Source organism: Allobosea sp. 47.2.35, assembly GCF_024655635.1.
Taxonomy (GTDB): Bacteria; Pseudomonadota; Alphaproteobacteria; order Rhizobiales; family Beijerinckiaceae; genus Allobosea.
Window position 1 is genome coordinate 1 of record NZ_JANLGI010000011.1, and the last position, 109,882, is coordinate 109,882.

Consider the following 109,882-nt stretch of genomic DNA (forward strand, 5'->3'; position numbering starts at 1 on the left):
GCGGTGGTGGTCGCATACGTAATTATCCTCCCCCAGGGTATCCTCGACGTGCCCGAGCTCGGATGCCTCAACCTCCAGGCCTCGGTGGTCCCGCGGTGGCGCGCCGCCGCGCCGATCCAGCGCGCGATCATGGCAGGTGATGGCGAGAGCGGCGTCTGCGTGATGAAGATGGAAGCCGGCCTCGATACCGGCCCCGTCGCCATGGTCGAGAAGCTGGCGATCGGCCCGGATATGACGGCGGGCGAGCTGCATGATCAGTTGAGCCCGCTCGGCGCCGACCTGATGGTACGCGCGCTCGCGGCACTCGGGCGCGGTGGCCTGCAGTTCACGCCGCAGCCGGAGGAGGGCGTGACCTATGCCAGCAAGATCGCCAATGCCGAGGCGAAGCTGAACTGGGCGCTGCCGGCGCAGCAGGTCCATGACCTCGTGCGCGGCCTCTCACCCTTCCCGGGCGCCTTTGCCGAGATCGATCTCGGCAAGGGGCCGGAGCGGCTCAAGATCCTGCGCACGGCCCGTGCCGGTGGCGCAGCCGAGCCCGGCACGCTGCTCGACGATGAGGGCACCGTCGCCTGCGCCGTCGGGGCGGTGAAGCTGCTGCAGGTCCAGCGCGCCGGCAAGGCACCGATGAGCGGGGCCGAGTTCCTGCGCGGCGCCCGGCTCGGAGCCGGCGGCAAGCTCTGATGCGGCGCTACAAGCTCGTCATCGAATATGACGGCACGCCGTTCTCGGGCTGGCAGCGCCAGCTCAATGGCCCGTCCGTGCAGCAGAGCGTCGAGGAGGCGGTCGAGGCCTTCTGCGGCCATCCCGTCCGCCTGCATTGTGCCGGGCGGACCGATGCCGGCGTTCATGCCACCCATCAGGTCGCCCATGTCGATATCGACAAGGAATGGCGCACCGATGTCGTGCGCGATGCAACCAATGCGCGGCTGAAGCGGATTCCGGTCGCCGTGCTCAGCGCCGAATTGGTTCCTGATGATTTCGACGCCCGCATCTCGGCGCGGCGCCGCTATTACGTCTACCGCATCCTCGACCGCCGGGCGCAGCCCGCGCTGGATCGCGACCGGGTCTGGCATGTGCCGGTCAAGCTCGATCACGAGGCGATGGACCGCGCGGCCAAGGCGCTGCTCGGCCAGCACGACTTCACCACCTTCCGCGCCGCCGAATGCCAGGCCAACAGCCCGATCCGCACGCTCGACCGCTGCGACGTTCGCCGCGAGGGCTCCGAGATCGTGGTCTATGTCCACGCCCGCTCCTTCCTGCATCATCAGGTCCGCTCGATCGTCGGCTGCCTGAAGATGGTCGGGATGGGGCGCTGGCCGGAGAACAAGGTCGGCAAGGTGCTGGCCGCGCGCGACCGATCGCAATGTGCGGCGCTTGCGCCGTCCTGCGGACTTTATCTCGCGGGCGTCGACTACGTCGAGCCGTCCGGCTGACGCTCCGGCCTCTCAGAACAGCCCGAACAGGCGCGTAACGCCGTAGTCGAGCATGACGCTGGCGACGACCAGCATCATGGCGAGGCCGCGACTCTCTGGTCCGAACACGGCCCGTGCCACGCAATAGCGCAGCCGCAGCACGATCATGGCGAAGAACAGCGACTGCACGATCGCCAGCGCCGGCGGCGCCCAGCCGATCGCGAAGATCGTCGCGGGAATGGCCATCAGGCTGACCGAGACGATGCCGGCCCAGTTCCAGGCGATGACGAAGCTGGTGAAGCGCGGGCTATGGGCGAACTCCGGGCGCAACGCGATGAGCAGGGCCGGTACCGCCAGGATGGCCAGCGCGAGCGCGGCGATGACCGACAACACCAGCGCAGGCGCGGTGAAGAGGCCGGCGCTGTTCGGCAGCCCGGCGGTCAGCCGCACGGCGGCGAGAATGGCGATCGTCGCGGGCAGCATCAGCGCGAAGCCGAGGAAGGAGCGCCAGAACCCGTCCCGCGTCAGGTCGAGTTCCGGCAGGGCTTCGGCCCCGCGGGTCATCAGGTGCCAGGAGCCGCGCAGCGAACGCGCGACGTCATCGGCTGCCAGCCTCATCACGGTCTCCATCATCTGCGGTGTTAGACTTTCGTCTAACAGAGATAATGGGCCCTGTTTCCGGCGCGTCAAGCCCGGTGTTGCGCTGCAAAATAGCTGGCGAGTAAACGCTGCGTGATCCGCTGGAGCGACACGAGGTCGGCGACGGCGACGCATTCGTCGATCTGGTGCATCGTCTTGCCGACGACGCCGTATTCGACGACGGGGCAATAGTTCTTGATGAAACGCGCGTCGGAGGTGCCGCCGGTGGTCGACAGTGCCGGGCGCTTGCCGGTCTCGGCCTCGACGGCATCCGCGACGAGCGCCACGAAGGGGCCGGGCTCGGTCAGGAAGGCGACGGCATTGGTCGGCTGGACCTCGAGCGTGTAGCGCACCTTGTTCCCGGCTGCCTCGCGCAGGCGCCGTTCCAGCTCGGCGGCGAGCGTCTCCGGCGTCCAGGTGTCGTTGAAGCGGATGTTGAAGGCCGCCTTCGCCTGCGCCGGAATGACGTTGGTCGCGGGATTGCCGACATCGAGCGTCGTTACTTCGAGATTGCTCGGGTCGAAATGCTGCGTGCCGCCATCGAGCGGCGTGGCGTCGAGGGCGGCGAGCAGGCGCACCATGCCGCGGATCGGATTGTCGGCCAGGTGCGGATAGCCGACATGGCCTTGCGTACCCTGCACGGTCAGCTTGCCGGTCAGCGACCCCCGCCGGCCGATCTTGATCATGTCGCTCATCGCAGCCGGGTTGGTCGGCTCGCCGAGGATGCAATGGTCGAAGCGCTCGCCGCGCTCATGGGCCCAGGCGAGAAGTTTGACCGTGCCGTTGACCGAGGGGCCTTCCTCGTCGCCGGTGACCAGGAAGGCGATCGAGCCGGGTGCATCCGGGTTGTCGCGCCGGTAGCGGATCGCTGCGGCGACCATGGCGGCGAGCCCGCCCTTCATGTCGCAGGCGCCACGCCCGTAGAGCGTGCCGTTCTCGATCGCCCCGCCGAAGGGCTCGCGCGTCCAGGCGGCAGCATCGCCGACGGGCACGACATCGGTATGGCCGGCGATCACGAAGACGGGAGCCGTGCTGCCGATACGGGCATAGAGATTTTCGACATCGGGCGTGCCCGGCTCGCTGAAGACCGGGCGATGCACGTCATAGCCTTCCGCTGACAACACGGCGGCAAGCAGCGCGAGAGCCCCACCTTCCTCGGGCGTGACCGAGGGACAGCGGACGAGAGCCTGCGTCAGGGCGCCCGGGTCCGTCGAGTCGAAAGTCAGGGCAGGGGCGGAGGAGGTCGGTGCGGCGCTCATTCAGCCGCTTTAGCACCAGCCGGCGTTGTCGCAACCCCATCCCGCTCTGCCGCCGAAGGCAGCAGGCCGAGATCGACGAAGGCGACGACCCAGGCCATGGTCGAGATCGCCTCGAGCGATGGGCGCCAGCCGATCGACAGGAACGGTCTGAGTTGCTCGGGCAGCACGATGGCGCAGATCAGCAGGATGCCGAAAAGCGGCGTGCTGCCACGGTCGGTCGCGCGCTTGGCCGCCAGGGCCGCCCAGGGAAACAGGGCGAAGGCATTGGCGAAGGCGACGATCACGCGGGCGTCGTCATGATCGGCGAGCAGCGGTGCGACACGCTGGATCGCAAACAGCGTCAGCGCGACCGTAAGGCTGCCGAGCCAGAAGGCCCGCAACCCGATGCGGCCGTCAAAATCGCTGAAAAGGCGGGTCAGGGGCATCAGGCGAACTCCGATGGACGGTTGTCGCATGGTCAGCTGTCGGGTTGAAGCCTATGGTGAATAAAGGGTTAATGAGGCGCATAAGAGTTTATTCCGGCTCAAAAAGGGCTTGAACGGCACGGGGCTGGCCGTTAGCTGCGAAGCGTGCGTCGCTGTCGGCACGCGGCCTGTCTTTTCCCGTTTCGTGAAGTGCAGTCGAAGGGCGCGTTCGCGCAGCCCCAGTGAGGTTTCGAGCATGACCATCCGCTTTCATCGCGGCGACCTGCCGGACGGCTATGACGCCGGGTCGAGCGTCGCGATCGACACCGAGACTCTCGGCCTCAATCCGCATCGCGACCGGCTCTGCGTCGTCCAGCTGTCGCGCGGCGACGGCACCGCGGATGTCGTGCAGATCCCGAAGGGCGGCGAGCGGCCGAAGAATCTGATCCGCCTGCTCGAGGACCCGGCGGTGCTGAAGCTCTTCCACTTCGCCCGCTTCGATGTCGCCGTGCTCAAGCATGCCTTCGGCGTGGTCACCGCACCGGTCTACTGCACCAAGATCGCCTCGAAGCTGACCCGCACCTATACCGACCGGCACGGACTCAAGGACCTCGTGCGCGAGCTGCTCGGCGTCGAATTGTCGAAGCAGCAGCAATCCTCCGATTGGGGGGCGGACGCGCTGAGCGAGGCGCAGCTCGCCTATGCCGCTTCCGACGTGCTGCATCTCCATGCGCTGCACGAAAAGCTGGAGACGATGCTGGCGCGCGAGGGCCGCCGGCACCTCGCCCGGGCCTGTTTCCAGTTCCTGCCCTACCGGGCCGAGCTCGATCTCGCGGGCTGGGACGAGACCGATATCTTCGCCCACACTTGACAATTTCTAAGGCTTCTTGCGTCAGTCTCCGCGCGGGCAAGGCGCGCTGTGGTGCGCCTGCCCCTCTGGACGAGTCGCGCGAGGGCGCGATGCGGCCCGTCCCGTGACACGAAAATGCCGTGAGCGGCTGCCATTGCGCGGGGCATGACTTTGGCAATGACCTTCAACGACCCGGCGGCGGGGCTGTCCGCGCAGGTGCTGCGCCGGCGCGCGGCTTTTGGCGCGGCGCGTCGCCATACGCGGCTGGTGCATATCCTGCGCCGCCTGATTCCCGTCGCAGCCGTGGTGCTGGTGCTGGGGCTGGTCGTGGTGCCCTTTCTCTCGCCGCTCGGCGGCAAGCTCGCCAACGTCTCGGTCAGCTCCGTCGGCATCACCGGCGGCAAGGTCAAGATGGAGACGCCGAAGCTATCCGGCTATCGCAAGGACAATCGGCCCTATCAGGTCACGGCCGTGAATGCCTTTCAGGAGATCAGGAACCCGACTCAGGTCGAGCTGCAGACCCTCACGGCGCGCATCCAGATGGAGCGCGAAGGCTGGGTGACGGTGCATGCGAAGACGGGCCTCTTCGACACGCAGAAGGAGAAGCTGCGCCTTGTCGACGACGTCAAGATACGCACCGAGAACGGTAACGACATGCAGATGAGAACCGCCGATGTCGACTTCAAATCCGGCACCGTGGTCTCGAAGGAACCCGTCAAGGTCAGCCTCGGCGAAACCACTGTCGACGCCGACACACTTGACGTGAAGAACAATGGCGAGTTGATCGCTTTCGAGGGGCGGGTGCGGGTCTTCATCCGGAACGCGCCAGCAGGTACGCTCGCAGGCCCCGAACGCGAGGGCAGCACGCCGATGCCGGAACTGCTGAACGCAAATCGGGTTCCCCCCGCAGATGCAGCGCCGGCGGGCGAAGCCGGCAACGGGAAGAGACAGTGACATGAGCAAGGTTGGCCAGATGCTCCGTTTCGCGCATGCCCGTGACGCCGCGCTGCTGCTTGCGGCGGGCTTCGCGCTGATCGGTGCGCCGCAGGAGGTCTTTGCGCAGGCGTCCGCGGCCAAGCCGCGCGGCGCCTCGTCGGCGCTGGGTGGGCTCGGCGGCGACAGCAAGGAGCCGATCAAGATCGATGCCGACAAGCTCGACGTGGTCGACAAGGAAAACAAGGCGGTCTTCTCGGGCAATGTCGTGGCCGTACAGGGCGAGACGACGGTGCGCTGCACCGTGATGACCGTACTCTACGAAGGCCGCGGCGGCCCGGGCGGGACTGCTGGTCGCCCGGCGACGCCAGCACCGGCCGCGGCATCCACGACGCCGGCTCCGGCGGCGGGCGCCGGCGGGCAGGGCAATGACAGCTCGATCAAGCGCATCCTGTGCAAGGGGCCGGTGACCGTCGTCTCCAAGACGCAGGCGGCGACCTCGGACAATGCCGAGTTCGACCGGGCCAGGAACCTCGTCATCATGACCGGCAACGTCGCATTGAATGACGGGCCCAACGTCACCCGCGGCCAGAAGCTGACCTATGACACCGTGACCGGCGTCGCCAATGTCGAAGGTGGGCGCGTGCAGGGTCTGTTCGTGCCGAATGCGGCCGACGCCAACAAGACCGACGCAGCCAAGCCCGGCGCCAAGCCGGCCCCGAAGCCCACCAACTGATCGTGCTGCCGTGACCGTTTCCGAAGCGCCTCGTCCCTCGGCCGCGCCGGTGCAGCCGGCTCCGCGCCCGCAGCAGCTGGGCGCATTCGGCCGCCTGCGCGGGCTGTTCGGCCATCGCGATCAGGAGAGAGCCAGGCCGGCGCCTGCCGGCGTTGCCGCGATCGGCGGCGCCGGGGTCCTTGCTGTCGCCGGCCTGCGCAAGAGCTATGGCGGCCGCGCCGTCGTCTCGGATGCCAGCCTTCATCTGCGCCAGGGCGAGGCGGTTGGCCTGCTCGGCCCCAACGGTGCCGGCAAGACCACGATCTTCTACATGATCACGGGCCTCGTCGCGGCCGATGCCGGCGTCATCTCGCTGGAAGGCAACGACATCACCGCCCTGCCGATGTACCAGCGCGCGCGCCTCGGCATCGGTTACCTCCCGCAGGAGGCCTCGATCTTCCGCGGCCTGTCGGTCGAAGACAATATCCGCTCGGTGCTGGAAGTGGTCGAGCCTGACCGCAAGGCCCGCGAGCGCCAGCTCGACCAGTTGCTCGAAGAGTTCACCATTGCCCGCCTGCGCAAGGCGCCTTCGATCGCGCTCTCGGGCGGCGAGCGCCGCCGCTGCGAGATCGCGCGCGCGCTCGCCGGCAAGCCCTCCTTCATCCTGCTCGACGAGCCCTTCGCCGGCATCGACCCCATCGCCGTCGGCGACATCCAGGCGCTGGTGCGGCAACTCACCGACCGCGGCATCGGGGTGCTGATCACCGACCACAATGTCCGTGAGACGCTCGGCCTCGTCGATCGCGCCTATATCATCCATTCCGGGCGGGTGCTGACCGAAGGCTCTCCGGCCGAGATCATCGCCAACCCGGACGTCCGGCGCGTTTATCTTGGCGAGGATTTCCGCCTCTGAGGCGCTGCGGCTGGCTTGCGCAGGCAGTTTTGTTGCGGCGCATCAATTTTCCGGCCGCAGACATGGCTGGGCCTTTGACGCGGCGGTGAGCCGGCGCTAGTGTCCCTTCCGGAAGCAAGAAGCGTGCCGATGGCGCGCGAGCTGGAAGGGCCTTTCGCGTATGGCGATGATGCCGCGCATGGAGCTGCGCCAGGGACAGTCCCTGGTGATGACGCCGCAGCTGCTGCAGGCGATCAAGCTCCTGCAGCTCTCGCATCTTGAGCTTCAGAATTTCGTCGAGGGAGAGCTGGAGCGCAATCCCTTGCTGGAGCGCGACGAGGGGCCGGAGCAGCCGGCGCGCGCCGATGACGCCGACAGCCCTCACGCGGCCGATGCCGAGAGTTTCGCCAGGGCCGAGAGCCTCCATACGCAGGAGGGCATGGAGGGCAGGCTCGGCACCGGCCTCGACAACGTCTTCCAGAACGAGCAGCCGACAGTCGCCCGCAGTGAGGCGAACGGCGCCGACAGCCTGCCGATCGTCGGCGGCGCCTATGGCGCGACGGGCGGCTCCTTCGACGGCGACCCCGAAGGCTTCGAGAGCAGCCTGACGGCGGATGCCTCGCTGCACGATCATCTCGCGGCGCAGCTCGACCTTGCCGTCGTGACGCCGGCCGACCGCATCATCGGTCGCCACATCATCGATGCGGTCGACGACAGCGGCTATCTCGGCGAGCCCCTCGCCGATATTGCCGAGCGCCTCGGCGTGGCCATGGACAGGGTCGAGGCGGTCCTGCGCGTCGTCCAGAGCTTCGATCCTTCCGGCATCGCCGCCCGCGACGTTGCCGAGTGCCTCGCCATCCAGCTGCGCGATCGCAACCGCTTCGACCCGGCCATGCAGGTGCTGGTGGCGAATCTGCACCTCGTCGCCAAGCGCGATTTCGCCGCGCTGAAGCGCCTCTGCGGCGTCGATGACGAGGATATCGCCGACATGGTCGGGGAAATCCGCCGTCTCGATCCCAAGCCCGGCCGCGCCTTCGGCGGCTCGGCCGCCGAGACCGTGGTACCGGATGTCTTCATCCGCGCTGCGCCTGACGGCTCCTGGCTGATCGACCTCAACCCAGACACCCTGCCGCGCCTGCTCGTCAACCAGACCTATCATGCGCGCGTGTCCAGGGCGGCCCGCAACGACGCGGACAAGGCTTTCATTGCCGAATGCCTGCAGACGGCGAACTGGCTGACCCGTTCGCTGGAGCAGCGCGCCCGGACGATCCTGAAGGTCGCCAGCGAGATCGTGCGCCAGCAGGACGGCTTCTTCGCCCATGGCGTCGAGCATCTGCGCCCGCTCAACCTGAAGACCGTGGCCGACGCCATCGGCATGCACGAATCGACCGTCTCGCGCGTCACCTCGAACAAATATCTGACCTGCTCGCGCGGGGTCTTCGAAATGAAATATTTCTTTTCGGCCGCGATCGCCGCGACCGGCTATGGCGAGGCGCATTCGGCGGAGGCTGTGCGCTTCCGGATCAAGCAGATGATCGATGACGAGAGCCCCTCGGCGGTGCTCTCCGACGATGCCATTGTGACCCGGTTGAAGGACGGCGGCATCGATATCGCCCGGCGAACCGTGGCAAAATACCGCGAATCCCTGAGAATCCCGTCCTCGATGGAGCGGCGGCGCGAGAAAGTCGCGATGGCGGCGGCGGAACGTTAAGCGAAATTGTTCCAAAGGTGCCGCGCATGCGCGCCATGACTGCGCCGGCTCATTGACAACCCCGACTCCCGGTTCTTAGCTCCTAGGGATGGCCGAACAGGGCCATGGCTAAACCAAGGGGAAGCACTCCATGAGCTTGCGAATCTCCGGCAAGAATCTCGATGTCGGCGAGGCCCTCCGCGGCCAGGCCGAGGAGCGGGTCGCTGCGGCGGTCAGCAAATATTACGAGGGTGGCTATCAGGGCCATGTCACTGTCGACAAGGACGGCACAGCCTTCCGGACCGACGGCGTCCTGCACCTCTCCTCCGGGATCACGTTGGAAGCCTCCGCCACCGCCCACGATCCCTATGCTAGCCTCGACAAGATGGCTGAACGCATCGAGAAGCGGCTGCGACGCTACAAGCGCCGGCTGAAGGACCGTTCGAGTGCCAATGGCCGCGATGCCGGAATCGAAATCCCCAGCTATGTGATCGCGGCCCCCGATGACGATATCGAGGATTTCGACGGGGCTTCGGCTGGCGATAACCCGGTGATCGTTGCGGAATCGACCAAATCACTGCATGTCAGGACGGTCAGCGACGCCGTTGCGGAACTCGACCTGACCGGCGCGCCGGTCGTCGTCTTCCGGCACGCTGGCAATGGCCGCATGAACATCGTATATCGCCGCGGCGACGGCAATATCGGCTGGATCGACCCGCCGGCATCGCTGTCCTGAAGGCCGGCGGGCGATCCGCTCCGGCCGTCGAACCTGACCTGTGCCGACACATCTCGGCCGGCACGGGACATGCATGGACGGGCGAATGACGCTGACCGATCTTCTGAGCCCCGCCGCGGTGATTTCGCCGTTGCGGGCTAACGGCAAGAAGCAGGCTCTGCAGGAGCTTGCCCAGCATGCCGCCACGCTGACGGGCCTGCCGGACCGGGAGCTGTTCGAGGCCCTGCTCCAGCGTGAGCGCCTCGGCTCGACCGGAATCGGCGAGGGTATCGCGATCCCGCATGGCCGCATGCCGGGAATCGAGCGTCTCGTCGGGCTCTTTGCCCGCACCGAGAAGCCGATCGATTTCGACGCGCTCGACGGCCAGCCGGTCGATATCATCTTCGTCCTGATCGCCCCCGAGGGCGCCGGCGCCGACCACCTCAAGGCCCTGGCCCGCGTCGCGCGCGTGCTGCGCAACCAGTCCGTTCTGGAACAGGTCCGCAAGGTCCGCGATCCCTCGGCGATCTATGCGATCCTCGCCGAATCGGCCGCGCAGGCGGCCTAGACTTAAAAGCACTAAAGACTGCTTGGACGTTTCCGGCCGACGGGCTATGACCCCGGCTGGATCGGCGCCGCGTATTCCATGTCCCGAACGCGGCGCGCCCTGTTTCGGAGCCGCTGGTCATGGCCTATACGCATGTCGATCTCTTCCCGCTCGGCGAGGACACGACGCCCTACCGCAAGCTCGGCAGCGAGGGCGTCAGCGTCGAGAAGATCGGCGATCGCGAGGTCCTGAGCGTATCGCGCGAGGCGATTCGCCTTCTCTCCGAGCAGGCCTTCATCGACATCAACCACCTGCTGCGCCCCGGCCATCTCGCCCAGCTCGGCAAGATACTGGATGATCCCGAGGCGACCTCGAACGACAAGTTTGTCGCCTATGACCTGCTGAAGAACGCCAATATCGCCGCCGGCGGTGTGCTGCCGATGTGCCAGGACACCGGCACCGCGATCGTCATGGGCAAGAAGGGCCGCAAGGTCTGGACCGACGGCGACGACGAGGCCGCGCTCGGCGAAGGCGTGGCGGACGCCTATTTCAAGCGCAACCTGCGCTATTCCCAGCTCGCGCCGCTCTCGATGTTCGACGAGAAGAACACCGCGACCAACCTGCCGGCGCAGATCGACATCTATGCTGAAGGCGAGGACGCCTACAAATTCCTCTTCGTCTGTAAGGGCGGCGGCTCGGCCAACAAGACCTTCCTCTATCAGGCGACGCCCTCGCTCCTGACCAAGGACCGCATGATGGCGTTCCTGAAGGAGAAGATCCTGACGCTCGGCACCGCCGCCTGCCCGCCCTATCACCTCGCCATCGTCATCGGTGGCACCTCGGCCGAGCAGAACCTCAAGACGGTGAAGCTCGCCTCGACCAAATATCTCGACGCCTTGCCGACCAAGGGCTCGCCCTCGGGCCATGCCTTCCGCGATATCGAGATGGAGGAAGAGGTCCACAAGATGACGCAGGCGCTCGGCGTCGGCGCGCAATTCGGCGGCAAGTATTTCTGCCACGATGTTCGCGTCATCCGCCTGCCGCGCCATGGCGCCTCGCTGCCGATCGGCCTCGGCGTCTCCTGCTCGGCCGACCGCCAAGCCAAGGGCAAGATCACCAGGGACGGTATCTTCCTGGAGGCGCTGGAAACCGATCCGTCCAAGTATCTGCCGGATGTCGACGAAGCGGCGCTCGGCGGTTCCGTGGTCAAGATCGACCTCAACCAGCCGATGAGCGAGATTCTCGCCACGCTGTCGAAGCACCCGGTCAAGACGCGCCTGTCGCTGACCGGCACCATCGTCGTCGCCCGCGACCTCGCCCATGCCAAGATCCGCGAGCGACTGGAGCGCGGCGAGGGCATGCCCGACTATTTCAAGAACCATCCTGTCTATTACGCCGGCCCGGCCAAGACGCCGGAGGGCTTCGCCTCCGGCTCCTTCGGCCCGACTACGGCCGGCCGCATGGATTCCTTCGTCGACCAGTTCCAGTCCTTCGGCGGTTCCATGGTGATGCTCGCCAAGGGCAATCGCTCGGCGGCGGTGCGCGAGGCCTGCAAGGCCCATGGCGGCTTCTATCTCGGCTCGATCGGCGGGCCGGCCGCGCGGCTCGCGCAGGATTGCATCCGCAAGGTCGAGGTTCTCGAATATGCCGAGCTCGGCATGGAGGCGGTCTGGCGGATCGAGGTCGAGGACTTCCCGGCCTTCATCGTCATCGACGACAAGGGCAACGACTTCTTCAAGGAGCTGAACCTCGGATGAGGTTCGCTCTGACTGTCGCGGCGCTGCTGTTGGCCGGCCCCGTACTGGCCCAGCAGCCGCGCCCGGCGACCTGCTCGCGGGATCTCTTCCAGAACGAGGCTGGCTTCCGCCAGCAGCAGGCGCGGCTCGCCGGCGTGGCGAGCGCCGACCAGGCGACGCAGTGCCGGACCTTTCGCGAGCATGTCGCTTATCTCCAGAAGGCCCGCTCGGTCTTCGCCACCTGCCAGGATGGGCCGGAGCGGGCGCGCAATGTCGCGGAGATGGATTCCGAGCTGGTGAACTATCGCGCGCTGATCGCCAATCGCTGCGGCGGGCGGTAAGAGCCTTCCCAGACAATCGAAAGGCTTCCCATGACCGACCAGCAGCCGCCGCTTCAGATCGCCGTCGTGCCTGTGACGCCGTTCCAGCAGAATTGCGCCATCGTCTGGGAGCCGAAATCCAACGAGGCCGCGATCGTCGATCCCGGCGGCGACGTCCCGCAGATACTGGGCGCCGTCAAGGAGCTCGGCGTCACGCCGGTTGCGATCTGGCTGACCCATGGTCATCTCGACCATGCCGGCGGCGCGACCGAACTCGCGCAGGCGCTGTCGATCCCGATCATCGGGCCGCATGAGGGCGACAAGCCTTTGCTCGACGCCTTGCCGGAGCAGGGCCTGCGCTTCGACATCCTCGGCATGAAGGCCGTCGTGCCGACGCGCTGGCTGAACGAGGGCGACACGGTCTCGCTCGGGGACCTGAGTTTCGCGGTCGCGCATGTGCCGGGCCATTCGCCGGGCCATGTTACCTTCTTCCAGAAGGACCTGCGTTTCCTGCTCGCGGGAGATACCGTCTTCGCCGGCTCGATCGGCCGTACCGATTTCCCTTATGGCGACCACGAGGCGCTGATTACGGGGATCAAGACCAAGCTCCTGCCGCTCGGCGACGACGTTCAGTTCCTGCCGGGCCACGGCCCGGCGAGCACGCTGGGCGAGGAGCGGCAGAACAACCCGTTCCTGCAGGGCTAGGAAGCCGGGCCGGCTTCAGGCCGCATGCTCCGAAAACTGATCGAAAGCGCGCAGGGCATCTGCGGCGTACATCAGCGCCGGGCCGCCGCCCATATAAACTGACATCGCCGCGACTTCGGCGATCTCCTGCCGCGAGGCGCCCAAACCCGCCAGCGCCTTGGCGTGGAAGCCGATGCAGCCATCGCAGTGCTGCGTGATGCCAATCGCCAGCGCGATAAATTCCTTGCTCTTCTTGTCGAGTGATCCGTCGGCGCCGGCCGCTTGTGCCAGCGCGCTGAAGCCTTTCATCGCCTCCGGCTGCAGGGTGCGCAGCTCACGCATATAGGCCGAGATATCCTGAGTGAGAGCACGGTAGTTCTTGCTCATCGCAATCTCCATGGGTTGACGATTCATATTTTTATAATATCATAAAAACATGAATTATGAAGAAGAGCAACCGCTAGCCGAAGCCATGGCGGAGAAGGCCGAAAGCGTTGCCGAGTTCCTCAAGGGGCTCGCCAACCCGCATCGGCTCCTCGTGCTTTGTGCCCTCTCGAAAGGCGAGCGCAGCGTCGGTGAACTGATCGCCCAGACCGGCATTGCGCCGACTTCGATGTCGCAGCACCTGGCGAAGCTGAAGGCGGAAGGCATCGTCGATTTCCGGCGCGACCACCGGACTCTGCACTATTTCATCGCCCACCCAGCCGTGATGGAGCTTATGGCGGTGCTTTACGTTCATTTTTGTGGAAGGCAGCCATGATGACCCGTTCGATGTCCCCGCAGGAGGCTGCGCGCCGGCTGGCCGTCGGCGAAGCCCTTCTGGTCGATATTCGCGAGCCGGCCGAGTTTGTTGCGAGCCACATCCCGCTGGCTGTCTCCCTGCCGCTGGGCGACTTGCCGGAGATATTGTCGGAGTTGCCGCGCGACCGGACGCTGATCTTCCAGTGTCAGAGCGGGATGCGAAGCGCCCGGGCCTGCGCGCTTGACGCGACGCGGGAAGACAGCGTCAGCCTCGAGGGCGGTATCGCCGCCTGGCAGGCCGCAGGGTTGCCCGTTATCGGCAATGCCGGCCCGCGCTTGTCGATCTTCCGGCAGGTTCAGATGATCGTCGGCGCGATGGTCGCGCTCCTGGTTGCAGCGGGGTTCGCCGGCTTGACGGCGGCCTTTGCCGTTGCCGGTATCATGGGCGCGATGCTGGCCTTCGCCGGCGCGACCGGATGGTGCGGGTTGGCGATGCTTCTTTCGCGCATGCCCTGGAACCGCGCCACATCCGCGTCATAGGGCCTGAAAATGCCAACGGCCATGCAGCGGAACGGTGCGCGTACATCCGGCGTCACACGTTCGGCTCATGGCCGTCTTCAGCGACAACGGAGAGCTGTGGAACGCTCTCGACATCGTCGTGAACCTCAAATGGGGATGGCTCTTCCCGATTACAAGCCCTCTTCCGAAAACGATCGGCGCCACTCGTAGAGCGCGTCCGGCTCGCCCTCCTCGTTGCGGTCGCCGTCGTTGAGATCGACGAGGCGGAAGCCGTGGCGCTCGTAGAACGCGCGAGCGCCGTGGTTCCGCTGGAAGGTGAACAGATGGAGCCGCTCCGGGCTGCGCTCTTTCGCCTTCGCAAGCAGCAATGAGCCGACGCCGCGCCTGAACTGCCCGGGCATCAGATAGAGCTGATCGAGATCCTCGCCGTCGAGGCAGAGGAAGCCGAGGATGCGCCCGGCCTCCCGTGCCACCCAGGTCTCGCCGGTGGCGAGCCTGACATGCGCGATCCAGCCCCGCACCTCGTCGTCGCTATGGACGCGGCGCAGATAGGGCAGTGCCTCCCCGCGCGACGCCAGATAGAGCGCCGCGATCTCCCCGGCATCGCTGGGAGAGGAGCGTTCGATCGTGATGGCAGGCGCCGCGTTCATGCCCTTGGGTCGGCCTCAGGCGTCGAAGACGCCGAGCAGGAAGTCTTGCTTGCCGATCTGGAAGCCGTTCTGACGCAGGATGTCGTAGGCCGTCGTGGCGTGGAAATAGAAGTTCGGGATGGCGAAGCGGGTAAGGTAGGCCTCGCCGGTCATCGTCACGGTCGCCGAGGGGCCGCGCGGGAAAGTGACCTCGCGGCCAAGCCCGGCATCGAGCACGGCGCTATCCGCCGCGGCGATGAAAGCCAGCGTCCTGGCGATGCGCTCCTTCAGCTCCGGGAAGCTCTTCTCCTCGTCGGGGAAGCGCGGGTTCTCGCCGCCGGAGAGGCGCGACACGGCGTTCTTGGCGAAGTCGCAGCAGAGCTGGATCTGGCGGGTGAAGGCGAGCATGTCCGGCGCGAGCCGGGCGGAGAGCAGCACTTCCGGCTGGATCTTGCGGGTCTCGGCCTGGTCCACGGCCTTGTCGAGAATGGCGTCGAGCGCCTTGAGCGTCTGCACGAAGCCGGAAAGGGCGGCTGCCTTGACTGAGAGCGTCATGATGTCCTCGGAAACGACAACGGGCCCGGAAAGGGCCCGCTGCGTAAAGCTATAGAGGAGAATGTTCCGCGGCGCTCTGCGCCAGCAGATTAGTCTTTCGCGCGCTCGACATAAGAGCCGTCGGCGGTCATCACGACGACGCGGGTGCCGACGCCGACATGCGGCGGCACGGCGCTGCGCACGCCGTTCGACAGGATCGCCGGCTTGTAGGAAGAGGAGGCCGTCTGGCCCTTGGTCACTGGCTCGGTCTCGACGACTTCCAGCGTGACGCGCTGCGGCAGTTCGATCGCGACGGCCTTGTCCTCGAACACCGAGAGCGAGACCTTCATGTTCTCCTGGAGATAGGGAGCGGCATCGCCGATCACGTCCTTGTCGACCGGGATCTGGTCGTAGGTCTCAGGGTTCATGAAGACGTACTGCTCGCCGTCCTGGTAGAGATAGGTGAAGTCGCGATCCTCGACATAGGCGCGCTCGACCTGCTCGGTCGTCTTGTAGCGCTGCGTCATCTTCACGCCGTCGGAGATACGGCGCATGTCGATCTGAGTCGTCGGGGTGCCCTTGCCCGGGAAGAAGCTCTCGGCCGAGATGACCGTGCAGAGATGTCCGTCCAGCTCGAGGACGTTGCCCTTGCGGACGGAAGAGGCGATGACCTTGACCACGTGAATGTCCTTGCTGGTGCGCGGCGTTCCCCCGCGCCAAACCTAAAACTCAGAGCATCGCTCTCGCGAAAAACCGGTTCCCACTTTTTCGCGCGATGCTCTATGCGAATTCTGTCGCCGCGCAACTACCGCATTCGCGCGCGAAACGAAAGCTTTCCGACGCATTCGACGCGAGATTCGATGAGTTCGTCCCCGACGCCGTTCTGGCGGCCTGATGTCCATGCCGACCGCCGCCCGGCTCTGCTGGCGCGCGGGCGGATCAAGACGGCGCTGCGCCGCTGGTTCGAGGCCCGCGACTTCACCGAGGTCGAGGCGGCGATCCTGCAGCTCTCGCCCGGCAACGAGACGCATCTGCACGGGTTCGGCACGACGCTGATCGACAACGCGGCCGCGCCGCATCCCTATTACCTGCACACCTCGCCCGAATTCGCGGCCAAGAAGCTGCTGGCGGCCGGCGAGGCCCGCATCTTCGATTTCGCCCGCGTCTTCCGCAATCGCGAGCGCACGGCCCTGCATCACCCTGAGTTCACGATGCTGGAATGGTATCGTGTGGGGGAGAATTACGACGCATTGATGCAAGATTGCGCAGCGCTGATGGCCGAAGCCGCCCGCGCTGCCGGCGCCACCACGCTGCGCTGGCGCGGCGCCGAGGTCGATCCCTTCGCCGAGCCCGAGCACCTGACCCTGCAGGAGGCCTTCAAGCGCCATGCCGGGATCGACCTGCTGCGTACGGTGACAGCCGATCAGGAACTCGATCGCGGTGGGTTGGCCGCCGACGCGATCGAGGCCGGCATCCGGGTTACAGACGATGACAGCTGGTCGGACATCTTCAGCCGCGTCCTCTCCGAGCGCATCGAACCGCATCTCGGCCGAGGCCGCGCCACGATCCTCTGTGAATACCCGATCAGCGAGGCTGCGCTCGCCCGGCCCAAGCCCGGCGATCCGCGTGTGGCCGAGCGTTTCGAGCTCTATGCCTGCGGCGTCGAGCTCGCCAATGCCTTCGGCGAGCTCACCGACCCGGCCGAGCAGCGCCGCCGTTTCGAGGCCGACATGGACGAGAAGGAGCGCATCTATGGCGAGCGCTATCCTGTCGATGAGGATTTCCTGGAGGCGTTGGCGCTGATGCCGGCGGCATCCGGCATCGCGCTCGGCTTCGACCGGCTGGTCATGCTTTGTGTGGGCGCGCGCCGGATCGAGGATGTGCTCTGGACGCCGGTCGCGGAACCGGGCAGGGGAAGGGGATGACCGTTCACCAGCCCCCTGGCGGCCAGCCGCTGCGCAGCATCGACGCGCTTGTCGAGGCCGGCTTGGCCGCGCCCGCGCGCCGCGACGCCTTGCAGAGGGTGGCGGAGCGCTATGCCGTCTCGGTGACGCCGGCTGTCGCCGGACTGATCGATCCGAACGATCCAGCCGATCCGATCGCACGCCAGTTCATTCCCGATGCGGCCGAGCTGACGACGCTGCCGCAGGAGCTGGCCGACCCGATCGGCGACGATGCCCATTCCCCGGTCGAGGGCGTTGTCCATCGCTATCCCGACCGCGCCTTGCTCAAGCTCGTTCATGCCTGCCCGGTCTATTGCCGCTTCTGCTTCCGGCGCGAGATGGTCGGCCCTGGCGGCGATGCACTGACCGGCGCCAGGCTCGACGCCGCGCTCGCCTATCTCGCCTCCCGGCCAGAGATCTGGGAGGTGATCATGACGGGTGGCGATCCCTTCATCCTTTCGACTCGCCGCGTCCGCGAGGTCGCGAAGCGCCTGGCCGGCATCCCGCATATCAAGGTCGCGCGCTGGCATACGCGTGTGCCCGTCGTCGATCCCGGCCGGGTCACGCCGGATTATGCGAAGGCGCTGCGCATTCCCGGCAAGGCGAGCTATATCGCCATCCACGCCAATCATCCGCGCGAGTTCACTGATGACGCCCGCACGGCGATCGCGACGCTGGCCGATGCCGGCCATGTCCTGCTCAGCCAGTCGGTCCTGCTCAAGGGCGTCAACGCCGATGTCGAGACGCTTGGTGCCCTGATGCGCACCTTCGTCGAGAACCGCATCAAGCCCTATTACCTGCACCACCCCGATCTCGCGCCCGGCACCTCGCATTTCCGCCTGACGCTGGAGGAGGGGCAGGCGCTGGTCAAAAGCCTGCGCGGCAACCTTTCCGGCCTGTGCCAGCCGACCTATATCCTCGACATCCCCGGCGGTGCCGGCAAGATTCCGGTCGGCCCCGCCTTCCTCTCCGGCTGCGAGATGCCGGGCGTGGAGGCGGTCGCCGAAGATCGTCACGGCGGGCAGCACGTCTACCCGCCCGCCTGATACCTGAGGATACCGATATGCAGGACAAGCTGCCGCTCGCGATCGTTTCCGACATCGCCTGCCCCTGGTGCTTCATCGGCCGCGCGCGGCTGGAGACGGCGCTGGAGCGCTACGGCCTGACCGAGCGCTTCGCCATCACCTGGCTGCCTTATGAATTGAACCCGGAAATGCCCGCCGAGGGCATGGACCGCAACGAATATCTCGAAAGCAAGTTCGGCCCCGGCAAGCGCAAGGAGATCGAAGTCCGCCTGTCGGAAGCGGCGCTGGAGAGCGGCGTCACCTTCAACTGGACGAAGGTGACGCGCAGCGTCAACACGCGCATGGCTCATATGCTGGTCGCGGCCGCCTCCACCGTGCAGCGCGGCGGCGACATGACGGCCGCCCTGTTCAAGGCCTATTGGCAGGACGGGCGCGACATCGGCGATATCGAGACGCTGATTCAGATCGCGGTCGAGCAGGGTTTCGACGAGCAGGCTGCCCGCGACGAGCTCGCCAATGACGAATTGCGCGAGACCGTTGTCGGGCTGGAGGATCACGCCCGCAAGGTCGGCGTCACCGGCGTGCCCTTCTTCATCATCGACAGCAAGCTCGCGGTGTCCGGTGCGCAGCCGCCGGATGTCTGGGCGCAGGTCTTCCAGCAGGTCTTCGCCGCGCAGGTCCCGCAGGAGCCGGAGTTCTGATGCGTCGGGGCGTCAGAACGCCCCTTTCAGCAGATGCGCGACGGCCGGCGCGCCGAGCGAGACACCCGACAGGAACAGCAGCAGGAACACGATCTGCCGCATGACGGCCTGCGAAAGCGGCGGCGGATAGCGCCGCGCCAGATGCGTGCCCAGCATCACCGCCGGAATGGCGAAGAGCCCCGAGAGTGTCGCGGGTGCGGGGATCTGGTCGGTGGCGATGACCAGCCCCGTGCGGAACAGGGCGTTCAGCGCGAAGACCGTGACCAGCGTTTCCCGGATGACGACGAGCGGCATCGGCTGCCGGTAGAAGTGGTAGACGAGCGGCGGGCCGGCGGTGGAGAACATCCCGCCCATCAGCCCGGCGATGCTGCCGAAGAAGAGGTAGCTCGGCGCTCCCGATGGCTGCTTCAGCGGATCGGGCTTCCGCGCCAGTTGCAGGCTTGAGACGATGATCACGAGGCCGAGCGCCAGCTTGAGCAGGTCGGCACGGCTGGCGGCGAGCCATTCCAGCAGATGGAAGCCGATGAAGAGAAAGGGCCAGCTCGCGATCAGCACCAGCCCGAACTTGCGCCAGTCGACATCGCGCCAGCCCTTGAGCAGCATCTGCGTCGCGTTGACCAGCGTGAGCACGCTGACGAGCATCGCCGCATCCGGCAGCGAGAGCAGTCCGGTCAGGCCGACGCCGCCCATCGTGATCAGCCCGAAGGCGAAGCCGGTCAGGGTCTGGACATAGGCCGCCATGCCGGTCAGCAGCAGAAACCCGATCAGGGCAGCCAGGGACATGCTCGGGGTCTCCGGAACAACGGAGCGTGACGCCTAGAGGATTGGCCTGAAAGCGGGAACAGTTTTGTTGGCAAGGCATCGATGCGCAGAAGGATGTTCTACGCATTCAGGCAGTGGCGCTGGCGCTTGCATCCGCTCTCGAATCGTGCGCCTTCCCTCGAAACTCAGGGAGCCGGTTGATGAACCAGAAGATCAACGACGTCCGCGACCGCCTGATCGTCGCCCTCGATGTGCCGACCGTGTGGGATGCCTATCGCCTCGTCTCGACGCTGGGCGACGGTGTCTCCTTCTACAAGATCGGCTATCGCCTCGCCTTCGCCGGCGGGCTCGACCTCGCCCGCCAGCTGGTCGCCGAAGGCAAGAAAGTCTTCCTCGATCTCAAGCTGCACGACATCGGCAACACCGTGACCGAGGGTGTGGATTCGCTCACCAAGCTGGGCGTCACCTTCCTCACGGTCCATGCCTATCCGCAGACCATGCGCGGCGCGGTCGAAGGGCGCGGTGATGCCGCCCTCAAGCTGCTCGCGGTCACCGCGCTGACCTCCTATGACGACGGCGACCTGCGCGATGCCGGCTATGGGCTCGCCGTGCGCGATCTCGTGCGCCTGCGCGCCGAGCAGGCCCGCACGGCTGGCATCGACGGCATCGTCTGCTCGGCCGCCGAGGCCGAGATCGTGCGCGAGGTCATTGGCAAGGACATGGTCATCGTGACGCCGGGCATCCGTCCCTCCGGCAGCGCGGCGGGGGACCAGAAGCGCACGCTCACTCCGGCCGAGGCGATCCGCATCGGCGCCGACCATCTGGTCGTCGGGCGTCCCATCATCCGCGCGGCAGACCCGCGTGCGGCGGCGGGCGCGGTCATGGACGAGATCGTCGCGGCTTCGTAAGCTCCGGGGGCATCGGACCGAAAAGTGGCGTCCACTTTTCGGATCAATCCGATGACCGAACAAAAGAATAGCCTCAGACCCGATTCAGCGAACGGATTGCACCATGCCCAAGGGATATGTCATCGGCCGCGCCAAGGTCTCCGACGCGACCAAATGGGCGAGCTATGCCGCCAAGGCCTCCGAGGTCATCAAGCAGTATGGCGGCGTGCCGGTCGTGCGCGGTGGCCAGATGACGGTCGGAGAAGGCGAGGGTCGCGCCCGCAACGTCATCCTCGAGTTCAAGGATTTCGAGACGGCCCGCGCCTATCTCTTCTCCCCGGAATATGCGGAGGCGCGCAAGCTGCGCGAAGGCGCCGGCGAGATCGATCTCGTCGCGGTCGAAGGCGTCTGATCGTGGCCAAAGGCTACTGGATCGCGCGCGTCGACGTCGAGAACGCCGAGGCCTACGCCAAGTACCGTTCGCTCAATGCCGTTGCCTTCGCCAAATACGGGGCGAAGTTCCTGGTCCGCGGCGGCGAGTACAAGCTCGCCCGCGGCGAGGGGCGCAAGCACAATGTCGTCATCGAGTTCAAGGACGAGGAGACGGCCCGCGCCTGCTACGCCTCGCCGGAATATCAGGAGGCGGTGAAGCATCTCAGCGCCGCTGGCCAGTCCGATCTGGTCATCATCGGCGGCTATGACGGCCCGCAGCCCGGCGAATAAGCCTGCCAGGGCTAAGGTCTTATCCGTCATTTGGATGACGAAAGGCGTACGCGAGTTCCCTTAACCTCTCCTCCGTGGCCTGACGGAGGGGATACCGGGCAGGCGAGCCGGGCAAGGCTCGCGAATGCGTCCCGATCCAGCCCCGATGTCGATGTCTCAGCGTGGGCGCAGGGGGAGCGCCGCGCTGCGCAGCAGTGAAACGAGCTGACTTTGCTGGCGCGTGTTCGTCTTCTGGAAGATGCGCGCCAGATGCGTGCGTGCGGTCGATATCCGGACGCCCTGGGCTTCGGCCGCTTCCGTCAGGGATGATCCGCTTGCGAGCGCTGAGGCGAACTTCGCTTCCGCGTCTGTGAGATCGAAGAGCTGGCGCGCGCACGCCACGAGATTGGTCGCCGTTTCAAGCCGCCGCAGCGCGATCAGCACCTTGCCGGCCACATGTGCCTGCGGGGAGGGAGGCGCTGGCATGGCGCAGGCTGAAAGCGAATGAGAGCCGTCCTCGCCATGCAGGATCATGCTGGCCTGTGTGGGGGCCAGAGGGTCCTGCGCGCTGCGCAGCGCGCCCTCGACCAGCAATCGGAGCTGGCGCTGGTCGGCCGGCTGGCGCGCGAAGAGCCGCCCCTGCCGCAGCCCGACCACGCTATCCGGATCGGACAGGATCTCGTCGGCGCCCTCATTGGCATAGGCGATCCGCATGTCCTGATCGAGAATGGCGATGCCCATGGCGACGCGGTCGAGCGCGCTGCGCGCCTCGTCGCGCTGGATCGTCACCCGGCCGATATGGCGGCGCAGTTCCACGACACGCCGGAGCACCGGATAGAGCTTTTCGAGCAGGGCAGCCTCTTCGGCGTCGAAGCTCTCCTGCTGCCGGCCGCGCTGGACGTCGAAGAACCAGAAGGCCTCCCCGGTCTTGGCGAGGCGGCAGGCCATGCCGCCATACATGTCCTGCGGGCGCATCCATTCCTGCCAGACGCGGGTGCTGCGCAGGGCTTCCTCGCCGAACACCTCGTTGTCACGGTAGATCACGCCGAGAGGGATGTCGCGCAGCGCGTCGCCCATCTCGATGAAGTCGGAGGCGAGGTCGCCGAAGCAGCGCTCCTGCAACGCGGCATCGGGATTGGTCGCATAGGACGCCCAGTCCTCCGGGCTCGGCCCGAAGCCGGCGAAGCAGGCCTTCGAGCCGTTGAACAACAGCCGCATCGCTTCGGCGGCAGCCTGCATCTGTTCTTCGTCCATCGCACCGGCCAGCAACTGGTCGATCGCGGACATGACGGTATCGACATCGAGGCGCGGCATGAGAAGTCCCGGCTGGCCACGGAAGGCGCACGCGCGGTGCACCTCGCAGAAGCTAGCAGCATGGGTCGCTCGGGAAAAGTCCAAAAACAATCCAAAGTTTTTTATCGATTGAAGACTGCTTTATTCGCCGCTTACGGCTTCGATGGCAGCGAGCGTCGGGAGCGCGTCGAAGACGCCATTTCGGGTGGTGGTCAGCGCCCCGGCGATCGCGGCATCGCGCAGAGCGCCGGGCAGGGAGCGTCCCGTTGCCAGCCGGACGCCGAGCGTTGCGGCGAAGGCATCGCCGGCTCCGAGCGAATCCACGGTCTCGACGGCGAAGCCGTTCTGCTCAATGACCTGACCGTGCGCTGTAACGGCGATCGCTCCGGCTGCGCCCCGCGTCATGACGATGAGCTCCGGCCCCCATGTCATCACCCTCGGCGCCAACTCCGCTGCGAAATGCTGCGGCTCCGTCGCTCCATCTGGCTCCAGACCGAGCGAGAGCGCGAGGTTGCCGGCCTCGGTCTCGTTGACGATCAGGATCGAGGTCAGCGCCAGCATCGCCTCCGGGATGAGCCGGAAGGGCGAGGGGTTGAGCAGGGTCGGGACGCTGGCCTGTCGGGCCAGGGCGAAAGCCGCCTCGATCGGCGCGTCGCCGATCTCGAACTGGGCCGTCACCAGCGCCGCCTCGGTGATGGCCGGCGCCCGCTGCCAGACATGCTCTGCCGAGAGAGCGAGATTGGCGCCGGATGCGATGGCGACGCAGGTTTCTCCGCTCGCATCGGTGAAGCCGATGCCGCTTCCGGTACTGCCCTTGAGCCGGATCAGCATGGATGGCGGCAGGCCGGCCCGTTCGAGCGCCGGCGGGGCGAAGGCGGCTGCGAGGTCGTCACCCACAGCAAGGAGGCCCTCCACGTTGGCGCCGAGACGCCGCGCCATGATCGCCTGGTTCAGCCCCTTGCCGCCGGGTTCGATGGTCACCGTCTCGGCGGCGAGCGCTTCTCCCGGGCGCGGAAAGCGGGCGACCTTCGCCGAACAGGCGACGACGAAGCTTCCGAGCACAAAGACGGGTTTGCCGGTCACGGCAGTCTCCGGGAATTTGATTTTGCCATTCACGAACTGCTACGCGGGTTGTGACACGCACATGCAAACCACGACAGTGCCTAAACCGCTTCTCCCAAAGCCGCCCTTCCAGGACCTGCTGGAGCTGCGCAGCGATACCGCCAAGCCGCTCTATCAGCAGCTCGAAGACCAGCTGTCTCAATTGATCGGCGACGGCACTCTGCCGGCGGGCACGACGCTGCCGGCCGAGCGTCAGCTTGCCGAGCGCCTCAGCATCAGCCGCGCCACCGTTCAGCGGTCCTACAACGCCTTGCGCGAGCGAAAGTTGCTGAGCGCGCAGGGGCGCCTCGGCTCGATCGTCCAGGGTACGGGGCCGCGCCTGCATTCCGGCATGGATCGGCTCAAGGGCTTCACCGAGGAGATGAAGGAGCTCGGCCGGGTGCCTTCGTCACGGATCGTCGAGCGATCCGTGGTGAATGACCGCTCGATCGCCTCGATTTTCGGCCGCTCCTCGCATGCGCGCTTCCTCAAGCTGGTCCGCATCCGTTCGGGTGACGATATCCCGATGTCGCGCGAGGTCGCCTGGTACAATCTGGAGCGCGCCCCCGATCTGGCCGAGAGCGATCTCTCGGGCTCGGTCTATGCCCGTCTCGCGGCGCTCGGCCTGCCGCTGATGCGTTGCGACCAGACCATCGAGGCGGCGGCGCCCACCGTCGATGAATGCGCGATCTTCGGCTTCGCGGTTCCCGTGCCGTGCCTGCTGATCAAGCGACGCAGCTACGGCGCCGACGGCGACATGCTCGAATATGTCGAGGGCCTGTTCCGCGGCGATACCTATACCTACAAGCTGACGCTGACCGCCTGACATCCTGCGGTAGGGGCAGCCGCTTCGGGCTTCCATTTTTAATATCCAATAACAGTCCAAAGCCCGAGGGCCTTGAACCTCGCCGCGATCTGCCGCGACCAAGAGGAACGGAGCCGTATCCGGCAAGTCTCGGGTGACCCGGGCAAGGTGGCGCGGCGGTCCGTGGATTGCAGGATGGATATTGCAATGTCGCTTCATGTCTCGATTGTCGGCAGGACGAGCTACACCCCGTTTCCGCCACGCCATGACATAGCTTCCGATGCCTTCGGGAAGGCTTCCAGGCCGGTTTTCGTCATCGATGCCGAATTGAACCAGCGCTTCGGCAACCGCGGTGCGGAAGCTCTCGCCCGCGACGGGCTCGGCGGCCTCGACCGCTTCACGGCCAGCGACAAGGATTTCATGGCGCGATTGCAGGTCTGGCTGAAGCGTTGCCGCTCCGGCAGTGCCGCCGGCGAGACGCGGCTGCCGCTGGTGCTGCGTAACGGCCGCCAGATCGCCGTCGATGCCGTCCATCTGGCGAGCATCGAACTGTTCGTGCTGACGGTGGACGACCCCGAGAGCGCGATCGACCGCAACATCGCCCGGGTCAGCGAGGCCTGCGGCCTGACCCCGACCGAGGAGCGCATGCTCGCCCTGATGGTCGAGGGGCTCGACACGATCATCGCCGCCAAGCGGCTTGGCATCGCGCCGACCACGGCCCGGACCCATCTCCAGCGCCTCTTCGCCAAGACTGGCACCGCCCGGCAGAGCGAGCTCGTCCGCTTCGTCGCGACCTATGTCGAGGAACTCCGCTGAGGGCGTGGCAGGCGGCGGCTCATCGCCGTCGGAGATGTTGACAGGGCTCGCGATCGCACGCCCATCTGGGTCAGGATGCATAAGAACCGCGTCCGCCCGAAGCGACCGCGACCATGACCGAAACGCTGGCAGCCTTCATCTTCTGCGCATTGCTGAGCGGCAGTGCCATCTTTGGCATCAAGCTGCGCGGCTGGCTGTCCGAGGAGCATCTGTCCGAGCGCACCCTGGAGGCCATCCGGCTGGTGACGAGCCTGCTCGTCACCTTTGCCGCTCTGGTGCTCAGCCTGCAGCTCTCCAACGTCAAGGGCGCGTTCGACCAGGCCTATCGCGACCGCAATGCCGACGCGGCCGGGCTCGCGCAGCTCGACGAATGCCTGCGCGCCTACGGGGCAGGGGCTGAACCGATCCGTCTCGACCTGCGCAGCTACACGGCAGGCGTCATCGCCAGCACCTGGCCGCTGGAGCCGAAGCAAGAAGGCGTCTCCTATCCTGATACGACGGGCATGGCCCGCGAAGGTGCCGATCCCTCGCTCGGCGCCCTGATCGCGCGCATCGGCCGGGCGATTAACGCGCTGGCTCCAGCCGACGCGCTCCATGCCAATGTCGCGGCGGAGTGCCGCGCGACCTATCAGCGGCTGCAGCAGCGGCGCTGGGCCGTGGTCGAGGACGTGCGCGGCCCTGTCTCGCCGCTGTTCACGAGCATTATGACCTTCTGGCTGATGCTGGTCTTCCTGAGCTTCGGCCTGCAGATACCCCGCAAGCGTCTCGCCGCGATCGTGCTCGCGATCGGCATCGTCTCGATCTCGACGGTGATGTTCGTCATCACGGATCTCGAGACGCATTATGGCGGCCTGTTCGGCATTTCCAGCGCCTCGATGCGGGACGTGCTGGCGGGCATGGCTCGCTAGGGCGCGAGATCAGTTGGCGCGGCGCTTGCCAAGAGACACGGGATCGGGTGCGATGGCGCCGGTCCGGTCCTATGAGGCCCGATTCAAACGATACGATCTCGGTACGAGGCAGGGGAACGAGCAGATGGTGCGTGGGATGACGGGGTTGCGGTTGAGTCTGGCGCTGGCTGCGTCGGTTTTCGTTCTGGGCGCCGCGCAGGCACAGGAGCCGAAGAAGGGCGGGACGGTCCATGTCGTCGTCCAGCCCGAGCCGCCGATGCTGATGCAGGGCCTCAACCAGAACGGCCCGACCAACATGGTCGCCGGCAACATCTATGAATCGCTGCTGCGCTACAACGAGAAGCTCGAGCCGCAGCCCTCGCTCGCCAAGAGCTGGGAAATCTCGCCGGACGCCAAGACCTACACCTTCAAGCTCCAGGAAGGCGTGAAATGGCATGACGGCAAGCCGTTCACGGCCGACGACGTCGTCTTCACCCTCGACAAGTTCCTGCGCGACGTCCATCCGCGCTGGCGCCCGATCGTCAATGCGCAGGTCGAGAAGATCGAGAAGGTCGACGATCTCACCGTGAAGATCACGCTGAAGCAGCCCTTCGGCCCGATGATCATGACGCAGGAGGTCGCCTCCGCGCCGATGATCCCGAAGCATATCTATGACGGCACGGATTACCGCGCGAACCCGGCCAACAACACGCCGATCGGCACCGGCCCCTTCAAGCTCAAGGAGTGGAAGAAGGGCTCCTATATCCACCTCGTAAAGAACGAGGACTACTGGCTGAAGGGCAAGCCGAATCTCGACGAGATCTACTGGCAGATCATTCCCGATGCAGCCGCCCGCGCCGTTGCCTATGAGACGGGCAAGGTCGATGTGCTGACCGGTGGCTCGGTCGATGTCTACGACGTCGCGCGCCTCTCCAAGCTGCCCAATACCTGCATGACGACCAAGGGCTGGGAGATGTTCGCCCCCCATGCCTGGCTCACGCCCAACGTGCGCAACGGCATCCTCGGCAACAAGCAGTTCCGCCAGGGCCTGATGTACGCGATCGACCGCGAATTCGGGAAGGACGTGGTCTGGGGCGGCCTCGGCAAGCTGCCGACCGGGCCGATCTCGTCCAAGACCAAGTTCTATTCGGGCGACGTGCCGAAATACACTTACGATCCCGCCAAGGCGAAGGAGCTGATCAAGGCTTCCGGCTACAAGGGCGAGACGATCAAGCTCCTGAACCTGCCCTATGGCGAGACCTGGAGCCGCTGGTCCGAGGCCATCAAGCAGAATTTCGAGGATGTCGGCGTCAAGGTGCAGATCGAGAACACCGACGTGCCCGGCTGGACGCAGAAGGCGTCGAACTGGGATTTCGACCTGAACTTCAACTTCCTCTACCAGCTCGGCGACCCCGCCATGGGCGTGGCCCGCTCCTACATCTCCTCCAACATCGCCAAGGGCAATCCCTTCGCCAATGTCGGGGGCTACTCCAATCCGGAGGTCGACAAGCTCTTCGCCGACGCCGCGATCGCGCCGACCGACAAGGAGCGCCAGGACCTCTACACCAAGGTCCAGAAGCTTTTGGCCGACGAATTGCCGGTACTCTGGCTGCTGGAGATGGATTTCCCGACCATCTACCGCTGCAACGTCAAGAACCTCGTCACCACCGGCGTCGGCGTGAACGACGGCTTCCGCGACGCCTGGAAGGAGTGACCGCGCGTGTCATCCCGGACGCCGCGAAGCGGCGATCCGGGGTCTTATCGGGGTTAGCCTACAAGGCAGCCTCGTCCTGACGACGGTCCCGCGTCTGCGCAGTGGCGCTTCGCGCCGCGGCGCGCGCGGGATGACAGGCTTCACGAAAGTCCTGAATGAACCTCGCGCAATTCCTCGCCGGCCGGCTCGTGAAGGGCGTCATCGTCCTCTTCGCCATCGCCGTGCTGAATTTCCTGCTGATCCGGGCGGCACCGGGTGACCCCGCGCAGGTGCTGGCCGGCGAGGCGGGCGCCGCCGATGCGCAGCTCCTTGAGCAGTTGCGCGCCCGTTTCGGTCTCGATCAGCCCTTCCTGACCCAGCTCTGGATCTATCTGAAGGGTTATCTCACCTTCGATCTCGGCTTCAGCTATCGCCAGCAGCAGCCGGTGCTCAGCCTGATCATGGAGCGCTTGCCGGCGACGCTGCTGCTGACCGGCGCGGCCTTCATCGTCTCGCTCGTCGTCGGCACGGCGATGGGCGCGCTCGCCGCGCGCCGCGCCGGCAAATGGTCGGACAGCCTGATCACCACGCTGGCTCTGGCCTTCTACGCGACGCCGCTGTTCTGGATCGCGCTGATGAGCCAGATCGTCTTCGCGCTCAAGCTCGGGCTCGTCCCCAATGTCGGCTACGAAACCATCGGCGCAAACTATACCGGCCTCGCCCGCGCGCTCGATATCGGCCAGCATCTCATCCTGCCCTCGCTCACGCTCGGCCTGTTCTTCACCGCGCTCTATGCCCGGATGATGCGGGCCTCGATGCTGGAGGTGGCGGGCGCCGATTTCGTCAAGACGGCGCGCGCCAAGGGCGTGTCGCAGCCCCGCGTCTGGCGCCGGCATGTCGCGCGCAACGCCATCCTGCCGGTGGTGACGCTGGCAGGCCTGCAGGCGGGCCAGCTCGTCGGCGGCGCGGTCCTCACCGAGACCGTCTTCGCCTGGCCCGGCATCGGTCGGCTGATGTTCGATGCGCTGGTCCAGCGCGACTATTCCGTCCTGCTCGGCGTCTTCTTCGTCTCCTCGGCGATGGTCGTCTGCTTCAACATCGCGACCGATCTGGTCTACCGGATCGTCGATCCGCGCATCGAGGCGCACGCATGAACTTCCTCAAGCGCTTCGCCCGCAATCGCGGCGCCGTCATCGGCATCGTCATCCTGCTCGCCGTCATCGCCTTCGCGGTCCTGGCGCCGACGCTCTATCCGCAATCGCCCTGGCGCCCGGTGGCGCGGCCTTTCCTCGCGCCCTTCGTCAACGAGCGCTTCCCGCTCGGCACCGACACGCTCGGCCGCAACCTCGCCGCCGGCCTCGTCCATGGCGCGCGCGTCTCGCTGATGATCGGCGTGGTGTCGACCCTGGTCGCGCTGGTCATCGGCGTGCCGCTTGGCGCGGTCGCAGGCTATGCCGGCGGCTTCGTCGACGACGCGCTGATGCGCTTCACCGAGTTTTTCCAGACCATTCCCTCCTTCGCGCTCGCCATCGTGTTGGTCGCGATCCTGCAGCCGCAATTGGGATCGATCGTGCTCGCGATAGGCGTGGTCAGTTGGCCACCCGTGGCGCGATTGGTGCGAGGGGAGGTGCTCTCGCTGCGAAGTCGCGAATATGTCCAGGCGGCCGTCACCATCGGCCAGTCGACGCCGCGGATCATCTTCAGTCAGGTCCTGCCCAACACCATCGCGCCGATCATCGTGATGGGCTCGCTGATGATCGGCTCGGCGATCCTGCTGGAATCCTCGCTCTCCTTCCTCGGCCTTGGCGATCCCAACCTGATGAGCTGGGGCTACATGGTCGGCGCCGGCCGCACGCGCCTGCTCGATGCCTGGTGGATCTCGTTCTTCCCGGGCTTCGCGATCTTCCTGACGGTGCTCGCGCTCAACCTCGCCGGCGAGGGGCTGAACGATGCCCTGAACCCGCGTCTCGCCAGGGGGCGGGAGTGATGGCGCGAATGACCGCTCCCGCGCTCTCCATCGAAGGCCTGACGCTGGCATTGCCCGCGATTGCCGACCGCGCCAACGCGGTCGAAAAGGTCACGCTCGCCATCCAGCCCGGCGAGACGCTCTGCGTCGTCGGCGAATCCGGCTCGGGGAAGTCGATGATCGCCCATGCCGTGATGGGGCTCTTGCCCAAGGCGGTGAAGCCGGTCGCCGGCCAGATCAAACTCGCAGGGCGCGATCTCCTCGCCCTCGACGAGCAGGCGATGCAGGACGTGCGCGGCCGCGAGGTCGGCATGATCTTCCAGGAGCCGATGACCTCGCTGAACCCGGTCATGCGCATCTCCGACCAGATCGTCGAGACCTTCGAGGCGCATGGCCTGCACGACAAGGCGACGCGCCGGGCCCGCGCCATCGATCTCCTGACCGAGGTCGGCCTGCCCGATCCGCCGCGCCTCGCCAAGGCCTATCCGCACGAGCTGTCGGGCGGCCAGCGCCAGCGCGTGATGATCGCGATGGCGCTCGCGCTCGAACCCAAGCTCCTGATTGCCGATGAGCCGACCACCGCGCTCGACGTCACCACGCAGGCGCAGATCCTCAAGCTGATCGACAACCTGCGCCATCGCCACGGCACGGCCGTGCTCTTCATCACCCATGACATGGGCGTGGTCGCCGAGATCGCCGACCGCATCGCCGTGCTGGAGAAGGGCGTTCTGGTCGAGGAGGGCACGGCCGATCAGGTGCTCGGCTCTCCGCAACATCCCTATACGCAGAAGCTGCTCGCTGCCGTGCCCTCGCTGACGCCGGCCGTGTTGCCGCCGCTGCCGGACACTGCGCCGGTGATCAGCGTCGAAGGGCTCGGCAAGACCTATCGCAAGCGCTCGCTCTTCGGCGTCGCGCGCGAGGTCAAGGCGGCCGACGACATCTCCTTCGCGCTCGTCCGTGGCGAGACGCTCGGGCTCGTCGGCGAATCCGGCTCGGGCAAGTCGACGGTCGGCCGCTGCTGCCTGCGCCTGATCGAACCCGACCGCGGCCGCATCGCGCTCGGCGATCTCGTCCTCTCCGAACTGAAGCCCGCCGAACTGCGCCGCCAGCGCAAGCGCATCCAGATGGTCTTCCAGGACCCCTTCGCCTCGCTCAATCCGCGCCAGACGGTCGGCCGCATCATCTCGGACGGCCCCGTCGCTCATGGCACGCCGCGCAGGGAGGCGCTGGCGCGGGCGAAGGAATTGCTGGAACTCGTCGGCCTCTCCGCCAATGCCATCGATCGCTATCCGCATGAATTCTCCGGCGGCCAGCGCCAGCGCGTCGGCATTGCGAGGGCGCTGGCGCTCGAACCGGACGTACTGGTCGCAGACGAAGCGGTCTCGGCGCTCGACGTCTCCGTGCAGGCCCAGATCCTCAAGCTGATCAAGGACATCCAGAGCCGGCTCGGCCTCGCCATCCTCTTCGTGACGCATGATCTGCGCGTCGCTGCGCAGATCTGCGACCGGATCGCGGTGATGCAGCGCGGGCGCATCGTCGAGAGCGGGCCGACCGCCGCGATCTTCGCCGACCCGCAGCACGCGTATACGCGGCAGCTGCTGGCGGCGGTGCCGGGCGGCGGGCGCTTCGGGCACTAATAGACGACACCCAGCCGGAGCCTGCCCATGCCTCTCGATCCCACCTTGCGTGACAAGATCCTCGCCGCCGTCGAGGCGGGCTTCGACGAGCAGGTCGCCTATACGCAGGAGCTGGTCCGCTTCGCCTCGACCCGCGGGCAGGAGCACACGGTCCAGGACTTCATCTTCCGGGCGATGAAGCAGCGCGGCTTCACCATGGACCGCTTCGCCATGGACAAGGAGCTGATCGCGGCTCATCCCGGCGGCGCGCCTTTCTCCGACACGCATTCCGAAGCCCCGATCGTCGTCGGCATCCATCGCCCGCGCGAGGAGAAGGGCCGCTCGCTGATCCTGCAGGCCCATGTCGATGTCGTCCCGGCCGGCCCCGTCGACCAGTGGAAGCATTCGCCCTTCGATCCCGTGATCGAGGGCGACTGGATGTATGGCCGCGGCAGCGCCGACATGAAGGCGGGCTCCGCCGCCAATCTCTTCTGCCTCGATGCGCTCCGCCGCATCGGCATGCAGCCGGCGGCGACGGTCTATGTCGAATCCGTCGTCGAGGAGGAATCGACCGGCAACGGCGCGTTGATGACGCATTTGCGCGGCTATCGCGCCGAGGCTGCGCTGATCCCCGAGCCGGAATACGAGATGCTGGCCCGCGCCAATGCCGGCGTGCTCTGGTTCCAGTTCGAGGTGCGCGGCATTCCCGCCCATGTCCGCGAGATGGGCACCGGCGCCAACGCGATCGACGCCGCCTATCGCGTCGTCGCGGCTTTGCGCAAGCTCGAGGAGCAATTCAACCTCGAGAAAGCAGGCCGCGAGCATTTCGAGGACGATCCGCACCCGATCAACCTGAATATCGGCAAGATCGAGGGCGGCGACTGGGCCTCCTCCGTGCCCTGCTGGTGCCGGGTCGATTGCCGCGTCGGGCTCTATCCCGGCGTCACCGCCAAGGAGACGGCGCAGCGCATCGAAGATTGCATCCGCGAGGCGGCGCGTAGCGATTCCTTCCTGGCGAACAATCCGCCGAAGGTGACCTTCAACGGCTTCTGGGCCGAGGGCTATGTGCTGGAGCCCGGCAGCGAGGCCGAGGCCGTGCTCGCCCGCGCCCATGAGGCGGCGCTCGGCAAGCCGCTCAAGAGCTTCATGACGGCGGCCTATCTCGATACCCGCGTCCATGCGCTCTACGACAAGATCCCGGCGCTCTGCTACGGCCCGATGGGCGAGAACATCCACGCCTTCGACGAGCGCGTCAGCCTCGCCTCGGTGAAGCGGATCACCGGCGCCATGGCGCTCTTCGTCGCCGAATGGTGCGGGCTCGAAAGCATCGAGGGGTGAGCGAGGGCAAGCCGGGTAGGGCGTTGCTGCTCGTCCCCCTGCTCGGGCTGCTCTGGGGCTTCAACTGGCCGGCGGTGCGGATCTCGCTGACCGAGATCGCGCCCTGGGCCCTGCGCACGGCCGGCATGAGCTTCGCCGGGCTGGTGCTCGTCGCCATCGCGCTGGCGCGTGGCGTTCCGCTCGCGGTGCCGCGCGGGCAGTGGCCGCGCCTGGTCGTCGCCGGCTTCCTTTCGATCGCCGCCTTCAACGTGCTGCTCGCCTTCGCACAGCTCGCCGCGCCGACCTCGCGCGCGGCGATCCTGACCTTCACCATGCCGATCTGGGCGACGTTGCTCGCCCGCTTCGTGCTGGGCGAGGCTTTCGACGGCCGGCGCCTCGCGGGGCTTGCGCTCGGCATCTCCGGCCTCGTCTGCCTCGGCCTGCCATTGATCCTGGCCGGGCAGCTCTCCTTCGGCCTGATGCTGGCGCTGCTCGCGGCGGTGAGCTGGGCATTCGGCACGATCGTGACCAAGCGCTGGCCGGTCTCGGCCCCGGCTCTGACCATAGCCGCCTGGCAATTGCTGATCGGCGGCGTCGTCGCAGGCATCGGCATGCTCGTCTTCGAAGGCCTGCCGGTGCCGAAGCTGCTCTCGCCGCGCGTGGCTGTGGCGCTGAGCTTCCACATCATCGGCGCGCAGGCGCTCGCCTATTTCCTCTGGTTCACGGTGGTGGCGCGGCTGCCAGCCGGCATCGCCAGCCTCGGCACGCTGATGGTGCCGGCGGTCGGCGTGCTCGGCTCGGTGCTGTTGCTCGGCGAGCGGCCGACACCGACCGACTGGCTGGGCCTCTGCCTCGTGATCGCCGCTTCCGGAGCGATCATGATCCCCGCCCGCCGCGCCTGACGCCGCTCAGCTCTGGCCGGGGATGGCGTAGCGCTGGGCCAGCACCGCGCTCATCGCCGCGACGAGCTCCGCGATAAGGCCGCCCTTCTCCCAGGAATAGATCGAGACGACCATCGCCGGCTCCGCGCCGAAGGCTGCGTAGGGCCTGACCCGGCGGCCGATCGTGGTGCCGACAGGCAGGAGCGAAAGCCCGAGCCCGGCCTCGACCGCCACGATGACGTTGTAGAGATTGCTGCTCGACAGGGCGATGTACCAGCGATGCCGCTCGCGCTCGATCCGCTCGAACATCGCGTCGCGATAAAGCCCGCCGGGCGGGAAGGTGACCAGCGGCAGCGGCTCCGGCCAGCTCTCCGGCGCCTCGGTGCTCTCGAACCAGCCCATCGCCTCCGGATAGCTGGCGCGGTGGTCGGAACTCGCGGATGGCTCCTTGACGATGACGACGTCGAACTCGCCGGCCCGGTAGCGCCGCGTCAATTCGCGGCTCAGGCCCGCGACCACGTCGAGCCGCACCTCGCGATGCTGCCGGATGAAGCCGGCGAAGACCTGCGCCATGTTGCCGGTGACGATATCGTCGGGCACGCCGATGCGGATCGAGGCGGTGCCGGCGGAATCGCCAAGCATGGTCTCCGCCTCCTGCTGCAGCGTCAGGATGCGCCGGGCATAGCCGAGCAGGCGCTCGCCCGAGGCCGTGGCCTGGACCGGGCGGGCGACACGGTCGATCAATCCGCGCCCGACCGCCTCTTCCAGCCGCGCCAGCTGCTGGCTGATGGTCGATTGCGTCATGTTGAGCCGCTCGGCCGCCTGGGTGAAGCTGCCGGTATCGGCAATGGCGACGAAGGAGCGGAGCAGGCGGGGATCGAGCATCGGGCCGGTACCGCATCTGTGAAGCGGGGATGTCGATCATATTCGCAAAGCCACTGAGCGATATCCAGATATTTAATTTTCAGATGGACGTCGGGGCCGTTATCCAGAGATCAAGGCAAGCTTGCCTGGCCTGATCGACGGGGTGCCGCAGCGCCGGCCGATGCCGCCCGCGCCTCCGAAGGAGACGGAATTGACCCGATTTTCGCCGATCCTTGCCTTCGTTCTTCTCCTGCTGGCCTTCGGCCCGCAGACAGCCTTCGGACAAGCCATGACCGACACCAGATTGCACGCCGCCGCAGCCAAGGACGATGTCGCTGCGATCAAGCGCCTCCTCGCTGAGGGCGCTACGATCGATGCACGCGACGAGCGTGGCCGCACCGCCTTGCTGGCTGCGACCCATGAGAACCGCGTCAACGCCGCCCGCGCCCTGATCGAAGCCGGGGCCGACGTCAACGCCAAGGACGCGATGAACGACAGCCCCTATCTCTATGCCGGCGCGCGCGGCCACCTCGCCATCCTCAAGCTGACGCTCGAACATGGCGCTGATCTGAAGAGCACCAACCGCTATGGCGGCACGGCCCTGATCCCGGCCTGCGAGCGCGGCCATGTCGAGACGGTCCGCACCCTGATCGCGGCCGGCGTCAAGGTCGACCATATCAACAATCTCGGCTGGACCGGCCTGCTGGAGGCGATCATCCTGAGCGATGGCGGCGAGAAGCATCAGCAGATCGTCAAGGATTTGCTTGCAGCCGGCGCCGATGTGAACCTCGCCGATCGCGACGGCGTCACCCCGCTCCAGCACGCCCGCAGCCGCGGTCAGAGCAAGATGCAGCAGATCCTGCTCGCTGCCGGCGGTCGCTGACCGGGAGGCGATCATGAGCCAGGCACAACGCTTCCTTTGCGAGGCCATCGAACTCGCCCAGGCCAATATGGAGCAGGGCGGCCGGCCCTTCGGGGCGGTGATCGTCCGCAATGGCGAGGTCCTTGCGACCGGCGTCAACGAGGCCGTCGCGACCCATGACCCCACCGCCCATGCCGAGATGACGGCTTTGCGCGCGGCGAGCCGCAAGCTCGGCTCGCCGAACCTCGCCGGCTGCGCCGTCTATGCCAGTGGCCATCCCTGCCCGATGTGCATGGCGGCGATGCGGCTTTCCGGCGTCAGCGAGGTCTACTACGCCTATTCCAACGATGACGGCGCGCCCTTTGGCCTCTCGACGGCGGCGATCTACGCCGATCTGGCAAAGCCCTTCGCCGAGCAGTCGATGAAGATCGCCTATCTGCCCGTCCGTCTCGAAACCGGGCCCGATCTCTATACCGAGTGGAAGCGGCGCCAGCCCAATCCGGCCTGAGCCTATGACGCCTACGCCATCCGGCGCGTCGCGCGCGCTCCTGCTCGCGGCCGTGGTGCTGGTCGGCCTGAACCTGCGCCCGTTCCTGACCGGAATCGGCCCGCTCGCGGCGGAGATCCAGGCCGCGACGGGCTTGGGTTTTGGTAGCCTCTCGCTGTTCACGCTGGTGCCGATGCTATTGATGGGCGTCTGTGCCTTCGCCGGCCCGTGGCTCCAGCGCGCGGTGGGCGCACGCATGGCCGTGGTCGGGGCGCTCTGCATCCTCTGCGCGGCGGCTGCGCTGCGTCTGGTCACGACGAGCGGCGAGGCGCTGATCGCGACGGCCGCCTTCTGCGGCCTTGGCGTCGCGGTGGTTCAAGCGGTCTTCCCCGGCATCGTCAAGGCCGAGTTCCCCGGCCGCGTCGCGCTGGTGATGGGGCTCTATTCGGCGATGCTGATGGGCGGCGGCGCGCTCGGCGCCCAACTCTCGCCGATGATCGCTCAACAGACCGGAAGCTGGCATCTCGGTCTCGGCTGGATCGCCATGCCGGCGGCGCTGGCGGCTTTGGTCTCGGCGGTGACGCTGCCATCCGGCCGATCGGGGCAGGGCGGCGGCTTACCGGCGCTCATCTTGCTGCGGCGCCCGCGCACATGGCTCCTGATGATCTGCTTCGGGCTGGTGAATGGGGGCTATGCCTCGGTCGTCGCCTGGCTTGCGCCCGCCTATCAGGCGATGGGCTGGTCAGGTGCGCAGAGCGGCGGCCTGCTGGCGGGGATGGCGGCGAGCCAGGCCGTGGCCGCGCTCGGCATTCCCGCGCTCGCGGCGCGCAATCCCGATCGCCGCTTCTGGATCTGGCTCGCGCTGGCTTGTCAGGTCGTCGGTTTCGCTGGCCTCGCCTGGTGGCCGCTCGCCGCACCGACAGCTTGGGCGGTGGCGATCGGCATCGGGCTCGGCGCCGGCTTCGCGCTCTTCCTGATCGTGGCGCTCGATCATCTCGACAACCCCGCCAATGCCGGGGCGCTCTCGGCTCTGATGCAGGCTGGCGGCTTCCTGATCTCCGCCATCCCGCCCTGGATCGTCGCGCTGTTGCGCGATGCCGGCGGCAGCTTCACCGCCGGCTGGCTGATGCATCTGGCTTGCGCCCTGCTGGCAGGGCTGATGGCGCTGCGCTTCGCGCCGCGCGGCTATGCCCGCGCGATGCGGCTCTCACCGGACGCCGATCAGGCCTTGTCGCCGAGATAGGCGGTCGCGTCGATCTCGACGATGCAGTTCGGCGAGCCCAACCCGTTGACGATACAGGAGACGCGATGCGGCGTCGCCTCGGCGAAATTGGCGAAATAGACCTCGTTCATCGGCTCCCAATAGGCGCGGTCGGTGACGTAGACCGTGCATTTCACGACATCGTCGAGGCTGCCGCCGGCCTCTTCGAGCAGCGCCTTGATATTGTCGATGCATTGCTGGGTCTGCGCCCGGGGATCGCCGATCGCGAGCTTGCCGTCCTTGTCGGTCCCGACGCAGCAAACGAACATGAAGCCGCCAGCGACGGTCGCCTGGGCGAAGGGCAGGCGGCCCTTGTGGATGCGGTCCGAGGTGATGATGCGCTTGGGCATGGCAGGCTCCGTCTAAGAAAGCTCACCCTAGCGGCCGCAAACGCGGGAAGGAATGCGGCCTAGCTCCGCGTCCCCGGCGATGTCTCGCTGGCGATGATGTGGTCCGCGAGGTGGATGGCCTGTTCGGCTCCGGAGGCGAGGCGGCGCATCACGCCGCTCAGCGCCTCGAAGGCCTCGCGGTCGAGCGGCGCGAACAGTGCGTCGTTGACCGGGCGCTGCAGTGAGGCCAGCTGCTCCAGCTTCGCGAAGCCGGCTGCCGTGACGGTGAGCGTGACCCGGCGCCCGTCGCTCGGATGCGGACGCTTCTCGACAAGGTCGCTCTTCACCAGCTTGTTCAGTTCGATGGTCACGAAGGCGCCGCTGAGATGCAGCCGCTCGGCCACCTGCGCGACGCCGAGTTCGTTGTCGGGCGCGCCGCGGCCGACCGCGATCAGGATCAGGTACTGCGGCGGTGTCAGGCCGATATAGCCGGCGAAGCGCGCGCGGGCTTCCTCCAGCCGGCTGCCGAAGGCGAAGAAGTCATAGAGCATGTCGCGGAAGCGCGCGTCGCTCCCGCCCTCCAGCAAATCGGACTTCGCCACGGTCAGGCGCCGGTTCTCGATCGACATGATTCGTCCGTCATTCGGGTTGTTGACTTTGCTAGATAGCTTTATTACAAAGCTATCTAGCAAATGAGTGTTGCGGATGGCAACCGGAGGGAACGATGGACGGCAGGGCCTTCAGACAATCCCTGGGCGAGTTCGCGACCGGGGTGGCGGTCATCACCGCGCAGGGCAGCGGCGAAGATCTCATCGGCATGACCATGAGTTCGTTCAACTCCGTTTCGATCGATCCGCCGCTCGTCCTGTTCAGCGTCGACAGGCGGGCGAACAGCCTGCCGGCCATGCTCGAAGCCAAGGGCTTCGCGGTCAATGTGCTGGCGCGCGAGCAGGAGCAGATTTCCAACCGTTTCGCCCGAGCGCTGAGCGACAAATGGGCCGAGGTCAAGCGCACGGTCGGCCACGCGCAGGCGCCGCTGATCACCGGCGCGCTCGCCCATTTCGAATGCGAGCCCTACGCCCATCATGACGGCGGCGACCATGTCATCTTCCTGGTGCGGGTGCTGCGCCATGCGGTGCGGCCGGGCAATCCGGCGCCGCTGATCTTCTTCCGCGGCCGTTACCGCGACCTCGTCGACGAGACCGAGCGCGAGCCGTCCTGGCCGCTGCCCATCCACTACTGAACCATCACGACAACCGGAGAGGGGATACCCATGACCAAGACGGGACAGGAACATCTCGCCAGCCTGCGCGACGGCCGCTCGATCTTCATCGACGGCGCGCGCGTCGAGGACGTCACCACGCATCGTGCCTTCCGCAATGTGGCGCGCTCGGTCGGCGGCCTGTTCGACTTCGCCAATGATGCCTCGCGCCGCGAGCTGATGACCTTCGAGACCGAGGCCGGCGGCCGGGCCAACCGGATCTGGCAATTGCCGACCTCCTATGCCGATCTCGTCGAGCGCCGTCGCGCGCTCGAGGCCTGGACCGCGATCCATGGCGGCTTCCTCGGCCGCGCGCCTGATCATGTCGCTTCCTGCATCTCCGGCATGCGCATGGGCCTGCCGGTCTTCGAGGGCTACGACCCGGCGCGCGCCGCGGCTCTGGAAAACTACTACCGCTACGCCCGCGACAACGACCTCTACCTGACCTATGTCATCATCAACCCTCAGGCCGACCGCTCCAAGAACGCGGCCGAGCAGGCCGATCCGTTCCTGACGGCCGGCGTGGTCGACCGTGATGCCGAGGGCATCACCATCCGCGGCGCCAAGATGCTGGCGACCGGCGGCGTCGTCGCCAACGAGGTCTTCGTCACCACGATCCAGCCGATGCAGCCCGGCGAGGAGCGCTATGCCGTCTCCTTCGCCATCCCGATGAACAGCAAGGGCCTGAAGATGCTCTCGCGCAAGTCGTACGAGGCGCAGGCCGGCTCGATCTTCGACAACCCGCTGGCCAGCCGCTACGACGAGAACGACGCCGTGCTGTTCTTCGACGACGTGAAGGTGCCGTGGGACCGCGTCTTCATCGATGGCAGCGTCGAGATGTGCCAGAAGCAGTTCCACGCGACCCCGGCGCATGTCTACCAGAACTACCAGGCGATGATCCGCCTCAAGGTGAAGCTGCAGTTCCTGATGGGCATCGCCCATCGCACCACCCAGACCAACGGCATCACCCAGTTCCCGCAGGTCCGCGAAATCCTCGGCCAGCTCGCCGCGGAAGCCGCGATGGTCGATGCCTTCGTCAACGCGATGGAGGCCTAGGGCACGCAGGTCGGTGCCTACTACGTGCCCGACCGGCACATGCTCTATTCGGCGCAGGTGCTGACCCAGCAGATGTATCCGAAGATCCTGAACTCGCTGCGCGAGCTCGCCGGCGGCGGCATGATCATGCTGCCCTCCTCGGTCGCCGATTTCGCCAATCCCGAGATCGCCGCGATGATCGAGAAGACCCAGCAGTCGCCGGCCGCGAATTCGCATGACCGGGTGAAGTTCTACAAGCTTGCCTGGGATGCGGTCGGCTCCGAATTCGGCTCGCGCCATCACCAGTACGAGATGTTCTATGCCGGGGCGACCTTCGTGACGAAGGGCCACTCCTTCCGCACCTATGACTGGGGCAAGGCCGGCGGCATCGTGCAGTCGATGCTGGATTCCTACGATCTCGACAGCAAGCCCGCCGCCTGAGCGCGAAAGGAAAAGCCATGCCCGTCAACAAGCAGCACGACGAGTTCTACACGCTCGACATGACCAGCGGCTGGGAAGTCCCGGCCGGCTATCCCGCCGGCATCCAGCAGAAGATCCTCTCGGGGGCGCTGGACGAGGTCAACAATCGCGGCACGCGCACGCGCCTGCTGCGCTTCCAGCCCGGCGTCTACACCACCGCGCCGTTCTCCCATGACTATTGGGAGGAGGTCTATCTGGTCGAGGGCGACCTGACCGTCGGGAACGATGCCAGCGGCAATGGCGGGACGGCTTTCCCGCCGCACACCTATGCGGTTCGTCCGCCGCATGCCAAACATGGGCCGTTCAAGTCCGAGGGCGGCTGCCTGCTCCTCGAAATCCATTACTTCGACCCGGTCTGATACGCCCATGGCTCGCACCCTTTCCGCCCTTGCCGACGATCTCGCCTCTGGCCGGACGAGCGCGCTTGCCCTCGTGCGCGAGGCTCTCGCCCGGATCGACGCCCCGGACGGAGAGGGGAGACTGGCCTTCATCAAGGTTCATCGCGAGGCCGCGCTCGCCGCCGCCGAGGCGATGGACAAGCTTCGTGCGGCGGGGCTCGCCCCGTCGCGCTTCGCCGGCATCCCGATTTCGGTGAAGGACCTGTTCGACCTTGCTGGCGAGCCGACCACGGCCGGCTCGACGGTGCTGGCGGATGCCGCGCCGGCCGAGCGCGACGCTCCCGCGATCGCCAGGCTGCGCAGCGCCGGCTTCATCGTGATGGGCCGCACCAACATGACCGAGTTCGCCTTTTCCGGCCTCGGCCTCAATCCGCATTACGGCACGCCGGCCTCTCCTTACGAGCGTGCCACCACGCGCCGGATTCCGGGTGGCTCCTCTTCGGGCGCCGCGGTTTCCGTGGCGGACGGCATGGCCTTCGCCGGCATCGGCTCCGATACCGGCGGCTCCTGCCGCATCCCCGCGGCCTTCTGCGGCATCACCGGCTACAAGCCGACAGCGTCGAGCGTGCCGCGCGAGGGCGCCTTCCCGTTGTCGCAGACGCTCGACTCGATCGGGCCGCTCGCCAACAGCGTCGAATGCTGCCGCACTCTGCATGAGATCATGAGCGGCGCGACGCTGGCGCAGGAAGGGCCGTCGAGCCTCAAGGGCCTGCGCATTGCCGTGCCGCAGACGGTCGCGCTCGACGGGCTCGATGCCCATGTCGCCGCAAGCTTCGACCGGGCGCTGGATCTGCTCGCCAAGGCCGGAGCAACCATCATCGACGTGCCTTTCACGCGCTTCGCCGAGGTCGCCCGTCTGAACGCCAAGGGCGGTTTCGCCCCCTCCGAGGCCTATGCCCATCACCGCGACCTGATCGAGGCCAAGGGCGATGGCTACGACCAGCGCGTGCGCACGCGCGTGCTGCGCGGCCGCAACCAGGATGCCGCCGATTACATCCAGCTCGTCCAGGCGCGGGCCGCCTTCGTCGCCGCGATGCGCGCGGAGGTCTCCGCCTTCGACGTGCTGGCGATGCCGACTGTGCCGACCATTGCGCCGACCATCGCGGAACTCGCCGAGGACGACGAGGCCTTCACCCGCATCAACCTGCTGATGCTGCGCAACCCGACCCTGATCAATGTCATGGATGGCTGCGCGATCTCGCTGCCGATGCACCGTGCCGGCGAGGCTCCGGCCGGGCTGATGCTGGCCCGGGCCGGCGGCGAGGATGCGGCGCTGTTTGCGATCGCGGCCGCAGCGGAAGCCGCGCTGGCCAGTCGCTAAGCGAAGGCGAAGAGGGCGCTTCAGACCTGCCGCGTGATGTTCGCGCGGAAGGACTGGATATGCGCCCGCATCGCCTGTTCGGCGAGGTCGGGGTCCTGCTTGGCGATGCCGTCGACGATAGCGGCATGCTCGTCGCAGATGCGCAGGTGCTGCTCGTTGGCGCTGAGCGAGATGAACCACATCCGCGCCGAGCGCTCGTGCAGGTTTCGCAACAGGTCGCTCATCACCGGGTTGCGCACCGAGCCCGCGATCAGCGCGTGGAACTGCTGGTCCAGCCCGGCGATCGTCTCGATCTCGCGCTGGTGGGCGGCGGCCAGCATGGCGTCGAGATTGCGCTTGAGCTGCAGCGCGACATCCGGCCCCGCCTGCGCCGCGGCAACGCGCACGCAGAAGGTCTCGTTCACGACGCGCACATCGATGATGTTGAATATCTCGTCGAGGCTGACCGGCTTCACGATCGTGCCCTTGCGCGGCATCACCTCGACCAGTCCGTCATTGAGAAGCCGGTCGATGGCCTGGCGGATCGGCGTGCGGCCGATATCGAGCTGGCTGCTGAGCGCCGGCTCGCTCAGGATTTCGCCCGGCCTCAGCTCGCAGGTGATGATCAGGCGCTTGATCGCGCTGTAGGCCTGTTCGCGCAGCGAGACATGCCGCTGCGCGCCCTTGTGCATATCCAGAAGCGTCACGTGTCTCTGCACCGAGTCGGAGAGGTCGCCAGCATCGTTCTTCCGGATGAGGGCCGGATCAACCCCGGATGGGGAGAATCTTCAGATCATAGCCGAAACGCAGGCTGCGCTTCAGCACCGGGTCCTCCAGTTCGCCCTCGAAGCGGCTGGCCATGCGGATGCCGCCGATCGCCGGCATGGTGCCGCCGAAAAGCGCCGTGCCCTCGGGCAATTCGCCGTTCTCGCTGAAGCCGCGGATCAGGTCGGCCGGGGCGAGCAGGCCGGAGATCGGCCCTTCCTGGTACTTGCGGCGCTCGCCGTCGATCACCGCGAAGCTGCGCAGGATCAGCGCGTCCCAATGGCCGGCGACCTCCTCGTAGGGCCAGACGGTGTCCGCGACCGGTTTGTCGCAGACCTGCTTGGAGACGCTGATGCCGTAGGTCTCGACCTGGCGGTCGGTATGGTCCGAGCCGACGCCGACATAGGTCTTGCCGCCGCAGGCGAAGAGCACGGCCTCGACCTCGCCGCTGCTGTTGGCGCCGACATCCTCGATGACGGAATCGGTCGTCAGGCGAGCGGCTGCGACGCGATAGAAGACGGGCGTCGAGGCCGGGCGCTTCACGCCCAGCGCCTCGAGCTCGACCATGTGATGCTCCATCGCGGCCTTGTCGCGCCCGGCCCAGCCGCCGATCACCAGTTCGTCGATCGTCGCCGAGAGGGGCGCGGAGCCGCTGCGGCTCTCCACGGTCAGGTCCAGGGTCTTCATCACATCACCTTCCAGGAATGAGCCGCCTGTTCCGTAGGCAGCCGGCCACAAAAAAGTTCTGGGCTGCATCATAAAAATCCTTGTGAAGTTTCACAAGGATTTTTATGATGCCTTCAAGCGTCGGGAATGGCGCGGGGATGTCGCAGGCCGGCGGCCCAGGCTGCGGAGCCCGAAACCGGGCAGCCGGCAAACGGAGAGGAGCAGTGATGATCAAGTCAGGTTGGATGGCCGCCTTGGCGGTTTCGCTCGGGGCGCTCGCCGCGCCGGCTTTCGCGCAGGACAAGCCGGCTGCGCTCGGCGTCGGCGTGCTCACCTTCACGTCAGGCCCGGCCGCCGCTTATGGCATGCCCGGCAAGAACGCGGCCGAGCTGATGATCGACGAGATAAACGCCAAGGGCGGCATCGGCGGCGTGCCGCTGAAGGCGACCTATGTCGACGAGGCGCAAGGCACGCAGGGCGTGATCGCCGAGTACCGCCGCCTTGCGGATGACAAGACCAATCAGGTGATGATCGCGGCGCTGTCGAGCGCCAACTGCCTCGCACTGGCGCCGCTGGCCGAGCAACTCCAGGCCCCGACGATCGGCTGGAACTGCGACACGCACCAGCTCCTGCTCGACGGCAAGAGCCGCTATTACTTCCGCCCGAACGGCAACACGATCCCCGAATTCGTCGCCTATGCGCTCTACCTGCTGCAGCAGAAGCCGGACGTGAAGCGCATCGCCATCGTCAATCCCGACTACGCCTTCGGCCATGACGCGGCCTTGATCTTCAAGACCGCGATGAAGGCGCTGAAGCCCGATGTCGAGGTCGTCGCGGAGCTCTTCCCGAAGCTCGGCTCGGCCAATTTCCAGACCGAGATCTCGAAGCTCTCGGCCTCGCGCCCGGATGTGGTCTTCTCCAATCTCTGGGGCGCCGATCTCGAGAATTTCGTCCGTCAGGCCCAGCCGCGCGGGCTGTTCACCTCCAGCCAGGTCGTGCTGGCGCTGGGCGAGACCGTGCTCCAGCGTGTCGCGCTGCCGGAAGGCGTGATCGTCGGCGTGCTCGGCGACGGCTGGTGGATGTCGCCGGACGCCAAGGCCAATCCCGACACCAAGAGCTTCGTCGAGGCCTATCAGAAGCGCTACGGCGAATACCCGGTCTTTCCGTCGGTGAAGATGGCCAACGCCATCGTCTACATGAAGGCTGGCTACGAGGCCGCGATGAAGAAGAACGGCGGCAAATGGCCGAGCCGCGACGAGCTTGCCGAGGCCATGCGCGGCAGCACGGTCAAGACGCTGACCGGCACCACCGTGACCCGCAAGGACAATGACGGTCTCGTCGACCAGATCGTCGGCGTCACCACGAAATCGGCCGACTACAAGTTCCCGGTCATCGGCGGCATGGTCCGCTACAAGGGCGATGCGCTGATGCCGCCTCAGGGCGAGGACGCGATCAAGTGGGTGGGCACGCTGACGCCGGCCTTCCTCGCCGCGCAGCCGAAGCCCGGCAGCTACAAGTAAGCGCACAACAGACACGGGGAGGGCGACTTCAAGCCCTCCCGCTCATTCCCTCATCATCATGTCCAAGGTGCCGCCCATGCTCGACACCCTGATTCCGCTCGCCGTCGACGGCCTTGCCAGCGCGGCACTGATCTTCTTCGTCGCGGTCGGGCTGACGCTCGTCTTCAGCGTGCTCCGCGTGCTCAACGTCGCACATGGCAGCTTCTACTCGATCGGCGCCTATGTCGCCGCCTCGATCGGCCTCTGGATTGCCGGCGCCGGGCTCAATCCCTGGCTCTCCTTCCCGGCGCTGATCCTCAGCGCGGCGATCGTCGCGGCGCTGTTCGGCCCGCTGGTCGAAAGCTGCCTGATGCGCTGGACCTACGGCAAGTCGGAGGCGATCCAGATCCTCGTCACCTTCGGCCTGTTCCTGATCCTCGAGGACCTGCAGCGCATCGTCTTCGGTGTCTCCTCGCTCGCCGAGGATACGCCGATGCAATTGCTGGGCTCGACCCAGATCGGCGGCGTCGTCTATCTCAACTACCAGCTCCTGCTGATCGCGTTGGCGGCGCTTGTCGTCATCGGCCTGCGCGTCCTGCTGACCAAGACCCGGACCGGACGCCTCGTCACCGCCGTCGTCGCCGACCGCGAGATGGCGCAGAGCATCGGCATCAACACCAATCGCGTCTTCATCCTCTCCTTCTCGCTTGGCGTCTTCCTCGCGGCCTTGGGCGGGGCTCTCGCGACGCCAACGGCGGGCGCCGCGCCCGGCCTCGGCGCGGAGACCATGGTGCTCGCCTTCGCGGTTGCCGCCATCGGCGGGCTCGGCCAGATCGAGGGTGCCGCGCTGGCGGCGATCATCGTCGGCCTCGCCCGCGTGCTCGCGATCTATTTCGCGCCCTCGCTCGATGCCGTCGCCCCCTACATCGTCATGCTGGTCGTGCTGCTGATCCGCCCCTACGGGCTGTTCGGTCAGGCCGCGACCCGGAGGATCTGACCGCCATGCGCGTTGCCCTCTTCCTCATCGCGCTGGCAGCGCTGGCGCTCGCGCCCGTCGCCGCGCCCTGGCTGCAATTCGTGCTGACGCTCGCCATCGCCAAAGGCTTCGCCGCGCTCGGCGTCGCCGTGCTGCTGCGCGGCGGGCTGATCTCGATCGGTCATGCCATGTTCTACGCCGTCAGCGCTTATGCGATCGCCTTTCTCGCCCGGGCCGGGGTGAACGAGTTCGTCCTGCTGCTTCTGCTCGGGACGCTGGCCTCGGCCATCGCCGGCCTCATTGTCGGCGCCTTCCTGGTGCGCTACCGCGCGATCTTCTTCGCCATGCTCAATCTCGCCATGTCGATGGTGCTCTACGCGCTGATCTCGAAGCTCTACGGCATTACCGGCGGCACGGATGGCATGCGCGTCGCGGTGCCCAGCTTCTTCGGCATCACGCTCGACAAGCCGCGTTTCGACACCGCGCTCTACTATGCCGGCATCGTGCTGATGGTCGGCGTCGGCTATGGCGTGCAGCGCTATCTGGCGAGCCCGCTCGGCCATGCGCTCTCGGCCGTGCATACCAACGAGCTCCGGCTCGAATATCTCGGTGTGCCGGTCCGCGTCGTGCTGCTGATCGCCTATACAGTTTCGGCCGCGCTCGCCGGCATCGGCGGGGCGATTGCGGCTCTGGCGATCGGCCATATCCTGCCGGAATTCGCCTTCTGGACGGCGTCCGGCCATCTCGTGCTGGTCGCGGTGCTTGGCGGCATCGGCGGCGTCGCCGGTCCCTTCATCGGCTCGCTCTTCCTCGAAGTGCTGCACACGGTCGCGGTCGGCGTCACCGATGCCTGGAACCTGATCATCGGCGTCGCGCTGATCGGCGTCATCTTCTTCCTGCCGAGCGGGCTCTACGGCCTCATCCGGCGCCGCAGCGGAGAACCGGCATGACCACGCCTCTCCTCCAGGCCAAGGACCTGCGCATCGCCTTCTACGGCGTGAAGGCGGCCGACGGCGTCAATCTCGAAATCCGCGAGGGCGAGTTCCTCGCGATCATCGGGCCCAACGGCTCCGGCAAGACGACCTTCCTCAATCTCTGCACCGGCTATCTGCGGCCGAGCTCAGGCGAGGTCTATCTCGACGGCAAGCCGATCACGGCGATGGCGCCGCGCACCATCGCCCGCCGCGGCATCGCCCGCGCCTTCCAGATCCCGCAGCTCTTCCTCGACCAGACGGTGCTCGACAACCTGATGATCGCGGTCGCGGCCAAGCGCGGCATCTGGGTGCCCTTCAAGGCGCTCGGCGCCGAGGGGCGCCGCCAGGAGGCGGAGGAACTGCTGGCCCTGGTCGGGCTCGACCGCGAGGCCGGGCAGCTGGCCGGCACGCTGCCGGAAGGACGGCGCAAGCTGCTCGACATCGTCATCGCGCTCGCCCTGAAGCCGCGCCTCGTCCTGCTCGACGAGCCGACCAGCGGCGTCAGCACGATCGAGCGCTTCACCCTGATGGAGACGCTGATGGGCGCCTTGCGCCAGGCCAAGGTCACGGCACTCTTCGTCGAGCACGACATGGACGTGGTGCAGCGCTACGCCGACCGCGTCGTCGTCTGGGATTCCGGTAGCGTCATGGCCGAGGGACCGCCCTCGGTCGTGTTCAAGGACGAGCGGGTGCTGCGCAACGTCGTGGGGGTGGCGTGATGCTTCGGATCGAAGGGGTAAGTGCCGCGATCGCCGGCGTGCAGGTGTTGCGCTCGGTCTCGCTCGGGCTGACATCGGGCAGGACGACGATCCTGATCGGCCGCAACGGCGCCGGCAAGACCACGACGCTCAGGGCGATCATGGGCTTGCTGCCGGTGCAGGGCGGCTCGGTCCGGCTCGGCGGCGAGGAGATCGGCGCGACGCCGGCCTATCGCCGTGCGGCGCAGGGCATCGGCTACGCGCCGGAGGATCGCAGGCTGGTTCCCGAATTCACCGTCGAGGACAACATCCTGCTGCCGGCTTTGGCGCTCAGCTTGCCGGCGGCCGAGCGGGCCCGGCGGCTCGACGAGGTCTATGCGCTGCTGCCGCAGCTCAAGACCATGCGCAAGCGGCCGGGCGGCGGCGTCTCGGGCGGGCAGGGCAAGATGGTGGCGCTGGGCCGGGCATTGATGGTCGCCCGCACGGCGCTGCTGCTCGACGAGCCCTTCCAGGGCCTCGCCCCGGCGCTGGCGCTCGAATATGCCCGCACGCTCGGCGAGCTCCGGCGCAACCGGCCCGACCTCGCCATCCTCGTCACGGAATCGACGCCGGCGTTGCTCGATGCCATTGCCGACGAGACGCTCCAGATCGAGCGCGGCGAGATCAACTGAGCCATTCCGGTCCGGTGCTGCCCGGCCCTTCAGGGCTATGTCGGCCCGCCCGCGCTTGATGGCGCGCGGCGGGCCGATTGCTGATTGCGCCTCGGCGAACGCCGACATCGGCGCTCGCACGGTTTAGCGCGCCGTCAAAATTTGCAGATCTGTCAGGGAATGCTGGTGCTGCGAGAGAGGATTGAACTCTCGACCTCTCCATTACCAATGGAGTGCTCTACCACTGAGCTACCGCAGCAGGTCCGGCGGCCGATGCGTTCGCGGTTGCTCTGAGGCGGTTGCGGGCGCTGGCGTCGTTCCGAAGCGGCGCCCTGATGCCACAACCTTGTGACGGACGCAACCCGCTCGATCAATCCGGCAACAATAACCGTGGATCGATCCGGAAGAGCCGGCCGTCGCCGAGCAGATGCGCGCTCAGTCCCGAGCGGAATAACGGCCGGAACGCGGCATCGCGCAGGTTGAGGCCGCCGGCATAGGCGCCCATCGCCGGCATCACGCAGCGCTGCGCCGACAAGGCGAAACAGCGCCGCCGGATCGCCCGCCCGCGCATCCTGACCTTCGCGGCCGGATGCAGATGCCCGGCGATCTCGTAGCCGCCTTCCGACGCGGTCGGCTCATGGCGCAGGGTCACGCCGGCGAGCACGATCTCCGCCGCGCTCTCGCCGCCCATGGCGCGGCTGATGGCGGGATCATGGTTCCCCGCGATCCAGAGCCAGTCGCGGCCCTGCTGCAGCGCGCCGAGCGCGGCGCGTGTCTCAGGGGCGAGGCGGTTTTCCGCATCGCGGTCATGAAAGGAATCACCTAGCGCGATCACGCGGACCGGCTGGTGGCGCCCGATCGCGGCGGCAAGCGCGGCGAGCGTCGCCGTCGAATCATAGGGCGGCAGCATCACGCCGCGCGCCGCATAGGCCGAGCCTTTCTCGAGATGCAGGTCCGCGACGACGAGCGTACGCTCCTCCGGCAGCCAGAGCGCGCCGGAGAGATCGGGCACGAGCGCCAGCTGGCCCAGCGTGAAGGTCTCGCTCGTCTCTCCGGACCTCTCGGTCAGTGCTGCCGCCGCCGTCACGCCATCGCCTCTTCCGTTAGCATCGCCTCTGCTTCCGCCAGGATCTCGTCCGCCGCTTCGCCATAGACCGCCTCGCGCCCGATCTCGAGCATCACGGAGACGCCGAGCGGCGAGACATGGTCGAGCGGCTGATGCACGATTCGGCCGCTGATCCGTGTCAGCATCTCACTAAGCCGGCGAATGTCGAGCAGGCCTGTCGCCGCATCGGCCCGCGCCGCCTTGAGCAGGATATGGTCCGGCTCGTGCCGGCGCAGCACGTCGTAGACGAGATCGGTCGAGATCGTCACTTGTCGGCCACTCTTCTCCTGGCCGGGGAAGCGCCGCTCGATCAGCCCGCCGATGATGGCGCAGGAGCGGAAGGTGCGCTTCATCAGCGCCGATTCCGCCATCCAGTCCTCAAGGTCGTCGCCGAGCATGTCCTGCGCGAAGAGTTCGTCGAGATTAAGCGCGCCGCGCGCGATCGCCGCCGTCATGTCGCCGAGCGTCCAGCAGGCCATGCCGTAATCGTTGCAGACGAAGCCGAGCGGGCGCATCCGGGCGCGCTCCAGCCGGCGCGTCAGCAGCATGCCGAGTGTCTGGTGGGCGAGGCGGCCCTCGAACGGATAGGCCGCGAGATAGAAGCGTCCACCGCGCGGAAAGGTCTCGACCAGAAGCTCGCCGGGCTGCGGCAGCCGGGATATTCGCTTCTGCGCGTGGAGCCAGGCCGAGACCTCCTCGGGCAGGGTGTGCCAGCGGCTGGGCGAGGCCAGGATGGCGCGCACGCGCGCGGCGAGGAAGGTCGAGAGCGGGAACTTGCCGCCGTCATAGGACGGAATCTTCGGATCGGTTCCGGCGGCGGCGCGCGAGCAGACCGCCTCGTTCTCGACGATGCCCTCGAAGCGCAGCACCTCGCCGGCGAAGACGAAGGTATCGCCCGGCACCATGGTCTCGGCGAAATACTCCTCGATCTCGCCGAGCACGCGCCCGCCGCGCGTGATCATGCCGGGCTGGCCGGGCTTGCCGGCACGCGCCCGGCCGAGCCTGACCTTCATCATCGTCGCCTCGACGATCGTACCGACATTCATGCGGTATTGCTGGATGACGCGGGCGTTGCTGGCGCGCCAGAGGCCGGCCTTGTCCTGCCGGAGCTTGGCGAAGCGCTCATAGCTCTTCAGCGCATAGCCGCCGGTCGCGACGAAATTGACGACGGCGTCGAAATCTGCGCGCGTGAGATCGGCGTAAGGAGCGGCGGTGCGGACCTCCTCGTAGAGCGCATCCGCCTCGAACCCGTCCGAGCAGGCGACGCCGAGCACATGCTGGGCGAGGACATCGAGAGCGCCTATGCGCGGGGGCGGGGTGTCCTGCGCCGCCTCGTGGACAGCCTCCAGAGCGGCGCGGCACTCCAGCAACTCGAAGCGGTTCGATGGTACCAGCAGCGCCTCGGAGGGCTCGTCCATGCGGTGGTTGGAGCGGCCGATGCGCTGGATCAGCCGGCTCGCTCCCTTCGGCGCGCCGAGATTGACGACGAGGTCGACATCGCCCCAGTCGATGCCGAGATCGAGCGTCGCGGTGCAGACCACGGCCTTCAGCCGACCATCCGCCATCGCGGCCTCGACCTTGCGGCGCTGCTGGGCGTCGAGCGAGCCGTGATGCAGCGCGATCGGCAGGTTGTCGTCATTGAGGTTCCAAAGCGCTTGGAACGCGAACTCCGCCTGCATGCGTGTGTTGACGAAGACGAGCGTCAGCTTGTGCGTGCGGATCGCCTCATAGACCTCGGCCATCGCATGCCGCGTCGTGTGGCCGGCGATCGGCAGGCGCCGTTCGGTGTCGAGGATGCCGATGCGTGGCTTGGCCCCGCCTGCGACGGTGACGAGCCCGGCCGGCGTTGTGGCACCGCCGAGATAGCGCTGGAGATCGGCGGGCTCGCGCACCGTGGCCGAGAGGCCCACGCCTGAGACCTGCGGCGCCAGCGCCTTCAGGCGCGCGAGATCGAGCGCCAGCAGGTCGCCGCGCTTGGAGGTGACCAGCACATGCAATTCGTCGAGCACGATGCGGCGCAAGTTTGCGAAGAAGGGCGCGGCATCGCGATGCGAGACCAGCAGGGCGAGCTGCTCCGGCGTCGTCAGCAGGATATCGGGCGGGCGCTGGATCTGCCGCGTGCGCTTGGCGGCAGAGGTGTCCCCGGTGCGGGTCTCGATCGTGATCGGCAGCCCCATCTCGCGCACGGGGGCTTCGAGATTACGGGCGATATCGACGGCGAGCGCCTTCAGCGGCGAGATGTAAAGTGTGTGCAGCCCGTCATGCTTGCCCTTGCGCTCGGCCAGCTCGACCAGCGAGGGCAGGAAGCCGGCGAGCGTCTTGCCGGCTCCGGTCGGCGCGACCAGCAGCGTCGAGCGCCCGGCGCGGGCTTCCTCCAGCAAGGCGAGCTGATGTGGCCGCACGCTCCAGCCGCGGCCAGTGAACCAGGCCTCGAAGGCGGGAGGGAGCGGAGAGGGAGCGGCCATGCCGGCCGAAGATAGGGGGTGATGAGGGAGAACGAAAGGGGAATAAAGGGGCTTGTGATTATAGCCGCTGGTAAAGTCGAGAGCCGAAACCTGCGGAGTGCCGCAATGTCTGCTCACGACCTGTTGCAGACATCAGCGAACTACGTCACCCGCCAGCAGCAGACCGATGACGCTATTCTTGTGTGAAGGCAAAAGAACCGCTTCCGTTTCTCTTGCCGCGCCCCCTCGGACTGCATCTCTGCCGATGCGAAAGAACGGTAACATCAGTGCTGGCCGTTGAGAAAATTTCTTCCCATTTTCTACGGTCCAGTCCTTGTAAACACTAAGAAATTTTGGGGGACGAAAGATGGCCCAGGGATTGCTGAGGCGAGGGAGGATAGGAGAGCAAAGATTGACCAAACTGCCCGAACTTCTCGTCATCCGACATGCTGAAACCGACTGGAACAGCCGTTCCATGCTGCAAGGCCACCGCGACAGTCCGCTCACACTCAACGGCGTCAGGCAAGTGCTCGCTGTTGGCGAGACTCTCGCTCCCGAAATCGCAACAGCGCGGCCTAAGCACTTCTGGTGCAGCCCCCTCGGAAGAGCTCAACAGACCGCCTCGCTTCTGTCTGGCTTGTGGTCTCTGCCATTCTACAAATTCGACACGGTTTCAGCTCTCCGGGAGCGATCCTATGGCGTTTGGGAAGGTATGAGGCAGGACGAGATCGCGGAAAGGCGACCGGAGGAGCATGACGCTCACTTGGCCGACCCGTGGAATTCTCGGATGGAAGGCGCGGAAACCAAGGTTGAGGTGTATGATCGCCTTTCCAATTGGGTCCGCAGCCTCAATCATGATGTTCTTCATGTGGTCGTGACACATAGTGGCTGTCTACGGATTTTGCGCGGCATCTATTCCGGAGCCAACCGGCAGCAGATTGACGAATTTCGCGAACCGCAGACCGCGAGCTTTCTTCTGGGCAACACGGAAAGAATGATCGAGCCGACAGAGGCAACACTTTCGCGTCACGATTGCGAAGGGCTTGGCCGAACGGTCTGGATCTAGCGAATGGCTGCAAGGACGAAATGCGCACCAAAGAGGTGAGCTCTGCTTCGATCCGAAACTGGATAACATGCGAAGCGAACGCGAGGCGAGAAGCGTTCTGTCCGCATTCGTCCCTGAACGGACTCTTCCTCAGCGCTTCTCGGCCACCACCAGCAGCCCCGGAACCGGCGTGCCGCGATCCTGCCGCGTGCTGGCGGGCTCGACGAGTACGGGGGTAAGCCCGGCTTCCACCAGCCGCTCCCTCAGCCAGCCTTCCGCATGCGCGAACCGCCTGTCATCACCCACCACGACGCCTTCGCCGTCATGGCTCTGCACCGTGAAGGCGAGCAGCCCGTCCGGCTCCAGCACGCGCGCGCTCTGGGCGAAGCAGGGGGCGAGCTCGCCGAGATAGACGAAGACATCGGCCGCGACAACGAGGTCGGCGGAGGCGTCCGGACGGCTGGAAAGGAAGCTCGTCAGGCCGGCGACGGCGAGCTTGTCGTAGAGTGGCGTGCCGTCCGGCGCGAGCTTGGTCCGCGCCCGCTCGATCATGCGCGGCGAGAGATCGCAGCCTGCGATGAAGCCGCTCTGCTCGTGGATCGCCTCGCCCATCAATCCGGTGCCGCAGCCGAGATCGTAGACGATGTCGAACCGGAATGGCCGGCCGGCGTTGCTGCAGCAGCGGACGAGCGCCGCCTTCAGCAGGTCGGGCGCGTTGTAATGCAGGGTTTGCGTGAGATGGCTGTCGAAGCGGTCGGCATAGGCGTCGAACAGCGCGCCGGAGAAATTCTCCGAGGTTGCCTGCTCGGCTGGCAAGGCGCCGATACGGGCGAGGTCGAGCCGCGCGCCGAAATGGTCGTTCGGATCGAGGTCGAGGCATTGCCGCCAGGCGGTGGCGGCGTCCTCCCTGTGGCCAAGCGCCTCCTGCGCCAGCCCATAGAGATGCCAGGCGGCAGTGAAGTGATAGGCCTGCGACAAGGTCTGGTCGAGGATCTCGACGGCCGCTTGCGCGTCCCCGTCTTTCAGCGCAGCCTCGGCCCAGCCATAGCGGCGGTCAAGCACGGGGTCGCCGGACGAGGCGAAATGCGTGGTCGAGCCTGTATCGGTCATACTGACCGATGTAGCGGAGGAGTGTGACGCTGGCCAGACAAAGCGCCCGCTGGCGCCCCTCCGAACTGCTGCTGCCGACGCCGGCCGGTCTCTATTGCCCGCCGGCCGACATCCATATCGACCCCGTCCGTCCGGTGGCGCGGGCGCTCATCACCCATGGTCATTCCGACCATGCCCGCGCCGGCCATGGCGCCGTGCTGGCGACGCGGGAGACGCTGGCCATCATGGCGCTGCGCTATGGCGAGGGCTTCACCGGCTCCCAGCAGGTCGCGGTGCCCGGCGAGACTACCCGCATTGGCGAGGTCGATTTCACCTTTATGCCGGCGGGCCATGTCCTCGGCTCGGCCCAGATCGCCGTCGAGAGCCGGGGCCTGCGCATCGTCGCTTCAGGCGACTACAAGCGCGAGCGCGATCCGACCTGCGCCGGCTTCGAGCCCTTGCCTTGCGATATCTTCATCACCGAGGCGACTTTCGGCCTGCCGGTCTTCCGCCATCCGCCAGCAGCGGGGGAGGTAGCCAAACTCATTGAATCCGTCAGGCTCTTCCCGGAACGGACCCATATCGTCGGCGCCTATTCGCTGGGCAAGGCGCAGCGCGTCATGGCCCTGATCCGCGAGGCCGGCTACGGGCGGCCGATCTATATCCACGGCGCCGTCGAGAAGATCACCGCCTTCTACGAAGCCGAGGGCATCCCACTCGGCGAGATCAGGCTGGTTTCCGAGAGCGACCGCAAGACATTGGGCGGGGAGATCGTCATCTGCCCGCCGAGCGCGACGCAGGATCTGTGGGCGCGTCGCTTTCCCGATCCGGTCACGGCCTTCGCCTCGGGCTGGATGCGGATCAGGGCACGGGCGCGCCAGAAGGGCGTCGAACTGCCGCTTGTGATCTCGGACCACGCCGATTGGGACGACCTGCTTGCGACGATCAAGGAGGTTCAGGCCAGTGAGATCTGGGTGACGCATGGCGAGGCCGATGCGCTCGTTCACTGGTGCGGCACGGCTGGTTTGAAGGCCAAGCCGCTGCACCTCGTCGGCTATGGCGACGAGGGCGAGGCCGATCCCGTAGGGGGGGCGGCCGATGCGGCTTCTGTCTAGGCTCCGATCAGCGCGAGGCGGCGACGACCGGGCGCGACGGCGCGGCCATGCCGAGCATGGCATTGGCCATGTCGCGGGCGAGGCAGTCATAGCCCGCGTCGCTCATGTGGAAGCCGTCGGTCCAGAGCGCGGCCTTGAAGGCCTCGGCATCGCTGCGGTGCCATTCGCGCATGGCTTCATAGCGGCCGAAGACCGGCACGGCCTCGCGCCGGGCGACCTCGCCGACGGCCTCGACATACTGGCCATAGCGCTGCGGATCGCGCACCGAGGGGAAGAATTGCGGATCGAGGATGGTGAGTGCCGGGCCGGCGTCACGGACGAGCGAAATGCCTTCGCCGATCATCGCCTTGAAGGCGTCGAGGTCGCCGCCCCTGACGGCGTCGTTGGTGCCGACCTGCCAGATCACGAGGTCGTAGGGACGCGCAGCCATCGCGGCCTTCATGCGGGCGAGCGTCTGCGGAGCGGTCTCGCCGCCGATTCCGGCATTGACGATCTCGACCTGCGATTTCGGCCAGGACTTGGCGAGGAGTGCCTGCAAGCGGGCGGGATAGGTCTTGTCCTTGGCGCTGGCGCCGACGCCCTCGGTCGAGGACGAGCCGATGGCGAGGATTGTCAGGGCCTTGCCCTGCGAGACCTTGGCGGAGAGTGGCGCAAGCGCGGCGTTCGAGCGCACGATCGGCGTCTCGCGGCAGGAGAAGCTCGCCGCCTGTGCGGGGGCTCCGACCGAGAACGTGGCAGCGATGGCAGGCAAGGCAAAGGCAAGAAACCGCATCGCTGCGCGCATCGGCATGTCTCTCCCGGCTACTCCGCTGCCGTTAAGGTTTGCTTCATGAACGGTATCTGAACGATGCGCTGCAACATGAATGAAGCGGCCGGGTGTGGCGCGGGAGCGACAGCATGAACCGCTTCGCCTGGCTGCTCGATCGCCTCGCCTATGAGCCGCGCCGCAACGCCAAGATCGCGCTGATCGCGGATTACCTGCGCACCACGCCCGATCCCGACCGCGGCTATGCGCTGGCGGCGATGACGGGCGGGCTGGTCTTCCGCAATGCCAAGGCCGGGCTGATCCGCGCGCTGATCGCCGAGCGCACCGACCCGGTGCTCTTCGCGCTGTCCTATGACTATGTCGGCGATCTCTCGGAGACGGTCGCGCTGATGTGGCCGGCCCGGCACGGTGCCAATGCAGTGCCGCATCTGCCTGAGGTGGTCGAGGGCCTGCGCGAAGCTGGCAAGACCGACCTGCCGCGCCTCGTCGCCGGCTGGCTCGATGCGCTCGACGAGACCGGCCGCTGGGCCCTGCTCAAGCTCATCACCGGGGCCTTGCGCATCGGCGTCTCCGCCCGCCTCGCCAAGACGGCCGCCGCCAGCCTCGGCGGCGTACCGCCTGACGAGGTCGAGCAGGTCTGGCACGGGCTGGAGCCGCCTTATACCGAGCTTTTCGCCTGGCTGGAGGGTAGGGGCGCGCGGCCCGAGGCGCGCGACCCCGCGCCGTTCCGCCCGGTCATGCTCTCGCATCCGATCGAGGACGGCGATTTCGACAAGCTCGACCCGGCCGAGTTCTCGGCCGAATGGAAATGGGACGGCATCCGCATCCAGGCCGTCAGCGGCCGCAAGGCCGACGGCTTGCGCGTAACCCGGCTCTATTCCCGCACCGGCGAGGATATCGCCGCCGCCTTCCCCGACCTCGTCGAGGAACTGACGCTGGACGGCGCGCTCGACGGCGAATTGCTGGTGATGCGCGAGAGCACGGTCCAGAGCTTCAACACGTTGCAGCAGCGGCTCAACCGTAAAACCGTCACCGCGAAGATGCTGGGCGAATTCCCCGCCCATATCCGCGTCTACGACCTGCTCGTCGACGGCGAGGAGGATATCCGGCATCTGCCTTTGGATGAGCGGCGCCGGCGACTGGAGGGTTTCCTGTCGCGCCTCGCCAGCAGTCGTTTCGATCTCTCACCGGTGATCCCCTTCGCCTTCTGGGAGGAGCTGACGGCCGCGCGTGCCGATCCGGCCGAAGCCGGGGCGGGCGCCGATGCGGAAGCGGTCGAGGGCTGCATGATCAAGCGCCGCGATTCGCCCTATCTGCCGGGCCGGCCCAAGGGCTATTGGTGGAAATGGAAGCGCGATGCCCGGCTCGTCGACTGCGTGCTGATGTATGCCCAGCGCGGCCACGGCAAGCGCTCCTCCTTCTATTCCGACTACACCTTCGGCGTCTGGCGCGTGGGCGAGGATGGCGGGCAGGAGCTGGTCCCGGTCGGCAAGGCCTATTTCGGCTTCACCGACGAGGAACTGATCGAGATCGACAAATATGTCCGCAAGAACACGCTGAACCGCTTCGGCCCGGTGCGCGAGGTCACGCATGACGCGCAATCCGGTCTCGTCTTCGAAGTCGCCTTCGAGGGCCTGCAGCGCTCGACACGGCACAAATCCGGTCTCGCCATGCGTTTTCCCCGGATCAACCGCATCCGCTGGGACAAGCCGCCTGTTGAGGCCGACCATATCGAGGTGCTGGAAGCGCTGTTGCCGACCAATGGTTGAGCCGTGACGGGTTGCAGCCTTGCGTTTGCAGTGCTTGTGATGCACGCCCGGGCTGGGGCAAAATGTCCGGGTCGGATGGAGCCGGGCAGGCTTTAGGGAGTGGGGCCATGAGCAAGCAGCCTTCGACGCGGATCGTCATCGCGGATGACCACCCGCTGTTTCGCGGCGCGCTGCGTCAGGCGGTGTCGAGCGCCATCGGCGGGGCCGAGGTCAGCGAGGTCGGCTCGCTCGAAGCCCTGACCGAGGCGCTGGCCAGCGGCGGCGATGCCGATCTCGTCCTGCTCGATCTGACCATGCCGGGCGTGCAGGGCTTTTCCGGCCTGCTCTTCCTGCGCGCCGACCACCCCGAGATCCCGGTCATCGTCGTCTCCGCCAATGACGACCCGGCCGTGATTCGCCGCTGCATCGAGTTCGGGGCGCTCGGCTTCCTGCCCAAGACGGCGGATGTCGCGCAGATGGGCGAGGCGATCCGCGCCGTGCTCGACGGCGGCGTCTGGACCCCGCCCGGCGTCGATCTCTCCGCGCCGGTCGATGCCGAGGTCGCCGACATGGTCCGCCGCCTCTCGACCCTGACGCCGCAGCAGGTGCGCGTGCTGATGATGCTGTCCGAGGGACTTCTCAACAAGCAGATCGCCTATGAGCTCGGCGTCTCCGAGGCAACGGTGAAGGCGCATGTCTCGGCGATCCTGACCAAGCTCGACGTCGACAGCCGCACGCAGGCCGTGATAGCCGCCTCGAAGATCGCCGGCACCGCCTGGGCGACTGCAGGCGCCGCGGCGACCGCCTGACCCAGCCCGTTCAGACGCCATTCAAGCGCAGCGGGTTTCAGGTTAAGACAGCGCGGAAGCGCCCCGGATTGGCTTGGGGCGCAACAGGATGGCCATTGCTTCCATGGAACGGTTTCTCGGCGGCTCGCCCCTCAGCGTCCTCGTCCGCCTGATCTTCATCTCGCTGCTGGTCGGCGCGGCCATGGCCTTCCTTGGCCTCAGCCCGCAGAGCCTCTATGAGGCCGCCGCGCGCTTCCTGCGCTCGATCACCGGGCTCGGCTTCGGCGCGGTCCGCGAGGTCGGCCAATGGGTTATCGCCGGCGCGCTGATCGTCGTGCCGCTCTGGCTGCTGATGCGGCTCTTCGCGGCGCGGAAGTAAGGCCCTACAGCCTTTCGCCGCGCGCGATCGCTGCTGCATCCCGCCCGATCAGTGCAGTGAGGCGCGTCAGCCCGGCGCGGCGCGCCCGCGTGGCGAGGCCGGTCTTGATCTCCTTGGCGAGACCCGGCCCCTTGAACACCATCGCCGAGTAGAACTGCACCAGCGTGGCGCCGGCGCGGATCTTGGCGAAGGCGGTTTCGGCCGAATCGACGCCGCCGACGCCGACCAACGGGAACTGCCCTTCGACGCGCAGGAAGGCCTCGGCCAGGATGCGGGTCGAGGCGGTGAAGAGCGGCTTGCCGGAAAGCCCGCCGGTCTCGCCCTTGTTGGCGCTGCGCAGGCTGTCCGGGCGCGCGATCGTGGTGTTCGAGACGATCAGCCCGTCGATATTGCGCTTGCGGGCGACGGCGATCATGCCGTCGAGCTCGGGCAGGGTCAGGTCCGGCGCGATCTTGATCAGGATCGGTGTCGGCCTGCCGCCGACCGCGACCTCATCTCGCGCCGCGAGCGTGCGCGCCACGAGATCGTCGAGTGCGCTTTCCGCCTGCAGGTCGCGCAGGCCCGGCGTGTTCGGCGAGGAGACGTTGATCGTCAGGAAATCGGCGAGTGGGGCGAGCCGCCGCGCCAGCGTGGCGTAATCGGCGGCGCGGTCGGCCGATTCCTTGTTGGCGCCGAGATTGACGCCGACGAGCCCATTGCGGCGCAGGCGGGACCCGAGCCGCTTCGCTACGGCCTCCATGCCCTCGCTGTTGAGGCCGTAGCGGTTGATGACGGCTTCGTCCTCCAGCAGGCGGAAGACGCGCGGGCGGGGATTGCCGGGCTGCGGCAGCGGCGTGACGCCACCGACCTCGACGAAGCCGAAACCGAGCCCGAGCGCGCCGTCGACGGCTTCCGCATTCTTGTCGAAGCCGGCCGCGAGCCCGACCGGATTGGAGAAGGACTGCCCGAACGCCTCTGTCGCGAGCACGGGGTCGTCCGCGCCCGGCTTCATGGCCGGCGCCGTGGCCAGCGCCGTGACCGTCAGCCGATGGGCGGTCTCCGCATCCATGCGGTGGATCAGAGGCCGGGCGAGGTTGAACAGGCCGCCGATCATGCGAGCGTCTCCGGTAGAATGTGGCTGCCGTCGTCCTTCAACGGCATGGGGGCGATCCAGCGGACGACCTTCGGATCGAGCGGGGCATAGAGATGCGGGAACAAGGCGCCGCCGCGCGAGGGCTCGTAGCGCAGGGCCGGGCCGAGGCGCCCGTCGTCGATGGCGACGAGCAGGAGCCCGTCCTGCCCGGCGAAATGCTTCGCCGCGGTCTCGGCGACCTGGGCGGCTGTGGAGAAATGAATATAGCCGTCGGCGAGATCGATCGGAGCGCCGTCGAAACGGCCCCTCGCCTCGGCTTCCGCCCAGAGCGCGGCAGGGCATATCTTGTAGATCAGGGGCACCGGAAATCTCGCGCACGCATGTCGGCCACTCGCTTAAACGCTGGCAGGAGGATTCCGCAAGCCGTTGTCTGATTGTGGCGAGATTCGGATTGAAATCTTATACGATAGGGGATATTTCCTATCTTCAATCCCCGCCGAACGGCAAGAGCGAAGCGAGGTCCTCAGCGATGCTGTCACATGACCAGATCTGGGGGGCGATCGACACGCTGGCCCAGCGCTACGGCTTCACCGCCTCGGGGCTGGCGCGCAAGGCCGGGCTCGACGCCACCACCTTCAACCGCTCCAAGCGCGTCGCTCCCGACGGGCGCGAGCGCTGGCCCTCGACCGAATCGATCTCCAAGATCCTGGTCGCGACCGGCGCCTCCTTCGACGAGTTCATGAGCGTGGTGCTGCGGCGCGAGCCGGCACCGGCGCGCACGATTCCCTTGATCGGCTTCGCCCAGGCAGGCTCGGGCGGCTTCTTCGACGATGGCGGCTTTCCGGTCGGCACCGGCTGGGAGGAGGTCGCGTTTCCCGGCGTCGCCGACGAGAAGGCCTATGCGCTGGAAATCTCCGGTGATTCGATGCTGCCGCTTTATCGCGACGGCGACACCATCATCGTTTCGCCGACCGCGACGGTGAGGCGTGGCGACCGGGTCGTGGTCAAGACGGTGGAGGGTGAGGTGCTGGCCAAGCAGCTCAAGCGCCAGACGGCCAAGACGGTTGAGCTTGCCTCGCTCAACCCGGAGCATGCCGATCGTGTGCTGAACAATGCCGAGATCGCCTTCATGGCGCGGGTGATCTGGGCGAGCCAGTAGGCGCTGCCAGCCGGTCAGTGTCCGTTGGCGCGCCGCGCCGGCAGCATCACAGCGAAGACCGCGCCCGTGGTCGAGGGTTCCAGCGCGATCGAGCCGCCATGGAGCCGGACCAGCTCGGCCGCGACCGCGAGGCCAAGCCCGGTGCCGCCGGGCGTGACCGAGCCGCGGAAGGCCTGGAACAGGTTGGCCCGCGCCCGCTCCGGCACGCCGGGGCCGTTGTCGATGACGCGCAGGGCCACCGAGCCGTTCTCTGGCCCCGCGGTGACAGTCAGCACGGGCAGGTCGCCGGCCTCGGCTCCCGCGCGCGTCAGCGCCTGGATCGCGTTGCGCATCAGATTGGTCAGCACGCGTGCCATCTGGTCGGGGTCGCAGGGAGCTGAGAGTTCGGGCGGCACGCGGTTCTCGAAGCGCGGCTGCTTGCCCTCGCCAAGGCCGAGCATTTCCGCCTGTTCGGCGACGAGCTGCCGCAATGGCACGTCGCGGATCGCGGGCGTCGCCTCGGCGGCGCGGCCATAGGCGAGGGTCGCCTGGCAGAAATCGATGGCGCGCCCCAGCGTCGCGATCAGGCGCGGCGCGAAGCGGCGAATCTTGGCGTCGCGGGTCTCGATCAACTGGTCGGACATGAGCTGCGCCGCCGCCAGCATGTTGCGCAGGTCGTGATTGATCTTGGAGACGGCGAGCCCGAGCTCGGCGAGATGCTTCTTGGTGCGCAATTCGTCGGCGAGCGTCGCTTCCATGCGGGCGAGCGCGCGTTCCGCCTCGCCGATCTCATCGGCGCGCAAGGAGGGCTCGATGATCCGCCGGGGGTTCTCAGGGTCCGCCTCGAACTCCATCACGTTCGCCGCCAGATGCCGGATCGGCCCGATGATCAGAGCATTGAGCGCAATATAGACGGCGAGCGCGGTGAGGCCGGTGATCAGCAATGAGATCAGCAGCAGGCTCCAGGAGAATTTCAGCATCGCCCGGCGCAGCGGCGCCTCGTCGATGACAATCTCGACGAAATCGGCGCCGCCGACGGCTTCGCCGACCACGCGGATCGGCATGGTCGCTGGCGAGGCGAGCACGGCGAGCGCCTCCTCGATCGCGCTCAGCCAGCTGAGATTGCGCAGGTCGACCGAACGCGACACTTCGGGCGGCGGCATCGAATCGAGGCTGAGGAGGCGCCGCGCACCGCCGACGCGCGCCGCGATCGCGCGGGCGCCGACGCCCATCAGCAGGCGGTTCTCGCTGCCCTCGGGCAGGCCGTCCTCAGGCGCGCCCTCCAGCACCAAAGCCGCGACCTGCGCGGCGGCAATCCGGTCATGCAGCCAGTTGCGCCGGAAATTCGCGATGGATGGCAGATAGATCAGCACTTCTGCCAGCATGACGAAGAGCACGGTGACGAGCAGCAGCTTAGCCGAGAGGCCGAGGCGCGTGAGGCCGCGCGGCTGGCTGACCGACAAGGCTGACTTGGGTGCATGCATCGCCGGTGATCTTAGCCGAAACGACGCAGAAAGCCGATGAGGCGGCGCAAACCGGGCTTTGTCGTCAAAGCCGCATGGAAGGAGAGGGCGGCGCGGCGTGACGCATCCGAACGGGCACCGGCTGGCAGCGGCATGCTGGCGAGGTCGCCAACGCCGAGCCCGGCGCGCATCGCGATGCACCAGGGCGCGATCAGTTCGCCAGCAGCCTCTCCGACGATGGTGACGCCGAGGATGCGGCCCTTGCGATCGACGATCGCCTTGACGAATCCCTCGGTCTCGCCCGCAGCCTGGGCTGCGGCATTCTCGGAGAACGGCCAGCGCAGCACCCGGATCGTTCCAGCTGCTTTCCGAGCCTCAGTCTCCGACTGCCCGATCGAGGCGACCTGCGGCCGGCTCCAGACGACACGCGGCTCGCTGGCCGGGTGGATCTTCACCGGCTGGCGGAACAGGATGCTGCGCAGCACGAGCCCGACATGGTCGTCGCCGGCGCGGTCGGCGAGGGTGGCTGCCGCTCCGCCGGCACAGGCTCCCAGCGCATGGACACGGCGATTGCTCGTCCGCAGGCTGCGATCGACAATGATACCGGAAGCATCGTGGCGGATACCGCCGAGGTCGAGATCAAGTGCGTCGATCGCAGGCCGGCGCGGCCCGCAGAGGATGAGATGCGAGCCCTCTATCGTGGTTTCGCCGGAAGGCGAGGCCAGGATCAGGCGAAGGCCGGAGCGCGTGCGCTCCGCCCGCAGCGGCTCTCCGTTTTCATGCAGCGTCAGCCCCTCGCGCAGCAGACGGCGGCGTAGGATCGTCGCGGCTTCGTCGTCATGGCCCGCCAGCAGGCCCTCGGGCGCGACCAGCGTTGCGGCGCAGCCCAGCCGGCGCAGGGCCTGGGCCAGCGCAGCGCCCGCGTTGCCCAGCACGATCGGCCGTTCCGGCAGCCGGGTCAGTCCGGCAAGATCGGCCTCCCGCAGGACAGAAACCGTGTCGAGCCCCGGTATCGCAGGCGGGACGGCGCGTGCGCCGGTGGCGATGACGAAGCGGCGCGCCTTGATCGGCTGTCCCTCGACGGTGACCGTGCTGCGGCTGGTGAAACGAGCCTCGCCCCGGATGACGCTGATGCCGAGCGTGGCCAGTCGTTCGGCCGCGTGATTGGCCTGGTCGGCTGCCAGTGCCCGCTGGATATGATCGTGGATCTGGGCCGGATTCGGCTGCGGTTCGATTGCCGCGAAACCAAGCCGTCCGGCATCGCACAGCGCCTGCGCACGGCCTCCGACCTCGATCAATGCTCGGATAGCGAGCGGCCCCTGGTCGCCACCGGTGGCGTCGCGCTCGATCAGCACCACGGGAACGCCGAAGGCCGCCGCGGCGATCGCCAGCGCGACGCCGTTCTGGCCCGCGCCGATGACGCAGATATCGGGTGTCAACGCGGCTGGTTTCGCCGCCTTGGCCGTGCCGTCGCTCACCGGATATCCCGTTTCGCTGTCGTCCCTGATCGCTGATGCGTTGCCGGGCCGGCGGAATCAAGGCCGTTGCGCGACTGTTGCGGAATTAAAAGGGAAGGTTGGTCGGTTCAGGCGACGCTGCGATTGCCGCTGCCGTTGCGGCCCTTGATGCTGGCCAGCGCTTCCGGGCGGCCGAACAGGAAGCCCTGGGCGCGATGGGCACCCAGCAGCTGGACGGCGATGCGCTGCTGCTCGGTCTCGATGCCCTCGACCACGACATTCATCTGGAGCCGGCGCGCCAGCTGGCAGACGGCCTCGATGACGGCCTTGGAGGCCTCGTTGGTATGGACCTCGCGGGCGAAGCTCTGGTCGATCTTCACCTGCGCGAATGGATAGGTCGAGAGATAGGCGAGCGAGGAATAGCCGGTTCCGAAATCGTCGAGCGCGAAGGTCACGCCCAGCGCCCGCAATTCGTCGAGCACCGAAAGGGCCAGCTTGTCGTCCTCGATCAGCAGCGATTCCGTGACTTCGAGCATCAGCCGCCGCGATTCGAGCTGCGAGGCAAGCAGGGCCTCCTTGACCGTCTCGACGATCCGGCGCGGCTCGCGGAACTGCAGCGGCGAGACGTTGACGGAGACGCCGATGCCCGGCTCCCAGCTTGCCGCGTCGCGGCAGGCCTGGCGGATCGCCCAGTCGCCCATGCCGGCGATCAGGCCGGATTGTTCGGCGATCGGGATGAACACGCTCGGCGGCACCATGCCACGGGTGGGGTGGCGCCAGCGCATCAGCGCCTCGCGCGAGACGACCTTCTGGGTCTTCAGGTCGATGATCGGCTGGTAGTAGAGTTCGAGCGAGCCGTCGACGCAGGCTTTGCGCAGATCGACCTCGATTTCGTGCCGCTCCATCATCTCCTCGGCCATGGCCGGGTTGAAGAACATCAGCATGTTCCGGCCGGCGGACTTTGCCTTGTAGAGCGCGGTGTCGGCATGGCGCAGCAGGTCGGCCGGATTGGCGCCGTCGAGCGGCGCCATCGCGATGCCGATGCTCGCGGTCACGTAGACGGTCTTGCCGTCGACATCGAAGGCCTTCGACATCACGTCGATCATGCGCTGGGCGATGGCGGTGACGACGAGATGGTCGGCGGAGGGCAGGATCAGCAGGAATTCGTCGCCGCCGAAACGGGCGAGCATGTCGTTGCTGCGGATCGCGCCGCGCAGGCGGCTCGCGGTCTCCATCAGCACATGGTCGCCGATATCGTGGCCCAGGCTGTCATTGACCTGCTTGAAGCCGTCGAGATCGAGATAGAGCAGCGCGAAGCCATCGCCCGTGCGCTCGAGCTTGGCGAAGGTCTCGTTGATTTGCGTGGTGTATTCGAAGCGGTTCGCGAGCCCGGTCAATTCGTCGAAGCGCGCCATCTGCTCGATGCGCGCCTCCGTCGCCTTGCGCTCGGTGGCATCCTCCGTGAGCATCAGGATGCCGCCTTCGGCCGCGGGCGCGAGCGTGACGACCAGCACGAGCCCACCCCGCGTCACCACTTCGCGGCTGGTGGCCTGCTGGGTCGTCTGCACCTCGGTCAATGCCGTGCGGATGTCGCGCAACTGCTCCTGGCTGATCACCTGCCGCTCGACCAGGAAGCGTGCGATCGCCGTCAGGGGCGTGCCGGGCAGGGCGAGCGTCTCCGGCAGACCGTAGAGCGTGCTGTGAGGCGCGTTGCTGACCGCGAGCTTGAGGCTGCGGTCGAACATCGCCAGCCCGTCGATCATGGTGTTGAGCGCGGCGTCGAGCGTCAGGTTCTGCGAATGCAGGGCTGAAGCCAGCGCCTTGGACTGCTTGTTGGCATCGCTGAGCGCGAGCAGGTTTCGGTGCAGCGAATTGGTGATCGCGATATTGGCGGCCACGTAGAGGAAGGCGAAATAGCCGATATAGCGATAATACGGGTTATGCGCGCCGATCAGCCCGATCGCCATCGGGATGCAGAAGGTCAGGAGCTGCACCGCGACGAATTTCGGCCGGCCGGCATTGCGCGCGACATAGCCCGAGGCCAGCGCGATGGTCGAGGCGACCGAAGTGATGTGGGCAGCGGGGTCGTCGGTCTGGACCAGCGCGACATAGCAGCTGTAGCCGAGGGCAGCGCTGAACGCCGTGGCGCCGAGGAAATAGTCGCGGTCCCAGCGGCGGGTCTGCGCATAGCTGTCATTGGCGTGGTTGCGCCGCCGATAGGCGATCACCGTGACGATGCGCAGGATGACGATGAGCGTCACCAGGATGGTGAGGCTCATGAAGATATCCATGCCGGTGGAGATCCAGCACAGGAACGGCGTCAGGATGCCGGCGATGCCACCGGGAATGATCGAGGCCGGCGACGAGAACAGCGAACTGACCAGCAGTGTATAGCCGGTCAGGTCGATGTTCTCGCCCTGCTCGCGCCCACCAGCTGTCATCAGTCGCTTGAGCGCGCCTGCCATCTACTCCTGCCTTTGCCGCCCCGCGCGGTGCGATGTGCGGATTCCGCACGTCGCGCATCATGCGAGGTTTGTACGAGAGCAGAGGTAAATGCTTCGTGTGGTTTTCCGGGGGCTGATCTCCCCCGGAGACTTGCAAGGACCCTTTCGGTCGGATTTTTCGCTGTGCTCAGACCGGCGCGAGGTGGCGCTGGTAGACGCGGGCCAGCATCCGGTCCTGCGTCTGGGCGATGCGCTGCAGCTTCGAGATCGCGCTCGGGCTGAGGCGCAGCATGCAGTCCGTCCAGATCTGGCCGAGATGGCCGAGCTCTTCGCGCAGGTCGCCGGAGCGGCGGTTGAAGGCCGAGAACAGCGCGGTCTTCGCGGCATGGATGGGCAGCGAGTCGGCGCAGTACTTGCGGATCCAGTCTTCGCCCGTGCCGGTCGGGACAACAGCCTCGAGGCCGCCGGCTGCCATGAATTCCTGCGCGCTCATCTCCTCGCCGGAAAGCAGCATCTGCTCGGCCGCGCGCTGCCCCATGCGCCGTGACAGGATTGCCACCGCCGTGATCGGGAAATGGTTGAACTTGATCTCGGGGTAGACGAACGAGGCCTGTTCCTCCGCGATCATCACGTTGCATGAGCGCGGCGCGTCGATGCCGCCGCCGATCGCCTTGGCGTGGATCGTCGAGAGCGTGACCACGAGGCCGTTGAGGCCGCCGGAATTCCAGATCGCGCCTTCCGCCGAGAGCCGGGCATATTCCGCCAGCGAGGCGCGGTCGTTCTTGGCGAGGCAATCCAGGTAGAAATCGAGATCGCCGCCAAGCGTGAAGAACGGCCCTGCGCCGCGGAAGGCGAGGAAGCGCACGGGAGCGCGGTGATACTGGTCCGGAGCCCCCCACAGCGCGACGATCGCGCTCTGAATCTTCACCAGGCTGTCGAGCAGCTGCAGCGTGAAGACGGGCTTCAGCTCCGGCCGGATCGTGACCCAGAGCGTCTTGATCTCCGGCTCATAGGCGATCTCCACCTCCGGTAGGAACCCCGCCTTGTAGCGGATCGCATCAATGACTTCGCAGCTCTCCAGCAGGGTCGGCGCGAGGTTTCCTGTTCCCAACTTCAAGGACTGCAACATGACGCTACCCCACAAACTCCTTGATGCCGGCAGCGTAAACGTTCTTAACGAAGTGTAAACGAAATCTGCCGGAAATGGTTAATAGCATTAAGGATTTTTACTTTACCAAGCGTCAGGTGGAGCCTTTGGTGCCGCCACGAACCGAGACAGAGCAAGGGCCGCGCCGCCGTCGCTGGAACGAAAATTTCGTGAAGGGCCGGGAACGCGAAGCAAATGGATCGCCTGGCCGGCCGCTGGGGAATGATTGTGACCGGTACGAAAAGCGGAGGTCGAAATTGGCCGCGTCCGGCACGATGCTGGCCCGCTATGGGGCAGGTGGCGTCAGCTGGCGCCGGCGCTTGTCCGGGGGCGTCTCAGGGTCTAACGATACCGCCGCGAATTCGCCGCGTTCCCGCGTTCAAACACCCAAAACCGAGCTGATGCCGTGACCCGCCAGACAGCCGAAGACGAGAAGCAGGCGCGCCTTGCCGCCGCGCTCCGCGAGAACCTGAAGCGCCGCAAGGCCCAGGCTCGCGCTCGCCGTTCGGACGAGGCGCAAGCGCGTGAGCCGGAGCCGCCCTCTCAGGCCGATACTTCCCGGACCTGAATTTCCTTATTCTCCCATGCGCCGCGGGCCTTGTGCCCGGCCGGCCGAGCAGGACCCGACGATGGACAAGATCCGCATCACCGGCGGCCAGCGCCTCAATGGCGCGATTCCGATTTCCGGCGCGAAGAACGCCGCCTTGCCGCTGATGATCGCGAGCCTGCTGACCGACGAGACGCTGACGCTGACCAATGTGCCGCGGCTCTCGGACGTGACCGCGCTCTCGCGCATCCTGTCGAACCAGGGCGTCGATCGCACCGTTGCCGGCAAGCGCATCGGCCAGTCGGCCGAGACCGGCCAGACCATCGCGCTGACCGCGCGCCAGATCGTCGATACCTGCGCGCCCTACGAGCTGGTCTCGACCATGCGCGCGAGCTTCTGGGTGATCGCGCCGATCCTGGCCCGCATGGGCGAGGCCAAGGTTTCGCTGCCGGGCGGCTGCGCCATCGGCACGCGCCCGGTCGATCTGCTTCTGATGGCTCTGGAAAAACTCGGCGCCGAGATCGTGATCGAGAACGGCTACGCTTTGGCGCGCGCACCCAAGGGCCTCAAGGGGGCGGAGATCGTCTTCCCGAAGGTGACGGTCGGCGGCACCCATACCGCGCTGATGGCGGCCGTGCTCGCCCAGGGCACGACCGTGATCGAGAACGCTGCTTGCGAGCCTGAGGTCACCGACCTTGCCGCCTGCCTCGTCAAGATGGGCGCCAAGATCGAGGGCGCGGGCACACCGCGGATCGTGGTCACGGGTGTCGCGCGCCTTGGCGGTGCGCATCACGCCGTGCTGCCGGACCGTATCGAGGCCGGTACCTATGCAATGGCCGTCGCGATGACCGGCGGCGACGTGATCCTGGAAGGCGCGCGGCCCGAATTGCTGCAATCGGCGCTCGACGTGCTCACCAAGGCCGGCGTCGAGATCGATCCGACCAATGAGGGTATCCGCGTGCGCCGCAACGGGCATGGGCTGACGGCGGTCGATGTCGACACCGATCCCTTCCCGGGCTTCCCGACCGATCTCCAGGCGCAGTTCATGGCGCTGATGACCCGGGCGAAGGGCACCTCGCGCATCCGCGAGACCATCTTCGAGAACCGCTTCATGCATGTGCAGGAGCTCGCCCGGCTCGGCGCGAAGATCCGGCTCGACGGTGATGTCGCTCATGTCGAAGGCGTCGAGAAGCTGACCGGCGCGCCGGTGATGGCCACCGACCTTCGCGCCTCGGTCTCGCTGGTCATCGGCGGGCTCGCCGCCGAAGGCGATACCACGATCAACCGCGTCTACCACCTCGATCGCGGTTTCGAGGCACTGGAAGCCAAGCTCAGCCGCTGCGGCGCGCTGGTGGAACGCATCAGCGGTTGATTCTCGACTGTTGATTTTCTTGGGGCGGCTCGTCAGAACAAATTCATGTCAGACGATGCCGCCGACCCTCTGAAGCTCATCGCACTCGATGCTGATGATCTCGCGATTGTCTCAGCCCATCTTCAGGATGCGGTGCTGAAGGCGGCCGACCTCATCTATCTGCCGCGCGAGCAGCGTTTCGCACTCGCGCTGCGCCGCTTCGATTGGGAAGGCGCCCAGCGTGGCCAGCGCCGTCGCCGCCTGACGGCGCTGCATTTCGACCGCGTCCAGTCCGTGCGCAGCGCCAAGCTCGACAAGAACGATCCCGACAAGGTCCTCAACCTGCTCGCCATCACCTTCGATCTGAGCGAGGACCCCGCCGGCGAGGTGACCCTGCATTTCTCGGAAGGAGCGGCGATCCGCCTCTCGGTCGAATGCATCGAGGCCCAGATGAAGGATCTCGGCCCGGTCTGGGAAGCCGTGGCGACGCCCGGTCATCCCAACGGCGCCTGAGCCTCCAGCCCTTTCTCGACGATATCCAAGGACCAGCGATGCCGATCAGGCTCGACGACAGGGATGCCCGCTTCGCCGAGGGCTTCGCCGCTTTGCTCTCCGCCAAGCGCGAGGTCTCCGAGGAGGTCGATCGCGTCGCCGCCGACATAGTCGCCGATGTCCGCGAGACGGGCGACGCGGCGCTGATCGATTATACCTCCCGCTTCGACGCGCTCGACCTGACGCCTGAGACCCTGCGCGTTTCGGAAGCCGAGATCGACGCGGCGGTCGCTGCCTGCTCGCCGGAATTGCTGGCGGCGCTGGAGACGGCGCGCGAGCGCATCGAGACCTATCATCGCCGCCAGAAGCCTGCCGATTCCTGGGTCGAGGATGCCGCGGGTGTCGGCGCCGGCTGGCGCTGGAGCGCGATCGAGGCGGTCGGACTCTACGTCCCCGGCGGCACGGCGAGCTATCCCTCCTCGGTGCTGATGAACGCCATTCCGGCCAAGGTCGCGGGCGTGCCGCGCATCGTCATGGTCGCACCGACGCCGCGCGGCGAGACAAATCCGCTCGTGCTCGCCGCCGCCCGGCTTGCCGGCGTCGACGAGGTCTATCGCATTGGCGGCGCACAGGCCGTCGCGGCGCTCGCCTATGGCACCGCCGCGATCGCGCCGGTCGCCAAGATCGTCGGTCCCGGCAATGCCTATGTCGCCGCTGCCAAGCGCCGGGTCTTCGGCCAGGTCGGCATCGACATGATCGCCGGCCCCTCCGAGGTGTTGGTGATCGCCGACCGGAGCGCCAATCCCGACTGGATCGCCGCCGACCTGCTGGCGCAGGCCGAGCACGACGTCTCCGCGCAGTCGATCCTGATGACCGACGATGCCGCATTGGCGGCCGAGGTCGAGAAGGCTGTCGCGGCGCAGCTTGCGACGCTGCCGCGGGCAGAGATTGCCGGCAGGAGCTGGCAGGAATTCGGCGCGATCCTGCTCGTCGCCGATCTCGAAGCGGCCGTGCCGCTGGTCGACCGGCTCGCGCCCGAGCATCTCGAGATCATGACGGCCGATCCGGACCGGCTCGCAGGTTTGATCCGCAACGCCGGCGCGATCTTCCTCGGCGGCCATACGCCGGAAGCGATCGGCGATTATGTCGGCGGTCCCAACCATGTCCTGCCGACAGCCCGCTCGGCCCGCTTCTCGTCGGGCCTCGGCGTCGGGGATTTCATGAAGCGGACCTCGCTCCTGAAATGCGGCCCCGAGGGCCTGCGCGCCCTTGCTTCGGCCGCAACGCAATTGGCGGAAGCGGAGGGCTTGCAGGCGCACGGCCGATCCGTGACGATCAGGCTCAATCTCTGAGTGCTGTCCGACAAGGCGGCGCCATGGCTGGAGGAGCGATGTCCGACGTCTCGACTGCCACCACACAGCGTCTGGTTGGCCTGACCCTCGACGAGAACTCCCTTGGCCGCGGCACGCCTGATCAGGAGCATGAGCGCGCGGTCGCGATCTACGACTTGATCGAGCGCAACAGCTTCGTCATCCCCGAGCATGACGGTGGGCCGTATCTCGCGCATCTCGCCATGGTCGAGCGGCGCCTCGTCTTCGAGATCAAGCAGGCCGATGGCGCGCCGGTGGTGACGCATCACCTGTCGCTCAGCCCGTTCCGGCGCATCATCAAGGACTACGAGCTGGTCTGCGACAGCTATTACGCTGCGATCCGGACCTCGACGCCGACGCAGATCGAGGCGATCGACATGGGCCGCCGCGGACTGCATGACGAGGCCGCCGGCATCCTGGCCGATCGGCTGGCGAACAAGGTCGAGGTCGATTTCGACACGGCCCGCCGCCTCTTCACGCTCATCTACGCCCTGCACTGGAAGGGCTGACGCGCTTGGAGGCCCCGCGCAAGGTGCAGAGCGTGCTGTTCATGTGCGCGATGAACGCCGTGCGCTCGCCCATGGCCGAGGCCCTGGCCAAGCATTTCTTCGGCAAGTCGATCTATGTCCAGTCGGCGGGCGCCCGCAAAGGCGAGCCGGACGGCTTCGTGCACGCGATCCTTGACGAGATCGGCATCGATCTAAGCAAGCACAAGCCGAAATCGATCGAGGAACTGGAGGAGTGGGAAGGGCTCAACTTCGACCTGATCATCACGCTCTCGCCTGAGGCCCACCACAAGGCGCTGGATCTGACGCGGACTCACGCCGCGGAGGTGGAGTACTGGCCGACCGTCGATCCCACCGTGTTCCAGGGCTCGCGCGAGCAGAAGCTCGATGCCTATCGCGATGTCCGGGATGGCCTGATCAAGCGGATCAAGCAGCGTCTCCAGAGCTGACGATATTCATCGCACCAGCACCGCCCCGCCGCAGCGCACGCCGGTGACCCAGCTATCGGCCTGGCCGAGCCCGATGCCGAGGGTGCCGAGCACGCCGTTCAGGATCTGGTCGAGCGGCGTCGCCGCGTTGGCGATCACGCCGCTGACGAGCCCGTCCAGGCCAGGCAGGCCGAGGCCAAGGCCAAGGGCCTCGACCCGCAGCTCCAGGTCGCCGACGAGGCGTCCGAGCAGTGTCGCGACGAAATTCTGGGTCGAGGTGGTCTTCTTGTCGCCGCGCTGGATCTCGGGATAGCTGAAGCTGACCGCGGCCTCCGAGAGATTGGTCATCGTCACATGGGCGCGGCCGGTGACCTTGGCGAGCCCGGCGGCGTTGACGAGCGTCGCGGCGGGTGGGTTCGGCGCCCTGCTGAAATTGTTGAACTCGGCCATCGAGACCTGCCCGATCCAGGCATCGACCAGGGCGGGCGTCACGCCGAGCGTGACCCGCGAGGTCGAGACGTTGCCAGGAGCGCACTGGATGCCGGTCAGACGGGCCGTCGCCGAGGCGAGTTCGAGATAGAGCGGTACCCGGACCACCGAAGCGGCTCCCGAGCCGACGAGGTCGACTGTCAGCAGCAACCGCGTCTGGGCGGTATGGACGCTGGATCCGGCGCGGCCGACCCGCACCAGGCTGGTGCCGACCGGCCGCTCGCCGATGCCGAGCTTGAGCGATGCGGCAGCGATGCCCGGCAGGTTGAGATTGAGCCCGACATCGATCTGGCGGTTGCCATTGGCAATCTGCGCGACCGCCGAGACGATATCGAGGGCCGTGAGCGAGGCCGCCAGCGGCTTCGGCCCGGAGAGCGGCTTGTCGCCGGCGGGCCCGAAGGAGACGAGGGAGGACAGCTTGACCGGCAGGCCGCTCGCCGACGCGGCGGCGAGCCGGCTCAGTGCGAGGGTTGCGGCATGGTTGCGCGTATCATGGTCGCGGGAGGCATCGACGATGGCTGCCAACACGTCGCCGAGGCGGGCATCGGCCTTCAGCACGTCGTCATAAGTCGCCGCCGTCAGGTTGAGGCGGGTCGCGAGGCGCTTCGAGAAGTCGAACAGGTCGACCCGCGCCTTGACCAGCGCGTCATAGTCCATGACCGACAGCGACACGCCACCGCCGAGCAAGCCGCCGAGCAGGCTGTTGAGCAGGCCGCCATCGAGCCTGAGCAGACGCGAGCCGACCGCGAACGAGGCCTGCGCGTCCTGGAAGGCGATGGCGCTGGAACCGATCGGCACATCGCCGCTGCTGATGCTTGCGACAGCGGTGCTTGCCCCGGGGCGTGGCGGAGAGCCCGGCATGGGCGTGGTCGTGGATGATGACGCCAGGACCCGGCCGAGCAGCAGCGGCGCGGTGGTCCGCATGTCGATCCTGACGGCATTGGCTGTTGCGACGGAGCTCGGGACGAAGCGTGCGTTCGGCGCCTGCTTGGGATCGGGCGTGTACACGCCGGTCTGCAACACCTGGATCGTGCTCCCGGGGAAGCCGTTCTGCGTCGTGCTGGACTGGGCGGCGGCCTGCGCGCGCGGCAGATCGCTGGCGGCGGCGAGGGCGGCGAGATCGTTGGCGGTCTGCAGCTTGCGCTTCTCGTAGAAGAAATTGCCGACATCGACGGCCATCGCACCGAAACCGATCATCACCGTCGCGGAGACCGCGAAGAGGATGGCAGCGCCGCCCTTCTGATTCCGGGTGAAGTTCTTGAGCCTGAGCATGGATGCCCCCGCGCCTTGAGTTCACGAAAATGCGTTCAGTATCCGCCGCGCTGGACGATGGCCCGGCGCTCAATCATGGGTTGAGGGAGTGAGACCATTCGGCTGAGGCTGTCATAGACCGAGCCGCTCATGTCATAGGCGACCGCGACCTCGAAGCTCTGCATCTGCGGTCCGGTCTGGCCGGTCCGGACTCTCAGTTTCGACGGGTCGATGAAGGCATAGGAGCCGGCATGGGCCGTGATGAAGTCGCGGGCGATCTGGGAGCGCTCGGTGTCGCTCAGGCCCGATACGGACGAGCGCGCCGCCTCGGCCGCGATCTGCTGGATGCTGTGGTAGATGCCGAAGACGTAGCCGTAGCCCATGATGCCGACGAGCAGCAGCAGCAGGACCGGCGCGACGAAGGCAAACTCGATGGCGGTGGTCGCGCGCTGGTTTCGGGAGAAGCGGGACAGGGCAGGCAGCATGGCCGTTCCTCGAAAAGTAGATACAACTAAAAGTTGTAAATCTCTCCTCTTGATGAAAAGTAAATGCGACGCCGGACGAGCAATCGCAGTTCAGCCCGGGTGAACGGCTTAAGTAAAATTTTACACGGCTGGGATTGCTTCGCAGGTACGCCGCCGCAGCTCCGAGTGATTCCCCGCCAATGTCATCGATATCTCCTGCGGAACCCGGCGCGGCTCGCGAGGAGCGGTTGTCACCAGCCGGTGGCTTCCTCGTCGCGCTGGTCTGCCTGCTGGTCAGCCTCGGGGCGTTCGCGAGCCTGCCGCGTGCGAAGGATGGGGCTGTTCCTGTCGCTATCGTCTTCCCACCCTGGACCGATGGCGCAGAGGCGATCGCACAAAGCTTCGCCGCCGGTCATCGCGTCCTGCGCAGCGGCCGTTTCAACGCGATCGTCGTCGTGGCGCCGACGCTGAACGGGCAGGCCCCTGCATTGCCGAAGGGCGCGTGGTTCTCCCTTGTCCTCGCGGGTCTCGCCGGATGTCTCGATATCCCCGGCCAAACGGAAGCCTCCTCATGATCTGGACCCTGTCAGCGGTGCGCCACAGGGTCACGCAGGCCCTGCTCGCCCTCGGGTTGCTGCATGTGCCTCTGCTCGCCCTTGGCTTCTGGGCCAATGGGGCATCCGGTGTAGTCCCGGTCGCGATGGCGGCGCTGGTCGTCCTCGTGGCCATGGCGAGCTATCGTCTGGCTGGCCCGGCGATCGTGACGCAGCTCGTGATTGCCACGATGCTGATCGGGCAGGTCTCGATCCTGGTATTCAGCTTCGCCGGGCATCCCTGGCAGCCGGACATCCACATGTACTATTTCGCGGTGCTGGCGCTGCTCGCCGGCTTCTGCGACTGGCGGCCGATCCTGATGGGGGCCGTGCTGACGGCCGCGCACCATCTCGTGCTGCAATATGTCCTGCCGGCCGCAGTCTTCTACCAAGGCGGCAGCCTGCTGCGCGTGCTGCTCCACGCTGTGATCGTCATCATCGAGACGGCGTTCCTGGCGATCTTCGCCGTGGTTCTGCAGCGCATGTTCGCCGTGAACGAGCAGAATCTCGCGCGGGCGCAGGAAGTGGCCGAGCGCGAGCGCTTGGCCGGCGAGAAGGAACGCAATCTGGCGGATGAGCTCGGCCGGCGTGCCGAGATGCTGCAGGATGTGGTGGCCGGCTTCCGCGCGCAGATGGAGCAGGCGATGGCTGTGCTCGACCACTCGGCTGCCGCGATGAACACGGAGGCCGGAGCTCTGACCGAGACCTCCGACCATGTCCGGCGCCAGACCGCGATGGTCTCCGATTCCGCCGCCGGCACCATGGACAGCATCGATCATCTCTCCGCCGCGAGCACCGAACTCGTCGCCTCGATCGGCGAGATCGGCCGTAATGCCGGCCAGTCGGCCGATGGTTCGAAGGTCGCCGCGGACCTCGCTCGGCGCGCCAGCGCCGAGATCGAGCATCTCGCCCAGAGCAGCGAGAATGTCGGCGCCGTCGTCGAGATCATCCGCGGTATCGCCGCCCAGACCAGCATGCTCGCGCTCAATGCCACGATCGAGGCGGCACGCGCCGGCGAGATGGGGCGCGGCTTCGCGGTCGTCGCCAGCGAGGTCAAGACGCTCTCGGCCCAGACCGCCAAGGCCACCGACGAGGTCTCGCACCAGATCGGCACGATGCAGCAGGCCTCGCAGCGCTCGCTCAAGGCGATTCGCGACATCGTCGAGGCGATCGGCGATGTCGAGAGCGTAGCCAACGCGATCGCGCTCTCCGTCGACGAGCAGAGCCGCGCCACGGCCGAGATCGCTCATCAGGTCAGGCTGTCCTTCGAGGGCGCGCAGCGCAGCGCCGATGTCGCCGGCGGCTTCGAGGTCATGACGCGCCAGACCCACGGCGCCGCCCAGCAATTGCAGAATGCCGCCAGCGCGCTCGCCCAGCAGGCTCAGGGCATTCGTCAGGACGTCGCGAGCTTCTGCGGCCGGGTGGCTACGGCCTGATCCTCACCAGGGGCGGCCGGGGCCGACCGGTCCGATGCCGAGGAAGCTGCCAAGGCTCGCCGCAATATCGGCGAAGCTGCCGCGACGCCCGAGCGGCTCCGCACCGATGCCCGGGCCGAAGGCCAGAATCGGCACATGTTCGCGGGTATGGTCCGTGCCGGGCCAGCTCGGATCGTTGCCATGGTCGGCCGTGACGACGGCGATGTCGCCCGGCCGCAGCGCCGCCTCGACATGCGGCAGGCGGCGGTCGAAGGCTTCAAGTGCCGCGGCATAGCCGGGGATGTCGCGCCGGTGGCCGAACTCGGTATCGAAATCGACGAGATTGACGAAGCAGAAGCCGCCATCGGGCAGGCCATCCCAAGCTTCCTGCGCGGCGTCGAGCATTGCCGCATTGCCGAAGGGCTTAATCTCGGTACCGGTGGCGCGATGGGCGAAGATATCGCCGATCTTGCCGACGGTGACGACCGTGCGCCCTTGGTTCACCAGCCGGTCGAGGATCGTCTCGTCCGGTGGGGGGATGGCGAAGTCCTTGCGGTTGCCGGTGCGGGCGAAGCCCTCCTCTGCTGAGCCGACGAAGGGGCGCGCGATCACGCGACCGATCCGCAGCGGATCGACGAGGCCACGCACGGTCTTGCAGAGGGCATAGAGCCGGTCGAGGCCGAAATGCTCCTCATGCGCCGCGATCTGCAGCACGGAATCGACCGAGGTGTAGCAGATCGGCTTGCCCGTCCGGATATGCTCCAGACCGAATTCGTCGATGATCGCGGTGCCCGAGGCGTGCTTGTTGCCGAGGATGCCGGGGAGGGCGCCTTCCTTGACGATGCCGGCGACGAGCTCGGGCGGGAAGGAGTTCTCGAGAGCGGTGAAATAGCCCCATTCGAACGGCACCGGGCAGCCAGCGATCTCCCAATGGCCTGACGGCGTGTCCTTGCCCTGGCTGATCTCGACGCCATAGCCCCAGCGCCCCTCTGGCTTGGCCGGCTTTGCGACGCCGGCGAGCGGCCGGCCGGTCGAGGCCTCGCAGGCATGGGCAAGGCCGAGCCGTACGAGGTTCGGCAGCTGGAGTGGCCCGCTGCGCAGGCCCTCGCGGTCGCCGCGACCATCGGCGCAGGCTTCCGCGATATGGCCGAGCGTATCCGAGCCGGCATCGCCATAGGCTGCCGCATCGGCCGCGCCGCCGCAGCCGACCGAATCCAGCACGATCAGGAGCGCGCGCGTCATGCTCAATCCTTCACTGCGGCGGAGCTGGCGGTATCGAGGTTTAGAGCGGCCGCCAGCAGCGCCTGGGTGTAAGCCTCGCGCGGCGCTGCGAAGATCGCCTCGGCCGGGCCTTCCTCGACCACCTTGCCGTTCTGCATCACCACCACCCGATGCGACAGCGCCCGGACGACCTTGAGGTCGTGGCTGATGAAGAGATAACCGAGCTTGCGCTTCGCTTGCAGCCCACGCAGCAACTCGACGATCTGCGCCTGCACGGACATGTCGAGCGCCGAGGTCGGCTCGTCCAGCACCACGAATTTGGGGTTGAGCGCCATCGCGCGGGCGATCGCGATGCGCTGGCGCTGCCCGCCCGAGAATTCGTGCGGGTAGCGGTCCATCGCTGCCGGGTCGAGCCCGACATCAGCGAGCGCCTGCGCCACGATCTCGCGCTGGCGCGGGTAGCTGAGATCGGGCTGCTGGATGGCGAGCCCCTCGGCCACGATCTCGGCCACCGACATGCGCGGCGAGAGCGAGCCATAGGGGTCCTGGAAGACGACCTGCAAATCCTTGCGCTTGGGCTGGACCTGCTTGCTGGATAGCCCGTCGATCCGGTCGCCGAGGAAGACGATCGGCCCTTCCGATGCGATCAGCCGGAGAATGGCGAGGCCGAGCGTGGTCTTGCCCGAGCCGGACTCGCCGACGACGCCCAGTGTCTCGCCCTCGCGCACCTTCACCGAGATGCCATCCACCGCCTTCACATGGCCGGAGACGCGGCGCATCAGGCCGGACTTGACCGGGAACCAGACCTTGACCGGCCCGGCCTCCAGCAGCGTCGCAGCGTCTGCCGGGACCGGGGCAGGGCGGCCCTTCGGCTCGGCCGCAAGCAGGCGCTTGGTATAGTCGTGCTGCGGGTTGGCGAAGATCTCGGCCACGGGGCCATGCTCGACGACCTTGCCCTTCAGCATCACGCAGACCCTGTCGGCGATGCGCCGGACGATGCCGAGATCATGGGTGATGAACAGCATGGCCATGCCGAGCCGGCCTTGCAGCTCCTTGAGCAGCTTCAGGATCTGCGCCTGCACGGTGACGTCGAGCGCGGTGGTCGGCTCGTCGGCGACCAGCAGTTCCGGCTCGTTGGCGAGCGCCATCGCGATCATCACACGCTGGCGCTGCCCGCCGGACAATTGATGCGGATAGGCGTCCAGCCGGCTTGCCGCGTCGCGGATGCCGACGAGGTCGAGCAGCTCCAGCGTGCGCGCGCGCGCCTTCTCGCCGCGCAGGCCCTTGTGCAGTTCGAGGATCTCGCCGATCTGCCGCTCGATCGTGTGCAGCGGGTTGAGCGAGGTCATCGGCTCCTGGAACACCATGGTGATGTCGTTGCCGCGCACCTTGCGCATCGCGTCCTCGTCGGCCGCGATCAGGTCCTGCCCGTTGAACAGCACCTTGCCGGAGGGGTGATGTGCCGCCGGATAGTTCAGGAGCTTCAGGATCGACAAAGCCGAGACCGACTTGCCCGAGCCGGATTCGCCGACCAGCGCCAGGGTCTCGCCCTTGGCGATCGAGAAGGAAACGCGGTCGACCGCAAGCGTCTCGCGCCCACCCTGGCGGAAGGCGACGGAGAGGTCTTCGACGGAGAGAAGCGGCGCGCTCATGCGAAGGTCTTCCGCGGGTCGAAGGCGTCGCGCACCGCTTCGCCGATGAAGATCAGCAGCGACAGCATCAGCGCGATCACGATGAAGCCGGAGAGGCCGAGCCAGGGCGCCTGCAGGTTCGATTTGCCCTGCGCCAGCAACTCGCCGAGCGATGGTGAGCCCGGCGGCAGGCCGAAGCCGAGGAAGTCGAGCGAGGTCAGGGTGGTGATCGAGCCGTTCAGGATGAAGGGCAGGAAGGTCAGCGTCGCCACCATCGCGTTCGGCAGCAGGTGCCGGATCATGATGGTGCGGTTGGAGAGGCCGAGCGCCCGGGCCGCCCGGACATATTCGAAATTGCGCGCCCGCAGGAACTCGGCGCGGACCACGCCGACGAGCGCGACCCATGAGAACAGCAGCAGGATGCCGAGCAGCACGAAGAAGCCGGGCGTGATGATCGCGGCGACGATGATCAAGAGGTAGAGCGCCGGGATCGAGGTCCAGATCTCGATCAGGCGCTGGAAGATCAGATCGGTCCAGCCGCCGAAATAGCCCTGGATCGCGCCGGCGGTGATGCCGATCACCGAGGAGAAGGCGCAGAGGATCAAGCCGAACAGGACGGAGATGCGGAAGCCGTAGATCAGCCGCGCGACGACGTCGCGGCCCTGATCATCGGTTCCGAGCCAGTTCCATTCGAGGTCGCGGCAGGTCTTGCCGCCCGTGCGTTCGGCTATCGTCTTGCACTGCTCGTCCTTGAGCAGCCAGGTCGGCGGTGCCGGGGCCGGCACCGGCAGGTCGAGATTATGCGTGCGATAGCTGTAGCGGATCGGGGGCCAGATCGCGAAGCCATTGGCGGCGATCTCCTTGGCGATGACCGGGTCGCGGTAGTCGGTCGTGGCGAGGAAGCCGCCGAACTTCTCTTCCGGATAGTTCACTGCGACCGGGAACAGCCATTCGTCCTTGTAGCGCACGACGAGCGGCCGGTCGTTGGCGATGAACTCGGCGAAGAGCGAGAGCACGAACAGCGCCAGGAACAGCCAGAGCGACCACCAGCCGCGCTTGTTGGCCTTGAAGTTGTTGAGCCTGCGCCGGTTGATCGGCGAGAGCTTGAGCCAGCCCTGTTTGGCCTCGGCCGGCGCGAGCGGGATATCGCTGCGCAGGGCGGGCGGCGGAGCGTCGATCAGCGTGTCCATGCTCACGCCTCCCGGCTCTCGAAATCGATGCGAGGATCGACCCAGCTATAGGTCAGGTCGGTGATGAGATGCACGACGAGGCCGATCAGCGAGAAGATGTAGAGATTGGCGAAGACGACGGGATAGTCGCGGTTGACGATCGCCTCGAAGGAGAGAAGGCCGAGCCCGTCCAGCGAGAAGATCGTCTCGATCAGGAGCGAGCCCGCGAAGAGCGCATGCACGAAGGCACCGGGGAAGCCGGCGATGACGATCAGCATGGCGTTGCGGAAGACATGGCCGTACAGCACGCTGCGCTCGCTGAGCCCCTTCATCCGCGCGGTCAGCACGTATTGCTTGCGGATCTCGTCGAGGAAGGAGTTCTTGGTCAAAAGCGTCGAGGTCGCGAAGGCGCCGAGCGCCATCGCCAGCACCGGCAGTGTGATGTGCCAGAGATAGTCCTTGGCCTTGCCGAACAGGCTGAGTTCCGCCCAGTTGTCGGAGGTCAGGCCCCGCAGCGGGAAGATCTGCCAGAACGAGCCGCCGGCGAAGAGCACGATCAGCAGGATCGCGAAGAGGAAGCTCGGGATGGCATAGCCGATAATGACGACGGCGCTCGTCCAGGTGTCGAAGCGTGAGCCCTCCTTCACCGCCTTGCGGATGCCGAGCGGGATCGAGATCGCATAGGAGAGCAGCGTCATCCACAGGCCGAGCGTGATCGAGACCGGCAGCTTCTCCTTGATCAGCTGGAGCACCGGCGCGTCACGGAAATAGGAGCGGCCGAAATCGAAGCGGGCATAGTCGCCGAGCATCTTCAGGAAGCGCTCATGCGCCGGCTTGTCGAAGCCAAACTGCTTCTCCAGCTCCTTGATGAAGGCGGGGTCGAGCCCCTGCGCGCCGCGATAGGCCGATCCGTCGCTCTGCGCCCCGGCATCGCCCATCTGGCCGCCGCCGACGCGATCGGCCGCGCCACCGCTGTTCGGGTTCTGGAGTTGCGAGATCACGCGCTCGACCGGTCCGCCCGGCGCGAACTGCACGATGACGAAGGAAACGAGCAGGATGCCGAACAGGGTCGGTACCATCAGCGCGAGGCGCCGGGCGATATAGCTCAGCATGCCCCGCTCACGCCTTTCCGATCCGCTTGGCCTTCTCGGCGTCGTACCACCAGATGCCCGGCGCGCCGGAGGCGAATTTCGGCTTGGTCGCCGGCCGGTCGTACATGTCCCAATAGGCCAGCCATTCCTCGTCGTTCCACCACATCGGAATCCAGTAGCGGCCGGCGCGCAGCAGGCGGTCGAGGCATTTCGCGGCGACGATACAGTCGGCATAGGTCTTGGCCTGGCCGATCGCCTCGATCATCGCGTCGATGGCGGGATCGCTGATGCCGCCGACATTGCGCGAGCCCTTGGTCTTCGCCGCTTCCGAGCCATAGACGATGCGCATCGTGTCGCTCGGGATCGCGCCGCCCGAGAGCGCCCGGCTGATGATGTCGAAATCGAACTCGTCGAGGCGACGCTGGTACTGCGCGGCGTCGACGAGGCGCGAGGTGGCGTTGATGCCGAGCCGCTTCAGATTGGCCTGGAAGGGCTGCGTATGCGGCTGCAGGGCCGGGTTGGAATCGAGGAACTCGATCTCGAAGGGCTGGCCGTTCGGCAGCTTCAGCACGTTGCCGTCGCGCTTGCAGCCGGCCGCGCGCAGCATCTCGTCCGCCTTGCGCAGGAGGTTCCGGTCGCTGCCCGAGCCGTCCGAGACCGGCGGCAGGAAGGGCTCGCCGAAGACCTCGTCCGGTACCTTGCCGCGCCAGGGCTCGAGCAGTTTGAGCTCTTCGGGGGAGGGCTTGCCGATGGCCTTCGAATCCGAGTTCTCGAAATACGAGGTCATCCGCTCGAAAAAGCCGAACATGATGTTCTTGCGCGTCCATTCGAAATCGAAGGCGAGGCCGAGCGCCTCGCGGATACGCGGATCGGCGAATTTCTCGCGCCTGGTGTTGTAGACCCAGCCCTGCGAGCCGACCGGCTCGGTCTTGGGCAGGGTTTCCTTCTTGACCTTGCCCTCGTGCACGGCGGGGAAATCATAGCCCGTCGCCCAGATGCGCGAGGTGAACTCCTCCTGGAAGGTGATGGCCCCGCCCTTGAACGCCTCGAACGCCACCTGCCGATCGCGGAAATACTCCCAGCGGACCCGGTCGAAGTTATTGGTGCCGATATTCACCGGCAGGTCCTTGGCCCAATAGTCCGGTACGCGCTCGAACTCGATGAAGCGCCCCTGTTCGAGGCGCCCGACCTTGTAGGCGCCGGAGCCGAGCGGCGGCTCCAGTGTCGACGCCGCGAAGTCCCGCGTTGACCAGTATTTCTCGGAGAAGACCGGCAGACCGGCGACGACGAGGTGCAGGTCGCGCCCGCGCTTGGGTGAAAGCTTCACGACGAGGATGTCGTCGCTTTCCGCCTCCGACGAGACGAGTTCGTTGAGCAACAGGCGATAGGAGGGGTGCCCCTTCGCCTTCAGGATGTTCATCGAGAAGGCGGCGTCGCGCGCCGTCACCCGCGAGCCGTCATGGAACTTCGCTTCGGGCCGCAGGCGGAAGCGATAGGTCAGCTTGTCGGCGGAAATCGCGACGCTCTTCGCCAGCAAGCCGTAGAGCGATCCCGGCTCGTCGCCGGAGCCGGTCATCAGGCTGTCGAAGCAGGCATCCATGCCGGCCGCACCGTCGCCCTGGAGCACGAAGGTGTTGAGCGTGTTGAAGGTGTCGAAGCTCTGGTTGCCGCCACCGCGCTTGATCTGGATCGTCAGCAAGCCGCCCTTCGGCGCCTTGGGATTCACATAGGCGAAATGCGGGAAGTCGGCGGGCAGCGCGAGCTCGCCGAAGGTGGAGAGCCCGTGCGATTCGGCTTCCTGCGCCAGCGCCGCTTCGGGAAGGGCAGGCAGGGTGCCCGCGACGGTCGCGGCCCCTGCGGCTTCCAGCAATCTGCGGCGTGTGATGCGCATCGCCATCGTTTCGCGTCTCCGTCTGATTCGCCGTTGTCCTGTGTCGCCTGCGCGCAAGGTTACGGCAATGGCTGGCAGGAGGCGGATTGTGCGGGCACGCGCGGGGCGGGAGCAAGGCGCGGAAATGAAAAAGCCGGGCAAAGCCCGGCTTCGTGATCGCTGAACGGCTGTTGGCAGAGCTGTCTCAGGGCTTCGGCAGCGGCTTCGGCGCGTCGGCAAGGCTGTTCAGATAGGCGACGACATCAGCGCGGGTCTCCGGCTTGGCGATGCCGGCGAAGGCCATGATCGTGCCGGGCACATAGGCCTTCGGGTTCTTCAGGAAATGGTCGAGCGCGTCGGCATCCCAGGCCTTGTCGGTGCGGCCCTTCATCGCTGCCGAGTAGCCGAAGCCGGCAACGGAGCCCTCGTTGCGGCCATAAACGTCGAACAGATGCGGGCCGACCTTGTTGGCGCCGCCCTTGTCGAAGGTGTGGCAGGCCTTGCAGGCCGCGGTGGCCTTTTCGCCCTTGGCGATGTCGGCCTTGGCGAGGCGCACGGCGATCGGCTCCTCCGCCACGGCGGCGGCCGCTCCGCCCGCTGCGGCAGGCTCCTCGCTCGGCAGCTCGAAGCCCGACACGGCAGGCTTGCGCGGCGCGAAGACGATGCCGGCCGTCATGTTGAGGCCCATCACGACGAGCAGCGTGGAAAGAACCGCGCCGGCAATCTTGTTGGCTTCGATGTTCATCGTGTCCGAACCCTGGTGCCCTCCGCGGCCCAGGGCGCGGGAGACGAGATAGCGCTTGGCCGGAGTCTTGAAAGGCTCCAGCTTCCGCCGTTGCTTAACCGCTTTGCGCGCTTCATTGCAACTCGTATAAGCACGCACTCTTTGAGACTTTTTGCCGCCACCGGTTTTCACCGGCGGTGGCCCAGCCGAGCACGCTTCAGAAAATGGCCCATCCGCTGATCCTGATCCCGGCCCGCATGCAGGCGACGCGCCTGCCCGGCAAGCCGCTTGCCGACATCCATGGCGAGCCGATGATCGTCCATGTCTGGCGCCGCGCGGTCGAATCCGGGGCAGGAGACGTCGCGGTGGCGACCGATGCGCCGGAGATCGCGGCCGCGGTCGAGGCGGCCGGCGGCAAGGCGGTGATGACCAGCGCGGATCACCAGACCGGCTCGGACCGGATCAAGGAAGCTGCCGACATCCTCGATCCGCAGCGCCATTACGACATCATTGTCAATGTGCAGGGCGATTTCCCGACGCTGGCGCCCTCCGCCATCGCCGCGGCGGTGAAGCCGCTCGCCGATCCGGCGGTGGATATCGCGACGCTGGCCGGCGTGATCGACGACGAGGAGGAAAAGACGGCGCCGAGCGTCGTGAAGCTCATCGGCAGCGAGATCTCACCGGGCCACATGCGCGCGCTTTATTTCACGCGCGCCACAGCGCCTTACGGCGAAGGGCCGCTCTATCATCATGTCGGCCTCTACGCCTATCGCCGCGCCGCGCTCGACCGTTTCGTCAGCCTGCCGCAATCGCCGCTGGAGCTGCGAGAGAAGCTGGAGCAATTGCGCGCGCTGGAAGACGGCATGCGCATCGACGCCATGGTCATCGACCATGTGCCGCGCGGCGTCGACACGCCCCCCGATCTCGATCGCGCCCGCGCGGTCCTGAAAGCGCGCTGAGGCCGGACCGGCCGGACAGCGTCATAACAAGAAGCCGAGGAGCCTGAAGTCGTCCCATGTCCTTCGTCGTGTCTTATCAGGGTGAGCCCGGAGCCTTCTCCTCGCAGGCGGCCCTTCAGGTGTTTCCGGACTGCGAGCTTCTGCCCTGCGCCACCTTCGAGGACGCGCTCTCCGCCGTCAGCGACGGTACCGCTCGCTACGGCATGATCCCGATCGACAACTCGATCGCTGGCCGCGTCGCCGATATCCACCATCTGCTGCCGCGCTCTGGCCTGCACATCATCGGCGAGCATTTCCTGCCGATCCGATTCCACCTGATGGCGGCGAAGGGCGCGACGCTGGCGACCATCCAGACCGTGCAGAGCCATATCCATGCGCTCGGCCAGTGTCGGAAGATCATCCGCAAGCTCGGCCTCAAGGCCGAGGTCGCCGCCGACACCGCCGGCTCCGCCCGTCAGGTCGCCGAGGCCAATGACATGACGCGCGCGGCCATCGCCCCGCGCATCGCGGCGGAGGTCTATGGTCTCGACATCCTGATGGAGGATATCGAGGACGAGAAGCACAACACCACGCGCTTCGTCGTGCTCTCGAAATATCCGGAATATGCCCGCCAGGGCGTCGGCAAGACCGTGACGACGCTGATGTTCCGCGTCCGCAACATCCCGGCCGCGCTCTACAAGGCGATGGGCGGCTTCGCCACCAACGGCATCAACATGACCAAGCTGGAAAGCTACATGGTCGACGGCCATTTCTCGGCGACGATGTTCTATGCCGATGTCGAGGGCCATCCCGACGACCCGGCGCTGCGGCGCGCGCTCGACGAACTCTCCTATTTCTCCAAGGAGATGAAGATCATGGGCGTCTATCCCGCCAATGATTTCCGCTCGACGATCGAGGAAGCCGGCGAGTAAGGCGCGCTTCCCGGCATATCGGGGAAGGCGTCAGTCGCTGACGCCTTCCTGTCCTTCGATGGCCATCAATGTCGCGGTCAGCAGGGCCACGAGCTTCTCTTGCCTGCCCGTCTCGGCGAACACCTTGGCCTGGGCCAGCGTCAGCGTCCGGCCGCTCTTCACGACCTCGCCGCGCGCGATGATGCGTTCGCCCAGGGCAGGCGCGACGAGGTTGATCTTGAATTCCGTCGTCAGCACGCCGCGTCCGGGCGGCATCAGGCTCAAGCCGGCATAGCCCGCGGCGGAATCGGCGATGGCGCTGACCGCGCCGGCATGCACGAAACCGTGCTGCTGCGAGACCGCCGGGCCCGGGATCAGGACGATCTCGACGAAACCCGGCGCGACGGCGCCGAGGCTGGCCCCCAGCGTTGCCATCAGGCCCTGCTTGGCGAAGCTCGCTCCGATGCGCTCCTCGATGGCATGCTGCTCGGAGGTCATTTCCGGCTCTCCAACGGAGGGATCGGGCTAGATTCGCTCGCCTTCGAGCGCCCAGGCTCGCACCAGCGTGTTGGCGATGGCGATATGCTGCGGGCAGGCGAGGCCGTCGGGATGCTTGCCCTCCAGCATCTGCAGCACCTCCGCGCGCGGGAACCAGCGGCCTTCTTCCAGCTCGGTCATGTCGAGCGTGATCTCGTCGCCGAGCGCCTCGGCGATGCAGCCCATCATGATTGAGGAGGGGAAGGGCCAGGGCTGCGAGGCGAGGTAGCGGACATTGCCGACCCTCAAGCCCGCCTCTTCCCAGCTCTCGCGCCTGACCGCGTCTTCGAGCGTCTCGCCCGGTTCGACGAAGCCCGCGATACAGGAATACATGCCCGGGGCGAACCGGGCCTGGCGCGCCAGCAGGCAGGCATCGCCGCGCGTCACCAGCATGATCACGACCGGATCGGTGCGCGGGAAATGCATCGCGCCGCAGGACGTGCATTCGCGCCGCCAGCCCGAGGCGCCGGCGACGGTCGAGCCGCCGCACTGGGCGCAGAAGCGATGGCGGGCATGCCAGTCGAGCACGGCCTTGGCCTCGCCCAGCGGCCCGACTTCGTCCTCTGGCACGATGCGCTTCAGCGCGACCGAGCGCAGGTCGGTGACGAACAGTTCGGAGCGTTCCTTCAGTGGCTCGGCCAGCGCCTTGTCGAGCAGGCGTCCGAAGCGGGGCGTGCCGTCCTCGGTCATCCCCATGAAGATTTCCTCGGCGGCCGGGCCGAGGATTTCGGCCTCGCCATGGCTGAACCAGACCGTCAGCGCCTCGCCATCGAGGCGCTTCAGGATCGGCGTCTCGCCGGCGACGACCGCGATCCGCGTATCCGAGCGGTGGCGCAAGGCCGTCACCGCGTCGGGCTTGTTGCGCAGGTCTTCGCGCCGGTCGAGCCGGTTGATCGCGAAGCCGGTGAGGGAGGAGCGTTCGCGGCGAGGCAGGGCGTCGTTCATGCTTCGGGTCTAGACCCGCTCAGCCCCGCCGCGCAAGCGCGTCTCACGCCTCCCCGCGTCCGCGCAGGAGGTGGATGATGCCGGAGAAATCCGCGCCGCCTTCGCCCCAGGCATTATGCAGCCCGAAAAGCTGTGCCGCTGCCGCACCGAGCGGGGTCGAGGCGCCCGCCGCCTGCGCCGCTTCCTGCGCCAGCTTCAGGTCCTTCAGCATCAGCGCCGAGGCGAAGCCGGGCTTGTACTCGTTATTGGCCGGCGAGGTCGGCACCGGCCCCGGCACCGGGCAGTAGGTGGTCAGCGACCAGCACTGGCCGGACGAGGTCGAGGCGACGTCGAACAGCGCCTGATGCGACAGGCCGAGCTTCTCGCCGAGCACGAAGGCCTCGGACACGCCGATCATCGAGATACCGAGGATCATGTTGTTGCAGATCTTGGCTGCCTGGCCGTTGCCGGCGCCGCCGCAATGCACGATCTTGCGGCCCATCTTGGCGAGGACCGGTTCGCCCTTGGCGAAGGCCTCCTCCGTGCCGCCGACCATGAAGGTCAGCGTCGCACCCTTGGCGCCGCCAGTGCCGCCCGAGACCGGGGCGTCGAGCGAGAGGCAGCCGCGCTCGGCCGCCAGCGCATGGGCCTTGCGGGCGCTCTCGACATCGATGGTCGAGGAATCGATCAGCAGCGTGCCGGGCTTCACAGCCGACAGGATGTCGGCCCAGACGCCAAGCACATGCTTTCCGGCCGGCAGCATCGTCACCACGACCTCCGCTTCGGCCACGGCCTCCTTCGCCGAGCCGGCGATGCCGACACCCATCTCGGCCGCGGCATCCTTGGAAGCCTGCGCGAGATCGAAGGCTTTGACGCTATGCCCGGCCTTGACGAGGTTCCCGGCCATCGGGCCGCCCATATTGCCGAGGCCGATGAAGGCGATGTTGGTCATGGTCGTATCCTCTCGTCGTTCTTGGTGTCATCCCGGGCCGCTCGAAGAGCGGACCCGGGATCGTCATCAGGAAAAGGCACTTTCTCGTCTTGCGATCCCGGATCGTCTTCGGCGTCCGGGATGGCACCCTGGTCGTCAATTCCCCTTCGACCGGCCGACCAGCCCGCGCGCGACGATCATCCGCATCACCTCGTTGGTCCCCTCGAGGATCTGGTGGACGCGGAGATCCCGGACGATCTTCTCGATGCCGTAATCGGCGAGATAGCCGTAGCCGCCATGGATCTGCAGGGCGTGATTGGCAACCTCGAAGCCGGTATCGGTGGCGATGCGCTTGGCCATCGCGCAGAGCTTGGTCGCATCCGGCGTCTTGGCGTCGAGCGCCGCGGCCGCACGCCAGAGCAGGCTGCGAGCCGCTTCAAGCTCGGTTGCCATGTCGGCGAGCTTGAACTGCAAGGCCTGGAAATCGGCGATGGCCGAGCCGAAGGCCTTGCGCTCCCTCGCATAGGTCAGCGACCGGTCGAGCGCGCCCTGCGCCCCGCCCAGCGAGCAGGCGCCGATATTGAGCCGCCCGCCGTCGAGACCGGCCATGGCGATCTTGAAGCCGATGCCCTCCGGGCCGAGCCGGTTCGCCACCGGCACGCGGCAGTTCTCGAAGATCACGGCCCGCGTCGGCTGGGCGTTCCAGCCCATCTTCTTCTCGTTGGCGCCGAAGGACAGGCCGGGCGTGTCCTTCTCGACGACGATGGTCGAGATGCCCCCGGGGCCGGCCTCGCCCGTGCGCGCCATCACGACATAGATGTCGGAGACGCCGGCGCCGGAGATGAACTGCTTCTGCCCGTCGAGGACATAGTGGTCGCCGTCCAGCACGGCCCTGGTCTTGAGCGCGGCGGCATCGGAGCCGGCGCCGGGCTCGGTCAGGCAGTAGCTCGCCAGATGCTCCATGGTGCAGAGCTTCGGCAGGAAGCGCTGGCGCTGCTCGTCATCGCCGTAGCGGTCGATCATCCAGGCGCACATGTTGTGGATCGAGATATAGGCCGCGACCGTGGGGCAGCCGGTCGAGAGCGCCTCGAAGATCAGGGCCGCATCGAGCCGCGTCAGGCCGGAGCCGCCGACGTCGTCGCGGATATAGATGCCGCCCATGCCGAGCGCAGCGGCGGCGCGCATTTCCTCGATCGGGAAATGCTTGTCCTCGTCCCAGCGCGCGGCGTGAGGCGCCAATGTTTCAGCGGCGAAGTCCTGCGCCATGTCGCGGATGGCGATCTGGTCCTCGGTCAGGGAAAACGGGCTCAAGGCTTGCGCTCCTGCTGGATGGGGGCGGGCCGCGGCGTCGCGGCCTGAGGTTGCGGCTGCGGGTAGGCCCCGCCATAGGCCTTGGCGCGGCCTCGGTGCGGCGACCGGGCCGAGTCGAGGGCGACGAAATCCTCAGGCCCCGCCGGCTCCCCGGGCTTGCCGATGAAGACGCGCGGCCCCTTGTCGGTCACCACCACGTCGCCATAGGCGAGATCGCCGCCGTTCAGGAAGGTTTCGACCGTTACGGGCGGGGGAGGGGGCGGAGGCAGCTTCGCCTGGAGCTCCCGCCGCAGCCGCCCGTCCTCGATCATGCGGTCGACATAGCCCTGGCTTCGCGTCCTGGCTGCATCGACCCGCTGGCGCCAGAGCTGGCGGCAGCGGGCCAATTGCGTTTCGTGCAGGCTGAGGGTGCCGTTGGCGGCCGCATCGCAGAGCAATTCCTCGGCCGAAGGAGCGGCGTCGGGCATGGGGCTCTCCGACCGGGCCGGCAGCAGGCCGTAGAGAAGCAGGAGCGACGATGCGATGACCCGCAGCGGTCGCTCCATGGGCTCCTCCGTCGGTGGCGCCTCAGTTCATCGTCGGGATGACGAAGCTTGCACCGTCCTTGATACCGCTCGGCCAGCGCGCCGTCACCGTCTTGGTCTTGGTGTAGAAGCGGATCGAGTCCGGGCCGTGCTGGTTCAGGTCGCCGAAGGAGGAGCGCTTCCAGCCGCCGAAGGTGTAGTAGGCCAGCGGAACCGGGATCGGCAGGTTGATGCCGACCATGCCGACCTGGACCTTCGAGGCGAAGTCGCGCGCGGCGTCGCCGTCGCGGGTGAAGATCGCGGTGCCGTTGCCGTATTCGTGGTCGTTGGTGAGCTTCAGCGCCTCTTCATAGGTGTCGGCGCGCAGCACCGAGAGCACCGGCCCGAAGATCTCTTCCTTGTAGATGCGCATGTCCTTGGTGACGTTGTCGAACAGGCAGCCGCCGACATAGAAGCCGTTCTCGTAGCCCTGCATCTTGAAGTTGCGGCCATCGACCAGGAGCTTGGCGCCTTCCTGGACGCCGACATCGACATATTGCTTGATCTTCTCCATCGCCGCCTTGGTCACGACCGGGCCGTAATCGGCGTTGACGTCGGTCGAAGGGCCGATCTTGAGGCTCTCGACGCGCGGGATCAGGCGCTTGACCAGTTCGTCGGCCGTGCCCTTGCCCACCGGGACGGCGACCGAGATCGCCATGCAACGCTCGCCGGCCGAGCCGAAGCCGGCGCCGATCAGGGCGTCGACCGTCTGGTCCATGTCGGCATCGGGCATGATGATCATGTGGTTCTTGGCGCCGCCGAAGCACTGCACGCGCTTACCGTTGGCGCAGCCGCGGCTGTAGATGTATTCCGCGATCGGGGTCGAGCCGACGAAGCCGACCGCCTTGATCTCGGGATGGTCGAGGATGGCATCGACCGATTCCTTGTCGCCGTTGACGACGTTGAGGATGCCGGGAGGGCCGCCCGCCTCGATGAACAGCTCGGCCAGGCGCATCGGCACGCCCGGGTCGCGCTCGGAGGGCTTCAGGATGAAGGCGTTGCCACAGGCGATCGCGGGGCCGAGCTTCCAGAGCGGGATCATCGCCGGGAAGTTGAACGGCGTGATGCCGGCGCAGACGCCGAGTGGCTGGCGCATCGAGTAGATGTCGATGCCGGGGCCGGCGCCGTCGGTGTACTCGCCCTTCATCAGGTTGGGGACGCCGAGCGAATACTCGATCACCTCGACGCCGCGCTGGATGTCGCCCTTGGCGTCGGGAATGGTCTTGCCGTGCTCGCGGGCGAGGAGCTCGGCGAGCTCGTCATTGTTCTGCGCGATCAGGTCGAGGAACTTCATCAGCACGCGGGCGCGGCGCTGCGGGTTGGTCGCGGCCCATTTCGGCTGCGCCGCGGCGGCGTTCTGCACGGCGGCGTCGAGTTCGGCGGTCGAGGCGAGCGCGACCTTGCCGATGATCGTGCCATCCATCGGCTGGTAGATGTCAGCCGTGCGGCCCGAAGTGCCCGCGACATGCTTGCCGCCGATGAAATGCCCAACCTGACGCATTGCGCCCTCCCTACGAATTGGTGGTGTGTTGATCTTGCCATCTCCCCTACCATTCTCGTTTGCGCACGGCTATAGCGAGTGTGAAACGCTGGTCGTGCGTAAAAACAAATATGGGAGAGAGCCTTGGAGCGCTTCGACTGGGACGACCTCCGCTTCTTTCTGGCCGTGGCGCGCTCGGGTCGCCTGACGGCAGCGGCCCGGCGGCTCGGCGCCGACCACGCTACCGTCTCGCGTCGCATCACCTCACTCGAGGAGGCCTTGAAGGCCAAGCTCTTCGAGCGCCGCCCTCAAGGCTACACGCTGACCGCCCATGGCGAGCGCCTGCTGGCCAAGGCCGAGAGCATGGAGACCGAGGCGCTGGCGATCCAGAGCGATATCGGCGGCGCCGACATGGCGCTGTCCGGCACGGTCAGGATCGGCGCACCCGACGGCCTCGGCACCTCCTTCCTGGCGCCGCGGCTGGCGCTGTTTGCGAAGTCCTATCCGGGTCTCGAAATCCAGCTTATCGCCATGCCGCGCCTGCTCTCGCTGTCGAAGCGCGAGGCCGATGTCGCGATCACGCTCGCTCCGCCAAAGGAAGGCAAGGTCGTCGCCCGCAAGCTATCCGACTACCGCCTCGGCCTCTACGCTTCGCCGGAATACCTCGCCTCGATGCCGCCGGTGACGAAGCCGGAGGATCTCTTCGAGCATCGCATCATCGGCTATATCGACGATCTCATCTTCTCGCCCGAGCTCGACTATCTCGATGAGGTCGCCAAGGGCCTGCGCGCCCATGTCCAGAGTTCGAGCGTCATCGCCCAGATGAATGCCGTGACGGCGGGCGCCGGTATTGGTGTGATCCACCATTTCATGGCGGAAGGCGAGAAGCGGCTCGTGCCCGTCCTGCCCGAGACGGTCTCGATCACGCGCTCGTTCTGGCTGCTCGTCCATGCCGACCTGAAGGACGTGGCGCGGGTGCGCGCCATCGTCGACTTCGTCGTTCGCGAGGTGAAGGCCTCGCGCGCCCTGTTGATGGGCGAGCCCAGGCCAGAACCGCGCATCGCGGCCGAGTAGTCACGCCTCAGGCCGCGGTGCGAACCCTGTCGCGCCCATCCTGTTTGGCGACGTAGAGAGCCTCGTCCGCCTGGCCGAGACAGGTCTCGAGCATGGCATCGGGCGTGAGTGCGGCGACGCCGATCGAGACCGTCAGCGGTAGCGTTTCCCCGTTGATGACGAGGGGCGAGCCGGCAATGGCTGCCCGGATGTCGCCGCACAGGCGCTCGGCCTCGGTGAGATCGGCGCCCGGGAAGATGATGGCGAACTCCTCGCCGCCGATGCGGGCGAGCAGGTTGAAGCCGCGCTCGGCCATGGTGCCGAGCGTCCGCGCGACGGCCGTCAGCGCCTTGTCGCCGCCATCATGGCCATGCCGATCGTTGAGCCGCTTGAAATGATCGATGTCGAGAATGGCGACCGAGATCGGCAGGCCCATCTCGCGGGCTTCGCTGACGAGCTGCCGGCCGCGCGCGAAGAAATGGCGGCGATTGAACAGGCCGGTGAGGAAATCGCGCGCGGCGAGGTCCTGCAACTGCCGGAGCTGGTCGAGTACCTCGACATTGGAGGCGATGCGGCATTGCAACTCCTCCAGCACGAAGGGGCGCGACACGAAGTCATGCGCGCCGGCCTTGAGGAAGCCGGCCGAGGTCTGTCGGTCGGTTGAGGAGGAGATGCCGAGGACGCGCACGTCCGGATGATGGCGGCGGATGCGTCGCGCCAGCTCGAATCCGTCCATGTCGGGCATGTAGTAGTCGCTGACGACGAGCTGGATATCGGGATTGCTTTCCAGGATCGTCAGCGCTTCTTGTCCGGAGCCGGCTTCGACCACGGCATATTGCTGGATCGACAGCATCCGCGCGAGCACCTTGCGGGTGGTGCGGGTGTCATCGACGACGAGGATGCGGGTGTTGCGGTTGTTCAGCGCCCGCTTGACTGTGCCAACGAGGTTGGGAAGGGCGAATTCATTGTCCTTCAGGACGTAGTCGATGACCTCCCGCTCCATGATCCGGCCGCGCGTGGCGAGGTCGAATGTCGCGGTGAAGACGACCGAGGGGATGCCGTGGGTCACGGTCCAGTCGAGCGCCTCGCCGCGAGGCGCGTCGGGCAGGTTGAGGTCGACGACCGCGATCGCATAGGCACCGGGTGCTGCGACGATCAGGTCGCTGACTTCTTTCAGCGAAGCGCAGGTCGTGACCGGTAGCCCGGTCTCGGCCTGGAGCATCTGCCGCAGCGCGAGCGAGAAGGTCCGCGAGTCCTCGATGACGAGGATCTGGCGGTCGTCCGGTACGGGCTCCGGCCTGGCCTGCAATGTCTGATGGGCACCCATGCTCCATCTAGGGCGCTCGCAAGTTTAATTTTCCGTCACATCTGTCCGTCAGGCCTTATGCGACCCGTCAAATCCGCCACGGAAGGATATTGTGCTGCCGGTTGCGGCCGATCAGGTCGAGCGCCAGCATCACGAAGAGGATGACCGCGCAGGCGCTGATCGCGACCGCCGCCGCCTCGCCTGCGAGACCCGCTTCCTTCAGGCTGAACAGCACGACGCCAAGCGTCTCCGTGCCCGAGGACCAGAGCAGCGCCGAGACGGTGAGTTCGTTGAAAGCGACGAGGAAGACCATCAGCGCCGAGACCGCTGCAGCCGGCGCCAGGATCGGAGCGACGATGAAGCGCAGCATCTGCGTGAGACCGGCGCCGTCGAGCTTCGCGGCATCCTCGTGATGCGCCTCGATCTGCGCCATCGCCGCGACCGGCGCCTTCAGCGCCAGCGGCAGGAAGCGGGCGAGATAGGCGAAGAGGATGATGAAGGGTGTGCCGTAGATGCTGACGCCGATCAGCGGCAGCGGCTTCAGGAAGATCAGGATGCAGGCGATGGCGAGCACGATGCCGGGCAGGGCATAGGGCAGCTCGATCATCAGTTCGACCGCACGCCGGAGCTTGCCGAGCCGCCTTTCCAGCGCATAGGCGAAGACGATAGCGAGGATCGCGAGGATCAAGGCGGCGCTGCCGGCGAAGAACAGCGAATTGCGGAAAGCGCGCATGGTCACGGCCTGCCGGAACAGAACTTCCGTGAACTTGTCGAAGGTCAGCGTCTGCCAGGAGAGAGCGACGCCCAGCGCCGGCGTCAGCGCTTCGCTCAGCAGGGCGAGCAGCGGGAGGCCGAGCTTGAGCGCGAGCAGCAGCCAGAGCCCGGCGGCGACCAGCGGGCGGGCCGGGCCGAGCAGCCAATAGGGTTCCAGAGGCCGCTCGATCTCGACCCTTCCGCGCTGGTTGCGGGCGGCGAGCGCGGCAGCGACGATGCCAAGCGCGGCGACAGCGCCGACCAGCACGGCGAGCGCCGCCGTCTCGCCGAGGCTCGACGGGCCGAAACTCGACAGCCGGCGATAGATCAGCGTCGGCAAAGTCAGGTAATTCACGGGTAGGCCGAGCAGGGCAGGGATGCCGAAATTGCCGACGCCGGCAACGAAGGCGATCAGCCCGGCGGCGATGGTCTGCGGCCGTAGCACCGGGATCACGATCCGCGTGGTGATGGTCGCGGGCGCGGCGCCTTCCATCTGCGCGGCTTCGACCAGCGATTGCGGGATGCTGCGCAGGCCGGTCCAGAGCGTGATCGCGACGAGCGGCGCATGATGCAGCGCCATGACGAGGATGATGCCGCCGCGCCCGAGCAGCGGGTTTGGCGTGCCCGGTGGCGGCGCGAGCCCGATCAGCGACAGGATTGGCGAGTTCGGCGCGAGCAGGCTGAGAAAGGCCAGCGCCGCCACCTGCGGCGCGATCATCATCGAGAACACGAAGGCGAAGGCGAGCGGGCGTTTGCCCCTGACATCGGTGACGCCGAGCGCCAAAGCGACGATGCCGCCGACGAGAAGCGCGCCGAGCGCCGAGAGCGAGGCCGTTTCCAGCGTATGCCAGGTCGCGGTGACAGCCGCGCGGCTCGTCATCTCGGCGAAGGCTTCGCCCGGCGCGAACTGCCAGCCGGGCGCGAAGGCAGCCGCAACCAGCCGGAAGAAGGGCAGACCGCCGAGCAGCAGCGCGACCGCGACGACGAGCGCCGGCAGGCCCCAGCCGTCCGGCAGGCGCAAACGTGCAGCCGGCGGGGCCGCGATCGCGGGCTCCCGCCGGCTGTTTCGGGCAAGGGCCAGCGTCATGGCGCCGGCCGCTGCGACAGCAAGCTCGTCATCACTCGAAGATCGAACCGAAGCGCTTGCGGGCAGCGGTCTCCTCAGCCAGCGCCTTGGCGGCGTCGAACGCCATCAGCTTGATCGCGCTGCGAGCGGGATAGCCGGCCGGCAGGGCGACATCCGGATGGGCCGCGACATAGCCCTGCTTCAGCGCGAGCTCCTGGCCCTCCTTCGAGAGCAGGAAGTCGATGAAGGCCTTGGCGGCTTCCGGGTTCTTGCTGCTCTTCAGGATCGCGACTGGCTCGCTGACGGCGGATACGCCCTCGCTCGGGAAGACGAACTCGACCGGCGCGCCCTTGGCCTTCTCGCGGATCGGCATGAAGTCGACGATCATGCCGTAGAGCTTCTCGCCGGTGGCGACCTGGCGCAGGATGTCGCCATTGGCGCCGGCGGCCAGCGTGCCGTTCTCCCGGAGCTTCTCGTAGAAGCCCCAACCGTCCCCAAGATTGCTGGTCAGCGTGATCGTGTGGATCAGCGCGGCGCCCGAGTTCAGCGGGCTCGGCATCGCCAGCTGGTTCTTCACCTCCGGCTTGACGAGGTCCGTCCAGCTCGCGGGCTTCATCGTGGCCTTGGTGTTGTAAACGATGCCGGTGGTGATCAGCTTCGTCGCGAACCACATCTTCTGGGGGTCGTGGATGCCGGCGGGATAAGCGCCGAGATCGGCCTTGTCATGGGCGAGCAGGCGCCCGTCCTTCTTGAGGCCTTCCATGGTCACGGCATCGGCGATGAGCAGAACATCGGCCTGCGGCGCGCCGGCCTCGAACTCGGCCTTGAGCTTCGCCATCACGCGCGGCGTGCCGTCGCGTACGAAGGAGACATCGACCTTGGGATATTTCGCCTTGAAGGCGTCGATGGTCTGCTGCGCGTCGGTATTGGGCTGGCTGGTATAGAGCACCAACTTGCCCTCGGTGGCGAGGACCTGCGGCGCGGCCGCAAGGCCGGCCGCGAGAATGAAGGCGCTCAGGGCCTTGCGCTGCATGTGAAGCTCCATCTTTCGATCGCAGTTGCGAGATGGCGCAGCCGGTAGACCCGTCGCATGACAGTTCCATGAAATGGGCGAATGTTTCTCCGGTGGAACGGTTGTGCAGTCTGGAATTAGAAATACTATTTTCGGCGAGCGCGCCGGCTTGTTTCGTGCGGGGCTTTTCGATTAGGGTCGCGGCAAGACGACCATAAGGTCGCTTTAAAACGGTTTAAACGGGAGGATATCGGATGAAGCTTGTACGGCATTTTGCCATGGGAACGGCTGTCGCGGCGGTGGTCGCTGGCTGGTCGGGCGCCGCGATGGCGCAGGAGACGCTGACGGCCTGGTTCACCAAGGGCTTCTACAAGGGCGAGGACGATGCGCTGCTCGCCGTCGTCGACAAGTTCCAGAAGGCGACGGGCGTCAAGGTCGAGCTCTCGCTCTACGCGACCGAGGATTGCGTCACCAAGTCGGTCGGCGCCGTCGATGCCGGCACGCCGCCGGATGTCGGCTTCTGCACCACCTATGATTTCCGCACCACCGGCAAATGGGCCTATGACGGCAAGCTCGAGGACGTCTCGGACGTGATCGAGCCGCTGAAGGGCGAATTCCAGCCGATGGCGCTCTCGACCACCTTCCTGATGAACGGCAAGGCCGGCAAGAAGTCATACTATGCCTTCCCGGTCGAGCAGCAGATGATGCACATCACCTACTGGAAGGACATGCTGGAGGAAGCGGGCTTCAAGGAGTCCGATATCCCGAAGACCTGGAACGGCTACTGGGATTTCTGGTGCGACAAGGTCCAGGGCGCGATGCGCGCCAAGGGCAAGCGCGTCTACGGCATCGGCCACCCGATGGGCATCGCGGCGTCCGACACCTTCTATTCGTTCCTGACCTTCGCCAACGCCTATAACGCCAAGGTCGTCGACGAAAACGGCAAGATCGTGCTCGACCAGCCCGAGAACAAGAAGGCGATGGTCGAGGCCGTGAAGGCTTACGCCAACATCTTCCAGCGCGGTTGCACGCCGCCGTCCTCGGTCAACTGGCTCGATCCCGACAACAACGTCGCCTTCCACAACCGCACCACGGTCGCCACGCACAACGCCACGATCTCGATCGCCGGCAAGCACATGGACGACATGAGCAACCAGGCGCTCACCGCCGAACAGCGCGCCGCGGCCAAGAAGAACTACGAGGACAACATCCGCACCGCCGAGTTTCCGCTCAAGGCGGACGGCAGCAAGATGACCAACCTCGCCGCCGTCAAGACCGCGGTGATCTTCGCCGATGCCAAGAACAAGAAGCGCGCCAAGGAGTTCATGGCCTTCTTCATGAAGGACGAGAACCTGCGCCCCTTCGTCGAAGGCTCTGCCGGTCGCTGGGTGCCCACGACGCTGAAGGCGATCGACGCGCCGTTCTGGTCCGATGGCAAGGATCCGCATCGCGCGGTCGTCTACAAGCAGTACAAGGACGGCACTGTGCCGTTCCAGTTCGTCTACAACTACAATTTCACGACCGTGAACGCCGAGAACGTCTGGGCCAAGGCCGTGAACCGCGTGGTTCAGGACAAGATCCCGGCCGAGCAGGCCGTGGACGAGATGATCGCCCGCATCAAGCAGATCGCCGGCTGACCTCTCCGCGCGTTCTGCTTGCATCGAGAACCCGCCGCGGCAAGGATTGCCGCGGCGTATCTTTCACAGGGTGATGAAGTCACGGAGAGTCCATGAGCACAGCCGCCATGACCGCGCCGCTAGCGGCGCCGCGCGATGACGCATCGGGGTTCACGCGGGACCGCGCGATGTGGGGGGCGATCATGCTGGCGCCCTATGTGCTCGTCTTCGCCGTCATGGTGGTCTATCCGGTGGCCTATGGCCTCTGGCTCGGCCTGAACTGGAATTCCTACCGGGCGCTCTTCGCCGACCCGATCTTCATCCGCACCGTCGTCAACACGATCATCTTCCTGTTCGTGGCGGTGAACCTGAAATTCCTGATCGCGCTCATGCTGTCCGGCTTCTTCGTGCAGCAGCGGCCCTGGATCCGCATCGTGCTGGTGCTGTTCATCCTGCCCTGGGCGGTGCCCTCGATCCCGACCATCCTGTCCTTCCGGGTGATGCTCAATCCCGAGAACGGCATGCTGAACCAGCAGCTCTTCCAGTGGTTCGGCATCATGGAGGGGCCGGGCTGGCTCACCGATCCGACTCTCGCCTTCATCTGCTCGATCTTTGTCCATATCTGGAAGTCGCTGCCGTTCTGGACGCTGATCCTGATCACCGGCCGGCTCGCCATCGCGCAGGACCTCTACGAGGCCGCCAGCGTCGACGGCGCCAATCGCTGGCAGCAGTTCCGCTTCATCACCTGGCCGTCGCTGGCGACGCTCTATGTCACCTCGACCATGCTCTCGATGATCTGGACGCTCGGCGATTTCAACAGCGTCTACCTGCTCACCGGCGGCGGGCCGGGCGATCTCAACCACGTTCTGGCGACGCTCGGCATCCGCTACATGCGCAACAACAATCTCGATCTCGGCATCGCCTCGATCATCGTCGCCATGCCGCTGATCCTGCCGATGGTCTTCGTGATGGTGAAGCGCCTGTCGAAGGGGCCGGACGCATGAAGAAGTTCCTCGACGAAGGCAAGCTGCTGCTGGTCGCTGTCCCCGTCCTGGTCTGGACGCTCTTGCCGATCTACCACCTCTTCGTGCTCTCGATCTCCAATCAGGAATCGATGCTGGCCGGCAAGCTCTGGCCGGACAAGCCGACGCTGCAGAATTTCCAGATCGTCTTCGCCCAGCAGCACTACTACCTGCACAATTTCTGGCGGCAGATGTTCAACAGCTTCTTCATCGCGGGCGCGACGGGGCTGATCACGCTCTTCGTCGCGACCTTCGCGGCTTTCGCCATCGCGCGCCTCAAGGTGAGGGGCGGGCGCACGATGATGAACCTCGCGCTCGCGACCTACCTGATCCCGGCCGCCTTCCTCGCCATCCCCATGTACAAGGCGATGGGCTCCTACGGCCTGCTCAACACGCAGGCCTCATTGATCCTCGCCATGGTCGCGCTGGCTTCGCCCTATGCGATCTGGGTGTTGAAGCAGGCCTCCGACAAATTGCCGAAGGAGCTCGACGAGGCCGCGGTGATGGATGGCGCCACATCGATCCAGCTCTTCCGGCTGGTCTATTTGCCGCTGATGAAGCCTTCGATGGTGGTGATCGGCATCTACGCGCTGCTGCTCGCCTGGAACGAGTATCTCTACGCCTTCCTGCTGCTCTCATCGGAGAAGGCGGTTCCGCTCGCGGTGGGCCTCGGTCTCTTCCTCTCGGCCGACGATGCGCCCTGGAACCTGCTGATGGCGGCGGGGCTGCTCTACGCCATTCCGCCGGCGGTGATCTACTACCTGTTCCGCAAGAACATGGTTGGTGGGCTCACCTCGGGCGCGGTGAAGAGCTAGGCCGAAAACAGCGCCCTCTTTTCATGAGATGCCCGGGTCAAGCCCGGGCATGACGCGCGGCGTCAGCGCGCCGCATGGCCGGATTGCTTCATCGCTCTCGCAATGGCGATGAACAGGCGTCACAGTGAATGCGTTACGACAAGAAGACATGCCGAGGATTGATTTGATGACCGCCTCCAAGCTCGACCAGCTCCGCCAGATGACCACCGTCGTCGCCGACACCGGCGATATCGAGGCCGTGCGTCGCCTGAAGCCCGTCGACTGCACCACCAACCCGACCCTGATCCTCAAGGCGGTGGAGACGCCGGCCTATGCCCATATCGTCGACGAGGCGATCGGTTGGGGCAAGAAGCAGGGCGGCGGCGAGAAGGCGGTCCATGCCGTCTGCGACCGCCTTGCCGTGAGCTTCGGCGCGGAATTGACCAAGATCGTCCCCGGCCGCGTCTCGACCGAGGTCGATGCCGATCTCTCCTTCGACACGGAAGCGACCATCGCGAAGGCGCGCGCCGTCATCGCCGCCTACAAGGAACGTGGCGTTGAGAAGGACCGCATCCTCATCAAGATCGCCTCGACCTGGGAGGGCCTGCAGGCCGCCAAGGTGCTGCAGGGCGAGGGCATCGACTGCAACCTGACCTTGCTCTTCGCGCTGCCGCAGGCGGTCGCGGCGGCCGAGGCCAACGCTTTCCTGATCTCGCCCTTCGTTGGGCGCATCCTCGACTGGCACGTCAAGGCCGGCGGCGGCCCCTACACCGCCGATACCGATCCCGGTGTCGTCTCGGTCAAGAGCATCTACGCCTATTACAAGACCTTCGGCATCAAGACGGTGGTGATGGGCGCCTCCTTCCGCAATACCGGCGAGATCGAGGCGCTGGCCGGCTGCGACCGCCTGACCATCGGGCCTGGCTTGCTCGACGAGCTTGCCGCCGCGACCGGCGACTTGCCGCGCCGCCTGTCGCCGGCCTCCTCGCCGCAGGTAGCCTCGGGCTTCAGCAAGAAGCTGGGCTATGACGAGAAGGCCTTCCGCTTCGCCATGAACGAAGATGCGATGGGCACAGAGAAGCTGGCCGAAGGCATTCGCGGCTTCGTCAAGGACCTGCGCGGCCTGCGCAAGCTCGTCACCGAAAAGCTCGGCTGAGCAGGCCATGACTCTGCGGCGGATCGCCGTCGTCACAGGCGGCGCCAGGGGCATCGGCGCCGCGGTGGCCGAGCGGCTGGAGCGGGACGGGCTGATCCCGGTCGTCTGGGACATCGCCGCTCCGGCTGCGGCCGGCCGTCTTCATCTCGCCTGTGACGTCTCTGATGAGAATTCGGTCGCTCAGGCCCTGGCCGCGACCGAACGCGAGCACGGTCCCATCGTCGTACTCGTCAACAATGCCGGCTTGACCGGCCCCTCCACGACCGTGGCGGAGACGCCGCTGGCCCAATGGCAGAAGGTGCAGGCGATCAACCTGACCGGCACCTTCCTCTGCTCGCAGGCCGTCGCTGATGTGATGATACCGCGCGGCTACGGTCGCATCGTCAACATCGCTTCGCTCGCCGGCAAGGAAGGCACACCGACGCTCTCCGCCTATAGCGCCGCCAAGGCCGGCGTCATCGCCTTCACGAAGGCCCATGGCAAGGAATTGGCCGGGACGGGCGTGCTGGTGAATGCCGTCGCACCGGCCGCGATCGAGACCGAGTTGCTCCAGCAGATGAGCGCGGAGACGGTCGCGACCATGATCGGCAAGAGCCCGTTGAAGCGGCTTGGGACGGTCGATGAACTGGCGGAGCTCGTCGCCTGGCTCGCGAGCGAGCGCTGCAGCTTCTCGACCGGCGCGATCTTCGATCTCTCGGGCGGACGCGCGACCTACTGACGCCGCGCCTTGCTGCAGATCATTGACGCAGCCGGCGCGCGGGCTTCTGATGGCGGCCTGTCCTGACGAGGCCGCCACGGCTGTCGCGGCCCGCCCAAACGGAGTCCGCCATGACCACCCCCGTAGAATCCGCGCCCCGCTCGGGCTCCTCGCTCGCCACTCATCTCGTCCCGCTCCGGCGCAATTCGGGTTGGTTGATGGCGGCAGGTGTCGCCCTCATCATTCTCGGCGTCGTCGGTCTTGGAGCCGTCGCGGTGCTTAGCCTCGCCAGCGCGATCTGGTTCGGGGCGATGATCCTCGTCGGCGGCGTCGTCGTGTTGATCGATGCCTTCCGGCATCAGGGCTGGAAGAGCCGCCTGCTGCACATCCTCATCGGCGCGCTTTACATCGCGGTCGGCTTACTGACCTTCGCCAATCCGCTCCTGGCCACGGCCTCGCTGACATTGTTGGCCGGTGCGGCCCTTGTCGCGACCGGCGTGCTGCGCCTCGTCGTCGCCTTCCAGAACCGGGAACTGCCGGCCTGGCGATGGCTCGCACTTTCGGGTGCGCTCTCGCTGCTGCTTGGCGGCATGGTCCTGGCACAATGGCCCGGCTCCAGCCTATGGGTGCTCGGCACCTTCTTCGCGATCGAGCTGATCTTCCAGGGTTGGGCCGCGATCGCGCTGGCGCGCGCGATCCGCTCCACGTTCGACGGCGTGAAGCCGCGCTGAAGCCCAAGCATTTTCGAGCGAAGTGGGCGCCGGTTCGCGTGAAGAAAATGCGAAAAACGACCCTTACTCGGCGGCCTCAGCCGTGACGGCCGGCTTGGCCGGCGTGCTGAGATCGTTGAAGCGGGCGCGACCGCCGGCGGCGGCCGTCTGCAATTGCTGCTTCCAGCCCTTGGCATCGCTGCCGCCGAGCGCGACGAAATCGGTCGGGCGCGTCGCGTCGGCATCGCGGCCCTGATAGACTAGAACGCCGCGGGCCGTGACGACGATGTCGCCGCGTCGCAGCGTTGGGTCCTTCAGGTACCACTGCTTGTCGGCCTGGGGATCGAGCTGGACGACAGGAGGCTTGGGCTTCGCGGATACCTCCGGCGCCCGGGCGCGCGGCGCCCGCACGCGCGGCTCGTCGTCATAATACTCATAGATGGGGGAGGCCCGCAGGCGTGGCCCGCCGCCGAACAAGGCGCGGGCGAGATCGTCGAACAGGCCGGCGGCTTCCGCGGCAGGCGCGGCGGCTACGAGGAGCGCTGCCGCGAGTCCAAACCGCGCCATCCTGTTGCGTGCCATCGCCTTGCCCTCCGCTACCACCAGCTCAACGCTCAATGGTCGCGAAAGGTTCGGTTCAGGTTCACGGACGAGGTTAAGATTCTCGTCCGGGACGTTTACTTTTTAGCTTGAGCCGCGAAAGCCTCGGCGCGGATCGTCGAAAGCGACTTGGCCGGGGTGATCGCCTCGGGGTCGAGCAGGCAGTGGATGATCGCGGCCTTGCCGCTCTTCACCGCGCGCTCGAAGGCCGGCGCGAACTCCGAGGTCTTCTCGACGCGCTCGCCATGGCCGCCGAAGGCCTTGGCGTAAGCCGCGAAATCCGGGTTCTTCAGCGTCGTCGCCGAGACGCGGCCGGGATATTCGCGCTCCTGATGCATGCGGATCGTGCCGTACATCCCGTTATCGACCACAACGACGATGACGGGCAGGTCGTACTGCACGGCCGTCGCGAAATCCTGGCCGTTCATCAGGAAGCAGCCGTCGCCCGCGAAGGCGATGACGGTGCGCTCCGGGAAGAGCCGCTTGGCGCCGATCGCGGCCGGCACGCCATAGCCCATCGAGCCGCAGGTCGGGGCGAGCTGCGTCGCGAACTTGTTGAAGCGGTGGAAGCGGTGCACCCAGGTCGCGTAATTGCCTGCGCCGTTGCACATGATCGCGTCGTCCGGCAGCTGGCTGCGCAGCCAGCGCACCATCTCGCCGGGGTGGAACTCGCCGGGCACGGGCGCCGGCTGCTCGCTCCAGGCGATATAGGCTTCATGCGCGGCAGCGCCGGCGCCCTTCCAGGCGGGAGCCTTCGGCGGCTCGATCGTCTTGAGCGCGGCGCAGAAACCGGCGGGCGAGGCATTGATCGCCAGCGTCGGGCGATAGACCCGGCCGAGCTCTTCCGGATCGGCATGGACATGCACCAGCGGCCGGCCCGGGTTTGGGATGCCGAACAGCGTGTAGGACTGGCTCGGCATCTCCGAGAGGCGACCGCCGACCAGCAGGACGAGGTCGCTCTCCTTGATGCGGGCGAGCAGCTTCGGGTTCGGGCCGATGCCGAGATCGCCGGCGAAGTTCGGATGATCGGCCGGGAACAGCATCTGCCGGCGGAACGAGACCGCGACGGGCAGGTCGAAGCGCTCGGCGAAGGCCTGGAAATCGGCGATCGCCTCCGGGCTCCAGCGCGAGCCGCCGAGGATCGCGATCGGCGACTTGGCCGCCGCGAAGCGCTTGGCGAGATCGGCCATCTGCGCCGGGGCAGGGTGCTGCTCGGTGACCTGATAAGGCTCGGCGTCGGCGACATCGGCGAGGTCGGTCAGCACGTCCTCCGGCAGGGCGATCACGACCGGGCCGGGGCGGCCGGAGGTCGCGACATGGAAGGCGCGGCTGATGATCTCCGGGATGCGCGCGGCATCGTCGATCTCGGTCGCCCATTTGGTCATGGTGCCGAAGACGGCGCGGTAATCGAGCTCCTGGAAGGCCTCGCGCTCGCGCATGCTGCCGTCGATCTGACCGACGAAGAGGATGAGCGGGGTCGAATCCTGGTCGGCGATATGGATGCCGGGCGAGGCATTGGTGGCGCCGGGGCCGCGCGTCACGAAGCAGATGCCGGGCTTGCCGGTGAGCTTGCCGGCGGCCTCCGCCATCATGCAGGCGCCGCCTTCGGCGCGGCAGATGGTGACCTTCATCGAGGCGTCGTGCAGCGCGTCGAGCACGGCGAGGTAGCTCTCACCGGGCACGCAGAAGGCGTCGGTGGCGCCGTGGATCAGAAGCTGGTCGACGAGGATCTGCCCGCCAGTGCGATTAGCCATGCTGCGGCCCTCCCCAGGCCGGGTCGTTCAAAATGTCGTCGGCATGTTCGCCGAGCCGCGGGCTCGGGCGTCCGGCCACCTGCCGCACGCCGTTCATGACGATCGGCGAGGCGACGGTCGGAATGGCGCCAGCCTTCGCGGCTGTGCTCGGCAGGTCCACTTTCACACCACGCGCGACGACCTGCGGATCGGCGAAGACCTCGCCGATATCGTTGATCGGGCCGGCGGGTACGCCGACCTTCTCCAGCCCGGCGAGCAGATCGGCCTTGGCATAGCGCTGGCAGAGCAGATGCAGCTTCGCCGTCAGCGCGACGCGATTCTTCACCCGCGACTTGTTGTCGAGATAGTCGGGATGGTCGGCCAGTGCCGGCTCGCCCAGCACCTCGCAGAGCTTGCGCCACTGCCCGTCATTGCCGGTCGCGATGATGATATGGCCGTCCGCGACCGGGAACACGTCATAGGGCACGATGTTCGGATGGGCGTTGCCGAGCCGCGGCGGCGGATTGCCGCCGACGAGATAGTTCATCGCCTGGTTGCCGAGCACGGCGACCTGCGAGTCGAGCAGGGCGAGATCGAGCGTCGCGCCCTCGCCGGTCGCATCGCGCTGGCGCAAGGCGGAGAGGATGCCGACCGTGGCGTAGAGCCCGGTATAGATGTCGGCGACGGCGTAACCCGCCTTCATCGGCGCGCCCGCCGGCTCGCCGGTGATCGACATCGCCCCGCCCATGCCCTGCACGAGGAAGTCGTAGCCGGCGCGCGGCGCATAGGGGCCGTCCTGCCCGAAGCCGGTGACCGAGCAGTAGACGAGACGCGGGAACTCCTTGCGCAGCGAGGCGGCGTCGAGCCCGTATTTCGAGAGGCCGCCGACCTTGAAGTTCTCGATGACGACATCCGCATGGGCCGCCAGACGCCTGACCAGCGCCTGCCCTTCGGCGGTACGGAAATCGGCCGTGATCGAACGCTTGCCGCGATTGGCGGCATGGAAATAGGCGGCGGAGAGGTGCTCGTCGCCCGTGCCCTCGACGAAGGGCGGACCCCATTTGCGGGTGTCGTCGCCCTCGGGCGCCTCGACCTTGACGACATCGGCGCCGAGATCGGCCAGGAGCTGGCCGATCCAGGGACCTGCGAGGATGCGCGCCAGTTCGAGGACGCGCAGACCGGCGAGGGGAGAGGTCGAAGTCATCAGGCTCGATCCGCGCCGTCATCCCGGCCGGAGCGAAGCAGAGAGCCGGGATCCATGCCTGACCGCCAATCGGCGATGGTCCGGAATGGATCCCGGGTCGACCTGCGGTCGCCCGGGATGACGCGGAGGGGGTGGGTAGGGCTCAGAAGAACGCCTGCAGGCCGGTGATCGCCCGGCCGAGGATCAGCGCGTGGACGTCATGCGTGCCCTCATAGGTGTTCACCGTCTCGAGGTTCGCGGCGTGGCGCATCACCTGATACTCGATCTGGATGCCGTTGCCGCCATGCATGTCGCGGGCCTGGCGGGCGATATCGAGCGCCTTGCCGCAATTGTTGCGCTTGACCAGCGAGATCATCTCCGGGGCCATCTTGCCGTCGTCGAGCAGGCGTCCGACGCGCAGCGAGCCCTGAAGGCCGAGCGTGATCTCGGTCAGCATGTCCGCGAGCTTCTTCTGGTAGAGCTGCGTCTGGGCCAGCGGCTTGTTAAACTGCTTGCGGTCGAGCCCGTACTGGCGGGCGCGGTGGAAGCAATCCTCGGCGGCGCCCATCACACCCCAGGAGATGCCGTAGCGGGCGCGGTTGAGGCAGCCGAACGGGCCGGACAAGCCGGAGACGTTCGGCAGCAGGTTCTCTTCGGGAACGATGACGCCGTCCATGACGACCTCGCCGGTGATCGAGGCGCGAAGCGAGAGCTTGCCGCCGATCTTCGGCGCGGACAGGCCCTTCATGCCCTTTTCGAGGATGAAGCCGCGGATCTGGTTGTCATGCGCGGCCGATTTCGCCCAGACGACGAAGACGTCGGCGATCGGCGAGTTCGAGATCCACATCTTGGATCCCGTCAGCTTGTAGCCGTCGGCGACCTTCTCGGCGCGGGTCTTCATGCCGCCGGGATCGGAGCCGGCATCTGGCTCGGTCAGGCCGAAGCAGCCGACCCATTCGCCGGAGCCCAGCTTCGGCAGGTACTTCTTGCGCTGCTCTTCGCTGCCATAGGCGTAGATCGGGAACATCACCAGCGAGGACTGCACCGACATCATCGAGCGATAGCCCGAGTCGATGCGCTCGACCTCGCGGGCGACGAGTCCGTAGGAGACGTAATTGGCGCCGGCGCAGCCGTATACCTCGGGGACGGTAACGCCGAGCAGGCCGAGCTCGCCCATTTCGTTGAAGATCGAGCGATCGGTCTTCTCGTCGAGATAGGCGTCATGGATGCGCGGAGCGAGCTTCTCCTGCGCATAGGCGCGGGCGGTGTCGCGGATCAGCCGCTCGTCCTCGTTCAGCTGCTCGTCGAGCAGATAGGCATCGTCCCAGGTGAACTTCGCGAGCTTGTGGCTGCCGGCCATGGTGTTCGTCTCCCTTGAACCTGTTGCGATGTCATCCCGGGCGACCGGAGGGAGACCCGGGATCCATTCCTGAACGGCTCAGGCATGGATCCCGGCTCTGCGCTTCGCTCCGGTCGGGATGACGACGCGGATGTTGTTAGATACTACCGATCACGCATCCACATCGAAGCTGACGCCCTGCGCCAGCGGCAGCGTGGTGCCGTAGTTCAGCGTGTTGGTGGCGCGGCGCATATAAGCCTTCCAGGCATCCGAGCCGGCCTCGCGGCCGCCGCCCGTCTCCTTCTCGCCGCCGAACGCGCCGCCGATCTCGGCGCCCGAGGGGCCGATATTGACGTTGGCGATGCCGCAATCCGAACCCTCGTCGGAAACGAAGAGCTCGGCCTCGCGCATGTTGAGCGTGAAGATCGAGGAGGACAGGCCGGCGCCGACGGCGTTCTGGATCGCGATCGCCTCGTCGATGAACTTGTACTTCATGACGTAGAGGATCGGGGCAAAGGTCTCGCGCTCGACCGGGCCGCACTGCTTGGGCATCTCGACCAGTGCCGGGCGGACATAGAAGCCGCCAGCGCCGACATCGACCTTCTCGCCGCCATGGACCTTGCCGCCCTCGGCCTTGGCCTCGGAGAGTGCCTTCTGCATGCCCTGATAGGAGCCTTCGTCGACCAGCGGGCCGACCAGCACGCCGGCCTCGCGGGGATCGCCGATCTTCACCGAGCCGTAGACCTTGATCAGCTTCGGCACGAGCGCGTCATAGACGCTTTCATGCACGATCAGGCGGCGTAGCGTGGTGCAGCGCTGGCCGGCAGTACCCATCGCCGCGAAGGCAATGCCGCGCAGCGCGATGTCGAGATCGGCCGAGGGAGCGACGATCGCGGCATTGTTGCCGCCGAGCTCGAGAATGGCGCGGGCGAAGCGCGCGGCGAGCTTCTGGCCGACTTCCTTGCCCATGCGGGTCGAGCCGGTGGCCGAGACGACCGGGACACGGTGGTCGGAGACGAGGATGTCGCCGATCTCGCGGCCGCCGACGAGGACCTCGGAGAGGCCGATCGGAGCTTCCGAACCAAAGCGCTTCATCGTCTTCTCGACGATGGCCTGCACGGCGAGCGCGGTCAGCGGGGTCTTCTCGGAGGGCTTCCAGACGACGCTGTCGCCGCAGACGAAGGCGAGCGCGGCGTTCCAGCACCAGACCGCGACCGGGAAGTTGAAGGCCGAGATCACGCCCACGACGCCGATCGGATGCCAGGTCTCCATCATGCGATGGTTCGGGCGCTCGGTGGCGATGGTCAGGCCGTAGAGCTGGCGCGACAGGCCTACGGCGAAGTCGCAGATGTCGATCATCTCCTGGACCTCGCCGAGGCCCTCGGAGGTGACCTTGCCGGCTTCGAGCGTCACCAGCAGGCCGAGATCGGTCTTGGCGGCGCGCAGCTCCTCGCCGAGCAGGCGGACGAACTCGCCGCGGCGCGGTGCCGGCACCTTGCGCCAGGCGAGATAGGCGGACTGGGCCCGGCCGATCGCGGCCTCGGCCTCGGCCGGCGAGGTCTCGCGCAGGGTCACGACGGTCTCGCCGGTGATCGGCGAGCCTGCCGAGAGGCCGGCATCGGCATAGGCACTTTCGGAGACACCGAGGCGCTTGAGCAGGGCGAGCGTGTCTTTCTGCAGGGATGTGGCCATCTGTGTCTTCCAGCGGTCGCGAGCGGGAGCCAAAGGGCGCATGCCCTAGGGCGCATGACATAAAAGCGCGGGAACCGGAGGCCGCCGCGCTTGAGGCCCGAACAATGCCCTCTTTCATGGCGCGACGGCAACCGATATGTTCTCACGACTTGATGAGAATTTATCATGGATGATGCGCTCGTTCCCGGCCGCCTCTCGGTGCCCTCGCTGTCTTCGCTCGCCGCCTTCGAGGCCGCGGCCCGGCATGGCAGTTTCACGCGTGCGGCGGAGGAGCTGAATCTGACGCAAGGCGCGGTCAGCCGGCAGGTCGCGCATCTCGAAAAGGTGCTCGGCGTCAGCCTGTTCGAGCGCGTCAAGAAGCGCGTCAGCCTGACGGCGGCGGGAGCAGCCTATGCCAACGACATCCGCGATGGCCTGTCCCGCCTTGCTGCCGCGACCGTCTCCGCCATGGCCTTTCGCGGTGCCGCCGGCGTGCTCAATCTCGCGACCTTGCCGACCTTCGGCACGCGCTGGCTGATCCCGCGCCTGCCGCGCTTCACCGAGGCGCATCCCGGCATCACCATCAATTTCACCACGCGGCTGGTGCCTTTCGATTTCGCTCGCGAGCAGGTCGATGCCGCCGTG

General features: G+C 66.7%; 111 protein-coding genes, 1 tRNA gene and 1 pseudogene (1 of these 113 cut by a window edge). 65 read left to right on the plus strand and 48 right to left on the minus strand.

Annotated elements, in window-relative coordinates:
- Both NUV79_RS14575 and truA read left to right on the plus strand, forming a co-directional pair.
- Positions 1-681 (plus strand): methionyl-tRNA formyltransferase (locus NUV79_RS14575; RefSeq protein ID WP_257733819.1); only part of this gene is annotated, 681 nt, incomplete at its 5' end.
- On the plus strand, positions 681-1,433 hold the full coding sequence (truA, locus tag NUV79_RS14580; RefSeq protein WP_257733820.1) for a tRNA pseudouridine(38-40) synthase TruA: 753 nt from the start codon (positions 681-683) through the stop codon (positions 1,431-1,433). The genes NUV79_RS14575 and truA, both read left to right, overlap by 1 nt.
- 12 nt (positions 1,434-1,445) lie before the next feature.
- Here truA and NUV79_RS14585 read toward each other — a convergent pair whose 3' ends face one another.
- The 3 genes from NUV79_RS14585 to NUV79_RS14595 form a co-directional block, all read right to left on the minus strand.
- On the minus strand, positions 1,446-2,030 hold the full coding sequence (locus NUV79_RS14585) for a hypothetical protein (protein ID WP_257733821.1): 585 nt from the start codon (positions 2,028-2,030) through the stop codon (positions 1,446-1,448).
- Positions 2,031-2,098: 68 nt separating this feature from the next.
- Positions 2,099-3,310 carry a succinyl-diaminopimelate desuccinylase gene (gene dapE, locus NUV79_RS14590; protein WP_257733822.1) on the minus strand — a complete coding sequence of 404 codons (1,212 nt, stop codon included), beginning with the start codon at positions 3,308-3,310 and terminating at the stop codon, positions 2,099-2,101.
- A complete protein-coding gene (locus NUV79_RS14595) occupies positions 3,307-3,735 on the minus strand; it encodes a DUF805 domain-containing protein (RefSeq protein WP_257733823.1) in 429 nt (142 codons plus the stop codon). Before NUV79_RS14595 ends, dapE begins: the two co-directional genes overlap by 4 nt.
- Before the next feature lie 235 nt (positions 3,736-3,970).
- On the opposite strand from NUV79_RS14595, the gene NUV79_RS14600 reads away from it, so the two are divergent.
- The 10 genes from NUV79_RS14600 to NUV79_RS14645 all read left to right on the plus strand — a co-directional run bounded on the left by NUV79_RS14600 (position 3,971) and on the right by NUV79_RS14645 (position 12,817).
- A complete protein-coding gene (locus NUV79_RS14600) occupies positions 3,971-4,585 on the plus strand; it encodes a ribonuclease D (protein WP_257733824.1) in 615 nt (204 codons plus the stop codon).
- Between the two features lie 156 nt (positions 4,586-4,741).
- Positions 4,742-5,518, plus strand: a complete 777-nt coding sequence (gene lptC, locus NUV79_RS14605) for an LPS export ABC transporter periplasmic protein LptC (protein ID WP_257733825.1) — start codon at positions 4,742-4,744, stop codon at positions 5,516-5,518.
- A gap of 1 nt (position 5,519) precedes the next feature.
- Complete coding sequence (locus tag NUV79_RS14610) at positions 5,520-6,233, plus strand: LptA/OstA family protein (RefSeq protein ID WP_257733826.1); 714 nt, start codon at positions 5,520-5,522, stop codon at positions 6,231-6,233.
- Positions 6,163-7,125: an LPS export ABC transporter ATP-binding protein gene (gene lptB / locus NUV79_RS14615; protein WP_404978703.1), complete on the plus strand. Its 963-nt coding sequence runs from the start codon at positions 6,163-6,165 to the stop codon at positions 7,123-7,125. Before NUV79_RS14610 ends, lptB begins: the two co-directional genes overlap by 71 nt.
- A 160-nt stretch (positions 7,126-7,285) precedes the next feature.
- On the plus strand, positions 7,286-8,815 hold the full coding sequence (rpoN, locus tag NUV79_RS14620; protein WP_257733827.1) for an RNA polymerase factor sigma-54: 1,530 nt from the start codon (positions 7,286-7,288) through the stop codon (positions 8,813-8,815).
- A gap of 130 nt (positions 8,816-8,945) precedes the next feature.
- Positions 8,946-9,530: a ribosome hibernation-promoting factor, HPF/YfiA family gene (gene hpf / locus NUV79_RS14625; protein WP_257733828.1), complete on the plus strand. Its 585-nt coding sequence runs from the start codon at positions 8,946-8,948 to the stop codon at positions 9,528-9,530.
- Positions 9,531-9,615: 85 nt separating this feature from the next.
- Positions 9,616-10,077 carry a PTS IIA-like nitrogen regulatory protein PtsN gene (gene ptsN / locus NUV79_RS14630; RefSeq protein ID WP_257733829.1) on the plus strand — a complete coding sequence of 154 codons (462 nt, stop codon included), beginning with the start codon at positions 9,616-9,618 and terminating at the stop codon, positions 10,075-10,077.
- 119 nt (positions 10,078-10,196) lie between these two features.
- The gene (locus tag NUV79_RS14635) at positions 10,197-11,813 is read left to right on the plus strand and encodes a fumarate hydratase (protein WP_257733830.1); all 1,617 of its coding nucleotides are present in this window, start codon (positions 10,197-10,199) and stop codon (positions 11,811-11,813) included.
- On the plus strand, positions 11,810-12,133 hold the full coding sequence (locus tag NUV79_RS14640) for a hypothetical protein (RefSeq protein ID WP_257733831.1): 324 nt from the start codon (positions 11,810-11,812) through the stop codon (positions 12,131-12,133). The genes NUV79_RS14635 and NUV79_RS14640 overlap by 4 nt, the downstream gene beginning before the upstream one ends.
- A 30-nt stretch (positions 12,134-12,163) precedes the next feature.
- Entirely contained in the window at positions 12,164-12,817 is a 654-nt protein-coding gene (locus NUV79_RS14645) for an MBL fold metallo-hydrolase (RefSeq protein ID WP_257733832.1), read from the plus strand.
- A 15-nt stretch (positions 12,818-12,832) separates the two neighbouring features.
- On the opposite strand, the gene NUV79_RS14650 is transcribed toward NUV79_RS14645, so the two are convergent.
- Positions 12,833-13,183, minus strand: a complete 351-nt coding sequence (locus tag NUV79_RS14650) for a carboxymuconolactone decarboxylase family protein (RefSeq protein WP_257733833.1) — start codon at positions 13,181-13,183, stop codon at positions 12,833-12,835.
- Positions 13,184-13,268: 85 nt separating this feature from the next.
- On the opposite strand from NUV79_RS14650, the gene NUV79_RS14655 reads away from it, so the two are divergent.
- Both NUV79_RS14655 and NUV79_RS14660 read left to right on the plus strand, forming a co-directional pair.
- Complete coding sequence (locus NUV79_RS14655; RefSeq protein WP_257733834.1) at positions 13,269-13,556, plus strand: ArsR/SmtB family transcription factor; 288 nt, start codon at positions 13,269-13,271, stop codon at positions 13,554-13,556.
- Positions 13,553-14,077: a rhodanese-like domain-containing protein gene (locus tag NUV79_RS14660; RefSeq protein WP_257733835.1), complete on the plus strand. Its 525-nt coding sequence runs from the start codon at positions 13,553-13,555 to the stop codon at positions 14,075-14,077. Before NUV79_RS14655 ends, NUV79_RS14660 begins: the two co-directional genes overlap by 4 nt.
- A gap of 149 nt (positions 14,078-14,226) precedes the next feature.
- Here the strand turns inward: NUV79_RS14660 and NUV79_RS14665 are convergent, their stop codons facing one another.
- The 3 genes from NUV79_RS14665 to efp all read right to left on the minus strand — a co-directional run bounded on the left by NUV79_RS14665 (position 14,227) and on the right by efp (position 15,899).
- Positions 14,227-14,706: a GNAT family N-acetyltransferase gene (locus NUV79_RS14665; RefSeq protein ID WP_257733836.1), complete on the minus strand. Its 480-nt coding sequence runs from the start codon at positions 14,704-14,706 to the stop codon at positions 14,227-14,229.
- A gap of 15 nt (positions 14,707-14,721) precedes the next feature.
- Entirely contained in the window at positions 14,722-15,240 is a 519-nt protein-coding gene (locus NUV79_RS14670; protein ID WP_257733837.1) for a DUF1993 domain-containing protein, read from the minus strand.
- Between the two features lie 89 nt (positions 15,241-15,329).
- Positions 15,330-15,899 carry an elongation factor P gene (gene efp, locus NUV79_RS14675; protein ID WP_257733838.1) on the minus strand — a complete coding sequence of 190 codons (570 nt, stop codon included), beginning with the start codon at positions 15,897-15,899 and terminating at the stop codon, positions 15,330-15,332.
- A 180-nt stretch (positions 15,900-16,079) separates the two neighbouring features.
- Here efp and epmA point away from each other — a divergent pair, with 180 nt between their 5' ends.
- The 3 genes from epmA to NUV79_RS14690 are packed head-to-tail and all read left to right on the plus strand — an operon-like array spanning position 16,080 to position 18,888.
- Entirely contained in the window at positions 16,080-17,144 is a 1,065-nt protein-coding gene (gene epmA / locus NUV79_RS14680; RefSeq protein WP_257733839.1) for an EF-P lysine aminoacylase EpmA, read from the plus strand.
- Positions 17,141-18,208 carry a lysine-2,3-aminomutase-like protein gene (locus tag NUV79_RS14685; protein WP_257733840.1) on the plus strand — a complete coding sequence of 356 codons (1,068 nt, stop codon included), beginning with the start codon at positions 17,141-17,143 and terminating at the stop codon, positions 18,206-18,208. The genes epmA and NUV79_RS14685 overlap by 4 nt, the downstream gene beginning before the upstream one ends.
- Before the next feature lie 17 nt (positions 18,209-18,225).
- The gene (locus tag NUV79_RS14690; protein ID WP_257733841.1) at positions 18,226-18,888 is read left to right on the plus strand and encodes a DsbA family oxidoreductase; all 663 of its coding nucleotides are present in this window, start codon (positions 18,226-18,228) and stop codon (positions 18,886-18,888) included.
- A gap of 12 nt (positions 18,889-18,900) precedes the next feature.
- Here NUV79_RS14690 and NUV79_RS14695 read toward each other — a convergent pair whose 3' ends face one another.
- Positions 18,901-19,671 carry a sulfite exporter TauE/SafE family protein gene (locus tag NUV79_RS14695; protein ID WP_257733842.1) on the minus strand — a complete coding sequence of 257 codons (771 nt, stop codon included), beginning with the start codon at positions 19,669-19,671 and terminating at the stop codon, positions 18,901-18,903.
- A gap of 179 nt (positions 19,672-19,850) precedes the next feature.
- Between NUV79_RS14695 and pyrF the strand changes: the two genes are divergently transcribed.
- The 3 genes from pyrF (at position 19,851) to NUV79_RS14710 (ending at position 21,260) form a co-directional block, all read left to right on the plus strand.
- Entirely contained in the window at positions 19,851-20,558 is a 708-nt protein-coding gene (pyrF, locus tag NUV79_RS14700; protein ID WP_257733843.1) for an orotidine-5'-phosphate decarboxylase, read from the plus strand.
- A 103-nt stretch (positions 20,559-20,661) separates the two neighbouring features.
- Positions 20,662-20,949 carry a DUF1330 domain-containing protein gene (locus NUV79_RS14705; RefSeq protein ID WP_257733844.1) on the plus strand — a complete coding sequence of 96 codons (288 nt, stop codon included), beginning with the start codon at positions 20,662-20,664 and terminating at the stop codon, positions 20,947-20,949.
- A gap of 2 nt (positions 20,950-20,951) precedes the next feature.
- Positions 20,952-21,260, plus strand: a complete 309-nt coding sequence (locus tag NUV79_RS14710) for a DUF1330 domain-containing protein (RefSeq protein ID WP_257733845.1) — start codon at positions 20,952-20,954, stop codon at positions 21,258-21,260.
- Between the two features lie 156 nt (positions 21,261-21,416).
- On the opposite strand, the gene NUV79_RS14715 is transcribed toward NUV79_RS14710, so the two are convergent.
- The gene (locus NUV79_RS14715; RefSeq protein ID WP_257733846.1) at positions 21,417-22,553 is read right to left on the minus strand and encodes a helix-turn-helix transcriptional regulator; all 1,137 of its coding nucleotides are present in this window, start codon (positions 22,551-22,553) and stop codon (positions 21,417-21,419) included.
- A 120-nt stretch (positions 22,554-22,673) separates the two neighbouring features.
- Positions 22,674-23,615 carry a PfkB family carbohydrate kinase gene (locus NUV79_RS14720; protein ID WP_257733847.1) on the minus strand — a complete coding sequence of 314 codons (942 nt, stop codon included), beginning with the start codon at positions 23,613-23,615 and terminating at the stop codon, positions 22,674-22,676.
- Between the two features lie 61 nt (positions 23,616-23,676).
- Between NUV79_RS14720 and NUV79_RS14725 the strand changes: the two genes are divergently transcribed.
- From NUV79_RS14725 to NUV79_RS14765, 9 genes are all read left to right on the plus strand, one after another.
- Positions 23,677-24,459, plus strand: coding sequence for a GntR family transcriptional regulator (locus tag NUV79_RS14725; RefSeq protein WP_257733848.1), 783 nt, complete (start codon positions 23,677-23,679; stop codon positions 24,457-24,459).
- A gap of 186 nt (positions 24,460-24,645) precedes the next feature.
- Complete coding sequence (locus NUV79_RS14730; protein ID WP_257733849.1) at positions 24,646-25,254, plus strand: helix-turn-helix transcriptional regulator; 609 nt, start codon at positions 24,646-24,648, stop codon at positions 25,252-25,254.
- A 113-nt stretch (positions 25,255-25,367) separates the two neighbouring features.
- The gene (locus NUV79_RS14735) at positions 25,368-26,162 is read left to right on the plus strand and encodes a bestrophin-like domain (protein ID WP_257733850.1); all 795 of its coding nucleotides are present in this window, start codon (positions 25,368-25,370) and stop codon (positions 26,160-26,162) included.
- Positions 26,163-26,298: 136 nt separating this feature from the next.
- A complete protein-coding gene (locus tag NUV79_RS14740; RefSeq protein WP_257733851.1) occupies positions 26,299-27,855 on the plus strand; it encodes an ABC transporter substrate-binding protein in 1,557 nt (518 codons plus the stop codon).
- Positions 27,856-28,010: 155 nt separating this feature from the next.
- Positions 28,011-28,988, plus strand: coding sequence for an ABC transporter permease (locus NUV79_RS14745; RefSeq protein ID WP_257733852.1), 978 nt, complete (start codon positions 28,011-28,013; stop codon positions 28,986-28,988).
- Positions 28,985-29,821 carry an ABC transporter permease gene (locus tag NUV79_RS14750; RefSeq protein WP_257733853.1) on the plus strand — a complete coding sequence of 279 codons (837 nt, stop codon included), beginning with the start codon at positions 28,985-28,987 and terminating at the stop codon, positions 29,819-29,821. Before NUV79_RS14745 ends, NUV79_RS14750 begins: the two co-directional genes overlap by 4 nt.
- An 8-nt stretch (positions 29,822-29,829) precedes the next feature.
- Positions 29,830-31,437, plus strand: a complete 1,608-nt coding sequence (locus NUV79_RS14755) for an ABC transporter ATP-binding protein (protein ID WP_257733854.1) — start codon at positions 29,830-29,832, stop codon at positions 31,435-31,437.
- 27 nt (positions 31,438-31,464) lie between these two features.
- Positions 31,465-32,754: an ArgE/DapE family deacylase gene (locus NUV79_RS14760; RefSeq protein ID WP_257733855.1), complete on the plus strand. Its 1,290-nt coding sequence runs from the start codon at positions 31,465-31,467 to the stop codon at positions 32,752-32,754.
- Entirely contained in the window at positions 32,751-33,635 is an 885-nt protein-coding gene (locus tag NUV79_RS14765) for a DMT family transporter (RefSeq protein ID WP_257733856.1), read from the plus strand. The genes NUV79_RS14760 and NUV79_RS14765 overlap by 4 nt, the downstream gene beginning before the upstream one ends.
- Before the next feature lie 6 nt (positions 33,636-33,641).
- Here NUV79_RS14765 and NUV79_RS14770 read toward each other — a convergent pair whose 3' ends face one another.
- Positions 33,642-34,499, minus strand: a complete 858-nt coding sequence (locus NUV79_RS14770; RefSeq protein ID WP_257733857.1) for a LysR family transcriptional regulator — start codon at positions 34,497-34,499, stop codon at positions 33,642-33,644.
- Positions 34,500-34,689: 190 nt separating this feature from the next.
- Between NUV79_RS14770 and NUV79_RS14775 the strand changes: the two genes are divergently transcribed.
- Genes NUV79_RS14775 through NUV79_RS14785 form a run of 3 tightly spaced genes read left to right on the plus strand, consistent with a single transcriptional unit; the run spans position 34,690 to position 37,070 of the window.
- Positions 34,690-35,361 (plus strand): ankyrin repeat domain-containing protein, encoded by a 672-nt coding sequence (locus NUV79_RS14775; protein WP_374679276.1) that lies wholly within the window; start codon positions 34,690-34,692, stop codon positions 35,359-35,361.
- A 13-nt stretch (positions 35,362-35,374) separates the two neighbouring features.
- Positions 35,375-35,848 (plus strand): nucleoside deaminase, encoded by a 474-nt coding sequence (locus tag NUV79_RS14780; RefSeq protein ID WP_257733858.1) that lies wholly within the window; start codon positions 35,375-35,377, stop codon positions 35,846-35,848.
- A 4-nt stretch (positions 35,849-35,852) separates the two neighbouring features.
- Positions 35,853-37,070: a cyanate transporter gene (locus NUV79_RS14785; RefSeq protein ID WP_257733859.1), complete on the plus strand. Its 1,218-nt coding sequence runs from the start codon at positions 35,853-35,855 to the stop codon at positions 37,068-37,070.
- Here NUV79_RS14785 and NUV79_RS14790 read toward each other — a convergent pair.
- Together NUV79_RS14790 and NUV79_RS14795 are read right to left on the minus strand one after the other, a co-directional pair.
- Positions 37,049-37,438, minus strand: coding sequence for a RidA family protein (locus tag NUV79_RS14790; protein ID WP_257733860.1), 390 nt, complete (start codon positions 37,436-37,438; stop codon positions 37,049-37,051). The two genes, NUV79_RS14785 and NUV79_RS14790, sit on opposite strands and share 22 nt — an antisense overlap.
- Positions 37,439-37,497: 59 nt before the next feature.
- A complete protein-coding gene (locus tag NUV79_RS14795; protein ID WP_257733861.1) occupies positions 37,498-38,046 on the minus strand; it encodes a MarR family winged helix-turn-helix transcriptional regulator in 549 nt (182 codons plus the stop codon).
- A 95-nt stretch (positions 38,047-38,141) separates the two neighbouring features.
- Here NUV79_RS14795 and NUV79_RS14800 point away from each other — a divergent pair, with 95 nt between their 5' ends.
- The 4 genes and pseudogenes from NUV79_RS14800 (at position 38,142) to NUV79_RS14815 (ending at position 41,912) form a co-directional block, all read left to right on the plus strand.
- Positions 38,142-38,660, plus strand: a complete 519-nt coding sequence (locus NUV79_RS14800; protein WP_257733862.1) for a flavin reductase family protein — start codon at positions 38,142-38,144, stop codon at positions 38,658-38,660.
- Positions 38,661-38,690: 30 nt separating this feature from the next.
- Positions 38,691-40,154, plus strand: a pseudogene (locus NUV79_RS14805) (4-hydroxyphenylacetate 3-hydroxylase family protein).
- A gap of 17 nt (positions 40,155-40,171) precedes the next feature.
- Entirely contained in the window at positions 40,172-40,552 is a 381-nt protein-coding gene (locus NUV79_RS14810; RefSeq protein WP_257733863.1) for a DUF4437 domain-containing protein, read from the plus strand.
- Between the two features lie 7 nt (positions 40,553-40,559).
- On the plus strand, positions 40,560-41,912 hold the full coding sequence (locus NUV79_RS14815) for an amidase (protein ID WP_257733864.1): 1,353 nt from the start codon (positions 40,560-40,562) through the stop codon (positions 41,910-41,912).
- A gap of 20 nt (positions 41,913-41,932) precedes the next feature.
- Here the strand turns inward: NUV79_RS14815 and NUV79_RS14820 are convergent, their stop codons facing one another.
- Together NUV79_RS14820 and NUV79_RS14825 are read right to left on the minus strand one after the other, a co-directional pair.
- Entirely contained in the window at positions 41,933-42,598 is a 666-nt protein-coding gene (locus tag NUV79_RS14820) for a GntR family transcriptional regulator (RefSeq protein ID WP_257733865.1), read from the minus strand.
- 58 nt (positions 42,599-42,656) lie between these two features.
- Positions 42,657-43,343 (minus strand): DUF2848 domain-containing protein, encoded by a 687-nt coding sequence (locus tag NUV79_RS14825; protein ID WP_257733866.1) that lies wholly within the window; start codon positions 43,341-43,343, stop codon positions 42,657-42,659.
- A gap of 206 nt (positions 43,344-43,549) precedes the next feature.
- Here NUV79_RS14825 and NUV79_RS14830 point away from each other — a divergent pair, with 206 nt between their 5' ends.
- The 5 genes from NUV79_RS14830 (at position 43,550) to NUV79_RS14850 (ending at position 48,140) form a co-directional block, all read left to right on the plus strand.
- On the plus strand, positions 43,550-44,842 hold the full coding sequence (locus NUV79_RS14830; RefSeq protein WP_257733867.1) for an ABC transporter substrate-binding protein: 1,293 nt from the start codon (positions 43,550-43,552) through the stop codon (positions 44,840-44,842).
- Positions 44,843-44,918: 76 nt separating this feature from the next.
- Positions 44,919-45,818: a branched-chain amino acid ABC transporter permease gene (locus NUV79_RS14835; protein WP_257733868.1), complete on the plus strand. Its 900-nt coding sequence runs from the start codon at positions 44,919-44,921 to the stop codon at positions 45,816-45,818.
- A gap of 5 nt (positions 45,819-45,823) precedes the next feature.
- Positions 45,824-46,747, plus strand: coding sequence for a branched-chain amino acid ABC transporter permease (locus NUV79_RS14840; protein ID WP_257733869.1), 924 nt, complete (start codon positions 45,824-45,826; stop codon positions 46,745-46,747).
- Positions 46,744-47,490, plus strand: a complete 747-nt coding sequence (locus NUV79_RS14845) for an ABC transporter ATP-binding protein (protein ID WP_257733870.1) — start codon at positions 46,744-46,746, stop codon at positions 47,488-47,490. Before NUV79_RS14840 ends, NUV79_RS14845 begins: the two co-directional genes overlap by 4 nt.
- Positions 47,490-48,140, plus strand: a complete 651-nt coding sequence (locus NUV79_RS14850) for an ATP-binding cassette domain-containing protein (protein ID WP_257733871.1) — start codon at positions 47,490-47,492, stop codon at positions 48,138-48,140. Before NUV79_RS14845 ends, NUV79_RS14850 begins: the two co-directional genes overlap by 1 nt.
- Positions 48,141-48,303: 163 nt before the next feature.
- Here NUV79_RS14850 and NUV79_RS14855 read toward each other — a convergent pair.
- The 3 genes from NUV79_RS14855 to NUV79_RS14865 form a co-directional block, all read right to left on the minus strand.
- Positions 48,304-48,378: transfer RNA gene (locus NUV79_RS14855), tRNA-Thr, on the minus strand.
- A gap of 111 nt (positions 48,379-48,489) precedes the next feature.
- A complete protein-coding gene (gene pdeM, locus NUV79_RS14860; protein ID WP_374679277.1) occupies positions 48,490-49,206 on the minus strand; it encodes a ligase-associated DNA damage response endonuclease PdeM in 717 nt (238 codons plus the stop codon).
- A complete protein-coding gene (locus tag NUV79_RS14865) occupies positions 49,203-51,689 on the minus strand; it encodes a ligase-associated DNA damage response DEXH box helicase (protein ID WP_257733872.1) in 2,487 nt (828 codons plus the stop codon). Before NUV79_RS14865 ends, pdeM begins: the two co-directional genes overlap by 4 nt.
- A 391-nt stretch (positions 51,690-52,080) precedes the next feature.
- Here NUV79_RS14865 and NUV79_RS14870 point away from each other — a divergent pair, with 391 nt between their 5' ends.
- Entirely contained in the window at positions 52,081-52,734 is a 654-nt protein-coding gene (locus NUV79_RS14870; protein WP_257733873.1) for a histidine phosphatase family protein, read from the plus strand.
- A 129-nt stretch (positions 52,735-52,863) separates the two neighbouring features.
- On the opposite strand, the gene NUV79_RS14875 is transcribed toward NUV79_RS14870, so the two are convergent.
- On the minus strand, positions 52,864-53,823 hold the full coding sequence (locus NUV79_RS14875; protein ID WP_257733874.1) for a class I SAM-dependent methyltransferase: 960 nt from the start codon (positions 53,821-53,823) through the stop codon (positions 52,864-52,866).
- A 29-nt stretch (positions 53,824-53,852) separates the two neighbouring features.
- Between NUV79_RS14875 and NUV79_RS14880 the strand changes: the two genes are divergently transcribed.
- Entirely contained in the window at positions 53,853-54,917 is a 1,065-nt protein-coding gene (locus NUV79_RS14880; protein ID WP_374679278.1) for a ligase-associated DNA damage response exonuclease, read from the plus strand.
- A 7-nt stretch (positions 54,918-54,924) separates the two neighbouring features.
- On the opposite strand, the gene NUV79_RS14885 is transcribed toward NUV79_RS14880, so the two are convergent.
- Entirely contained in the window at positions 54,925-55,707 is a 783-nt protein-coding gene (locus tag NUV79_RS14885; RefSeq protein WP_257733876.1) for an SGNH/GDSL hydrolase family protein, read from the minus strand.
- Positions 55,708-55,814: 107 nt separating this feature from the next.
- Here NUV79_RS14885 and NUV79_RS14890 point away from each other — a divergent pair, with 107 nt between their 5' ends.
- The 3 genes from NUV79_RS14890 (at position 55,815) to NUV79_RS14900 (ending at position 58,598) form a co-directional block, all read left to right on the plus strand.
- Positions 55,815-57,452, plus strand: coding sequence for a cisplatin damage response ATP-dependent DNA ligase (locus tag NUV79_RS14890; protein WP_257733877.1), 1,638 nt, complete (start codon positions 55,815-55,817; stop codon positions 57,450-57,452).
- Positions 57,453-57,559: 107 nt separating this feature from the next.
- A complete protein-coding gene (locus NUV79_RS14895) occupies positions 57,560-58,240 on the plus strand; it encodes a response regulator (RefSeq protein ID WP_257733878.1) in 681 nt (226 codons plus the stop codon).
- A 103-nt stretch (positions 58,241-58,343) separates the two neighbouring features.
- On the plus strand, positions 58,344-58,598 hold the full coding sequence (locus NUV79_RS14900; RefSeq protein ID WP_244638997.1) for a DUF6460 domain-containing protein: 255 nt from the start codon (positions 58,344-58,346) through the stop codon (positions 58,596-58,598).
- A 4-nt stretch (positions 58,599-58,602) separates the two neighbouring features.
- Here the strand turns inward: NUV79_RS14900 and NUV79_RS14905 are convergent, their stop codons facing one another.
- Both NUV79_RS14905 and NUV79_RS14910 read right to left on the minus strand, forming a co-directional pair.
- A complete protein-coding gene (locus NUV79_RS14905; RefSeq protein WP_257733879.1) occupies positions 58,603-59,691 on the minus strand; it encodes a quinone-dependent dihydroorotate dehydrogenase in 1,089 nt (362 codons plus the stop codon).
- Positions 59,688-60,032 carry a DUF952 domain-containing protein gene (locus NUV79_RS14910; RefSeq protein ID WP_257733881.1) on the minus strand — a complete coding sequence of 115 codons (345 nt, stop codon included), beginning with the start codon at positions 60,030-60,032 and terminating at the stop codon, positions 59,688-59,690. Before NUV79_RS14910 ends, NUV79_RS14905 begins: the two co-directional genes overlap by 4 nt.
- 167 nt (positions 60,033-60,199) lie before the next feature.
- Here NUV79_RS14910 and NUV79_RS14915 point away from each other — a divergent pair, with 167 nt between their 5' ends.
- Positions 60,200-60,829: a S24 family peptidase gene (locus NUV79_RS14915; RefSeq protein ID WP_199089264.1), complete on the plus strand. Its 630-nt coding sequence runs from the start codon at positions 60,200-60,202 to the stop codon at positions 60,827-60,829.
- A 14-nt stretch (positions 60,830-60,843) separates the two neighbouring features.
- Here the strand turns inward: NUV79_RS14915 and NUV79_RS14920 are convergent, their stop codons facing one another.
- From NUV79_RS14920 to NUV79_RS14935, 4 genes are all read right to left on the minus strand, one after another.
- A complete protein-coding gene (locus NUV79_RS14920; RefSeq protein WP_257733882.1) occupies positions 60,844-62,292 on the minus strand; it encodes a sensor histidine kinase in 1,449 nt (482 codons plus the stop codon).
- Positions 62,293-62,303: 11 nt separating this feature from the next.
- The gene (locus NUV79_RS14925) at positions 62,304-63,749 is read right to left on the minus strand and encodes an FAD-dependent oxidoreductase (protein WP_257733883.1); all 1,446 of its coding nucleotides are present in this window, start codon (positions 63,747-63,749) and stop codon (positions 62,304-62,306) included.
- Between the two features lie 107 nt (positions 63,750-63,856).
- Positions 63,857-66,193 carry a putative bifunctional diguanylate cyclase/phosphodiesterase gene (locus NUV79_RS14930; protein WP_257733884.1) on the minus strand — a complete coding sequence of 779 codons (2,337 nt, stop codon included), beginning with the start codon at positions 66,191-66,193 and terminating at the stop codon, positions 63,857-63,859.
- A gap of 166 nt (positions 66,194-66,359) precedes the next feature.
- Positions 66,360-67,301: an enoyl-CoA hydratase-related protein gene (locus NUV79_RS14935; RefSeq protein ID WP_257733885.1), complete on the minus strand. Its 942-nt coding sequence runs from the start codon at positions 67,299-67,301 to the stop codon at positions 66,360-66,362.
- 424 nt (positions 67,302-67,725) lie between these two features.
- On the opposite strand from NUV79_RS14935, the gene NUV79_RS14940 reads away from it, so the two are divergent.
- The 6 genes from NUV79_RS14940 (at position 67,726) to NUV79_RS14965 (ending at position 72,034) form a co-directional block, all read left to right on the plus strand.
- A complete protein-coding gene (locus NUV79_RS14940; RefSeq protein ID WP_197064444.1) occupies positions 67,726-67,887 on the plus strand; it encodes a hypothetical protein in 162 nt (53 codons plus the stop codon).
- Between the two features lie 61 nt (positions 67,888-67,948).
- Complete coding sequence (murA, locus tag NUV79_RS14945) at positions 67,949-69,238, plus strand: UDP-N-acetylglucosamine 1-carboxyvinyltransferase (RefSeq protein WP_257733886.1); 1,290 nt, start codon at positions 67,949-67,951, stop codon at positions 69,236-69,238.
- A 45-nt stretch (positions 69,239-69,283) separates the two neighbouring features.
- Positions 69,284-69,730: a DUF2948 family protein gene (locus NUV79_RS14950; RefSeq protein WP_257733887.1), complete on the plus strand. Its 447-nt coding sequence runs from the start codon at positions 69,284-69,286 to the stop codon at positions 69,728-69,730.
- A gap of 38 nt (positions 69,731-69,768) precedes the next feature.
- Positions 69,769-71,061: a histidinol dehydrogenase gene (gene hisD, locus NUV79_RS14955; protein WP_257733888.1), complete on the plus strand. Its 1,293-nt coding sequence runs from the start codon at positions 69,769-69,771 to the stop codon at positions 71,059-71,061.
- A gap of 38 nt (positions 71,062-71,099) precedes the next feature.
- On the plus strand, positions 71,100-71,588 hold the full coding sequence (locus tag NUV79_RS14960) for a UPF0262 family protein (protein ID WP_257733889.1): 489 nt from the start codon (positions 71,100-71,102) through the stop codon (positions 71,586-71,588).
- Between the two features lie 41 nt (positions 71,589-71,629).
- Positions 71,630-72,034 carry an arsenate-mycothiol transferase ArsC gene (locus NUV79_RS14965; RefSeq protein WP_257733984.1) on the plus strand — a complete coding sequence of 135 codons (405 nt, stop codon included), beginning with the start codon at positions 71,630-71,632 and terminating at the stop codon, positions 72,032-72,034.
- Between the two features lie 6 nt (positions 72,035-72,040).
- On the opposite strand, the gene NUV79_RS14970 is transcribed toward NUV79_RS14965, so the two are convergent.
- Complete coding sequence (locus NUV79_RS14970) at positions 72,041-73,774, minus strand: pilus assembly protein TadG-related protein (protein WP_257733890.1); 1,734 nt, start codon at positions 73,772-73,774, stop codon at positions 72,041-72,043.
- A 35-nt stretch (positions 73,775-73,809) separates the two neighbouring features.
- On the minus strand, positions 73,810-74,238 hold the full coding sequence (locus NUV79_RS14975; protein ID WP_257733891.1) for a TadE/TadG family type IV pilus assembly protein: 429 nt from the start codon (positions 74,236-74,238) through the stop codon (positions 73,810-73,812).
- 227 nt (positions 74,239-74,465) lie between these two features.
- Here NUV79_RS14975 and NUV79_RS14980 point away from each other — a divergent pair, with 227 nt between their 5' ends.
- Complete coding sequence (locus NUV79_RS14980) at positions 74,466-74,792, plus strand: hypothetical protein (protein WP_257733892.1); 327 nt, start codon at positions 74,466-74,468, stop codon at positions 74,790-74,792.
- Positions 74,789-76,246: a methyl-accepting chemotaxis protein gene (locus NUV79_RS14985; RefSeq protein ID WP_257733893.1), complete on the plus strand. Its 1,458-nt coding sequence runs from the start codon at positions 74,789-74,791 to the stop codon at positions 76,244-76,246. Before NUV79_RS14980 ends, NUV79_RS14985 begins: the two co-directional genes overlap by 4 nt.
- Before the next feature lie 3 nt (positions 76,247-76,249).
- Here the strand turns inward: NUV79_RS14985 and NUV79_RS14990 are convergent, their stop codons facing one another.
- The 6 genes from NUV79_RS14990 to NUV79_RS15015 form a co-directional block, all read right to left on the minus strand.
- Entirely contained in the window at positions 76,250-77,467 is a 1,218-nt protein-coding gene (locus tag NUV79_RS14990) for a phosphopentomutase (protein ID WP_257733894.1), read from the minus strand.
- Between the two features lie 2 nt (positions 77,468-77,469).
- The gene (locus NUV79_RS14995) at positions 77,470-79,098 is read right to left on the minus strand and encodes an ABC transporter ATP-binding protein (protein ID WP_257733895.1); all 1,629 of its coding nucleotides are present in this window, start codon (positions 79,096-79,098) and stop codon (positions 77,470-77,472) included.
- Complete coding sequence (locus tag NUV79_RS15000; RefSeq protein ID WP_257733896.1) at positions 79,095-80,267, minus strand: ABC transporter permease; 1,173 nt, start codon at positions 80,265-80,267, stop codon at positions 79,095-79,097. The genes NUV79_RS14995 and NUV79_RS15000 overlap by 4 nt, the downstream gene beginning before the upstream one ends.
- A gap of 2 nt (positions 80,268-80,269) precedes the next feature.
- The gene (locus NUV79_RS15005; RefSeq protein ID WP_257733897.1) at positions 80,270-81,358 is read right to left on the minus strand and encodes a microcin C ABC transporter permease YejB; all 1,089 of its coding nucleotides are present in this window, start codon (positions 81,356-81,358) and stop codon (positions 80,270-80,272) included.
- Between the two features lie 7 nt (positions 81,359-81,365).
- Complete coding sequence (locus NUV79_RS15010) at positions 81,366-83,234, minus strand: extracellular solute-binding protein (RefSeq protein ID WP_257733898.1); 1,869 nt, start codon at positions 83,232-83,234, stop codon at positions 81,366-81,368.
- A gap of 178 nt (positions 83,235-83,412) precedes the next feature.
- A complete protein-coding gene (locus tag NUV79_RS15015) occupies positions 83,413-83,952 on the minus strand; it encodes a c-type cytochrome (protein WP_257733899.1) in 540 nt (179 codons plus the stop codon).
- A 203-nt stretch (positions 83,953-84,155) separates the two neighbouring features.
- On the opposite strand from NUV79_RS15015, the gene NUV79_RS15020 reads away from it, so the two are divergent.
- Together NUV79_RS15020 and NUV79_RS15025 are read left to right on the plus strand one after the other, a co-directional pair.
- On the plus strand, positions 84,156-84,890 hold the full coding sequence (locus tag NUV79_RS15020) for a 3-deoxy-manno-octulosonate cytidylyltransferase (protein WP_257733900.1): 735 nt from the start codon (positions 84,156-84,158) through the stop codon (positions 84,888-84,890).
- A 56-nt stretch (positions 84,891-84,946) separates the two neighbouring features.
- Entirely contained in the window at positions 84,947-85,801 is an 855-nt protein-coding gene (locus NUV79_RS15025; RefSeq protein ID WP_257733901.1) for a prephenate dehydratase, read from the plus strand.
- Positions 85,802-85,831: 30 nt separating this feature from the next.
- Here the strand turns inward: NUV79_RS15025 and NUV79_RS15030 are convergent, their stop codons facing one another.
- From NUV79_RS15030 to NUV79_RS15055, 6 genes are all read right to left on the minus strand, one after another.
- Positions 85,832-86,278, minus strand: coding sequence for a PaaI family thioesterase (locus NUV79_RS15030; protein ID WP_257733902.1), 447 nt, complete (start codon positions 86,276-86,278; stop codon positions 85,832-85,834).
- Positions 86,279-86,305: 27 nt separating this feature from the next.
- Entirely contained in the window at positions 86,306-87,262 is a 957-nt protein-coding gene (gene nudC / locus NUV79_RS15035; RefSeq protein WP_257733903.1) for an NAD(+) diphosphatase, read from the minus strand.
- 43 nt (positions 87,263-87,305) lie between these two features.
- A complete protein-coding gene (gene mmsB, locus NUV79_RS15040) occupies positions 87,306-88,193 on the minus strand; it encodes a 3-hydroxyisobutyrate dehydrogenase (RefSeq protein WP_257733904.1) in 888 nt (295 codons plus the stop codon).
- 135 nt (positions 88,194-88,328) lie between these two features.
- On the minus strand, positions 88,329-89,483 hold the full coding sequence (locus NUV79_RS15045; RefSeq protein ID WP_257733905.1) for an isobutyryl-CoA dehydrogenase: 1,155 nt from the start codon (positions 89,481-89,483) through the stop codon (positions 88,329-88,331).
- On the minus strand, positions 89,480-90,028 hold the full coding sequence (locus tag NUV79_RS15050; protein ID WP_257733906.1) for a hypothetical protein: 549 nt from the start codon (positions 90,026-90,028) through the stop codon (positions 89,480-89,482). Before NUV79_RS15050 ends, NUV79_RS15045 begins: the two co-directional genes overlap by 4 nt.
- Before the next feature lie 22 nt (positions 90,029-90,050).
- Positions 90,051-91,547, minus strand: coding sequence for a CoA-acylating methylmalonate-semialdehyde dehydrogenase (locus NUV79_RS15055; RefSeq protein WP_257733907.1), 1,497 nt, complete (start codon positions 91,545-91,547; stop codon positions 90,051-90,053).
- A gap of 123 nt (positions 91,548-91,670) precedes the next feature.
- On the opposite strand from NUV79_RS15055, the gene NUV79_RS15060 reads away from it, so the two are divergent.
- Positions 91,671-92,600 (plus strand): LysR family transcriptional regulator, encoded by a 930-nt coding sequence (locus tag NUV79_RS15060; RefSeq protein ID WP_257733908.1) that lies wholly within the window; start codon positions 91,671-91,673, stop codon positions 92,598-92,600.
- A gap of 7 nt (positions 92,601-92,607) precedes the next feature.
- Here NUV79_RS15060 and NUV79_RS15065 read toward each other — a convergent pair whose 3' ends face one another.
- The 3 genes from NUV79_RS15065 to NUV79_RS15075 all read right to left on the minus strand — a co-directional run bounded on the left by NUV79_RS15065 (position 92,608) and on the right by NUV79_RS15075 (position 96,737).
- The gene (locus NUV79_RS15065) at positions 92,608-93,906 is read right to left on the minus strand and encodes a GGDEF domain-containing response regulator (protein ID WP_257733909.1); all 1,299 of its coding nucleotides are present in this window, start codon (positions 93,904-93,906) and stop codon (positions 92,608-92,610) included.
- Between the two features lie 67 nt (positions 93,907-93,973).
- Positions 93,974-95,725 carry an ABC transporter permease gene (locus tag NUV79_RS15070; protein ID WP_257733910.1) on the minus strand — a complete coding sequence of 584 codons (1,752 nt, stop codon included), beginning with the start codon at positions 95,723-95,725 and terminating at the stop codon, positions 93,974-93,976.
- A 31-nt stretch (positions 95,726-95,756) separates the two neighbouring features.
- Entirely contained in the window at positions 95,757-96,737 is a 981-nt protein-coding gene (locus NUV79_RS15075; protein WP_257733911.1) for an ABC transporter substrate-binding protein, read from the minus strand.
- Between the two features lie 233 nt (positions 96,738-96,970).
- Here NUV79_RS15075 and NUV79_RS15080 point away from each other — a divergent pair, with 233 nt between their 5' ends.
- The 6 genes from NUV79_RS15080 to NUV79_RS15105 all read left to right on the plus strand — a co-directional run bounded on the left by NUV79_RS15080 (position 96,971) and on the right by NUV79_RS15105 (position 102,732).
- Complete coding sequence (locus NUV79_RS15080) at positions 96,971-98,353, plus strand: ABC transporter substrate-binding protein (protein ID WP_257733912.1); 1,383 nt, start codon at positions 96,971-96,973, stop codon at positions 98,351-98,353.
- Positions 98,354-98,460: 107 nt separating this feature from the next.
- The gene (locus NUV79_RS15085; protein WP_308218208.1) at positions 98,461-99,336 is read left to right on the plus strand and encodes a carbohydrate ABC transporter permease; all 876 of its coding nucleotides are present in this window, start codon (positions 98,461-98,463) and stop codon (positions 99,334-99,336) included.
- Positions 99,333-100,169 (plus strand): carbohydrate ABC transporter permease, encoded by an 837-nt coding sequence (locus NUV79_RS15090; protein ID WP_257733914.1) that lies wholly within the window; start codon positions 99,333-99,335, stop codon positions 100,167-100,169. The genes NUV79_RS15085 and NUV79_RS15090 overlap by 4 nt, the downstream gene beginning before the upstream one ends.
- 166 nt (positions 100,170-100,335) lie before the next feature.
- On the plus strand, positions 100,336-101,304 hold the full coding sequence (gene tal, locus NUV79_RS15095) for a transaldolase (RefSeq protein WP_257733915.1): 969 nt from the start codon (positions 100,336-100,338) through the stop codon (positions 101,302-101,304).
- A gap of 7 nt (positions 101,305-101,311) precedes the next feature.
- Positions 101,312-102,022: an SDR family NAD(P)-dependent oxidoreductase gene (locus tag NUV79_RS15100; protein ID WP_257733916.1), complete on the plus strand. Its 711-nt coding sequence runs from the start codon at positions 101,312-101,314 to the stop codon at positions 102,020-102,022.
- A 110-nt stretch (positions 102,023-102,132) separates the two neighbouring features.
- On the plus strand, positions 102,133-102,732 hold the full coding sequence (locus tag NUV79_RS15105; RefSeq protein ID WP_257733917.1) for an HdeD family acid-resistance protein: 600 nt from the start codon (positions 102,133-102,135) through the stop codon (positions 102,730-102,732).
- A 63-nt stretch (positions 102,733-102,795) separates the two neighbouring features.
- Here the strand turns inward: NUV79_RS15105 and NUV79_RS15110 are convergent, their stop codons facing one another.
- From NUV79_RS15110 to amaB, 5 genes are all read right to left on the minus strand, one after another.
- On the minus strand, positions 102,796-103,293 hold the full coding sequence (locus NUV79_RS15110; protein ID WP_257733918.1) for a hypothetical protein: 498 nt from the start codon (positions 103,291-103,293) through the stop codon (positions 102,796-102,798).
- 95 nt (positions 103,294-103,388) lie between these two features.
- On the minus strand, positions 103,389-105,065 hold the full coding sequence (locus NUV79_RS15115; protein ID WP_257733919.1) for a thiamine pyrophosphate-binding protein: 1,677 nt from the start codon (positions 105,063-105,065) through the stop codon (positions 103,389-103,391).
- Complete coding sequence (locus NUV79_RS15120) at positions 105,058-106,248, minus strand: CaiB/BaiF CoA transferase family protein (protein WP_257733920.1); 1,191 nt, start codon at positions 106,246-106,248, stop codon at positions 105,058-105,060. The genes NUV79_RS15115 and NUV79_RS15120 overlap by 8 nt, the downstream gene beginning before the upstream one ends.
- 142 nt (positions 106,249-106,390) lie before the next feature.
- The gene (locus NUV79_RS15125) at positions 106,391-107,587 is read right to left on the minus strand and encodes an acyl-CoA dehydrogenase (RefSeq protein WP_257733921.1); all 1,197 of its coding nucleotides are present in this window, start codon (positions 107,585-107,587) and stop codon (positions 106,391-106,393) included.
- A 150-nt stretch (positions 107,588-107,737) separates the two neighbouring features.
- A complete protein-coding gene (amaB, locus tag NUV79_RS15130; protein ID WP_257733922.1) occupies positions 107,738-109,258 on the minus strand; it encodes an L-piperidine-6-carboxylate dehydrogenase in 1,521 nt (506 codons plus the stop codon).
- Positions 109,259-109,423: 165 nt separating this feature from the next.
- On the opposite strand from amaB, the gene gcvA reads away from it, so the two are divergent.
- Positions 109,424-109,882, plus strand: the 5' portion of a protein-coding gene (gcvA, locus tag NUV79_RS15135) for a transcriptional regulator GcvA (RefSeq protein WP_257733923.1). 456 nt of this gene lie beyond the right edge of the window; only the first 459 of its 915 coding nucleotides appear in the window; its start codon is at positions 109,424-109,426; the stop codon falls past the right edge of the window.

Excerpts from the sequence above, each read along its gene's own strand:
- NUV79_RS14985 (WP_257733893.1), top strand. The coding sequence starts at position 74,789 with ATGATCTGGACCCTGTCAGCGGTGCGCCACAGGGTCACGCAGGCCCTG.
- murA (WP_257733886.1), top strand. The coding sequence starts at position 67,949 with ATGGACAAGATCCGCATCACCGGCGGCCAGCGCCTCAATGGCGCGATT.
- NUV79_RS15070 (WP_257733910.1), bottom strand. The coding sequence starts at position 95,725 with ATGACGCTGGCCCTTGCCCGAAACAGCCGGCGGGAGCCCGCGATCGCG.
- NUV79_RS14850 (WP_257733871.1), top strand. The coding sequence starts at position 47,490 with ATGCTTCGGATCGAAGGGGTAAGTGCCGCGATCGCCGGCGTGCAGGTG.
- NUV79_RS15120 (WP_257733920.1), bottom strand. The coding sequence starts at position 106,248 with ATGACTTCGACCTCTCCCCTCGCCGGTCTGCGCGTCCTCGAACTGGCG.
- amaB (WP_257733922.1), bottom strand. The coding sequence starts at position 109,258 with ATGGCCACATCCCTGCAGAAAGACACGCTCGCCCTGCTCAAGCGCCTC.
- NUV79_RS14915 (WP_199089264.1), top strand. The coding sequence starts at position 60,200 with ATGCTGTCACATGACCAGATCTGGGGGGCGATCGACACGCTGGCCCAG.
- NUV79_RS14990 (WP_257733894.1), bottom strand. The coding sequence starts at position 77,467 with ATGACGCGCGCGCTCCTGATCGTGCTGGATTCGGTCGGCTGCGGCGGC.
- NUV79_RS14640 (WP_257733831.1), top strand. The coding sequence starts at position 11,810 with ATGAGGTTCGCTCTGACTGTCGCGGCGCTGCTGTTGGCCGGCCCCGTA.
- hisD (WP_257733888.1), top strand. The coding sequence starts at position 69,769 with ATGCCGATCAGGCTCGACGACAGGGATGCCCGCTTCGCCGAGGGCTTC.
- NUV79_RS14935 (WP_257733885.1), bottom strand. The coding sequence starts at position 67,301 with ATGTTGCAGTCCTTGAAGTTGGGAACAGGAAACCTCGCGCCGACCCTG.
- NUV79_RS15020 (WP_257733900.1), top strand. The coding sequence starts at position 84,156 with ATGGCCCATCCGCTGATCCTGATCCCGGCCCGCATGCAGGCGACGCGC.
- mmsB (WP_257733904.1), bottom strand. The coding sequence starts at position 88,193 with ATGACCAACATCGCCTTCATCGGCCTCGGCAATATGGGCGGCCCGATG.
- NUV79_RS14845 (WP_257733870.1), top strand. The coding sequence starts at position 46,744 with ATGACCACGCCTCTCCTCCAGGCCAAGGACCTGCGCATCGCCTTCTAC.
- NUV79_RS14635 (WP_257733830.1), top strand. The coding sequence starts at position 10,197 with ATGGCCTATACGCATGTCGATCTCTTCCCGCTCGGCGAGGACACGACG.
- NUV79_RS14890 (WP_257733877.1), top strand. The coding sequence starts at position 55,815 with ATGAACCGCTTCGCCTGGCTGCTCGATCGCCTCGCCTATGAGCCGCGC.
- NUV79_RS14875 (WP_257733874.1), bottom strand. The coding sequence starts at position 53,823 with ATGACCGATACAGGCTCGACCACGCATTTCGCCTCGTCCGGCGACCCC.
- NUV79_RS15090 (WP_257733914.1), top strand. The coding sequence starts at position 99,333 with ATGAAGAAGTTCCTCGACGAAGGCAAGCTGCTGCTGGTCGCTGTCCCC.
- NUV79_RS14825 (WP_257733866.1), bottom strand. The coding sequence starts at position 43,343 with ATGAAGACCCTGGACCTGACCGTGGAGAGCCGCAGCGGCTCCGCGCCC.
- NUV79_RS14900 (WP_244638997.1), top strand. The coding sequence starts at position 58,344 with ATGGAACGGTTTCTCGGCGGCTCGCCCCTCAGCGTCCTCGTCCGCCTG.
- NUV79_RS15125 (WP_257733921.1), bottom strand. The coding sequence starts at position 107,587 with ATGGCCGGCAGCCACAAGCTCGCGAAGTTCACCTGGGACGATGCCTAT.
- NUV79_RS15115 (WP_257733919.1), bottom strand. The coding sequence starts at position 105,065 with ATGGCTAATCGCACTGGCGGGCAGATCCTCGTCGACCAGCTTCTGATC.
- NUV79_RS14725 (WP_257733848.1), top strand. The coding sequence starts at position 23,677 with ATGCAAACCACGACAGTGCCTAAACCGCTTCTCCCAAAGCCGCCCTTC.
- NUV79_RS15110 (WP_257733918.1), bottom strand. The coding sequence starts at position 103,293 with ATGGCACGCAACAGGATGGCGCGGTTTGGACTCGCGGCAGCGCTCCTC.
- NUV79_RS15065 (WP_257733909.1), bottom strand. The coding sequence starts at position 93,906 with ATGGGTGCCCATCAGACATTGCAGGCCAGGCCGGAGCCCGTACCGGAC.
- tal (WP_257733915.1), top strand. The coding sequence starts at position 100,336 with ATGACCGCCTCCAAGCTCGACCAGCTCCGCCAGATGACCACCGTCGTC.
- NUV79_RS14670 (WP_257733837.1), bottom strand. The coding sequence starts at position 15,240 with ATGACGCTCTCAGTCAAGGCAGCCGCCCTTTCCGGCTTCGTGCAGACG.
- NUV79_RS14650 (WP_257733833.1), bottom strand. The coding sequence starts at position 13,183 with ATGAGCAAGAACTACCGTGCTCTCACTCAGGATATCTCGGCCTATATG.
- NUV79_RS14660 (WP_257733835.1), top strand. The coding sequence starts at position 13,553 with ATGATGACCCGTTCGATGTCCCCGCAGGAGGCTGCGCGCCGGCTGGCC.
- NUV79_RS14795 (WP_257733861.1), bottom strand. The coding sequence starts at position 38,046 with ATGTCGATCGAGAACCGGCGCCTGACCGTGGCGAAGTCCGATTTGCTG.
- NUV79_RS14610 (WP_257733826.1), top strand. The coding sequence starts at position 5,520 with ATGAGCAAGGTTGGCCAGATGCTCCGTTTCGCGCATGCCCGTGACGCC.
- NUV79_RS14665 (WP_257733836.1), bottom strand. The coding sequence starts at position 14,706 with ATGAACGCGGCGCCTGCCATCACGATCGAACGCTCCTCTCCCAGCGAT.
- NUV79_RS14595 (WP_257733823.1), bottom strand. The coding sequence starts at position 3,735 with ATGCCCCTGACCCGCCTTTTCAGCGATTTTGACGGCCGCATCGGGTTG.
- NUV79_RS14690 (WP_257733841.1), top strand. The coding sequence starts at position 18,226 with ATGCAGGACAAGCTGCCGCTCGCGATCGTTTCCGACATCGCCTGCCCC.
- NUV79_RS14810 (WP_257733863.1), top strand. The coding sequence starts at position 40,172 with ATGCCCGTCAACAAGCAGCACGACGAGTTCTACACGCTCGACATGACC.
- NUV79_RS14760 (WP_257733855.1), top strand. The coding sequence starts at position 31,465 with ATGCCTCTCGATCCCACCTTGCGTGACAAGATCCTCGCCGCCGTCGAG.
- NUV79_RS15000 (WP_257733896.1), bottom strand. The coding sequence starts at position 80,267 with ATGGACACGCTGATCGACGCTCCGCCGCCCGCCCTGCGCAGCGATATC.
- NUV79_RS14585 (WP_257733821.1), bottom strand. The coding sequence starts at position 2,030 with ATGAGGCTGGCAGCCGATGACGTCGCGCGTTCGCTGCGCGGCTCCTGG.
- NUV79_RS14755 (WP_257733854.1), top strand. The coding sequence starts at position 29,830 with ATGACCGCTCCCGCGCTCTCCATCGAAGGCCTGACGCTGGCATTGCCC.
- NUV79_RS14780 (WP_257733858.1), top strand. The coding sequence starts at position 35,375 with ATGAGCCAGGCACAACGCTTCCTTTGCGAGGCCATCGAACTCGCCCAG.
- NUV79_RS14950 (WP_257733887.1), top strand. The coding sequence starts at position 69,284 with ATGTCAGACGATGCCGCCGACCCTCTGAAGCTCATCGCACTCGATGCT.
- NUV79_RS14655 (WP_257733834.1), top strand. The coding sequence starts at position 13,269 with ATGGCGGAGAAGGCCGAAAGCGTTGCCGAGTTCCTCAAGGGGCTCGCC.
- NUV79_RS15010 (WP_257733898.1), bottom strand. The coding sequence starts at position 83,234 with ATGGCGATGCGCATCACACGCCGCAGATTGCTGGAAGCCGCAGGGGCC.
- nudC (WP_257733903.1), bottom strand. The coding sequence starts at position 87,262 with ATGAACGACGCCCTGCCTCGCCGCGAACGCTCCTCCCTCACCGGCTTC.
- NUV79_RS14905 (WP_257733879.1), bottom strand. The coding sequence starts at position 59,691 with ATGATCGGCGGCCTGTTCAACCTCGCCCGGCCTCTGATCCACCGCATG.
- NUV79_RS14835 (WP_257733868.1), top strand. The coding sequence starts at position 44,919 with ATGCTCGACACCCTGATTCCGCTCGCCGTCGACGGCCTTGCCAGCGCG.
- NUV79_RS14770 (WP_257733857.1), bottom strand. The coding sequence starts at position 34,499 with ATGCTCGATCCCCGCCTGCTCCGCTCCTTCGTCGCCATTGCCGATACC.
- NUV79_RS14995 (WP_257733895.1), bottom strand. The coding sequence starts at position 79,098 with ATGAGCGCGCCGCTTCTCTCCGTCGAAGACCTCTCCGTCGCCTTCCGC.
- NUV79_RS14730 (WP_257733849.1), top strand. The coding sequence starts at position 24,646 with ATGTCGCTTCATGTCTCGATTGTCGGCAGGACGAGCTACACCCCGTTT.
- NUV79_RS15025 (WP_257733901.1), top strand. The coding sequence starts at position 84,947 with ATGTCCTTCGTCGTGTCTTATCAGGGTGAGCCCGGAGCCTTCTCCTCG.
- NUV79_RS14965 (WP_257733984.1), top strand. The coding sequence starts at position 71,630 with ATGTGCGCGATGAACGCCGTGCGCTCGCCCATGGCCGAGGCCCTGGCC.
- NUV79_RS14705 (WP_257733844.1), top strand. The coding sequence starts at position 20,662 with ATGCCCAAGGGATATGTCATCGGCCGCGCCAAGGTCTCCGACGCGACC.
- NUV79_RS15005 (WP_257733897.1), bottom strand. The coding sequence starts at position 81,358 with ATGCTGAGCTATATCGCCCGGCGCCTCGCGCTGATGGTACCGACCCTG.
- hpf (WP_257733828.1), top strand. The coding sequence starts at position 8,946 with ATGAGCTTGCGAATCTCCGGCAAGAATCTCGATGTCGGCGAGGCCCTC.
- NUV79_RS14920 (WP_257733882.1), bottom strand. The coding sequence starts at position 62,292 with ATGCATGCACCCAAGTCAGCCTTGTCGGTCAGCCAGCCGCGCGGCCTC.
- pyrF (WP_257733843.1), top strand. The coding sequence starts at position 19,851 with ATGAACCAGAAGATCAACGACGTCCGCGACCGCCTGATCGTCGCCCTC.
- NUV79_RS14695 (WP_257733842.1), bottom strand. The coding sequence starts at position 19,671 with ATGTCCCTGGCTGCCCTGATCGGGTTTCTGCTGCTGACCGGCATGGCG.
- lptB (WP_404978703.1), top strand. The coding sequence starts at position 6,163 with ATGCGGCCGACGCCAACAAGACCGACGCAGCCAAGCCCGGCGCCAAGC.
- NUV79_RS14830 (WP_257733867.1), top strand. The coding sequence starts at position 43,550 with ATGATCAAGTCAGGTTGGATGGCCGCCTTGGCGGTTTCGCTCGGGGCG.
- NUV79_RS14960 (WP_257733889.1), top strand. The coding sequence starts at position 71,100 with ATGTCCGACGTCTCGACTGCCACCACACAGCGTCTGGTTGGCCTGACC.
- NUV79_RS14975 (WP_257733891.1), bottom strand. The coding sequence starts at position 74,238 with ATGCTGCCTGCCCTGTCCCGCTTCTCCCGAAACCAGCGCGCGACCACC.
- lptC (WP_257733825.1), top strand. The coding sequence starts at position 4,742 with ATGACCTTCAACGACCCGGCGGCGGGGCTGTCCGCGCAGGTGCTGCGC.
- NUV79_RS14930 (WP_257733884.1), bottom strand. The coding sequence starts at position 66,193 with ATGGCAGGCGCGCTCAAGCGACTGATGACAGCTGGTGGGCGCGAGCAG.
- NUV79_RS14865 (WP_257733872.1), bottom strand. The coding sequence starts at position 51,689 with ATGGCCGCTCCCTCTCCGCTCCCTCCCGCCTTCGAGGCCTGGTTCACT.
- NUV79_RS14840 (WP_257733869.1), top strand. The coding sequence starts at position 45,824 with ATGCGCGTTGCCCTCTTCCTCATCGCGCTGGCAGCGCTGGCGCTCGCG.
- NUV79_RS15030 (WP_257733902.1), bottom strand. The coding sequence starts at position 86,278 with ATGACCTCCGAGCAGCATGCCATCGAGGAGCGCATCGGAGCGAGCTTC.
- rpoN (WP_257733827.1), top strand. The coding sequence starts at position 7,286 with ATGGCGATGATGCCGCGCATGGAGCTGCGCCAGGGACAGTCCCTGGTG.
- NUV79_RS14750 (WP_257733853.1), top strand. The coding sequence starts at position 28,985 with ATGAACTTCCTCAAGCGCTTCGCCCGCAATCGCGGCGCCGTCATCGGC.
- NUV79_RS14715 (WP_257733846.1), bottom strand. The coding sequence starts at position 22,553 with ATGCCGCGCCTCGATGTCGATACCGTCATGTCCGCGATCGACCAGTTG.
- NUV79_RS15055 (WP_257733907.1), bottom strand. The coding sequence starts at position 91,547 with ATGCGTCAGGTTGGGCATTTCATCGGCGGCAAGCATGTCGCGGGCACT.
- NUV79_RS15015 (WP_257733899.1), bottom strand. The coding sequence starts at position 83,952 with ATGAACATCGAAGCCAACAAGATTGCCGGCGCGGTTCTTTCCACGCTG.
- NUV79_RS15085 (WP_308218208.1), top strand. The coding sequence starts at position 98,461 with ATGACCGCGCCGCTAGCGGCGCCGCGCGATGACGCATCGGGGTTCACG.
- NUV79_RS14600 (WP_257733824.1), top strand. The coding sequence starts at position 3,971 with ATGACCATCCGCTTTCATCGCGGCGACCTGCCGGACGGCTATGACGCC.
- NUV79_RS14895 (WP_257733878.1), top strand. The coding sequence starts at position 57,560 with ATGAGCAAGCAGCCTTCGACGCGGATCGTCATCGCGGATGACCACCCG.
- NUV79_RS14800 (WP_257733862.1), top strand. The coding sequence starts at position 38,142 with ATGGACGGCAGGGCCTTCAGACAATCCCTGGGCGAGTTCGCGACCGGG.
- NUV79_RS15105 (WP_257733917.1), top strand. The coding sequence starts at position 102,133 with ATGACCACCCCCGTAGAATCCGCGCCCCGCTCGGGCTCCTCGCTCGCC.
- NUV79_RS14745 (WP_257733852.1), top strand. The coding sequence starts at position 28,011 with ATGAACCTCGCGCAATTCCTCGCCGGCCGGCTCGTGAAGGGCGTCATC.
- NUV79_RS14885 (WP_257733876.1), bottom strand. The coding sequence starts at position 55,707 with ATGCCGATGCGCGCAGCGATGCGGTTTCTTGCCTTTGCCTTGCCTGCC.
- truA (WP_257733820.1), top strand. The coding sequence starts at position 681 with ATGCGGCGCTACAAGCTCGTCATCGAATATGACGGCACGCCGTTCTCG.
- dapE (WP_257733822.1), bottom strand. The coding sequence starts at position 3,310 with ATGAGCGCCGCACCGACCTCCTCCGCCCCTGCCCTGACTTTCGACTCG.
- NUV79_RS15080 (WP_257733912.1), top strand. The coding sequence starts at position 96,971 with ATGAAGCTTGTACGGCATTTTGCCATGGGAACGGCTGTCGCGGCGGTG.
- NUV79_RS15075 (WP_257733911.1), bottom strand. The coding sequence starts at position 96,737 with ATGCAGCGCAAGGCCCTGAGCGCCTTCATTCTCGCGGCCGGCCTTGCG.
- ptsN (WP_257733829.1), top strand. The coding sequence starts at position 9,616 with ATGACGCTGACCGATCTTCTGAGCCCCGCCGCGGTGATTTCGCCGTTG.
- NUV79_RS14790 (WP_257733860.1), bottom strand. The coding sequence starts at position 37,438 with ATGCCCAAGCGCATCATCACCTCGGACCGCATCCACAAGGGCCGCCTG.
- NUV79_RS14645 (WP_257733832.1), top strand. The coding sequence starts at position 12,164 with ATGACCGACCAGCAGCCGCCGCTTCAGATCGCCGTCGTGCCTGTGACG.
- NUV79_RS14735 (WP_257733850.1), top strand. The coding sequence starts at position 25,368 with ATGACCGAAACGCTGGCAGCCTTCATCTTCTGCGCATTGCTGAGCGGC.
- NUV79_RS14970 (WP_257733890.1), bottom strand. The coding sequence starts at position 73,774 with ATGCTCAGGCTCAAGAACTTCACCCGGAATCAGAAGGGCGGCGCTGCC.
- NUV79_RS14685 (WP_257733840.1), top strand. The coding sequence starts at position 17,141 with ATGACCGTTCACCAGCCCCCTGGCGGCCAGCCGCTGCGCAGCATCGAC.
- NUV79_RS15100 (WP_257733916.1), top strand. The coding sequence starts at position 101,312 with ATGACTCTGCGGCGGATCGCCGTCGTCACAGGCGGCGCCAGGGGCATC.
- epmA (WP_257733839.1), top strand. The coding sequence starts at position 16,080 with ATGAGTTCGTCCCCGACGCCGTTCTGGCGGCCTGATGTCCATGCCGAC.
- NUV79_RS14740 (WP_257733851.1), top strand. The coding sequence starts at position 26,299 with ATGACGGGGTTGCGGTTGAGTCTGGCGCTGGCTGCGTCGGTTTTCGTT.
- NUV79_RS14785 (WP_257733859.1), top strand. The coding sequence starts at position 35,853 with ATGACGCCTACGCCATCCGGCGCGTCGCGCGCGCTCCTGCTCGCGGCC.
- NUV79_RS15050 (WP_257733906.1), bottom strand. The coding sequence starts at position 90,028 with ATGGAGCGACCGCTGCGGGTCATCGCATCGTCGCTCCTGCTTCTCTAC.
- NUV79_RS14815 (WP_257733864.1), top strand. The coding sequence starts at position 40,560 with ATGGCTCGCACCCTTTCCGCCCTTGCCGACGATCTCGCCTCTGGCCGG.